At 68.8% G+C, this 111,835-nt stretch carries 114 protein-coding genes, 1 pseudogene and 1 riboswitch (2 of these 116 cut by a window edge); of the genes and pseudogenes, 67 read left to right on the forward strand and 48 right to left on the reverse strand.

Going from position 1 to position 111,835, the window contains the following annotated elements; genetic code table 11:
• The 5 genes from ACLJPX_RS04000 to ACLJPX_RS04020 form a co-directional block, all read right to left on the reverse strand.
• Window positions 1-42: the 5' portion of an ABC transporter substrate-binding protein gene (locus tag ACLJPX_RS04000; RefSeq protein WP_410598774.1), read on the reverse strand. 1,230 nt of this gene lie to the left of the window's left edge; 42 of the gene's 1,272 nt are visible here — the first part of the coding sequence; it begins with the start codon at window positions 40-42; its stop codon lies off the left edge, out of view.
• A gap of 138 nt (window positions 43-180) precedes the next feature.
• Entirely contained in the window at window positions 181-2,286 is a 2,106-nt protein-coding gene (locus ACLJPX_RS04005; RefSeq protein ID WP_410598775.1) for an alpha-galactosidase, read from the reverse strand.
• A 133-nt stretch (window positions 2,287-2,419) separates the two neighbouring features.
• On the reverse strand, window positions 2,420-2,857 hold the full coding sequence (locus ACLJPX_RS04010; protein WP_410598776.1) for a PPOX class F420-dependent oxidoreductase: 438 nt from the start codon (window positions 2,855-2,857) through the stop codon (window positions 2,420-2,422).
• Between the two features lie 4 nt (window positions 2,858-2,861).
• On the reverse strand, window positions 2,862-3,824 hold the full coding sequence (locus ACLJPX_RS04015; RefSeq protein ID WP_410598777.1) for an RNA polymerase subunit sigma-70: 963 nt from the start codon (window positions 3,822-3,824) through the stop codon (window positions 2,862-2,864).
• A 101-nt stretch (window positions 3,825-3,925) separates the two neighbouring features.
• Window positions 3,926-4,873: a methionyl-tRNA formyltransferase gene (locus ACLJPX_RS04020; RefSeq protein ID WP_410598778.1), complete on the reverse strand. Its 948-nt coding sequence runs from the start codon at window positions 4,871-4,873 to the stop codon at window positions 3,926-3,928.
• A gap of 137 nt (window positions 4,874-5,010) precedes the next feature.
• Here ACLJPX_RS04020 and ACLJPX_RS04025 point away from each other — a divergent pair, with 137 nt between their 5' ends.
• Window positions 5,011-6,354, forward strand: a complete 1,344-nt coding sequence (locus tag ACLJPX_RS04025) for a lysine N(6)-hydroxylase/L-ornithine N(5)-oxygenase family protein (RefSeq protein ID WP_410598779.1) — start codon at window positions 5,011-5,013, stop codon at window positions 6,352-6,354.
• 45 nt (window positions 6,355-6,399) lie between these two features.
• Window positions 6,400-6,609: an MbtH family protein gene (locus ACLJPX_RS04030; RefSeq protein WP_007029404.1), complete on the forward strand. Its 210-nt coding sequence runs from the start codon at window positions 6,400-6,402 to the stop codon at window positions 6,607-6,609.
• A gap of 304 nt (window positions 6,610-6,913) precedes the next feature.
• Here ACLJPX_RS04030 and ACLJPX_RS04035 read toward each other — a convergent pair whose 3' ends face one another.
• The 3 genes from ACLJPX_RS04035 to ACLJPX_RS04045 all read right to left on the reverse strand — a co-directional run bounded on the left by ACLJPX_RS04035 (window position 6,914) and on the right by ACLJPX_RS04045 (window position 11,552).
• On the reverse strand, window positions 6,914-7,999 hold the full coding sequence (locus tag ACLJPX_RS04035; protein ID WP_410598780.1) for an ABC transporter substrate-binding protein: 1,086 nt from the start codon (window positions 7,997-7,999) through the stop codon (window positions 6,914-6,916).
• Window positions 8,000-8,112: 113 nt separating this feature from the next.
• Window positions 8,113-9,870, reverse strand: a complete 1,758-nt coding sequence (locus ACLJPX_RS04040) for an ABC transporter ATP-binding protein (RefSeq protein WP_410598781.1) — start codon at window positions 9,868-9,870, stop codon at window positions 8,113-8,115.
• Window positions 9,867-11,552: an ABC transporter ATP-binding protein gene (locus ACLJPX_RS04045; protein WP_410598782.1), complete on the reverse strand. Its 1,686-nt coding sequence runs from the start codon at window positions 11,550-11,552 to the stop codon at window positions 9,867-9,869. Before ACLJPX_RS04045 ends, ACLJPX_RS04040 begins: the two co-directional genes overlap by 4 nt.
• A 145-nt stretch (window positions 11,553-11,697) precedes the next feature.
• On the opposite strand from ACLJPX_RS04045, the gene ACLJPX_RS04050 reads away from it, so the two are divergent.
• Together ACLJPX_RS04050 and ACLJPX_RS04055 are read left to right on the forward strand one after the other, a co-directional pair.
• Window positions 11,698-12,741, forward strand: coding sequence for a FecCD family ABC transporter permease (locus tag ACLJPX_RS04050; RefSeq protein ID WP_410598783.1), 1,044 nt, complete (start codon window positions 11,698-11,700; stop codon window positions 12,739-12,741).
• Window positions 12,742-12,764: 23 nt separating this feature from the next.
• Window positions 12,765-13,802: a FecCD family ABC transporter permease gene (locus tag ACLJPX_RS04055; protein ID WP_410598784.1), complete on the forward strand. Its 1,038-nt coding sequence runs from the start codon at window positions 12,765-12,767 to the stop codon at window positions 13,800-13,802.
• Here ACLJPX_RS04055 and ACLJPX_RS04060 read toward each other — a convergent pair.
• Complete coding sequence (locus tag ACLJPX_RS04060; RefSeq protein WP_410598785.1) at window positions 13,783-14,634, reverse strand: DMT family transporter; 852 nt, start codon at window positions 14,632-14,634, stop codon at window positions 13,783-13,785. The two genes, ACLJPX_RS04055 and ACLJPX_RS04060, sit on opposite strands and share 20 nt — an antisense overlap.
• A 41-nt stretch (window positions 14,635-14,675) precedes the next feature.
• Between ACLJPX_RS04060 and ACLJPX_RS04065 the strand changes: the two genes are divergently transcribed.
• The 3 genes from ACLJPX_RS04065 (at window position 14,676) to ACLJPX_RS04075 (ending at window position 17,174) form a co-directional block, all read left to right on the forward strand.
• The gene (locus ACLJPX_RS04065) at window positions 14,676-15,200 is read left to right on the forward strand and encodes a DinB family protein (RefSeq protein WP_410598786.1); all 525 of its coding nucleotides are present in this window, start codon (window positions 14,676-14,678) and stop codon (window positions 15,198-15,200) included.
• Window positions 15,201-15,217: 17 nt separating this feature from the next.
• Window positions 15,218-15,928, forward strand: a complete 711-nt coding sequence (locus tag ACLJPX_RS04070) for an MBL fold metallo-hydrolase (protein WP_410598787.1) — start codon at window positions 15,218-15,220, stop codon at window positions 15,926-15,928.
• 136 nt (window positions 15,929-16,064) lie between these two features.
• On the forward strand, window positions 16,065-17,174 hold the full coding sequence (locus ACLJPX_RS04075; protein ID WP_410598788.1) for an LLM class flavin-dependent oxidoreductase: 1,110 nt from the start codon (window positions 16,065-16,067) through the stop codon (window positions 17,172-17,174).
• Here the strand turns inward: ACLJPX_RS04075 and ACLJPX_RS04080 are convergent.
• From ACLJPX_RS04080 to ACLJPX_RS04095, 4 genes are all read right to left on the reverse strand, one after another.
• Window positions 17,157-17,744, reverse strand: a complete 588-nt coding sequence (locus tag ACLJPX_RS04080; protein ID WP_410598789.1) for a class F sortase — start codon at window positions 17,742-17,744, stop codon at window positions 17,157-17,159. The two genes, ACLJPX_RS04075 and ACLJPX_RS04080, sit on opposite strands and share 18 nt — an antisense overlap.
• Window positions 17,734-18,576: a DUF4397 domain-containing protein gene (locus ACLJPX_RS04085; RefSeq protein WP_410598790.1), complete on the reverse strand. Its 843-nt coding sequence runs from the start codon at window positions 18,574-18,576 to the stop codon at window positions 17,734-17,736. Before ACLJPX_RS04085 ends, ACLJPX_RS04080 begins: the two co-directional genes overlap by 11 nt.
• A 24-nt stretch (window positions 18,577-18,600) precedes the next feature.
• Window positions 18,601-20,436 (reverse strand): glycosyl transferase, encoded by a 1,836-nt coding sequence (locus ACLJPX_RS04090; protein ID WP_410598791.1) that lies wholly within the window; start codon window positions 20,434-20,436, stop codon window positions 18,601-18,603.
• Window positions 20,437-20,526: 90 nt separating this feature from the next.
• On the reverse strand, window positions 20,527-21,294 hold the full coding sequence (locus tag ACLJPX_RS04095; protein WP_101607561.1) for an IclR family transcriptional regulator: 768 nt from the start codon (window positions 21,292-21,294) through the stop codon (window positions 20,527-20,529).
• 41 nt (window positions 21,295-21,335) lie between these two features.
• Between ACLJPX_RS04095 and ACLJPX_RS04100 the strand changes: the two genes are divergently transcribed.
• Both ACLJPX_RS04100 and dmpG read left to right on the forward strand, forming a co-directional pair.
• Window positions 21,336-22,238: an acetaldehyde dehydrogenase (acetylating) gene (locus ACLJPX_RS04100; RefSeq protein WP_410598792.1), complete on the forward strand. Its 903-nt coding sequence runs from the start codon at window positions 21,336-21,338 to the stop codon at window positions 22,236-22,238.
• Window positions 22,235-23,269: a 4-hydroxy-2-oxovalerate aldolase gene (dmpG, locus tag ACLJPX_RS04105; protein WP_410598793.1), complete on the forward strand. Its 1,035-nt coding sequence runs from the start codon at window positions 22,235-22,237 to the stop codon at window positions 23,267-23,269. The genes ACLJPX_RS04100 and dmpG overlap by 4 nt, the downstream gene beginning before the upstream one ends.
• Here dmpG and ACLJPX_RS04110 read toward each other — a convergent pair.
• Complete coding sequence (locus ACLJPX_RS04110; RefSeq protein WP_410598794.1) at window positions 23,260-23,853, reverse strand: TetR/AcrR family transcriptional regulator; 594 nt, start codon at window positions 23,851-23,853, stop codon at window positions 23,260-23,262. The genes dmpG and ACLJPX_RS04110 overlap by 10 nt on opposite strands.
• 102 nt (window positions 23,854-23,955) lie before the next feature.
• On the opposite strand from ACLJPX_RS04110, the gene ACLJPX_RS04115 reads away from it, so the two are divergent.
• From ACLJPX_RS04115 to ACLJPX_RS04155, 9 genes are all read left to right on the forward strand, one after another.
• Window positions 23,956-24,876 carry an oxygenase MpaB family protein gene (locus ACLJPX_RS04115; protein WP_410598795.1) on the forward strand — a complete coding sequence of 307 codons (921 nt, stop codon included), beginning with the start codon at window positions 23,956-23,958 and terminating at the stop codon, window positions 24,874-24,876.
• Window positions 24,877-24,888: 12 nt separating this feature from the next.
• Window positions 24,889-25,914 carry an LLM class F420-dependent oxidoreductase gene (locus tag ACLJPX_RS04120; RefSeq protein WP_410598796.1) on the forward strand — a complete coding sequence of 342 codons (1,026 nt, stop codon included), beginning with the start codon at window positions 24,889-24,891 and terminating at the stop codon, window positions 25,912-25,914.
• Window positions 25,915-26,096: 182 nt separating this feature from the next.
• The gene (locus tag ACLJPX_RS04125) at window positions 26,097-28,118 is read left to right on the forward strand and encodes a neutral/alkaline ceramidase (RefSeq protein ID WP_410598797.1); all 2,022 of its coding nucleotides are present in this window, start codon (window positions 26,097-26,099) and stop codon (window positions 28,116-28,118) included.
• Between the two features lie 17 nt (window positions 28,119-28,135).
• Complete coding sequence (locus ACLJPX_RS04130; protein WP_410598798.1) at window positions 28,136-29,095, forward strand: sphingomyelin phosphodiesterase; 960 nt, start codon at window positions 28,136-28,138, stop codon at window positions 29,093-29,095.
• A gap of 35 nt (window positions 29,096-29,130) precedes the next feature.
• Complete coding sequence (locus ACLJPX_RS04135) at window positions 29,131-30,435, forward strand: MFS transporter (protein WP_410598799.1); 1,305 nt, start codon at window positions 29,131-29,133, stop codon at window positions 30,433-30,435.
• On the forward strand, window positions 30,432-31,832 hold the full coding sequence (locus tag ACLJPX_RS04140) for a pyridoxal phosphate-dependent decarboxylase family protein (protein WP_410598800.1): 1,401 nt from the start codon (window positions 30,432-30,434) through the stop codon (window positions 31,830-31,832). The genes ACLJPX_RS04135 and ACLJPX_RS04140 overlap by 4 nt, the downstream gene beginning before the upstream one ends.
• 75 nt (window positions 31,833-31,907) lie before the next feature.
• On the forward strand, window positions 31,908-32,339 hold the full coding sequence (locus tag ACLJPX_RS04145; RefSeq protein ID WP_410598801.1) for an SRPBCC domain-containing protein: 432 nt from the start codon (window positions 31,908-31,910) through the stop codon (window positions 32,337-32,339).
• A complete protein-coding gene (locus tag ACLJPX_RS04150) occupies window positions 32,329-32,661 on the forward strand; it encodes an ArsR/SmtB family transcription factor (RefSeq protein ID WP_410598802.1) in 333 nt (110 codons plus the stop codon). The genes ACLJPX_RS04145 and ACLJPX_RS04150 overlap by 11 nt, the downstream gene beginning before the upstream one ends.
• A complete protein-coding gene (locus ACLJPX_RS04155; RefSeq protein WP_410598803.1) occupies window positions 32,658-33,350 on the forward strand; it encodes a DUF899 domain-containing protein in 693 nt (230 codons plus the stop codon). Before ACLJPX_RS04150 ends, ACLJPX_RS04155 begins: the two co-directional genes overlap by 4 nt.
• Before the next feature lie 208 nt (window positions 33,351-33,558).
• On the opposite strand, the gene ACLJPX_RS04160 is transcribed toward ACLJPX_RS04155, so the two are convergent.
• Genes ACLJPX_RS04160 through mrf form a run of 4 tightly spaced genes read right to left on the reverse strand, consistent with a single transcriptional unit; the run spans window position 33,559 to window position 36,300 of the window.
• Entirely contained in the window at window positions 33,559-34,638 is a 1,080-nt protein-coding gene (locus ACLJPX_RS04160) for a GTP-binding protein (RefSeq protein ID WP_410598804.1), read from the reverse strand.
• Window positions 34,635-34,793 (reverse strand): 50S ribosomal protein L32, encoded by a 159-nt coding sequence (gene rpmF, locus ACLJPX_RS04165; protein WP_016334054.1) that lies wholly within the window; start codon window positions 34,791-34,793, stop codon window positions 34,635-34,637. The genes ACLJPX_RS04160 and rpmF overlap by 4 nt, the downstream gene beginning before the upstream one ends.
• Window positions 34,793-35,050, reverse strand: a complete 258-nt coding sequence (locus tag ACLJPX_RS04170; RefSeq protein ID WP_101607577.1) for a type B 50S ribosomal protein L31 — start codon at window positions 35,048-35,050, stop codon at window positions 34,793-34,795. Before ACLJPX_RS04170 ends, rpmF begins: the two co-directional genes overlap by 1 nt.
• Window positions 35,047-36,300, reverse strand: a complete 1,254-nt coding sequence (mrf, locus tag ACLJPX_RS04175; RefSeq protein ID WP_410598805.1) for a ribosome hibernation factor-recruiting GTPase MRF — start codon at window positions 36,298-36,300, stop codon at window positions 35,047-35,049. Before mrf ends, ACLJPX_RS04170 begins: the two co-directional genes overlap by 4 nt.
• 84 nt (window positions 36,301-36,384) lie before the next feature.
• On the opposite strand from mrf, the gene rpmB reads away from it, so the two are divergent.
• From rpmB to cobA, 6 genes are all read left to right on the forward strand, one after another.
• Window positions 36,385-36,621, forward strand: a complete 237-nt coding sequence (gene rpmB / locus ACLJPX_RS04180) for a 50S ribosomal protein L28 (RefSeq protein ID WP_020635051.1) — start codon at window positions 36,385-36,387, stop codon at window positions 36,619-36,621.
• Complete coding sequence (gene rpmG, locus ACLJPX_RS04185) at window positions 36,621-36,788, forward strand: 50S ribosomal protein L33 (RefSeq protein ID WP_005149953.1); 168 nt, start codon at window positions 36,621-36,623, stop codon at window positions 36,786-36,788. The genes rpmB and rpmG overlap by 1 nt, the downstream gene beginning before the upstream one ends.
• Window positions 36,788-37,093, forward strand: coding sequence for a 30S ribosomal protein S14 (gene rpsN, locus ACLJPX_RS04190; protein WP_410598806.1), 306 nt, complete (start codon window positions 36,788-36,790; stop codon window positions 37,091-37,093). Before rpmG ends, rpsN begins: the two co-directional genes overlap by 1 nt.
• On the forward strand, window positions 37,087-37,326 hold the full coding sequence (rpsR, locus tag ACLJPX_RS04195; protein WP_101607580.1) for a 30S ribosomal protein S18: 240 nt from the start codon (window positions 37,087-37,089) through the stop codon (window positions 37,324-37,326). The genes rpsN and rpsR overlap by 7 nt, the downstream gene beginning before the upstream one ends.
• Window positions 37,327-37,390: 64 nt before the next feature.
• The gene (locus tag ACLJPX_RS04200) at window positions 37,391-37,798 is read left to right on the forward strand and encodes an ankyrin repeat domain-containing protein (RefSeq protein WP_410598807.1); all 408 of its coding nucleotides are present in this window, start codon (window positions 37,391-37,393) and stop codon (window positions 37,796-37,798) included.
• Between the two features lie 54 nt (window positions 37,799-37,852).
• Window positions 37,853-39,076, forward strand: a complete 1,224-nt coding sequence (gene cobA / locus ACLJPX_RS04205) for a uroporphyrinogen-III C-methyltransferase (RefSeq protein ID WP_101607582.1) — start codon at window positions 37,853-37,855, stop codon at window positions 39,074-39,076.
• Here the strand turns inward: cobA and ACLJPX_RS04210 are convergent.
• Together ACLJPX_RS04210 and ACLJPX_RS04215 are read right to left on the reverse strand one after the other, a co-directional pair.
• Window positions 39,058-39,606 carry a GNAT family N-acetyltransferase gene (locus ACLJPX_RS04210; RefSeq protein WP_410598808.1) on the reverse strand — a complete coding sequence of 183 codons (549 nt, stop codon included), beginning with the start codon at window positions 39,604-39,606 and terminating at the stop codon, window positions 39,058-39,060. The two genes, cobA and ACLJPX_RS04210, sit on opposite strands and share 19 nt — an antisense overlap.
• The gene (locus ACLJPX_RS04215) at window positions 39,596-40,486 is read right to left on the reverse strand and encodes an alpha/beta fold hydrolase (protein ID WP_410598809.1); all 891 of its coding nucleotides are present in this window, start codon (window positions 40,484-40,486) and stop codon (window positions 39,596-39,598) included. Before ACLJPX_RS04215 ends, ACLJPX_RS04210 begins: the two co-directional genes overlap by 11 nt.
• Window positions 40,487-40,604: 118 nt before the next feature.
• On the opposite strand from ACLJPX_RS04215, the gene ACLJPX_RS04220 reads away from it, so the two are divergent.
• From ACLJPX_RS04220 to ACLJPX_RS04240, 5 genes are all read left to right on the forward strand, one after another.
• Window positions 40,605-41,447, forward strand: a complete 843-nt coding sequence (locus ACLJPX_RS04220; RefSeq protein WP_101607584.1) for a crotonase/enoyl-CoA hydratase family protein — start codon at window positions 40,605-40,607, stop codon at window positions 41,445-41,447.
• A 39-nt stretch (window positions 41,448-41,486) separates the two neighbouring features.
• On the forward strand, window positions 41,487-43,190 hold the full coding sequence (locus ACLJPX_RS04225; protein ID WP_410598810.1) for an AMP-binding protein: 1,704 nt from the start codon (window positions 41,487-41,489) through the stop codon (window positions 43,188-43,190).
• Window positions 43,191-43,258: 68 nt separating this feature from the next.
• A complete protein-coding gene (locus ACLJPX_RS04230) occupies window positions 43,259-44,221 on the forward strand; it encodes a recombinase family protein (protein ID WP_410598811.1) in 963 nt (320 codons plus the stop codon).
• Between the two features lie 104 nt (window positions 44,222-44,325).
• Complete coding sequence (locus ACLJPX_RS04235) at window positions 44,326-44,835, forward strand: hypothetical protein (protein ID WP_410598812.1); 510 nt, start codon at window positions 44,326-44,328, stop codon at window positions 44,833-44,835.
• Between the two features lie 82 nt (window positions 44,836-44,917).
• Window positions 44,918-46,564: a hypothetical protein gene (locus ACLJPX_RS04240; RefSeq protein ID WP_410598813.1), complete on the forward strand. Its 1,647-nt coding sequence runs from the start codon at window positions 44,918-44,920 to the stop codon at window positions 46,562-46,564.
• Window positions 46,565-46,633: 69 nt separating this feature from the next.
• Here ACLJPX_RS04240 and ACLJPX_RS04245 read toward each other — a convergent pair whose 3' ends face one another.
• Window positions 46,634-46,831, reverse strand: a complete 198-nt coding sequence (locus ACLJPX_RS04245; RefSeq protein ID WP_410598814.1) for a hypothetical protein — start codon at window positions 46,829-46,831, stop codon at window positions 46,634-46,636.
• 134 nt (window positions 46,832-46,965) lie between these two features.
• Between ACLJPX_RS04245 and ACLJPX_RS04250 the strand changes: the two genes are divergently transcribed.
• Window positions 46,966-47,589 carry a DUF5753 domain-containing protein gene (locus tag ACLJPX_RS04250; RefSeq protein WP_410598815.1) on the forward strand — a complete coding sequence of 208 codons (624 nt, stop codon included), beginning with the start codon at window positions 46,966-46,968 and terminating at the stop codon, window positions 47,587-47,589.
• A gap of 436 nt (window positions 47,590-48,025) precedes the next feature.
• Window positions 48,026-48,784, forward strand: coding sequence for a D-Ala-D-Ala carboxypeptidase family metallohydrolase (locus ACLJPX_RS04255; protein ID WP_101607586.1), 759 nt, complete (start codon window positions 48,026-48,028; stop codon window positions 48,782-48,784).
• Window positions 48,785-48,788: 4 nt separating this feature from the next.
• Here ACLJPX_RS04255 and ACLJPX_RS04260 read toward each other — a convergent pair whose 3' ends face one another.
• From ACLJPX_RS04260 to ACLJPX_RS04275, 4 genes are read right to left on the reverse strand one after another with little or no spacing between them, the layout of a single operon-like run.
• Complete coding sequence (locus ACLJPX_RS04260) at window positions 48,789-49,421, reverse strand: NUDIX domain-containing protein (protein WP_410598816.1); 633 nt, start codon at window positions 49,419-49,421, stop codon at window positions 48,789-48,791.
• Window positions 49,418-50,611: an adenylosuccinate synthetase gene (locus tag ACLJPX_RS04265; protein ID WP_410598817.1), complete on the reverse strand. Its 1,194-nt coding sequence runs from the start codon at window positions 50,609-50,611 to the stop codon at window positions 49,418-49,420. The genes ACLJPX_RS04260 and ACLJPX_RS04265 overlap by 4 nt, the downstream gene beginning before the upstream one ends.
• On the reverse strand, window positions 50,608-51,582 hold the full coding sequence (locus tag ACLJPX_RS04270) for a hypothetical protein (RefSeq protein ID WP_410598818.1): 975 nt from the start codon (window positions 51,580-51,582) through the stop codon (window positions 50,608-50,610). Before ACLJPX_RS04270 ends, ACLJPX_RS04265 begins: the two co-directional genes overlap by 4 nt.
• A gap of 2 nt (window positions 51,583-51,584) precedes the next feature.
• Entirely contained in the window at window positions 51,585-52,553 is a 969-nt protein-coding gene (locus ACLJPX_RS04275; RefSeq protein WP_410598819.1) for an adenylate cyclase, read from the reverse strand.
• A gap of 198 nt (window positions 52,554-52,751) precedes the next feature.
• Here ACLJPX_RS04275 and ACLJPX_RS04280 point away from each other — a divergent pair, with 198 nt between their 5' ends.
• Both ACLJPX_RS04280 and ACLJPX_RS04285 read left to right on the forward strand, forming a co-directional pair.
• Window positions 52,752-53,639 (forward strand): hypothetical protein, encoded by an 888-nt coding sequence (locus ACLJPX_RS04280; RefSeq protein ID WP_410598820.1) that lies wholly within the window; start codon window positions 52,752-52,754, stop codon window positions 53,637-53,639.
• A gap of 195 nt (window positions 53,640-53,834) precedes the next feature.
• Window positions 53,835-54,092, forward strand: coding sequence for a hypothetical protein (locus ACLJPX_RS04285; RefSeq protein ID WP_410598821.1), 258 nt, complete (start codon window positions 53,835-53,837; stop codon window positions 54,090-54,092).
• Window positions 54,093-54,106: 14 nt separating this feature from the next.
• Here the strand turns inward: ACLJPX_RS04285 and ACLJPX_RS04290 are convergent, their stop codons facing one another.
• Window positions 54,107-54,484: a hypothetical protein gene (locus ACLJPX_RS04290; protein ID WP_410598822.1), complete on the reverse strand. Its 378-nt coding sequence runs from the start codon at window positions 54,482-54,484 to the stop codon at window positions 54,107-54,109.
• Window positions 54,485-54,507: 23 nt separating this feature from the next.
• A complete protein-coding gene (locus ACLJPX_RS04295) occupies window positions 54,508-55,161 on the reverse strand; it encodes a hypothetical protein (RefSeq protein ID WP_410598823.1) in 654 nt (217 codons plus the stop codon).
• A 164-nt stretch (window positions 55,162-55,325) separates the two neighbouring features.
• Here ACLJPX_RS04295 and ACLJPX_RS04300 point away from each other — a divergent pair, with 164 nt between their 5' ends.
• The 6 genes from ACLJPX_RS04300 to ACLJPX_RS04325 all read left to right on the forward strand — a co-directional run bounded on the left by ACLJPX_RS04300 (window position 55,326) and on the right by ACLJPX_RS04325 (window position 58,724).
• Entirely contained in the window at window positions 55,326-55,559 is a 234-nt protein-coding gene (locus ACLJPX_RS04300; RefSeq protein ID WP_168214312.1) for a hypothetical protein, read from the forward strand.
• Window positions 55,560-55,596: 37 nt separating this feature from the next.
• Complete coding sequence (locus ACLJPX_RS04305; RefSeq protein ID WP_101607595.1) at window positions 55,597-56,208, forward strand: CDP-alcohol phosphatidyltransferase family protein; 612 nt, start codon at window positions 55,597-55,599, stop codon at window positions 56,206-56,208.
• 88 nt (window positions 56,209-56,296) lie between these two features.
• Window positions 56,297-56,680 carry a glycine cleavage system protein GcvH gene (gene gcvH, locus ACLJPX_RS04310; RefSeq protein ID WP_101607596.1) on the forward strand — a complete coding sequence of 128 codons (384 nt, stop codon included), beginning with the start codon at window positions 56,297-56,299 and terminating at the stop codon, window positions 56,678-56,680.
• Window positions 56,681-56,805: 125 nt separating this feature from the next.
• Window positions 56,806-57,273, forward strand: coding sequence for a glycogen accumulation regulator GarA (gene garA / locus ACLJPX_RS04315; RefSeq protein WP_016334077.1), 468 nt, complete (start codon window positions 56,806-56,808; stop codon window positions 57,271-57,273).
• A complete protein-coding gene (locus ACLJPX_RS04320; RefSeq protein ID WP_410598824.1) occupies window positions 57,270-58,031 on the forward strand; it encodes a MerR family transcriptional regulator in 762 nt (253 codons plus the stop codon). The genes garA and ACLJPX_RS04320 overlap by 4 nt, the downstream gene beginning before the upstream one ends.
• A 219-nt stretch (window positions 58,032-58,250) precedes the next feature.
• A complete protein-coding gene (locus ACLJPX_RS04325) occupies window positions 58,251-58,724 on the forward strand; it encodes a bifunctional nuclease family protein (RefSeq protein WP_005150031.1) in 474 nt (157 codons plus the stop codon).
• Window positions 58,725-58,890: 166 nt separating this feature from the next.
• Here ACLJPX_RS04325 and ACLJPX_RS04330 read toward each other — a convergent pair whose 3' ends face one another.
• On the reverse strand, window positions 58,891-59,511 hold the full coding sequence (locus ACLJPX_RS04330; RefSeq protein ID WP_410598825.1) for a TetR/AcrR family transcriptional regulator: 621 nt from the start codon (window positions 59,509-59,511) through the stop codon (window positions 58,891-58,893).
• A gap of 297 nt (window positions 59,512-59,808) precedes the next feature.
• Between ACLJPX_RS04330 and ACLJPX_RS04335 the strand changes: the two genes are divergently transcribed.
• Together ACLJPX_RS04335 and gcvP are read left to right on the forward strand one after the other, a co-directional pair.
• Window positions 59,809-60,390, forward strand: coding sequence for a MerR family transcriptional regulator (locus ACLJPX_RS04335; protein WP_005150040.1), 582 nt, complete (start codon window positions 59,809-59,811; stop codon window positions 60,388-60,390).
• A 46-nt stretch (window positions 60,391-60,436) separates the two neighbouring features.
• Window positions 60,437-60,533, forward strand: a riboswitch (glycine riboswitch).
• 172 nt (window positions 60,534-60,705) lie between these two features.
• Window positions 60,706-63,585, forward strand: a complete 2,880-nt coding sequence (gcvP, locus tag ACLJPX_RS04340; RefSeq protein WP_410598826.1) for an aminomethyl-transferring glycine dehydrogenase — start codon at window positions 60,706-60,708, stop codon at window positions 63,583-63,585.
• Between the two features lie 3 nt (window positions 63,586-63,588).
• On the opposite strand, the gene ACLJPX_RS04345 is transcribed toward gcvP, so the two are convergent.
• Entirely contained in the window at window positions 63,589-63,951 is a 363-nt protein-coding gene (locus tag ACLJPX_RS04345; protein WP_410598827.1) for a nuclear transport factor 2 family protein, read from the reverse strand.
• A 111-nt stretch (window positions 63,952-64,062) separates the two neighbouring features.
• Here ACLJPX_RS04345 and ACLJPX_RS04350 point away from each other — a divergent pair, with 111 nt between their 5' ends.
• Entirely contained in the window at window positions 64,063-64,890 is an 828-nt protein-coding gene (locus ACLJPX_RS04350) for a helix-turn-helix domain-containing protein (protein WP_410598828.1), read from the forward strand.
• 48 nt (window positions 64,891-64,938) lie between these two features.
• Window positions 64,939-65,766 carry an aldo/keto reductase gene (locus ACLJPX_RS04355; protein WP_410598829.1) on the forward strand — a complete coding sequence of 276 codons (828 nt, stop codon included), beginning with the start codon at window positions 64,939-64,941 and terminating at the stop codon, window positions 65,764-65,766.
• Window positions 65,767-65,889: 123 nt separating this feature from the next.
• Here the strand turns inward: ACLJPX_RS04355 and ACLJPX_RS04360 are convergent, their stop codons facing one another.
• From ACLJPX_RS04360 to ACLJPX_RS04380, 5 genes are all read right to left on the reverse strand, one after another.
• Complete coding sequence (locus ACLJPX_RS04360) at window positions 65,890-66,576, reverse strand: hypothetical protein (protein ID WP_410598830.1); 687 nt, start codon at window positions 66,574-66,576, stop codon at window positions 65,890-65,892.
• Between the two features lie 93 nt (window positions 66,577-66,669).
• Window positions 66,670-67,581: a 3-methyladenine DNA glycosylase gene (locus tag ACLJPX_RS04365; protein WP_410598831.1), complete on the reverse strand. Its 912-nt coding sequence runs from the start codon at window positions 67,579-67,581 to the stop codon at window positions 66,670-66,672.
• The gene (locus ACLJPX_RS04370; protein WP_410598832.1) at window positions 67,578-68,621 is read right to left on the reverse strand and encodes a hemolysin family protein; all 1,044 of its coding nucleotides are present in this window, start codon (window positions 68,619-68,621) and stop codon (window positions 67,578-67,580) included. Before ACLJPX_RS04370 ends, ACLJPX_RS04365 begins: the two co-directional genes overlap by 4 nt.
• Window positions 68,618-69,964: a hemolysin family protein gene (locus ACLJPX_RS04375; RefSeq protein ID WP_410598833.1), complete on the reverse strand. Its 1,347-nt coding sequence runs from the start codon at window positions 69,962-69,964 to the stop codon at window positions 68,618-68,620. The genes ACLJPX_RS04370 and ACLJPX_RS04375 overlap by 4 nt, the downstream gene beginning before the upstream one ends.
• Before the next feature lie 164 nt (window positions 69,965-70,128).
• Window positions 70,129-70,725, reverse strand: a complete 597-nt coding sequence (locus tag ACLJPX_RS04380) for a TetR/AcrR family transcriptional regulator (RefSeq protein WP_101607606.1) — start codon at window positions 70,723-70,725, stop codon at window positions 70,129-70,131.
• Window positions 70,726-70,927: 202 nt separating this feature from the next.
• Between ACLJPX_RS04380 and ACLJPX_RS04385 the strand changes: the two genes are divergently transcribed.
• The 5 genes from ACLJPX_RS04385 (at window position 70,928) to pip (ending at window position 75,168) form a co-directional block, all read left to right on the forward strand.
• Window positions 70,928-71,326 (forward strand): hypothetical protein, encoded by a 399-nt coding sequence (locus ACLJPX_RS04385; RefSeq protein ID WP_410598834.1) that lies wholly within the window; start codon window positions 70,928-70,930, stop codon window positions 71,324-71,326.
• A gap of 2 nt (window positions 71,327-71,328) precedes the next feature.
• Window positions 71,329-71,955: a DUF3558 domain-containing protein gene (locus ACLJPX_RS04390; RefSeq protein WP_410598835.1), complete on the forward strand. Its 627-nt coding sequence runs from the start codon at window positions 71,329-71,331 to the stop codon at window positions 71,953-71,955.
• Window positions 71,952-73,307, forward strand: a complete 1,356-nt coding sequence (locus tag ACLJPX_RS04395) for a hypothetical protein (RefSeq protein WP_410598836.1) — start codon at window positions 71,952-71,954, stop codon at window positions 73,305-73,307. The genes ACLJPX_RS04390 and ACLJPX_RS04395 overlap by 4 nt, the downstream gene beginning before the upstream one ends.
• 24 nt (window positions 73,308-73,331) lie before the next feature.
• Window positions 73,332-74,063: an ESX secretion-associated protein EspG gene (locus tag ACLJPX_RS04400; RefSeq protein WP_101607610.1), complete on the forward strand. Its 732-nt coding sequence runs from the start codon at window positions 73,332-73,334 to the stop codon at window positions 74,061-74,063.
• 157 nt (window positions 74,064-74,220) lie between these two features.
• Entirely contained in the window at window positions 74,221-75,168 is a 948-nt protein-coding gene (gene pip, locus ACLJPX_RS04405; RefSeq protein ID WP_410598837.1) for a prolyl aminopeptidase, read from the forward strand.
• A 59-nt stretch (window positions 75,169-75,227) separates the two neighbouring features.
• On the opposite strand, the gene ACLJPX_RS04410 is transcribed toward pip, so the two are convergent.
• Entirely contained in the window at window positions 75,228-76,418 is a 1,191-nt protein-coding gene (locus ACLJPX_RS04410) for a Glu/Leu/Phe/Val dehydrogenase dimerization domain-containing protein (protein ID WP_410598838.1), read from the reverse strand.
• 161 nt (window positions 76,419-76,579) lie between these two features.
• Between ACLJPX_RS04410 and ACLJPX_RS04415 the strand changes: the two genes are divergently transcribed.
• From ACLJPX_RS04415 to ACLJPX_RS04450, 8 genes are all read left to right on the forward strand, one after another.
• The gene (locus ACLJPX_RS04415) at window positions 76,580-77,503 is read left to right on the forward strand and encodes a LysR family transcriptional regulator (RefSeq protein WP_410598839.1); all 924 of its coding nucleotides are present in this window, start codon (window positions 76,580-76,582) and stop codon (window positions 77,501-77,503) included.
• Between the two features lie 130 nt (window positions 77,504-77,633).
• Window positions 77,634-78,893, forward strand: coding sequence for a glutamate-cysteine ligase family protein (locus ACLJPX_RS04420; protein ID WP_410598840.1), 1,260 nt, complete (start codon window positions 77,634-77,636; stop codon window positions 78,891-78,893).
• Complete coding sequence (gene egtB, locus ACLJPX_RS04425) at window positions 78,890-80,239, forward strand: ergothioneine biosynthesis protein EgtB (protein ID WP_410598841.1); 1,350 nt, start codon at window positions 78,890-78,892, stop codon at window positions 80,237-80,239. Before ACLJPX_RS04420 ends, egtB begins: the two co-directional genes overlap by 4 nt.
• Before the next feature lie 5 nt (window positions 80,240-80,244).
• Window positions 80,245-81,009: an ergothioneine biosynthesis protein EgtC gene (gene egtC / locus ACLJPX_RS04430; protein WP_410598842.1), complete on the forward strand. Its 765-nt coding sequence runs from the start codon at window positions 80,245-80,247 to the stop codon at window positions 81,007-81,009.
• Window positions 81,006-81,983: an L-histidine N(alpha)-methyltransferase gene (gene egtD, locus ACLJPX_RS04435; protein WP_410598843.1), complete on the forward strand. Its 978-nt coding sequence runs from the start codon at window positions 81,006-81,008 to the stop codon at window positions 81,981-81,983. Before egtC ends, egtD begins: the two co-directional genes overlap by 4 nt.
• A gap of 46 nt (window positions 81,984-82,029) precedes the next feature.
• Entirely contained in the window at window positions 82,030-82,452 is a 423-nt protein-coding gene (locus ACLJPX_RS04440; protein ID WP_101607618.1) for a nitroreductase family deazaflavin-dependent oxidoreductase, read from the forward strand.
• Window positions 82,453-82,608: 156 nt separating this feature from the next.
• Window positions 82,609-84,219 carry an alpha/beta hydrolase gene (locus tag ACLJPX_RS04445; RefSeq protein ID WP_410598844.1) on the forward strand — a complete coding sequence of 537 codons (1,611 nt, stop codon included), beginning with the start codon at window positions 82,609-82,611 and terminating at the stop codon, window positions 84,217-84,219.
• A gap of 90 nt (window positions 84,220-84,309) precedes the next feature.
• Window positions 84,310-85,017: a nucleotidyltransferase domain-containing protein gene (locus ACLJPX_RS04450; protein WP_410598845.1), complete on the forward strand. Its 708-nt coding sequence runs from the start codon at window positions 84,310-84,312 to the stop codon at window positions 85,015-85,017.
• 1 nt (window position 85,018) lies between these two features.
• On the opposite strand, the gene ACLJPX_RS04455 is transcribed toward ACLJPX_RS04450, so the two are convergent.
• The 3 genes from ACLJPX_RS04455 to ACLJPX_RS04465 are packed head-to-tail and all read right to left on the reverse strand — an operon-like array spanning window position 85,019 to window position 87,722.
• Window positions 85,019-85,375, reverse strand: coding sequence for a darcynin family protein (locus tag ACLJPX_RS04455; RefSeq protein ID WP_410598846.1), 357 nt, complete (start codon window positions 85,373-85,375; stop codon window positions 85,019-85,021).
• Between the two features lie 15 nt (window positions 85,376-85,390).
• Window positions 85,391-86,281: an SDR family oxidoreductase gene (locus tag ACLJPX_RS04460; RefSeq protein ID WP_410598847.1), complete on the reverse strand. Its 891-nt coding sequence runs from the start codon at window positions 86,279-86,281 to the stop codon at window positions 85,391-85,393.
• A gap of 13 nt (window positions 86,282-86,294) precedes the next feature.
• Window positions 86,295-87,722, reverse strand: a complete 1,428-nt coding sequence (locus ACLJPX_RS04465; protein ID WP_410599090.1) for an MFS transporter — start codon at window positions 87,720-87,722, stop codon at window positions 86,295-86,297.
• 156 nt (window positions 87,723-87,878) lie between these two features.
• Here ACLJPX_RS04465 and ACLJPX_RS04470 point away from each other — a divergent pair, with 156 nt between their 5' ends.
• A complete protein-coding gene (locus tag ACLJPX_RS04470; protein ID WP_410598848.1) occupies window positions 87,879-88,775 on the forward strand; it encodes a LysR family transcriptional regulator in 897 nt (298 codons plus the stop codon).
• A 634-nt stretch (window positions 88,776-89,409) separates the two neighbouring features.
• Window positions 89,410-89,871, forward strand: a pseudogene (locus ACLJPX_RS04475) (MgtC/SapB family protein); the annotation flags it as partial.
• A gap of 27 nt (window positions 89,872-89,898) precedes the next feature.
• Here ACLJPX_RS04475 and ACLJPX_RS04480 read toward each other — a convergent pair.
• Window positions 89,899-90,699 (reverse strand): alpha/beta fold hydrolase, encoded by an 801-nt coding sequence (locus tag ACLJPX_RS04480; protein ID WP_410598849.1) that lies wholly within the window; start codon window positions 90,697-90,699, stop codon window positions 89,899-89,901.
• 75 nt (window positions 90,700-90,774) lie between these two features.
• Window positions 90,775-93,582, reverse strand: a complete 2,808-nt coding sequence (locus tag ACLJPX_RS04485) for an aconitate hydratase (protein ID WP_410598850.1) — start codon at window positions 93,580-93,582, stop codon at window positions 90,775-90,777.
• A gap of 342 nt (window positions 93,583-93,924) precedes the next feature.
• On the opposite strand from ACLJPX_RS04485, the gene ACLJPX_RS04490 reads away from it, so the two are divergent.
• The 6 genes from ACLJPX_RS04490 to ACLJPX_RS04515 all read left to right on the forward strand — a co-directional run bounded on the left by ACLJPX_RS04490 (window position 93,925) and on the right by ACLJPX_RS04515 (window position 101,249).
• Window positions 93,925-95,283, forward strand: coding sequence for an NlpC/P60 family protein (locus ACLJPX_RS04490; protein ID WP_410598851.1), 1,359 nt, complete (start codon window positions 93,925-93,927; stop codon window positions 95,281-95,283).
• A gap of 2 nt (window positions 95,284-95,285) precedes the next feature.
• Window positions 95,286-95,828 carry a molybdenum cofactor guanylyltransferase gene (locus tag ACLJPX_RS04495; RefSeq protein WP_410598852.1) on the forward strand — a complete coding sequence of 181 codons (543 nt, stop codon included), beginning with the start codon at window positions 95,286-95,288 and terminating at the stop codon, window positions 95,826-95,828.
• Window positions 95,829-95,870: 42 nt separating this feature from the next.
• Window positions 95,871-98,123, forward strand: a complete 2,253-nt coding sequence (locus ACLJPX_RS04500) for a P-loop NTPase fold protein (protein ID WP_410598853.1) — start codon at window positions 95,871-95,873, stop codon at window positions 98,121-98,123.
• Between the two features lie 124 nt (window positions 98,124-98,247).
• Complete coding sequence (locus tag ACLJPX_RS04505) at window positions 98,248-99,318, forward strand: AAA family ATPase (protein WP_410598854.1); 1,071 nt, start codon at window positions 98,248-98,250, stop codon at window positions 99,316-99,318.
• A 69-nt stretch (window positions 99,319-99,387) separates the two neighbouring features.
• Complete coding sequence (locus ACLJPX_RS04510; protein WP_221473007.1) at window positions 99,388-100,272, forward strand: DUF58 domain-containing protein; 885 nt, start codon at window positions 99,388-99,390, stop codon at window positions 100,270-100,272.
• Window positions 100,269-101,249: a VWA domain-containing protein gene (locus ACLJPX_RS04515; protein WP_410598855.1), complete on the forward strand. Its 981-nt coding sequence runs from the start codon at window positions 100,269-100,271 to the stop codon at window positions 101,247-101,249. The genes ACLJPX_RS04510 and ACLJPX_RS04515 overlap by 4 nt, the downstream gene beginning before the upstream one ends.
• Window positions 101,250-101,333: 84 nt before the next feature.
• Here ACLJPX_RS04515 and ACLJPX_RS04520 read toward each other — a convergent pair whose 3' ends face one another.
• Window positions 101,334-101,795, reverse strand: coding sequence for a tRNA (cytidine(34)-2'-O)-methyltransferase (locus ACLJPX_RS04520; protein WP_101607632.1), 462 nt, complete (start codon window positions 101,793-101,795; stop codon window positions 101,334-101,336).
• Between the two features lie 110 nt (window positions 101,796-101,905).
• Here ACLJPX_RS04520 and ACLJPX_RS04525 point away from each other — a divergent pair, with 110 nt between their 5' ends.
• Window positions 101,906-103,501, forward strand: coding sequence for an alkaline phosphatase D family protein (locus ACLJPX_RS04525; protein ID WP_410598856.1), 1,596 nt, complete (start codon window positions 101,906-101,908; stop codon window positions 103,499-103,501).
• Here ACLJPX_RS04525 and ACLJPX_RS04530 read toward each other — a convergent pair.
• The 6 genes from ACLJPX_RS04530 to ACLJPX_RS04555 all read right to left on the reverse strand — a co-directional run bounded on the left by ACLJPX_RS04530 (window position 103,489) and on the right by ACLJPX_RS04555 (window position 109,780).
• Window positions 103,489-103,920: an acyl-CoA thioesterase gene (locus tag ACLJPX_RS04530; RefSeq protein ID WP_101607634.1), complete on the reverse strand. Its 432-nt coding sequence runs from the start codon at window positions 103,918-103,920 to the stop codon at window positions 103,489-103,491. The genes ACLJPX_RS04525 and ACLJPX_RS04530 overlap by 13 nt on opposite strands.
• A gap of 95 nt (window positions 103,921-104,015) precedes the next feature.
• Window positions 104,016-105,302: an alpha/beta hydrolase family protein gene (locus ACLJPX_RS04535; RefSeq protein ID WP_410598857.1), complete on the reverse strand. Its 1,287-nt coding sequence runs from the start codon at window positions 105,300-105,302 to the stop codon at window positions 104,016-104,018.
• A gap of 101 nt (window positions 105,303-105,403) precedes the next feature.
• The gene (locus ACLJPX_RS04540) at window positions 105,404-106,345 is read right to left on the reverse strand and encodes a TAXI family TRAP transporter solute-binding subunit (RefSeq protein WP_410598858.1); all 942 of its coding nucleotides are present in this window, start codon (window positions 106,343-106,345) and stop codon (window positions 105,404-105,406) included.
• A complete protein-coding gene (locus tag ACLJPX_RS04545) occupies window positions 106,342-107,745 on the reverse strand; it encodes a sensor histidine kinase (RefSeq protein ID WP_410598859.1) in 1,404 nt (467 codons plus the stop codon). The genes ACLJPX_RS04540 and ACLJPX_RS04545 overlap by 4 nt, the downstream gene beginning before the upstream one ends.
• A gap of 3 nt (window positions 107,746-107,748) precedes the next feature.
• Entirely contained in the window at window positions 107,749-108,417 is a 669-nt protein-coding gene (locus ACLJPX_RS04550) for a response regulator transcription factor (protein ID WP_410598860.1), read from the reverse strand.
• Between the two features lie 10 nt (window positions 108,418-108,427).
• A complete protein-coding gene (locus ACLJPX_RS04555) occupies window positions 108,428-109,780 on the reverse strand; it encodes an MFS transporter (protein WP_410598861.1) in 1,353 nt (450 codons plus the stop codon).
• Between the two features lie 191 nt (window positions 109,781-109,971).
• Between ACLJPX_RS04555 and fabG the strand changes: the two genes are divergently transcribed.
• Together fabG and fabI are read left to right on the forward strand one after the other, a co-directional pair.
• The gene (fabG, locus tag ACLJPX_RS04560) at window positions 109,972-110,676 is read left to right on the forward strand and encodes a beta-ketoacyl-ACP reductase (protein ID WP_101607639.1); all 705 of its coding nucleotides are present in this window, start codon (window positions 109,972-109,974) and stop codon (window positions 110,674-110,676) included.
• Window positions 110,677-110,725: 49 nt separating this feature from the next.
• Window positions 110,726-111,493 carry an enoyl-ACP reductase FabI gene (gene fabI / locus ACLJPX_RS04565; RefSeq protein ID WP_410598862.1) on the forward strand — a complete coding sequence of 256 codons (768 nt, stop codon included), beginning with the start codon at window positions 110,726-110,728 and terminating at the stop codon, window positions 111,491-111,493.
• Between the two features lie 66 nt (window positions 111,494-111,559).
• Here fabI and ACLJPX_RS04570 read toward each other — a convergent pair whose 3' ends face one another.
• A protein-coding gene (locus tag ACLJPX_RS04570; RefSeq protein WP_410598863.1) for a nuclear transport factor 2 family protein crosses the window boundary here: on the reverse strand, window positions 111,560-111,835 show its 3' portion. 129 nt of this gene lie beyond the right edge of the window; 276 of the gene's 405 nt are visible here — the last part of the coding sequence; the start codon falls outside the window, past its right edge — the gene reads right to left on this strand; the stop codon is at window positions 111,560-111,562.

Consider the following 111,835-nt stretch of genomic DNA (forward strand, 5'->3'; position numbering starts at 1 on the left):
GGCGACGAGTAGTACCGCTCCCAACGCGAAGGACCTTTTCATGCCCCAGTCACCCTTCTCGCGGCGATGCACGGCGTCTCAGCTGCGACGGCATTCGATCGGATGTCTAGGGCGATGTCAAGCGGCTGGACGCGACTTATGGCACCCGAAACGGGCGATACATCTGATCTATCGGCTGGCTCAGAGCTTGCTCAGCCGGATCACCACACTGGCGAAATCACCCTCCGGCAGGCCCGCCATCAGGCCGTGTGCCAGGAGTGCGGCGCCGTGCCACACCTTCCCGGTGTCCTCGTCACGGTAGCGGGCGGCGGGGTCGAGACCGTCGAGCCGGACCGGTCGTTCGGGAGTGGGGAAATGTGCCGCTTGCCGGAACACGAACACGACCGCGCGCCCGCCGTCGGCCGCGACGTACTGCAAGGCGGAAACCCCGTCGGTGGACGGCGGAACGAGCCGGTACAGCCTGCCGTGCTGGACGACCGGCCGGATCTCCTTGTACAGCGCGATCTGTTCGCGGGCGTAGGCGAGGTCGTCCGCGGGCCACTTGACGATGTCGCCGCCGATGCCGAGCACTCCCGCCATCGCGACGTGGAACCGGAACCGCAGCGGGGTGGAGCGGTGGGTGACGAAGTTGGGGTCGTCGGTGACCCAGGCCGCCATCGCGCGTGCCGGGTACACCTGGCCGTAGCCGTGCTGGATGACGAGCCTGTCGAGCGCGTCGGTGTTGTCGGAGGTCCAGACCTGGTCCGTCCTGGCCATGATCCCGAGATCGATCCGCCCGCCACCGCCGCTGCAGGCTTCGATGCGCAGGCCGGGATGCCCGGCGCGCAGCCGGTCCATGATCCGGTAGACCGCGCGGGTGTGCTCCACCCACAGCCGGTCCGGGTCGTCGTCGGCGGGCCAGCCCGCTTCGCTGAACGGGCGGTTCATGTCCCATTTCAGGAAGTCGATCCCGTGCTCGCCGACCAGGGCGTCGAGGCTGCCGAACGCCCATTCGGCGACGTCCGGCCGGGCGAAGTTGAGGACCAGCTGCTGCCGCAGTTCGGAACGTGTCCTTTGTGGATAGTGCAGGACCCAGTCCGGATGCGCGCGGTAGAGGTCGCTGTCCGGATTGACCATCTCGGGTTCGACCCAGAGCCCGAACTGCATGCCGAGCCGGTGCACCTCGCCGATGAGCGGTCCGAGGCCGCCGGGGAACTTGTCGCGGTTGACGTGCCAGTCGCCGAGTCCGGCGTGGTCGTTGTTCCGCGCGCCGAACCAGCCGTCGTCCATCACGAACAGTTCGACACCGAGGGCGGCCGCCTGTTCCGCCAGTGCGCGCTGGCCCGCTTCGGTGACGTCGAAACCCGTTGCCTCCCAGGAGTTGTAGAGCACGGGCCGGAGTTCGCCGGGGTGCGGGAGGACGTGGCCGATCGTGTACGCGTGCCAGGCGCGGCTCGCGGCGCCGAATCCGCCTTCGGTGTAGAGCCCGGCGAAGACAGGCGTGGTCAGCGTGTCGCCGGGGGAGAGGCGGGGGACGACGCCGTCCTGGCCGAAGCCGCCGGTCACGGTGAGGCGGCCGGTGGACGAGCGGGTGGTGGTGATCCGCCACGAACCGCTCCACGCGAGCGCGGCGCTGTAGACCTCGCCGTGGCGCTCGGTCGCTTCGCCGTCGTCGAGCATCACCCACGGATTGGCGTGATGACCGGTGATCCCGCGCCTGCTGCCGAACGTGGTCTCGCCGTGGGGCACCGGCTCCCGGAGCACTTGGCTCTCGGCGGCCCAACGGCCGGTGACATGACTGATCCGGTAGTCCGGCCGCGCCGGCACGACCCAGGTCGCGGAGTCGGCCCGGATGACCTCGATCGGGTCTTCCGTGCCGTCGTGGGTGAGTTCGGTCCAGCGCTCGATGACGTCGGTGCCCGCCGGGACGCGATAGCCGAGCGTGATGCGCAGGGGGTAGTGGCGATCGCGGAAGTGGACGCGCAGCACCCCGTCGTCGATGTCGTGGGAGAGGTACCGCCATTCGAGGGCTCGGGTCCCGTCGGCGAACCGGACCTGGAGCGCGGGGGTCCAGTAGCGGGTCCCGCCGTCGGCGGCGAGTTCGTCCAGTCCCTCGTCGGGATCGTTGAAGGCGTCCCAGCGCGCTTTGGTCCGGGGGAGGACGTCGGCGAGCTGGTCTGAGGTGAGCGCCGGGCCCCAATAGACGTGGGAGGGCGTGTCGTCCTCGGTCAGCCTGAGGGCGTAGCTCGTCGCCGCCGTGCGGATGAGCCAGGAACGGGTGCTCTCGTCGAAAACGATCTCGGCCACGGGGCCATCCTGGTGCCGAATGGTGACAGGGGCCAGGCGGCTTCCGCTTAGCGGTACATCGGGTGGTGGGTCTCGTGAGTGGTAAGGACGGTTCTAACCGTCCTTACCACTCACGAGACGGGACCGGGCGCGGTCAGCCACCGACCTTCGCGATCGCCACGAAATGCTCCGGCCGCACCCGCACGAGCACCTTCCCCGGTGAGGTCGCGTAGGCCAGCCAGCCCTCCATCGCCTCCTGCCCGGCCTCCCCGAGGTACCGCCGCGCGATCAGCTCCGAACCCGCGCGCACCCCGTCGGGATCGGAAACGATCTCCGCGACACCCTCGACGCTCACGAACGAGTACGGCGGAAGCGGGTCGTCGGCGACCACCGACACGCGCGGATTCTCCTTGAGCGCCTTGCCTTTGACGGTGTCCGCGCCCAGATTGACCAGGATGTCGTCCCCGTCCAGGGCGAACCAGACGGGGACCGCGTGCGGCCTGCCGTCCGGGCGGACCGTCGCGAAGACGGCGGTGCGGGTGCCTTCGGCGAGAAAGGCGCGGCGCTGCTCGTCGGTCATCTTCTCCGGCATTGCTTCATCCCTTCAGGATCGTGTCCAGGCCGAAGGCCGGGAACAGGTGGCTGTCGAACGTGGTGAACTCCGCCGCTTTGCCGTCCACGACACGGACGAGGTCGAGTTTGAAGGCGCGGAACTCGGTGTCGCCGGGGCGGCGCAGGTACGAGGCGAACGCGGGCATCCGGTTGGCGTCGACCGCGACGGCGCGCCACTCGCCCATCGATTCGGCGATCCTGCCGTGCCTGGCGAGGTGGTCGAGCCCGATGTAGCAGTTCGGCTCCGGCGGCATGGTGACGCGGACATCGTCGCGGACCAGGCTGCTCAGCGTGGAGAAATCGCCGCTGTCGTGGGCTTCGATGAGGCGCCGGACCAGCGCCCGTTCCTCTTCGGACGGTGCCGAGGCGGACCAGTCGCCGCGCTGTTGGGGAAGGCGTTCGCGCAGGGTCGCCCGGCCGCGCTGCAGCGCGCTGTTCGCGGCGGGCACCGAGAGGTCCAGCAGGGCGGCGGTTTCACTGGCCTGCCAGCCGAGCACGTCGCGCAGGATCAGCACCGCGCGCTGCTGTGGCGGCAGCATCTGCAGGACCGCGAGGAAGGCGAGTTCGATGGTCTCCCTGGCGACGGCGAGCGCGTCCGGTCCGGCTTCGGGCGGGGCGATCTCGTCGAGCAGCCTGTCCGGATACGGCTGGATCCAGGGGACTTCGGCGAACGAGCGCAGTGACGGCACCCGCCGCTCGCTCTTGCGGATCGCGTCGAGGCACGCGTTGGTCGCGATCCGGTACAGCCACGCGCGGAAGTTCCCGCCGTCGAACGAGTCCAGCCCGCGCCAGGCGTTGAGCAGCGCGTCCTGGACGACGTCTTCCGCCTCGTCGAACGAGCCGAGCATCCGGTAGCAGTGGACGTGCAGTTCCCGCCGGTGCCGTTCGGTGAGCGCGGCGAAGGCGGATTCGTCCCCTGCCTTCGCCGCGGCGATCGTTTCGGTCATGGCGCCTCCCATCGAGTGTTCTTACCCGATGTAACGGCGCCCTCCGGCCGGACTCATCGGTCCCGCGATGACTTTTTTCGCGGGACCGATGAGTCCGCAGGTCAGGGCCGGTTGGTGAGATATCCGCCCATGGTGCGGAAGTACTCGTCGGCGGCCAGCTCGGTGCCGTCCTCGGTCCGGACCCGTTCGATGACGAGCCCGTGCGACCGGCCGCGGCGCGATTCGGGGCCTGCGACGATCACGACGCCTTCACCCTCGCGGATGAAGATCCGGCCGGGGGTTCCGCCGTAGCAGCCCACGGAAACCGAGGAACGGACGACGCGCAGCTGCTTGCCGCGGTGGTGGGTGAAGGCGTTGGGATAGGGGTCGGACTGCGCGCGCACCAGCCGCTCGATCTCCTCGGCGGGCCAGGACCAGTCGATGAGACTGTCTTCGAGGGCGCGCTTGTGGAAGAAGCTGGCCTTCGACCTGTCCTGTTTGACCGGCGTGAAGTCCCCCTTCGCGATGATCTCGATGGCGTCGGTGGTGATCGGCGCGATGAGATCGACCGTCCGATGGAAGAGATCCGTCGTCGTGTCCTTCGGTCCGACCGGGACGGACCGCTGCAGCACGATGTCGCCCGCGTCGAGGTCCGCGTCCATCATGTGGGCGGTGAGACCCACTTCCGGCTCGCCGTTGATGAGCGCCCAGATCAGCGGCGAGAAGCCGGCGTAGGCGGGCAGCAGCGAGTCGTGGACGTTCAGCGTGCCGTGGCGCGGCATCTCGAAGATCTCGGGCGGCAGCCAGGTGCGCCAGTTGTTGGCCACGATCAGGTCGAGATCGGCTTCTTTCAGCTCCGCCAGCAGTTCCGCGTCGTCGGGGCGCTGACGCAGCAGCGCGCGGATCCCGTTGGCCTCGGCGAGATCCGCGACGGAGTCGGACCAGATCTTCTCGTAGGCGTGGTCACTCTTCGGGTGGGTGACGACGAGGGCGACCTCGTGGCCCGCGTCGATCAACGCCCGCAGGGTGCGGTGTCCCCAGGTCTGGTATCCGAACATGGCGACCCGCATGGGACCGGCCTCCTCCTGGTCGAGGGATGAACATCACCACTGAAAGTACTAGTTGAGCCTCACCTAACTTAGGTTAGGGTTCCCTGGTCTTCATAGCGAGCTAACGAGATGCGGCTGAGCCGCGCAAGGGGTTCACGATGGCACGAGCAGTGGTCGGCGAACGGGTTCCGGTCTACGACGTGGTCGGAGTCGGGTTCGGGCCGTCGAACCTGGCGCTCGCCATCGCCGTCACCGAACACAACGCCACGCCGGGAGCGGAGACCGTCACGGCTCACTTCCTCGAGCGTCAGGCGCGTTTCGGCTGGCACCGCGGGATGCTGATCGACAACGCCACCATGCAGGTCTCCTTCCTCAAGGACCTGGCGACGATGCGGAACCCGACGAGTTCCTTCAGTTTCCTGTCGTACCTGCACAGCAAGGACCGGCTGGTCGACTTCATCAACCACAAGAACCTGTTCCCGTTGCGGATCGAGTTCCACGACTACTTCGAATGGGCGGCGGAGAAGGTCGACGACCTGGTTTCCTATGGCACCGAAGTGCTTTCCGTCACGCCGGTCTTCGACGGCGACGAGATCGTGTTCTTCGACGTCCACGCCCGCACCGACGGTGAACTGGTGAACCTGCGCGCCCGCAACCTGGTGATGGGCACCGGGCTGCGGCCGAACCTTCCCGAAGGTGTGACGCCGGGCACCCGGATCTGGCACAACAGCGAGATGCTGCACCGCCTCGAGGGCATGGCCGCCGAAGAACCACGCCGGTTCGTCGTGGTCGGCGCCGGCCAGAGCGCGGCGGAGGTCAGCGCGCTGCTGCACGACCGCTTTCCCCGGGCCGAGGTGTGCGCGGTGTTCGCGCGCTACGGCTACAGCCCGGCCGACGACAGCGCGTTCGCCAACCGGATCTTCGACCCCGAGGCGGTCGGGCGGTTCTACGCGGCGCCGGAAGCGGTCAAGGAGCGCCTGATGCGCTACCACGGCGCGACCAACTATTCGGCCGTGGACATCGACCTGATCGACGACCTCTACCGCCGTGTCTACCGCGAGAAGGTGCAGGGGATCGAGCGGCTGAAGCTGATCAACGTCTCCCGTCCCACCGAAGTCACCGACACCGGTTCCGAGGTCCGGGTCACCATCGAGGCGCTGGAGACCGGGGAGCGGACCCGGCTGGACGCCGATTTCGTCGTGTACGCCACCGGGTACAGCCCGGCGGATCCGACCCCGTTGCTCGGCGAGCTCGCCTCCGCGTGCCTCCGTGACGACGAGGGCAGGCTCCGGATCGAACGCGACTACCGGATCGTCACCGAACCGCCGCTGGACGGCGGGATCTACCTGCAGGGCGGCACCGAGCACTCGCACGGCATCACGTCTTCGCTGCTGTCCAACACCGCCGTCCGGGTCGGCGAGATCCTGGAGTCCATTGTGGACCGGCGCACCGCCGGCGCGTCCCGGCCCGAGTACGCGGTGAGCGGCATCGGGCCCGCCTGACCCGGCCGGGGCTGATTCACCGGATACACACGAGGAGAACAAGGCATGACGAATCCGTTCGAGAACCCCGACGGCACGTATCTGGTGCTGGTCAACGACGAGGGGCAGCACAGCCTGTGGCCCGAGTTCGTCGAGGTCCCGGCGGGCTGGACCACGAAGTTCGGCCCGGCCTCGCGTCCGGAGTGCCTCGAGTACGTCGAGACCAACTGGACCGACCTGCGGCCCGCTTCGCTCGTCAAGGCCATGGAGTCCTGACCCTGCTGGATTTTGCGTGCGAGTGTTCGCAAGTTCGCGACACCCGGACTGGCTGGCGCGTCCCTCACGACGACTCGGCCCGCCACGCCACTGCCACTCTGGCTCCCTCTGCGGTACATGAAGGCCCCCTTCCTTGCGCCTAGGTACAGGAAGGGGGCCTTCATGTACTCGGGAAAGGAGGCCTTCACGGACCTGCGACCGACTCCAGCCACAAACAGGACTAAATGCGGGGGCGGCAAAGACCCACAGCACGAAACAGGGCCGCGAGCGGAAAGCTCGCGGCCCTGTTCCTGCCCGAAACGGCTCAGGAAGCGGGTTTCACCTCGGTCGTCGGGTCGCCGTCGACAGCGGCGGCGAGCTGCGGGACGATCCGGTCGACCACGTACGGCAGGCTCAGCACAGTCACGAAGGAGACGGCGCTGCCGTAGGTGCCTTCGTTCTCGATCAAGATCTCACGCTTTTCCTTCGCCACCTTCAGGCCGGTGTAGAGCGCGTCCTTGCCGAAGATCTCCTGCGCCTTGGCCGGGGTGTCGATGAGCCACACGAGCGCGTCGCGGTCGAGCAGGTCGGTCCGTTCGGCGCTGATGCTCTTGCCGAACTTGTCGCCGATCGCGGCGTCGAGGTCGGCGGGCATCTTGAAGCCGAGTGATTCGAGGATGCGCGAGCGCGGGTCCTGGCTGCCGTAGACGAAGTAGCCCTCGTAGGTCGAGGCCATCAGGGCAGACTTGCCCGCGAACTCCGGGTGCTCCTTGCGGACCTGGGCGAACTTGTCCTCGACGCCCTTGACCAGTTCGTTCGCCTTGGTCGCGCGCCCGACGGCCTGGCCGACCTTCTTGGTCGCCTCCTGCCACGGGATGCCGTAGTCGTTGTACTCCTTGGGCTGCGCGACGACCGGGACGCCGATCTGGCCCAGTTTGTCGTACTGCTCCTTGGTGAGCCCGGAGTACAGCGCGATGATCAGGTCCGGCTTGAGCGCGGCGATCTTCTCGTACTGCGGTCCGTCGACGTCCTTGAGGACCTCGGGCAGTGCGGCGCCACCGAGCTTGTCGGTCGCCCACGGGGCGATGGTGCCGGGGAACTTGCCGAGCCACTCCGTGACCCCGACCGGGACCACGCCGAGGGCGAGCAGCGCGTCCTGCTCGGTCAGGCCGACCGTGACGACGCGTTTGGGCTCCTGGGTGATGGTGGTGCTGCCGTACTTGTGCTCGATCGTGGTCGGGAACGCGTTCGCGTCGACGGCGCCGCCCGCGGAGTTCTGCGCGGCCGGGGTGGCCGACTCTCCGCCACCTCCGCATGCGGTGAGCGTGGCGGCCAGCACCAGGGTGGACGCCAGCACGCCGGCGGTCTTCAGGCGCCCCCGCGCAGCGGAGAGGGTGGAGATTCGGGCCATCGTCCGTCCTTCTTGATCGGTGACCCGGCGAAATGCCGGATTAATCGAAATTCAGGTTTGGCTAACCTAAGACGCCGAACGGCCGATTGCAACCGGCGACGCTGCGTCCCGTGTCACGTCCGTGAACGGTTGTCAGACCAGGCCGCCCAAAGCGTTGCGTACTGACCACCGGAGGCCACGAGCTCGTCGTGCGTCCCGCTTTCGACGACCACGCCCGCGTCGAGCACGACGACACGATCCGAGGCCGCCGCCTGCGTCAGCCGGTGCGCGACGACGAGACCGGTCCGGCCTTCGAGTGCGGCGGCCGCGGCGGCTTCGAGGGTTTTCGCGCCCGCGCTTCCGGCTTCGGCGGTGGCCTCGTCGAGGATCGCGATCGGCGGGTCCGCGAGGACCAGCCTGGCCAGCGCCAGCTGTTGGGACTGGGTGACGGTCAGCTGATGCCCGCCTTCGCCGACCACGGTCGCGAGACCTTCGCCCAACGCCTCGGCCCACCCGCGCGCGCCGACTTTTTCCAGTGCCGCCAGCAGTTCCGCGTCCGACGCGCCGGGCCTGGCCAGGCGGAGGTCGTCCGACAGCGAACCGGCGAAGACGTGCACCTCCTGGCTGATCAGCGCGACGGCCTGCCGGGTGGCGGACGGCCCGAGTTCGTCGAGCAAGACCCCGCCGACGGAGACCGTGCCCGACCCCGGGGTGTGGATCCCGGCGATCAGCTTGGCCAGCGTCGTCTTCCCGGCTCCGCTCGCGCCGACCAGCGCGACCCGCTCGCCGGGGGCGAGGCTCAGGTCGACGTCGCGCAGTACCGGGTGCCCGTCCACATAGGAATGGGAAACCCCGGCCGCCTTCACCGACGCGTCAAGGGGTTTCGCGGGCCGTTCGGGCTCGCGCGGGGCAGGCAGGTCGGCGACGCCGATCAGCCGGGCGAGGCTCGCGGCGGCCGCCTGCGCGTCGTCCACCAGCGCCAGCGCGGTGTTGATCGGGCCGAACAGGCTGTGGAAGTACAGTGCCGCCGCCGTCGCCGCGCCGATGGTCACCGCGTCGGCGCCCACCAGCAGGAAACCGGCCGCGAGCACCGCCGAGAGGCCGACGAACTCGGCGAGGTTCAGCCGGGCGAAGAACGTCGTCATCAGCCGGACGCCGCGCAGCATCAGCTCCATCGCGCCCTCGGACCGCTGCCGGACCCGCTCCACGTGGGCGTCGGCGAGCCGGAACGCGCGGACGGTCTTCGCGCCGCCGATCGTGTCGAGCAGTTGCTGCTGCTGCGATCCCGTCGCGATCCGCTGCTTCGCGTACAACGGGACGGCGTTGCGGACGTACCAGCGCACGGTGTGCAGCTGGATCGGCGTCGCCAGCAGCGCGGCCAGGAGGAATCGCCAGTCGAGGACGGCGAGGGCGCCGAGCGTCAGCACGATGGTGAGGGCCGAGCGGCCGAGCTCGGGCAAGGCGTCGCGGACCGCCCTCGCGACCACCGTGACGTCGTTGGTGACCCGCGCGGTCAGGTCGCCGGAGCCCGCGCGTTCGACCTGCTCGAGAGGCAGGCTCAAGGCCCTGTCGACGAACCGCTCGCGCAGTTCCGCCAGCAGTGTTTCGCCGAGCCTCGCGGTCAGCGAGACACCCACCGCCGTCGCGATCGCCTGCGCGACGGCGACCAGGACGAGCGCGACCACCGGGGTGGTCAGCTCGGTCGCGGGGCGCTTCTCGACGACGAGATCGACGATCTGACCGAGCAGGCGGGCGGTGAGCAGCCCGATCGCGGTCGCGCCGACGAGCATCGTGAGCGCGCCGGCGGCACGGCCCTTCGAGGTGCGGAGCAGTTCGCCGAGGACGGCGCGGATCCGCTTGCCGTCGGCGGTGGGGAGGAGTTCGCGGGTCATGACAGCACCGCCGCGCGGTAGTCGGCGCGATCGCGGGCGAGGTCGGCGTGGCCGCCTTCACCCGTGACCCGGCCGCCGTCGAGGACGACGACGCGGTCGGTGACGGCGAGGAGGGCGGGACTCGTGGTCACCAGGATCGTGGTCCGTCCTTGTCGTAGCCGGGCGAGCCCGGTGGCGATCTTCGCCTCGGTCACCGTGTCCACCGCCGTGGTCGGGTCGTGGACGACGAGCACCGGCGCGTCCGCGGCGAGCGCGCGGGCGAGGGCGACGCGCTGCCGCTGGCCGCCGGAAAGGGAGCGCCCGCGTTCGGTGACCGCGGTCGCGGTGCCGTCCGGCAACGCCGCCGCGACCTCGTCCGCCGCCGAAGCGGCCAAGACCTCGTCGGAAGAGACGCCACCGGCGTGGACGTTCTCCGCCAGCGTTCCTTCGAACAGGTCCGCGTCGTGCGCGGCGACCAGGACGACTTCCCGGACGCGCTCGGGGTCCACAGTGGACAGGTCGACGCCGTCGACGTGGACCTTGCCCTCGGCGGGATCGCCCGCGCGGCCGAGGCAGTCGAGCAGGTCGGTCGCGGTGGCCGGGTCGGTGGCGACGACGCCGATCAGCTGACCGGCGGGGATTTCGAGGTCGACACCGCGGAGGCTGCCGTACGAGACCTCGGTGAAGCGGACGTTCTCGGTGGCGGGCGAGGGGAGTTCGCCGTCACCGGCCTCGACCGCGGTCGGCGTGGTCAGCAGGCCGGCGACCCGGGACGCCGAGGCGCGGCCCAGGGCCAGTTCGCCGTTGACCCATCCGAAGATCAGGAACGGGGTGAGCAGGAACTGGGCGAGCCCGACAGCCGCGACGAGGTCGCCGACGCTGATCGACCCCGACGACGCGAGGTTCCCGCCGACCAGGGCGACGATCGCGATGAAGATCCCGGTCAGCGCGAGTACCGCGCCGTCGTGCCAGGCCTTGGCCCGCGCGGCGCGCAAGGTCGCCTGGAGCGAGTTCTGGCTCGTTTCGCGATAGCGGGCGACGGCGGCCGGTTCGGCCCCGATGCCTTTGAGGACCCGCAGGCCGGAGACTAGATCCGTGGCGACCCCCGAAGCGTGCGCCGACCGCTCCTGTTCGGCTTCGCTGCGACGTTCCAGCGGCTTGCCGATCAGATGCGCGAGGTACAGCAACGGAGGTGTGCCCAGAAGGACCAGGAGGCCCAGCGGCAGCGAGATGCGCAGCAGGGCGACGGCGCTGACCAGGACACCGGCGAGCGCGGCGATCCCGAACGGCAGCGCCGCGTTCACGACCCCGACCCGTTGCGCGTCGCTGGTGCCGATGTCGACCAGTTCGCCCGCCAGCTTGCCGCTTTCGGCGCCGCCACCGGGATGCAGGACGCGCCTGCTGATCGCGAGACGGATGTCGTGCGCCGCCCGGAGCGAGGCGCTTTCGGCCGCGCGCGCGGCGAACCGGTAGCTATAGGACAGTCCCGCGAAGACCACGCCGAGTACGGCGAGCCAGAACACGAGCGTGCCCGCCGAACCGCCGGCGACGGCCTGGTCGATGACCACGCCGATGATCACCGGGACGAGTGCTTCACCGCCTTGATGGCAGGCGGCGAGCACGGATGCGAGGGTGACTTGCCGTCGCTGCCCGGAAATCGCCTGGCGCAGAACGCTCCGGCTGGTGGTGGCCGTTGCGGGCACCGGCGCCTCCGTTCTCTTTCGTGAGTGGGTGAACCTGCCCCGGCTCCGCCAACTGGCCCAGGGGTAGGTAAGGCTAGTCTAAGTAGGTAGCTCGTTGAGGTGAACTCCGGCGTTCGGTCAGCTCGCCTCGTTCGAAGGAGGATCCGTGGTCGTCACCGAACGCGCGCCCTCGGCGACGTCCCCGCAGAGCACGGCGGCGCGGACGTTCCGCGCGGGCGGTCTGGTGCTCGGGCTCGCCCTGCTGGCGCTCGTGTTCCTGCTCAGCATCTGGGTGGGGTCGAAGAGCATCCCGTTCACCTCCACCTGGTCGGTGCTGTGGCACAACGACGGCTCGACCGACGCGGTGATCATCCACGACCTCCGCATCCCGCGGACCCTGCTGGGGGTCGTCGTCGGCGCGGCGTTCGGCCTGGCGGGCGCGGTGATGCAGGCGCTCACCCGGAACCCGCTCGCCGACCCCGGCCTGCTCGGGGTCAACACCGGCGCCGCGGCCGCGGTCGTCTCGGGGATCGCCTTCGTCGGTGTCACCAGCGTGCTCGGCTACATCTGGTTCGCCTTCGCGGGCGCGGCGCTCGCCTCGGTCCTGGTGTACGTCCTCGGCTCGGCCGGGCGCAGCGCCACCCCGGATCGCCTCGTGCTCGCCGGTTCGGCCGTGATGGCGGTGCTCCAGGCCTACATCGTCGGTGTCCTGCTGCTGATGCCCGAGACGTTCAACCAGTTCCGGTTCTGGAACGTCGGCTCGCTCAGCGGCCGGAAATGGGACGTGTTCTGGCAGATCTCGCCGTTCGTGGTGATCGGCGCGATCATCGCGCTGCTGCTCGCCCGGCCGCTCAACGTCCTCGCGCTCGGAGACCAGACCGGCAAGGCCCTCGGCGCCCACGTCGGCCGCACCCGGGTGCTCGGCGCGATCGTGGTGATGCTGCTCTGCGGCGCGGGCACCGCGGCCATCGGTCCGGTCCTGTTCCTCGGTCTCGCCGTGCCGCACGCCGCGCGCCTGCTGGTCGGCCCGGATCAGCGCTGGGTCCTGCCGTACTCGATGCTGCTCGCGCCGATCGCGCTGATCGGCGCCGACGTCGTCGGCCGCGTGCTGAACCCGCCGGAGGAACTGCAGGCGGGCATCGTGGTCGCGTTCCTCGGGGCGCCGGTGTTCATCGCGCTCTGCCGACGCAGGAAGCTGGCCCGGCTGTGACCGCGATCAAGGAGCACCCACCGATGAGCACCCGCGTCCTGCGCACCCCGGGCGGCGGACTTTCCCTGCGGGTCACCCCGAGGGCGGCGATCGTCGTCGTCGTGCTGGCCGTCGCCGTGTTCTTCGTCGGCGCGGTCAGCATGACCACCGGCGACTACCCGCTGTCCGTCGGCGAGGTCATCCAGACGCTGTTCGGTTTCGGCGACCGGAGCACCGAGTTCATCGTGACCACCCTGCGGCTGCCGCGGCTGCTGACCGCGTTGCTGGTCGGCGGCGCGCTCGCGGTCAGTGGCGCGATCCTGCAGAGTCTTTCCGGGAATCCCTTGGGCAGCCCCGATTTCATCGGCTTCACCGAAGGCGCCGCCGCCGGCGCGCTGCTGACGATCATCGTGGTGCACGGCGGGATGCTCCAGGTTTCGTTCGGCGCGCTGGTCGGCGGAGTGGTGACAGCCGCACTGATCGCGCTGCTCGCGTTCAAACGCGGCGTGCACGCGTTCCGGCTGATCCTCGTCGGGATCGGCGTGAACGTGATGCTCATCGCGTTCAACTCCTACCTGATCACCAGGGCCGCCCAGCAGGACGGCCTGGCGGCGCAGGCCTGGCTGGTCGGCGGGCTGAACGGACGCGGCTGGGAGCACGTCGTCCCGGTGGCGATCGCGATCGCCGTCCTGCTCCCGCCCGCCTTCGTCTACGGCAGAAGGCTTTCCCTGCTGGAGATGGGCGACGACTCGGCCAAGGGGCTCGGCGTGCCGGTCGAACGGAGCAGGCTGGTGCTTCTCGGTGTCAGCGTCGGGTTGTGTTCGATCGCGACGGCGGCCGCCGGTCCGATCGCGTTCCTGGCCCTCGCCGCGCCTCAGCTGGCGAAACGGCTCACGCGCTCGTCCGGACCAGGGCTCGCCGCGGCCGCGCTGATGGGCATGCTTCTGCTGGTGACGAGCGACCTGATCACCCAGCAGTTGTTCGCCGGGCTGCCCGTCGGTCTCGTGACCGGGGCGATCGGCGGGCTGTACCTGGCCTGGCTGCTGGTGTCCCGGCGCGGGGTCAGCCGGTCTGCGCGCTGACCGGCTCGATCGGCGCGGGTTCGCCGAAGCGGGCGAGCGCCAGCGCCGCCGAAACCGCGAGGGCGAACCCGACCACCGCCACGGCCGCGAAGCCGGGCCTCGTGGTGTCGCCCAGCACGATCACCCCGACCAGGGAAGGGAAGACGGTCTCGCCGATCACCATCATCGCGGTCGAGGTGGTGACACTGCCGCGCTGCAGCGCGGTGGCGTAGAACAACATCGCCAGCGCGCCCGCCACGGCGAGCGTGTAGGTGGCCGGGTCGGTCAGCAGGTCGAGCGGGCCGAGGCTGGTGAGCACGCGGCCGGAAAGGGCGACCACGCCGAAGCACAGCCCGGCGATCAGGCCCAGCGCCGGTGTCCGGATCCGCCGCGGCGCGCGGCCGGCGAGCATCCCGGCGGTGCCGAGCACGACCACCGCGCCGACCAGCACGAGCCGGAAACCCAGCCCGGTCGCCGCCGAGCCTTCGCTCTCCGCCGACATCCCGAGCAGCGCGAGCCCGGCGCAGACGACCGCGACCGCCGTCCACTCGCGACGTCCCAATCGGACACCGAGCGTCCGCGCCGCGACCGCCGTCACGGCGAGACTTCCCGCCAGGGCGGCCTGGACCACGAACAGCGGCAGCACGCGCAGGGCGGCGAGCTGCGCGACGAAACCGACGACGTCCAGCGCGAGGCCCGCGACGAACTTCCATTGCCGCAGCACGCGGACGAGGAGCTTGGGATCGACACGATCTTCGTCGCCCGACGTCGCTTTCGCGGCTATCGCCTGCATCACCGAAGCGACGCCGTACGCACAGGCCGCGAAGAACGCGCAGACAAGTCCCCACCACATGGAGAGTCAGCCTAGTCCTGTCCGATGTGTAAGGTGGTCGGATGTCGAACACGGGTTCGAGTGTCGCCGGGCCGGTGGACCGGTCCTGGCCGGACGCCATCGCCGAAGACGAGGCCGGGATCCAGTGGGACTTCCTGCGCTTCCTCCGCGCCACCGCCGTGAACAAGGTCGCGGGGCTGACCAGGGAACAGGCGGCCGCCACGCCGTTGCCCGCGTCCCCGCGGACGAGCGCGCTGGGCGTGCTCAAACACCTGACCGCGGTGGAGCGCTGGTGGCTTTCGATCGAGGCGGGCGGCGCAGACCTGCCGTCGCTGTGGGAAGGCTCACCGGATCCGAGCTGGGACCTGACCGACGCGGACGACCCGCGCTCGGTCGTCGAGGCCTACCGGGCCGAGTGGGCGGTTTCGGAGTCGTCGCTGGCCGGGGTCTCGCCGGACGAGCGGGCGCGCCGGTCGGGGAAGTTCACCGTCCGATGGGTGCTCGCGCACGTCCTGCAGGAGACCGCACGGCACGTCGGGCACCTGGACGTCTTGCGGGAGCTGGCCGACGGCACGGTCGGCGAATAGCGCCGTAAGGTGTGCGCATGGCTGACAGGCTGTACTTCCGGCAGTTGCTCGCGGGCCGTGACTTCGCGGTGGGGGATCCGGTCGCGACGCAGATGGTCAACTTCGCCTACCTGATCGGTGACAGGGAGACGAACGAGGCCGTCGTCGTCGACCCGGCGTACGCCGTGGGCGATCTGCTCGACCTGCTGGAATCCGACGGCATGCGGCTCACCGGCGTCCTCGCCACGCATCACCACCCCGACCACGTCGGCGGCGAGATGATGGGCTTCTCACTGCCCGGGATCGCCGAGCTGCTGGAGCGGGTCCAGGTGCCGATCCACGTCAACGGCGCGGAAGCCGAGTGGGTCCGCCGCACCACCGGCGTCTCCGGAGCCGATCTGCGCTCGCACGAGCACGACGAGATCCTCGAGGTCGGCGCGGTGCCGATCCGCCTGCTGCACACACCGGGACACACGCCCGGCAGCCAGTGCTTCCTGGTCGACGGTCGGCTCGTCTCCGGCGACACGCTGTTCCTCGAGGGCTGTGGCCGGACCGACTTCCCCGGCGGTGACGCGGACGCGATCTACCGGAGCCTGCAGTGGCTCGCCGGACTGGACGGGGATCCGGTCGTCTACCCGGGACACCAGTACTCGGCCGAACCGTCGGCGAACCTTTCACGGGTGAAGGACACGAACTTCGTGTTCCAGCCGAAGTCGCCTGCCGAATGGCGGCTGATGTTCGGCGGCTGAGCCCGGTGCCTCGTGAGTGGTAAGGACGGTTCTAACCATCCTTACCACTCACGAGGCGAGGCGGCAGGCGTCCAGATCGCGGGACGCGAGGCCCGCCGATTGACCCGGCCCGCCCCCGAAGCCGAAGCTCGGAACCGTGACGCTCAAGCTGCATTGGTTCCTGCCCACCACCGGGGACGGCCGGACGATCGTGGAGCACTTCCACGCCAACCGCGACGCGGGCGCGACCGCGGCCCGCGAGCCGAGTCTCGAGTACCTCGCCCAGGTCGCCCGCGCCGCCGAAGCCAACGGTTTCGAAGGGGTCCTGACCCCGACCGGGACCTGGTGCGAGGACGCCTGGCTGACGACCGCGGCGCTGATCCGCGAGACGAGAACCCTCAAGTTCCTGGTCGCGTTCCGGCCGGGGACGGTCTCGCCGACGCTCGCCGCGCAGATGGCCGGGACGTTCCAGCGGATCTCGCAGGGCCGCGTGCTGCTCAACGTCGTCACCGGCGGCGACGCGGTCGAGCAGCGCCGCTTCGGCGATTGGCACGACCACGACCAGCGCTACGCCCGCACCGGCGAGTTCCTCGAGATCGTGCGAGGGGTGTGGAGCGGCAAGCCGTTCGACTTCGACGGCGAGCACCTGAAAGTCGAGGGCGCGACCTCGCGCGCGGCCCCGGATCCGGTGCCGCCGATCTACTTCGGGGGATCGTCCGCGGCGGCGCTGCCGATCGCGGCCAAGCATGCCGACGTCTACCTGACCTGGGGCGAGCCGCCCGAGCAGGTCGCCGAGAAGATCGCGAAGGTCCGTGAACTCGCCGAGGAACAGGGCCGGAAGCTCCGCTTCGGCATCCGGCTGCACACGCTTTCCCGTGACACCTCGGCGGAAGCGTGGGCCGAAGCGGGCAAACTGCTGGACGCGATCGACCCCGAGCGGATCGCCCACACCCAGAAACAGCTGTCCGCCAGTGAGTCCGTCGGTCAGCAGCGGATGGCGGCGCTGAACAAGGGAAACATCGAAGGCGGCGTCCGAGGGCTGGAGATTTACCCGAACCTGTGGGCCGGGATCGGCCTGGTGCGCGGCGGCGCGGGCACTGCTCTGGTCGGCAGTCACCGTGAGGTCGCCGATCTCATCGAGGAGTACCACGCCCACGGCATCGAGGAGTTCGTCCTCTCCGGATACCCGCACCTGGAGGAGGCGTACTGGTTCGGCGAGGGCGTCCGGCCCGAGTTGGTGCGCAGGGGACTAGTCCCAGCGCTGTGAGGCGTACACGACGACGTTGTCCCGATAGGACCGTTTCGCCGCGTCGAAGCTTCCACCACAGGTGATCAACCGGAGTGCGCTCCCCGGCGCGGGCCCGTAGACGGCCTGCGTCGGGAACTCGTTCTTCGGGTAGCGCTGGACCGAGTCGACCCGGAACACGACGTCCCCGCCGTCGGACCGGGAGACCCGTACCTCGTCGCCGGAGCGCAGTTCGCGCAGCCGGAAGAAGGGCGCCGGTCCCGAGCGCGAGTCGACGTGCGCGGCGAGGACGGCGGGGCCGGGGTCGCCCGGCACCGGGCCGTCCTCGTACCAGCCGACGTCGGAGAACCGTTCGGGCGCTTGGAGTTCGCCCGCGGCGCCGAGCGCGAGCGGGATCAGCCCGGTCTGGTCGAACCCGATCGCCGGGATGGTCAGCCGGACCGGCGACACCTCGGCCCGCGCGGGCAGCGGAAGCGGGCCGGACACCGCGGGCGCGGCCGTCGCAGCCAGGGGCGGAGGGGCCGTGGCGGGCGCGCAGGCGGTGAGCGCGGCGAGTCCTAAGAGGACGAATACGACACGGTCAGCGATCATGCGCCGGGCGCCGCCGGATCGCCAGGAACGCCAGCGCGGCCAGCGCCGGAAGCGCCGCGAAAGTCCACCATGGCAAGGAATCCGAGGACGTCCCGCCGCCACCGGTCTCGACGCCGAGCTTCGGCGGGTCCGGCAGGGTGGCGCCGTCCGCGATCGGCTCGGTCTTCAGCCCGGTTCCGTTCTCCGTCACCAGCAAGCTGGTGGTCGACCCGGCCTTGACGTCCACTGTGGACTCCGACGTCGCGCTGTTGGAGGTCAGCTTCAGCGGCCAGCGTCCTTCAGGGAGGTCGATGTACGGCGTCGTGACGCCGTACGCGGCGTCGCTCGCCACGGACTTCCCGTCCGGCCCGGCGATGCTCACCGGGGTCAGCGCGGCCGAACCCTGGACGACGCGCACCCGCCCGCTGCCCGCCGCGGGCGCGGTCAGGTCGTCCTGGACCAGATCGCCTTGCAGGCCACCACCGGGTCCGTTCGCGAACACCAGCAGGGAGTACGCGCTCGCTTCCTTGATCTCGATCGTCGCGCTCAGCGCGGGCGGAGAGGACGCGGCCGCGTCGGCTGGCCGCATCGAAACGGTGTACGCGCCGGGAGCCACCGAGGAGTACGGCGTCACCGCGCCGTAGCCCGCCTTGCGGACGACGACCTTCTCCGGCTTCCCGAAAGCGGCGAAGTAGACGTCGACCGGCGGGACCTTGGGGGAGAGGTGCCCGACGCGGATCCAGCCGACACCCGGACCGGGGGCGGCGTTCGCCGTGAGCGGCACACCGCCGAGCAGCAGCAGGGCTGCGGCGAGCACGCCGGCGGGTCTCAGCAAAGCCGTGAGGGGACGCATGGCGGGGACCTTTCGTTGCCGGGATCAGGGCGCGGAGAACGGCGTGAGCAGCCCGGGCGGCGGGAACAGCGGGTACGTCACGAGCACCCCGCCCGGCACCCGGGTGACGGACGCGGGTTCGAAGGTGGCGCGCTGGCCTGTGTAGAAGTCGGCGATGGCGGCTTCGTCGTTACCGGAGACGACCAGACGGCGCAGCGGCTGACCTGCGGCGACTTCGCCGGTGGCGGAAGGGAAGTCGACCAGGCGGACGGGCTGGAACGTGGCGAGGGCGGCCACGGTGGCGATGAGCCGGGGGTCGACCTGGCCCGCGCTCAGCGCGTCGCGAGTGCGCCCCTCGCACTGAACCTGTTTCGACGACGCCAAGGCCGCACCGGCGCGGGTGCGTGCTCCGGACTCCTCGTTCTCGCCGAGCGGATCCGCGGATTCGCCGACGCGGGAGACTGTCACCGCGTCCGGTCCCGAGCCGAAGACGGCGACCTTGGCGGTACCGGCGAGAAACGCCGACGCGGCCGGGAAACGCGGTCCGTCGCGTTGTCCGGAGGCGGTCAGCACGGCCCACTCCGGGGTCGCGCAGGTCGCCGCGCAGGAGCCGATCGTGATCAGGGAACCGGTCGGCCAGCCGTGCGCGGCGAGTTCGGTCCAGCTCGCGTCGTCGACCAGGACGACGGCGCCGGAAGCGTTGTCCCGCAACCATTCCCGCGCCTGCGTGAGCGCGACCCCGCCGGACGGCGCCGAGCTCAGCCTGCTGAAACCGTGCACCCAGCCGGCGATCGAAACGAGGGTCAGCACCGCGGCCAGCACGAGAGCGGACACGGGATGTCGCATCGGGACCAGGCGGTGCCCGGCTGGCCGCCTGCCCACCGCGACCGTGGCCGCGACCTCGGCGATGAGCAGCGGCGTCAGCGGGATGAGGAGTGCGAGAGGGAGTTCGACGGGGATCGCGGGCAAGGCGAGGACAGCGGCGATCAGCAGCGCCGACACGGCGAGCGGACGGGTGCGGGGCAGGACCATCCCGGCGACGATCGCGACCATCGACAGCACGACGAACACCGGATCCAGCGCGACCCAGGCGGCGATCCCCGGTGGCCCCGGTTCGGGCAGTCCCGGGCGCAGCGCCGGGCCCGCCGGGCCGAACGCGATGCCGAGACCGAGCGTGAACACCACGGCGGTGAACGCGACCCGCGAGTCCTCCCGCCGCCGGACGAGCAGCCAGCCCGCCGCGGGCAGCGCCAGCAAGGCCAGCGGTGCCGTGAGCACGGCCGCGAGCAGGCACAACGCGGCCAGGACGTCATGCCATGGCCGTGCTCGCTCGCGGGGTGTCGCGGCGAGGACGAGGGCGGCCAGTACCCAGGTGACGGCGAGATGCTCGACGATCGCCACCCGCTGCAGCCCGATCGCGAGCGGCGACACCGCCATCAGCACGACGGCCGTGGTCGCCGCCCAGAACGGCAGGCCCAGCCGCCGCGCGAGGATCCACAGCAGGACCGCGCACAGCACGGCCGCGACGACCATCGTCTCGCGGACCGCCGTGACCGGGACGAGGTTCCGCTCGAACGCTCGCGACACCAGCGCGTACCCGGCGAGCTGCGCCCAGCCGAACGGTGACGTCCCGGTGCCACCACTGCCGGTGAAGGGAGTGAGGTGGCTCAGGGCGAACACGTGGGCGACGGTCGCCGGTTCGGTGGCGGGAGCGGGCGCCGTCGACGCCAGATCGAGGACGCGCACGCCGCCGGTGACCACGAGAAGGGTGAGGACGACGTCGATGGACAGCAGGCGCCTGGCGGCCGTCTCCACCCGGCGACGGCCGTCGATACTGGCGGGGGCTCGGCCCGGTGGCGCGTCCCCCCGGTGCTGGGCCACCCGCGAAAGCGTAGTCCCGGAATCCCGCTCCGGTAAGGGTTCGCGACTGCTCCATCCGGGCGCGAAAACCTTGCGGTCGTGGAGAATTTCTTACAAAGTACGGGACAGTGCCAACGCGGCCGTGCGCACGGCGGGCGCGACGCGGTTGGTGTGCATGCGATTCGCCCAGCCGGAGATCGACAACGCCGCCACCGCAACGCCTTTCGTGTCGAGCAACGGGCTCGCGGCGCAGACGACGCCGACGCCGGACTCCTCCCGTTCGAACGCGATCCCGTCGCCGCGCACCTTGGCGAGCTGACGGCGCAGAAGGCCGGCGGCGGTGATCGTCCGGACGCTGACGCGGGGCAATCCGGCATCGATCACTTGTGCCACAACGGATTCCGGAGAGAACGCGAGGATCGCTTTCCCGACGCCGGTGGCGTGCGCGGGAAAACGGCCACCGATCCTGGACGGCAGCGACGGTGCGTCCGGTCCGCGCAGGATGTCGAGATAGACGACCTCGGTGCCTTCCAGGACCGCGAGATGCACGGTGTTCCGGGTCGCCTCGCGAAGATCGGCGAGGTACGGGCGTGCCGCCTCGACCAGTCCACGGCGCCGTACCGCCAGTTGGCCTATCTCGAACAGCTTCAGCCCGAGCCGCAGTGCCGAGTCCTCGCGTTCGAGCAGCCCGGTCGCGACCAGGTGACCGGTGAGCCGGTGGACGGTGGACTTCGCCAGTCCGGTCCGCCGCGCCAGCTCGGAAACGCCGAGGGCGTCGTCGCCGGGACGGAAGGCCGAGAGCAGCGCGGTGACACGGGCGGCGACGAGGCCGTCCGCTCCGGTTCGTTCCGGGTCGTCGTTCCGCCCAGCGGCACGCATGGGTTGAGTGTGCCCTATCCGCTCGGGAAGCGTCACCTGACATGGCGCAACGGAAAGCGGTGGCCGCGATCGTCGGTCCCGGGAACATCGGAACCGACCTGCTCGCGAAGCTGAGGCGCAGCGACCACGTCGAGGTGCGGTACATGGTCGGCGTGGATCCGGACTCGGACGGGCTGGCCAAGGCCGCCGAGCTGGGACTGGAGACCTCCGCCGGGGGCGTCGACTGGCTGCTGTCCCGCGACGAACTGCCGGACCTGGTGTTCGAAGCGACCTCGGCGAAGGCGCATCTGGCGAACGCGCCGCGCTACGCCACCGCCGGGATCCGCGCGATCGACCTGACCCCGGCCGCGGTCGGCCCGTTCACCTGCCCCGCCGTGGGCCTGCCCGAACGGCTGGACGTGCCGAACGTCAACCTCATCACCTGCGGCGGCCAGGCCACCATCCCGATCGTGCAAGCGGTGTCCCGGGTGACGCCGGTGCCCTACGCCGAGATCGTCGCGTCCGTCTCGTCCCGCTCGGCCGGGCCCGGCACGCGGGCGAACATCGACGAGTTCACCGCGACGACCGCGCGCGGGATCGAGCTCGTCGGGGGAGCGAGCCGGGGCAAGGCGATCATCATCATCAATCCCGTCGAACCGCCGATGATCATGCGCGACACGGTGTTCTGCGCGATCGACCCCGACGCGGACTTCGACGCGGTGACCGAATCCATCCACCGGATGGTCGAGACCGTCCAGGGATACGTGCCGGGCTACACGCTCAAGGCGGATCCGCAGTACGACCCGCCCCGGCAGGGCTGGAGCGGGCAGGCCCGGGTCGCGGTGTTCCTGGAGGTCGCCGGAAACGGGGACTTCCTGCCGAAGTACGCGGGGAACCTCGACATCATGACCGCCGCGGCCGCCCGCGTCGGCGACCTGCTGGCCACTCAGGGGGTGGCGGCGTGAAGTGGGACGAGATCGATCGCGCGGTCCGGCTGGTCGACACGAGCCTGCGCGACGGCAGCCACGCGATGGCGCACCAGTTCACCGAGAAGAACGTGCGCGACACCGTCCGGGCACTGGACGACGCCGGGATCTCGCTGATCGAGGTCAGCCACGGCGACGGGCTCGGCGGCTCGACGTTCAACTACGGCTTTTCCCTGGTCGACGAACGGAAACTGATCGCCGCCGCGGTCGACGAGGCACGTCACGCGAAGATCGCGGTGCTGCTCCTGCCGGGACTCGGCACGGTCGGGGACCTGCGGGCGGCGGCCGACCTCGGCGCGGGCGCGGTCCGGATCGCGACCCACTGCACCGAGGCCGACGTCTCCGTCCAGCACTTCGGCGCGGCGCGGGACCTCGGGCTGGAGACGGTCGGTTTCCTGATGTTGTCCCATATGTCCACGCCCGAGGACCTGGCGAAACAGGGCCGGATCATGGTCGACGCCGGTTGTCAGTGCGTGTATGTCGTCGACTCCGCGGGCGCGCTGATCCTGGAGGACGCGGGCGACCGGGTCGCCGCGCTGGTGGCGGAATTCGGGGACCAGGCGCAGGTCGGCTACCACGGGCACCAGAACCTGAGCTTCGGCGTCGCGAACTCGGTGCTCGCCTATCGCGCGGGCGCCCGGCAGATCGACGGTTCGCTCGTGGCGCTCGGCGCGGGCGCGGGGAACTCGCCGACCGAGGTCCTCGCGGCGACGTTCGAACGGCTCGGGATCCGCACCGGCGTCGACAAGGACGTGCTGATGGACGCGGCCGAGAACGTCGTGAAGCCCTACATCACGCGGCTGCCGGTGATGGACCGGTCGTCGATCGTGCAGGGTTTCGCGGGGGTGTACTCGAGTTTCCTGCTGCACGCGGAGCGCGCCGCAGAGCGGTACGACGTCCCGGCGCACGAAATCCTTTACCGCGTCGGTGCCGCGAAGTACGTGGGCGGGCAGGAGGACATGATCATCGACATCGCCCTGCAACTGGCCGCCGAGCGGGATCAGGGCTGAGCGTCGGCGCCGAGCACGAGGCGGACGCAATGGTCGATCAGGCGCTCGCGGCTCACCTTGAGCGAGCCGTCGAGATAGGCGATGAACACGTTGCTCAGCGCGCCGACCAGCCCGATCGAGATCATCTGCCGTTCGGCCGCGTCGCCGTGGGACAACTGCCCGCTGACCAGTTCCGCGAACGAGGGGAGGAGCGCGACCCCGCGCGTGGTCAGCGCGGGATCGGTGATCGGCGCGAGGAGGAGCACGCGGCCCTTGCGCGGGTCGTCGAGCATCAATCCGACGAACGCGCGGACGGCGGCCTTCGCCCGTTCCGCGGGTTCGGCCGTGTCGCTGACGGCGTCGACGAGGGCCTGTCGCGCCTGCCCGGCGATGTGCTCGTAGACCGCGACGACCAGTTCCTCGCGGTCGGTGAAGCTCTCGTAGAAGTACCGCTCCGTCAGCTTGGCGTGACGGCACACCGCGCGGACGCTCACCCCGGCGCTGCCCTGGGTGCCGAGCAGGTCGAGGCCCGCGTCGACGAGCTGTTCCCGTCGCGCGGCCTTGCGGTCGTCCAGGGTCGTGCCTGCCCAGCTGCGGCCGGCCATGATCGGCTCCTCGTCCTGCTTGCGATGTTGACTACGGCCGTTGTCAACTTTAACCTGACAACAGTTGTGGTCAATTTAACCAGCTCATTGAGGAGACCGGGGATGACACAGCCGCGGCCGCTGGGACCGGATTCGCTGACCTGGAAGTACTTCGGCGACTGGCGTGGGCTGCTCATCGCGCTCTGGGCCGGATCCATGCAGAACATGCACCCCGAGCTGGGCGCGGGCGTGGAGGAGCATTCGCGGTTCTTCGAGGAGCGCTGGCAACGGCTGTTCCGCTCGCTGTACCCGATCGGGGGAGTGATCTACGACGGCCCGCGCGCCCGGCAGACCGCGCTGGAAGTGCGCGGTTACCACGATCGGATCAAAGGCGTCGACAAACACGGGCGCCGCTACCACGCGCTCAACCCGGACACCTTCTACTGGGCGCATTCGACGTTCTTCATGAGCGCGATCCTCATCGCCGACAACTTCGTCGGCGGTATCGGCGAGGCCGAGAAGCGGAAGCTGTTCGACGAGCACGTGCAGTGGTACGAGATGTACGGCATGAGCATGCGGCCGGTGCCGGAGTCGTGGGAGGACTTCCAGCTGTACTGGAAGCGCATGTGCGAGGACGTCCTGGAGGACAACAAGGCCACGCGCGACGTCCTCGACATCAAAGACCTCCCGAAACCGCATTTCCTGCCGTGGCTGCCGGATTTCGCGTGGAAGCTCGTGCGCGGGCAGGTCGCGCGCAACTTCGTCTGGCTGACCGTCGGGTTGTACGACCCGCCGATCCGCGAACGGCTCGGGTACACCTGGACCGAACGCGACGAACGACGGCACCGGCGGACCGGGAAACTGATCAACGCGGCGTTCAGGCTGGTCCCGCGGGATCGTCGCTACCACCCTCGCGCCAGGGCGGGCTGGCGCCGGGAGCGTGGCGAACTGGCCACGGACGCGCCGTTGGTCGAGACTCCCGCGAGGAACCTTCCGCCGCTTTCGGAGCGGGGCAAACCCGAGCACTACTCGCCGAACGTCTGATTAGGAGCCTCGATGAAGCTGGGTTACCACCTCGGTTACTGGTCCTCCGGTCCGCCCGAGGGCGCGCTGGACGCGGTGCTGAAGGCCGAAGAACTCGGCTTCGATTCCGTGTGGACCGCCGAGGGCTACGGTTCGGACGCCTTCACCCCGCTCGCCTGGTGGGGCGCGTCGACCAGCCGGATCAAGCTCGGCACCAACATCGTCCAGATGTCGGCGCGCACCCCGACCGCGACGGCCATGCACGCGCTGACCCTGGACCATCTGTCCGGCGGCCGGTTCGTGCTCGGGCTCGGCGCGTCCGGGCCGCAGGTGGTCGAAGGCTGGTACGGGCAGCCCTATCCGAAGCCGCTGGCCCGCACCCGCGAGTACGTCGACATCGTGCGGAAGGTCGTCGCGCGTGAGGCGCCGGTGACCCACGACGGGCAGCATTTCCAGTTGCCGCTACAGGGCGGAACCGGGCTCGGCAAGGCGCTGAAGTCCACAGTGCACCCGTTCCGCAAGGAGGTCCCGATCTTCCTCGCCGCGGAGGGGCCGAAGAACGTGGCGCTGTCGGCGGAAATCTGCGACGGCTGGCTCCCGCTGTTCTTCTCGCCCAAGAGCGACGCCTTCTACCGGACGGCGCTGCGGGAGGGCTTCTCGCGCCCGGAAGCCAGGCACGGTTTCGACGACTTCGAGGTCGCGGCGTCCGTCCCAGTGCTCGTCCATGACGACGTCGAGGAGGCCGCGAGCTGGATCAAGCCGTCGCTGGCGCTCTACATCGGTGGCATGGGGGCGAAATCGGTCAACTTCCACCACGACGTCTTCGCCCGGATGGGGTACGAGGACGTCGCGGACAAGGTCCAGGAGCTGTACCTGGCCGGGCGCAAGGACGAAGCGATCGCCGCGATCCCGACGTCGCTGGTCGAGGACACCTCGCTGATCGGGCCCGCGGAGAAGATCCGTGACGAACTGGCCGCTTGGGAGGAGACCGTGGTGACCACTTTGCTGCTGAGGGGCGACGCGGCGACGCTCGCGAAGGTCGCGGAGACCCTCTCGTAGCTGGAGCTGAAGGACGCTTTCCCCGCATCGCATGCAGGGAAAGCGCCCTTCGCCGCGTCGCATGCGGGGAAAGTCCCCTTCAGCCCCCGGCCGTTCGTGGGTTGCGACCGTGAGGCCCATCACGTAGCGTCCCCGCCACGAACATGAAGTCGGTTCATGTTCGTGGCCGGGAGGTGCATCTCATGGCGGTGAGCCGGAGGCGGGTTCTTGCGGGTGCGGCGGCCTTGCCTGTCGCGGCGGGCGTGCTCGGCGCCCAGAGCGCGCGGGCGGAAACGCCGCGGCAGCAGGGTTTCCGCGTCGGCGTCGGCATCTCCGACGTCACCGGCCCGGCGGCCGAGAACGGCATGATGGGCTACTCGATGCCGCAACAGCAGACCGCCGGCATCCACCTCCGCACCCGGGCCCGGGCCTTCGTGGTCGACGACGGCGCCAAGCGGATCGCGTTCGTCACGGCCGACCTCGGCGCCCTGTTCCAGTCCGTCCACCAGGGCGTGATGCGTAACCTCAAAGCCGCCTACGGCGAGCTCTACACCGAGCAGAACGTGCTCCTCAACGCGACGCACACCCACTCCGCGTGCGGCGGCGATTCCCACTACGCCGCCTACGATCTGGCGATCCTCGGGTTCCAGCAAGAGGTCTACGACGCCGTCGTCGACGGGATCTTCGAGGCGATCAGCCGGGCGCACGCGAACCTCGCGCCCGGGTCGATCCGGCTCGGCCGCGCGGAACTGACCAAGGCGAGCGTCAACCGCTCCCGCAAGGCCTTCGACCTGAACCCGCAGGCGGACAAGGACCATTTCCCGCAGGCGATCGACCCGGCCGTCACGGTGCTGCGGTTCAGCCAGAACGGCGCCGACGTCGGCGCGATCAGCTGGTTCGCCACGCACGGCACGTCGATGAGCAACGGCAACCACCTGATCAGCGGCGACAACAAGGGGTACGCCGCCTACGAGTGGGAGCACGACCACGCCGGCGTGCGCTACCTCGACGGGACTCCGCGGTTCGTCGCCGCGTTCCCGCAGACCAACACCGGCGACATGAGCCCGAACCTGAATCTCTCGCCGGGGACGCCGGAGACGGAGTTCGAGAACACCCGCACCATCGGCGACCTCCAGTTCCGCGCGGCGAAGAACGCCTTCGACGCGGCCGCCGAAGCCGTGACGGGCGGTGTCGATCACCGGATGTGCTACGTCGACATGTCCGACGTCGCGGTCGATGCGAAGTACACGCCGAACGGGCGGCCGCAGCACACCTGCACGGCCGCGATCGGGGTGTCGATGCTGGCGGGAAGCCGCGAGGACGGACCCGGCCTGCCGCTGCCGGAAGGCGTGAAGAACCCGTTCATCGACTGGCTCGGCGGCATCGACGCGCCGATCCCGCAGGCACTCGCCGACGCGCAGGCGCCGAAGGTGGTCGCCGTCCCGTTCGGCGCGATGAAGCCGTACCCGTGGACGCCGGAGGTCCTGCCGCTGCAGATCGTCCGGATCGGACAGCTGCACCTCGTGGCCGTGCCCGCCGAACTGACGATCGTGTCCGGGCTGCGCCTGCGCCGGACCGTCGCCGCGGAACTCGGCGTTCCCCTGGAGAACGTGCTCGTCCAGGGCTACTCCAACGCCTACAGCCAGTACGTCACCACGCCCGAGGAATACGACTCGCAGCAGTACGAAGGCGCGTCGACCCTCTACGGCCGGTACACGCTTCCCGCGTACCAGCAGGAATTCGCCAAACTCGCGGCCGCGATGAAGGCGGGCCGGACCGTGCCGCACGGGCCGACGCCGCGCGACCTGCGCGGCAAGCTGATCAACTTCCAGCCAGGCGTCGTCTTCGACAGCGCGCCCGTGTTCAAGTCCTTCGGCGACGTCCTTACCGACGCGAAGAGCACCTACGCGCGCGGCGAGCAGGTCGCCGTCGAGTTCGTCACCGGCCACCCGAAGAACGACCTCCGGCGCGGCGGCACGTTCCTGGAGATCCAGCGGCTGGTGGACGGCAAGTGGACCCGGCACGCCGACGACGGCGACTGGGACACCAAGTACCACTGGGCGAGGACTTTCGTCGCCGAATCGAAAGCCGTCGTCCACTGGAAGATCCCCGCGAACGCCCCGATCGGCAAATACCGCGTGGTCCACTTCGGCAACTGGAAGAACGGCTGGAACGGGGCGATCTCCGCGTTCAGCGGGACTTCCCGGACATTCGTCGTCTCCTGACATCGGAAGGGTCATTCGTGCGGAAGCTCGCCGTGCTCGCCATCGCCGCCGCCATGTTCGCCGGAACCGCCGTCCCCGCCCAAGCCGCGGTCTCGGTGAAGGTCATGGCGTTCAACATCTGGCAGCTGCCGTGGATCGCCAGCCCGAACACCTCGGACAAGCAGGCGAGGGCCCGCGCGGCCGAGGCCGTCATCCGTGCGAACGACGCCGACGTCGTCGTCCTGGACGAGGCGTTCAGCGCGCAGGCGGAGGAGATGCGGAACCGGCTGAAGGACGTCTGGCCGCACCAGACCCCGCTCGTCGGCCAGTACTGCAAGACTTCGCCGGGCTGGACCACGGTCAACGGCAACTGCTCGAATTCACCCATCGTGGTCAACGGCGGGGTCACCGTGCTGAGCAAGGCGCCGGTGACCGAACAGCACCAGCTCGTCTTCCGCAATTCCTACTCGGGCACGGCGGACTACCTGTCCAACAAGGGTGCCGCGCTCGCACGGCTGGTCGTGAACGGGAAGCCGCTCTGGATCGCGGGCACCCACATGCAGGCCGACGAGGGACCGGAGACGCTGCCGAAGGCGCACGACATCCGGATGGCCCAACTGGGCGAGATCAGGGACCTGGTCACGAAATACGCGCCTGTCGGCGAGCCGGTCGTGATCGCCGGTGACCTGAACATCGAGTACTGGGCGGGACAGGGGCGCAAGGACGCGCAAGGCCGGACCCAGGTCCAGCAGGGCGAAGCCTTCCTCGGCGGCGTCCTCCGCACGGCAGGCGCAGGCGCGTACACCTTCGACGCCGCGACGAACCCGAACGCCGCGAAGTCCGTTCCCGCGACTCACCGGGACTCGCTCGACTACGTCGGAGCCGTGCAGGCGGGCGGCCGCCCACTCGCCGCTGTCGGCCCGGTACAGCTCGTGCATTACGACGGTGGCACGATTCCCTCCGACCACTACCCGGTGGTGGCCAAGATCCAATACTGAGGCCTTCATCGGGAGAATCGCCTCGAGGAGGATCATTGGCAGCCCTGCCAGCACGGACGAGGTATCGCTACTCGCTCGGCTCGTTCGTCACCGGCCCGTTCGGGACGGTTCCCGGCTTGCTCCTCCTGAAGTACCTCACCGACACGATGGGCGTCGCGGCGGGTGTGGCCGGCCTGATCGTGTTCGTTCCCAAGGCATGGGACGTGCTCTTCAACCCGATCGCGGGCAGGCTGTCGGACGCGGACATGGTCCGCACCGGCAGTCGCCGCCGGTTCCTGCTCTTCGGCGGCATCGGCGTCTCGATCCTCTTCGCGGCCCTCTTCGCGCATCCGGGCTTCGGCGGACCGGTGCCCGACGCGATCTACGTCGTCGTCGTGTTCCTGTTGTGCGCCACCGCGTACGCGTTCTTCCAGGTGCCGTTCAACGCGCTGCCCGCCGAGCTGACGGACTCGGCGGACGAGCGGACGAAACTGACCAGCATCCGGATCGGGTTCCTCGCGGTCGCCATCCTGATCTGCGGCGGCGGGGCCCCGGCGATCACCGAACTCGTCGGCGGGATCGCGGGCTACCGGGTGATGGGTTTGTTCATCGCCGTGATCATCCTGCTCGCGACGCTCGGCGTGTACTTCGGGCTGAAGGACGCGCCGGTCGGCGCGCTGCGGCCGAACACCGTCAGCCCGCGTGAACTGTTCCGGACGCTCGCGCAGTGGCGGCCGTTCCGCTGGCTGCTGAGCGTCTACTTCATCCAGGCGCTCGGCATCGGCACCGTGCTGGCCGCGATCCCGTTCTTCGCCGAGCGGATCCTCGGCAGCTCCGGCTACTCGACCGTCCTGTTCGTCGGTTTCGTCGGCCCGGCACTGCTGACCATGCCGCTGTGGCCCAAACTCGGCGCGTCCGTGGGGAAACTGGCCGGGTTCCGGCTCGCCACCACCGCGTTCGCCATCGGTCTCCTCGGCCTGCTCGGCGCGAAGGTCTTCCCGTTCCCCGTCACGATGGTTTTCGTCGCCTTCTGCGGTGTCGGGTACGCGGGGATCTCGGTGTTCCCGCTGGCGATCCTGCCGGACCTGATCAGCGACGAGGAGGAGCGGACCGGCGAGACCAGGGCCGGGGTCGCGGCCGGGGTCTGGACGGCGTCGGAGACGCTGGGGCTCGCGCTCGGCCCGGGGATCTGGGGCCTGGTACTGCAGTTCGGCGGATATCAGTCCAGCCTCGGCGCGGACGCCGCGCAGCCGGACAGCGCGCTCACGGCGATCCTGCTCGGCGCGTCGATCCTGCCCGCGGTGCTGATCGCGCTCGGCATCCCGCTGCTGCGCAAATCGGTGCTGGAGCGCCGGTCGTGACCGCCGAGGACATCCTCCGGGAGCTACGGGAACTGCGCGCGGGGGACCTGCCGACACACGGTGGCCGGACACTCGCCTATGTCTACGACAGCGGCCTGTCCGAAGTGGACGAACTCGGCGCGGCGGCGCACGCGCTGGCGTCGTCGGCCAACGGCCTCGATCCGACAGCCTTCCCCAGCCTGCTGAGGATGGAGAACGACCTCGTCGGTACCGCCGCGCGCCTGCTCGGCGGAACGGCGGAGACGGTCGGTTCGGTGACCTCGGGCGGCACGGAGTCGTGCATGCTCGCCGTCCTGGCCGCCCGCGACGCGCGTCCGGACGTGACGTCGCCGAGCATCGTGCTGCCCACGACCGCGCACGCCGCGTTCCACAAGGCGGCGCACTTCTTCGGGGTCCGCGCGGTCGCGGTGCCGGTCGATCCGGTGACCTTCCGCGCCGTGCCCGAAGCGATGGCCGCGGCGGTCGACGACACCACGGTGCTCGTCGTGGCGAGCGCGCCGTCGTACGCCCACGGTGTTCTCGACCCGATCCCGGAGATCGCCGCGTTGCTGGACGGTGTCCGGTTCCACGTCGACGCCTGCATCGGCGGCTGGGTGCTGCCGTACCTGGAGGCCGGTCCGTTCGGCTTCGACGTTCCCGGTGTCACCAGTGTGTCGGTGGACCTGCACAAGTACGCCTACTGCCCGAAAGGCGTGTCGGTTCTCCTGCACGCCGACGCGGGGCTGCGCCGGCCGCAGTACTTCGCCAGCGCGGACTGGCCTGGCTACACGATGCTGAACACCACGCTGCAAAGCACCCGTTCGGGTGGTCCGCTCGCCGCGGCGTGGGCGGTCGTGCGCCACGTCGGCGACGAGGGCTACATGAAGCTGGCTTCGGCCGCGCGTGCGGCGGCCGTCGAGATCCGCGCCGGAATCGAGGCGCTGGACGGATTGCGTGTCCTCGGCGATCCGGTGTCGACCCTGCTCGCGTTCACCGTGGAGCCCGGTGCGGGGTTCGACCTGTTCACCGTCGCGGACGAGATGCGCGAGCGCGGCTGGTACGTCCAGCCCCAGTTCGCCCACGAGTCGTCGCCCGCGAACCTGCACCTGACCGTGACCGCGGCGAACCGGGGCATCGAAAACGAGTTCCTGGACAGCCTGGCCGCTTCGGTCGTGGCCGCCAAGGAGTCCGGACCGGTCGTCGTCGACCCGCAGGTGGCGGAGTTCGTCGCCGCGCTGGACCCCGCGACCTTGACGCCGGAGCAGTTCGCCGGGCTGCTGGCGGCCGCGGGGCTCGGCGGCGACGCGGGACTGCCCACCCGGATGGCGGAGATCAACGCCTTGCTGGCCACGGCACCCGGTCCGCTGCGGGAACGGCTCCTGCTGGAGTTCCTCGGGGCGCTGTACACGGCTTCCTGATCCGGCCTTGACGCAATCAGTTGGTTGCTATACAAAGTTATAGCAACCAACTGATTGCTATTTGAGGAGGCCGTCATGGGATTCCCCGACCGCATCGAACGCACCGTCGAGATCGCCCATCCGCCCGCGAAGGTCTGGGCCGCGCTGACCACGGCCGAAGGGCTGGGCACCTGGTTCGGGAACCAGGCGAGCATCGACCTGAGGCCCGGTGGTGACGCCGAGATGAAATGGGACGAGGGGCACCAGGCGCACATGCGCGTGGAGCGTGTCGAAGAGCCGGAGATCTTCGGCTTCACCTGGAACATCTACGGCCTGCCCGACGACGATCCTCGTCGCACCTATGTCGAGTTCACCCTCGAACCGGTCGCTGCGGGCACGCGGCTCACCGTCGTCGAGTCCGGGTTCTCCCAGCTTCCGGACGACGTCCACAGCGTCGCGTTCGACGGGAACACGAAGGGGTGGGCGGCCGAGTTGGGCGAACTGATCGAATACCTCGATGCCGCCTGACACCGAAGCGATCGCCGAGCAGGTCTTCGTCGCACTGGCCGACCCGAGCAGGCGGAGCATCCTCGCCACCCTCGCCTCGGATGGTGCCGCGACGGCGACGGATCTGGCCGATCGGCTGCCCATCACGCGGCAGGCCATCGCCAAGCATCTCGCGCTGCTCACCGAAGCCGGGCTGGTGACCCCGGAGCAAGGGGAGCGGCGCCGCGTCCGATACCGGCTACGCTCGGCCCCGATGCGGGTCGCCCAGCAGTTCCTCGCCGCGCTCGCCCGCGATTGGGACGGGCCGCTCGCGGCTCTGAAAGAGCACCTGGAGGGTTCATGAAGGGCAAGACGGTCACCCCGGCCGAGTGGGAAGAAGCGCGACTTCGGCTGCTGGTCAAGGAAAAGGAGCTGACCCGCGCCCGCGACGCCCTGGCCGCCGAGCGGCGGCGGATGCCGTGGGTCGCGGTCGAAAAGCCGTACGAGTTCGATGGCCCGTCCGGCAAGGTGACGCTGCTCGACCTGTTCGAGGGACGGCGGCAGCTGATCGTCTACCGGGCCTTCTTCGATCCCGGGGTGGAGGGTTTCCCCGACCACGCCTGCAAAGGCTGCTCACTGGTGGCCGATCAGGTCGCGCACGTCGCACACCTGAACGCTCGCGACACCACGCTGGCCTTCGCCTCGCGGGGCACGCAACCGGACATCTCGCGGCTGAAGGCGCGGATGGGCTGGACGATGCCGTGGTACACGATCACCGCCGACTTCGACGTCGATCACGGTGTCGACGAATGGCACGGCACCAACGCTTTCATCCGCGAAGGTGACCAGGTGTTCCGCACGTACTTCGTCAACGATCGCGGTGACGAGGTGATGGGAGGTACGTGGAGCTACCTCGACATCACCGCGCTGGGGCGGCAGGAGGAGTGGGAGGACTCGCCGGAGGGGTATCCGCAGAGTCCGCCTTACGAGTGGTGGAACTGGCACGACTCCTACGAGGGGGCCGCGCCCGCGGGCGGCTGCTGCTCGGGGTGACGTCGCGAAGCCGCCAGAAATCGGACACCTGGTCGGCAGGCACGTGCTCGACCAGCAGCATGGCGCCGACCGTGTGGAAATAGGGACGTTCAACGTCCCTATTTCCACACACCCCTCACCCTGGGCGACATCTCGTGCTCACCAGCTACGTCGAGTGGCAAGCCGGGGTGGACGGCCCTTCACCCCATCGCCACCCCGACCCGGCACCTCAGTGAACGTGCACCGCTTCCCACTCCGGAAACGGATCCGCGCCCGCCGAAGCGTCCACATCGGACAAACAGCCCCGAAGCGAGTCCAGCAGGGCGTCCTTCTCCAGTCCCACCCCGATGAACACGAGTTCCTGCCGCGGCACCTCTTCGACACCCTGCGGTTCGAACCGGGCGACCGATCCGGCCTGCGACCACAGCCCGGTCACCCCGGGCCGCGACGCCAGCGAGAAGAACCCCTTCGACCGCAGGACGGTCCCGAACTCCCCGGAGTCGAGCCTGCCGAGGAAGTCCCACAGCCGTTCCGGATCGAACGCCCGCCCGGCGCGGAAGACCACGCTGGAGATCCCGTACTCCTCGGTCTCCGGAACGTGATCGCCGTTGAGTTCGGCCACCCAGCCGGGTGCTTCCTGGGCCCGCTCGACGTCGTAACGCCCGGTGCCGAGCACCCTGTCGAGAGGGACCCGGCCGTGTGTCGAGCCGATGACTTCGGCCGCCGGGTTGAGCCGCCGCAGCACCGCCGTCAGCCGTTCGAGGGAGACGGCCGGTACGAGATCCGCCTTGTTCAGCAAGAGGACGTCCGCGAACTCGATCTGGTCCATCAGCAGGTCGCTGACCGTCCGCTCGTCGTCCTCGTACTGGTCCAGCCCGCGTTCGGTCAGCGCGTCCCCGGCCGCCAGTTCCCGCTCGAAGTTCACCGCGTCGACCACGGTCACCATCGTGTCCAGCCGTGCGGAGTCCAGGAAGGAGAACGTCGCCGCCACGGGCATCGGCTCGGAGATCCCGCTCGATTCGATGAGGAGGTAGTCGAACCGGCCGTCCTCGCAGAGCCGCGACACCTCTTCCAGCAGGTCGTCGCGCAGGGTGCAGCAGATGCACCCGTTGGTCATCTCGACGAGCCGCTCCTCGGTGCGGGACAGGCTGTTCCCGTCCCGCACCAGCGCGGCGTCGATGTTGACCTCGCTCATGTCGTTGACGATCACCGCCACCTGCAGTCCTTCACGGTTGGCGAGGACGTGGTTGAGCACGGTCGTCTTGCCCGCGCCGAGGAACCCGGAAAGCACCGTGACCGGCGTCGTCACTTCCCACCCTCGTGAAAGTGTTTCATCAGCTTGCGCGGCACGAGTTTCGTCTCGCCGTTCACCTTGATCGGCACCAGATCCGGCACGGCCGCCTTCCACTGCGAGCGCCGGGACCGGGTGTTGCTGCGCGACATCTTCCGCTTCGGGACGGCCATTACTTCGCACCTCCGCGGCGGCCGTAGCGACGGTGGAACTTCTCGACCTGGCCCGCGCTGTCCATGATCCGCTGGTTGCCGGTCCAGAACGGATGCGACCACGAGCTGATCTCGACGTTCACCACCGGATAGGTGTTGCCGTCGCTCCACTCGATGGTCTGCTCCGACGTCGCGGTGGACCGCGTCAGGAAGGCGTCCCCGGTGGAGAGGTCCTTGAACACCACGGGGTGGTAGTCGGGGTGGATTCCCGGTTTCACTGCGTTTCGTCCTTTCGGTTCGACACGTTCACGTCGTGCTTCTCAGGGTCGGTTTCCGTGTCCTCACACGGTTCTTCGTGCCACTCGCCGAACGGATCCGGGTAGCGGAGCCACTCCTGTTCCCCGGCGGCGAGTTCTTCGTCGGTCAGGAGCGCGCCGTTCAGAGCGGCTTCGACCTCGTCGGGTGTGGCCTGGTCGGTGACGACGACCAGTTCCTGCGCGCGGTCGCCGAACAGCGGGTCCCAGCGCAGGGAGGCGAGCGTGCGGCGTTCCGGGGAGACATCGGCCCAGTCCGGCCCGTCGGGAGCGGCGAGCCACGCCCCGGCGTGCCCGATCCCGAGGCCACCGCCCGCCGACTCGATCCAGAGCGCCATGTCCGGCTGGCTCGCCACCCAGAGCCGGCCCCGGCTCCGGACGACGCCGTCGAGCAGGACGTCGATCGCGTCGTGGAGGCGCTCCGGGTGGAACGGGCGCTGCGAGGTGAAGGTGAGCAGCCCGATCCCGCAGTCGGTGTGCACCGGCGGCTCGCCGCGCAGCAGCGGGCCGTGCATGTCGGTGACCTCGCCGCGCCGGGCGCCCGCCGGGACGGCGTCGAGCACGGTCTTGCCGTCCACGGCGGACAGTTCGACGCGGGGGATCGACGGGGCGACCCGGTCGAGCACGGCCGACGCCTTCGCCGCGGACCAGGCGTCGGTCGCCGCGCCCGCCAGCACGAGCAGGTCGGCGAATTCGACCTGGGCCAGCGCGACCTGGGCGACGGTGCGCTCGTCCTCGGGGCTGGCCAGCAGGTTCCGCTCGGCCAGCGTGTCGTCTCCGGTGCTGTCGGCCAGCCAGCCGACGCAGTCGACGACGGCCAGTACGGCTTGGAGGTCGACGTCCTCGATCACCGGCCGCTCGCCGACGAGGACGTTGCGCAGCGCCCAGCTGACCGGTTCGGGCTCCATGGCCTCGTCGAGCCGGACCACGATGCGCCGCACCTGCGGCATCTGCGAAAGCTTGCGCAGCAACGGCAGGAGGTCTTCGCGCAGCGTGCAGGAGACGCAGCCGTGCGCGAGTTCGAGGACCGTCAGCTGGTCGCGGTTGCCGAGCCGGATCCGCCGTCGGACCACGCCGGAGTGGATCTGCCTCAGGTCGTGGTGCACGACGGCGGTGCCGGGCTCGGCGAGGTGCAGCCGCTCGGCGAGGTCGGCGTTCGGTCCCGGTGCGAGGCCACTGATCAGGACGAGGGGCACGCGGGGGTTGTCGGTCACTGAAGCTCCGGGGCGTCGAGGGCGTTGTGGTTCGGTTGTGTAGAGTAAATGAAAACGACAACCGATATCAACTTGGGAGGGTGTATGTCCGCCGTGTGCCAGGTCACCGGCCGCAAACCGGGCTACGGGAAGCAGGTGTCGCATTCGCATCGGCGCACGTCCCGGCGCTGGGAGCCGAACCTGCAGGCCAAGCGGTACTTCGTGCCGAGCGAAGGGCGCTGGGTCCGGCTGCGGGTCTCGGTGAAGGGCATGAAGACCATCGACAAGCGGGGGATCGAGGCCGTCGTGGCCGGGCTCCGCGCGAAAGGGGTGAAGCTCTGATGGCCAAGAGCACCGACATCCGGCCGATCATCAAGCTCCGTTCGACCGCGGGCACCGGCTACACGTACGTCACGAAGAAGAACCGCCGGAACGACCCGGACCGCATGGTGCTGCGCAAGTACGACCCGGTCGCGCGCAAGCACGTCGAGTTCAAGGAGGAGCGCTGATGGCCAAGAAGTCGAAGATCGCCAAGAACGAGCAGCGCAAGGTGATCGCGGCGCGCCACGTCGAACGCCGCCGTGAGCTGAAGGCCACCATCGCTTCGCCGTCCGCGTCGCCCGAGGAGAAGGCGGCCGCGGTGTCGGCCCTGCAGTCGATGCCGCGCGACGCCAGCGCGACCCGGATCCGCAACCGCGACACCGCCGACGGCCGCCCGCGCGGCTACCTGCGGAAGTTCGGGCTCTCCCGGGTCCGGATGCGGCAGATGGCGCACAACGGCGAGCTGCCCGGCGTCACGAAGTCGAGCTGGTGAAGCCGAACCGGGACCGCCCCGTCAAGCGGAAGACGAACCTGTTGCACGCCAACAAGATCACCGAGGTCGACTGGAAGGACGCCGACCTGCTGCGGAAGTTCATCTCCGACCGCGGCAAGATCCGCGCCCGCCGGGTCACCGGGCTGACACCCCAGCAGCAGAAGCAGGTCGCCACGGCGATCAAGAACGCCCGTGAGATGGCGTTGCTGCCCTACCCCAACGCGGGCCGCTGACGCCACCGGTCCGGGCGGTGCGACAAGCCGCCCGGACCGCGGCTCCTGTGGAAGAATCGGCCGCATGACGGAGAACCCCGGACAGGCCGAGGAATTCGATCCCGAACTGCTGGAGCTGTGGGCGAAGGTGTTCGGCTTCGCCCGTTCCGGCGCGACGGCCGAGCTCACCGCGTATGTCGACGCGGGCATCTCGGCGAACCTGATCAACGACCGGGGCGACACGCTGGTCATGCTCGCCGCGTACCACGGGCACGCGGAGACCGTCGCCGCGCTGATCGAGCGCGGCGCCGATCCGAACCGTGAGAACGACAAGGGGCAGAGCCCGCTCGCCGGCGCGGTGTTCAAGAACGTGCCCGAGGTCGTGAAGGCTCTCCTCGAGGGCGGTGCGGACCCGCGGGCGGGGGAGCCGTCGGCGATCGACGCGGCCAGGATGTTCGGCAACACCGAACTACTGGCGCTGCTCGAGAGCTGAGGCGGTTCTCACTCGGATCGCGGTTCGGGCGGCTGTCTCTTTACACTGCCCCGCATGGATGACCCGCATTACCTCTCCGGCCTCGACCTGGCAGGCCGTCGTGTCGTGATGATCGGCGGCGGGACGGTCGCCCAGCGCCGTCTGCCGCGGTTGATCGGCGCCGGCGCGCGGGTCGAACTGGTCTCGCCGCACACCACGCCTTCGGTGAGCGCGATGGCCGACGCCGGGGAGATCGTCTGGCACGAGCGCCGCTACACCGACGGCGACCTCACCGACGCCTGGTACGCGCTGGCGTGCACGAACGACCCCGAGGTCAACGCCGCCATCTGTGCCGAGGCCGAACGGGCGCGGGTGTTCTGCGTCCGCGCCGACGACGGAGAACGCGGCAGCGCGGTCACCCCGGCCTCGGGCAGGCACGGCGGGCTGCTGGTCGGCGTCCTCTCCGGCGGCGAGCCGTTGCGGTCTGCCACGGTCCGGGACAGCATCCTCGACGGCCTTCGCGCCGGCACGGTGGCCGACGGCCGCGTGCCCGACGCTCGTGACGAGCTCCCCGGCGTCGCGCTGGTGGGCGGCGGCCCCGGCGACCCGGAGCTGATCACCGTCCGCGGCCGTCGCCTCCTCGCCAGGGCCGACGTCGTCGTCGCCGACCGGCTGGCCCCGCGAGAACTGCTCGACGAACTCTCACCTCACGTCGAGATCGTCGACGCCGCGAAGATCCCGTACGGTCGCGCGGCCAGCCAGGACGTGATCAACTCGACCCTGATCGACCGGGCCAAGGCCGGCAAGTTCGTCGTGCGGCTCAAAGGCGGCGACCCGTACCTGTTCGGCCGCGGGTTCGAGGAAGTCCTCGCCTGCGCCGAAGCGGGCATCCCGGTGACGATGGTCCCCGGCATCACGAGCGCGTTTTCCGTGCCCGCCGCCGCGGACGTCCCGGTGACCCACCGCGGTGTCGCCCACGAGGTCGTGGTGGTATCCGGCCATGTCGCGCCGGGCGACGAGAAGTCGCTGGTGGACTGGGATCTGCTGGCGAAGATGCGCGGCACGATCGTGCTGATGATGGGTGTCGAACGCCTGCCGCTGTTCACGAAGGCGCTGCTGGAGGGGCGGCCCGGGGACACGCCGGTGGCGATCGTCGAGGACGGCACGATGCGCACGCAGCGGGTTCTTCGCTCCACTTTGGACACTGTGGTCGAGGACGCCGCGGCGGCCGGGGTGCGGCCGCCCGCGGTGATCGTCTTCGGTCCGGTGGCGGGGCTCGCTCAGCCGTCCGAGGTGTAGAACCAGTCGGCCCCGTCGTCACCGGGGGTGTCGAATTCCTCCGCCCGGACGAGGCCTGCCCGCTGGGCCACCCGCTGCGACGCGATGTTCTCCGGCCGGACGCGGGCGATCACGAGGTCGTCCGGCCGGTGGGTGCGCGCCCAGTCCACCGCCGCGGCGGCGGCCTCGCTGGCGTACCCGGCACCCCAGGCGGACGGGAAGAGCCGGTAGAAGAGGTTCAGGACGGCCCGTCGCCGGTAACCGACGATCTTCACCCCGCAGAACCCCAGCGGTTCCGGTGAGTCCTGCCGCAGGATCGTCCAGTACCCGAACCCGTACCGGTCCCACTGGTGCGACCAGCGGAGGAGCAGCAGTTCCGCCTCCTTGCGCGTCTCCAGCAGGTCCGAGGGGTTGTGCGCGCAGGCTTCCGGATCGGTGTGGAGGGCGAAGATCGCGTCGAGGTCTTCCGGGCCGGGACGGCGCAGGACCAGCCGTCCGGTCCGCATTTCCTCCGCGCCCGTGTCCCGGGTCGGCGCCGGTTCAACGGTCATGACAGCGCGCCGAGAAGTCGGTGATGGCCTCGGTCAGGCGGCTCGGGTCGAAACGCAGTTCGACCGGGCTGCGGGCCTGGACGAACTCGGCCTCCGGCATGTCCGCGGCCAGCGTGTCGGCGTCGCCGAAGGGGTGGATCGGGTCGCGTTCGTGCCCGATGACCAGGGCCGGCGTCTCGATCTTCCGCCGGATCGACTTGGGCGGCGCGATCCGGCCGAAGAGCACGCCGTGCAGGAGCGCGGCCATCGGCGCGGGCTGCTGGGACAGCGTGTCGGTGACCACGTCGATCCATTGGTTGCCGTGCGGGACGAGCCGCGCCGCCAGCGCCACCCCCTGCACGGTCACCGGCAGGAACCGGGCGGCCAGGAGCAGCGGCGCGAACGTGATCAGCCCGGAGACGATCGCGTTGTCCAGCACGGGCATCTCGACGATCAGCCCGAGCGCGCGTTCGGGAGCGGCGACACCGACTTCGAGCGCGACGTTGGCGCCCAGCGACGTCCCGCCGATGACGGCGGCGTCGATGTCCAGGTGGTCGAGCAGCGCGATGGTCTGCTCGGCGAACGCGGGCATGGAGTACAGCCACGAGTCGGTGGGCCGGTCCGAGTCACCGTGGCCGAGCAGGTCGAGCGTCACGACCCGGAAACCGGCGCGCGCCAGCTTGCGCGCGAGCGGGGCGTGCATCCGCCTGGTCAGCATGATCCCGTGGCTGAGGACGACCACCCGGTCGCCGGAGCCGAACTCGGTGTAGGCGAGCCGATGCCCTTCGTGGGTGAAGGATCCCGAGAGTTCGATCGGTCGCGAGGACCGTTCCCGCTCCCGCCGTCCGGGGATCAGTGCGGGCAGGTCGGCGACCGCGGCGGCGCTGCTGGCCGGGCTCATATCCCACCGTCCTTCGTCGATCGTCGGTACTCACCGGTAGTACCAGGAAAGCATCTCGTGGCCACCGTGGCACAGTGGCCGTTGGCAGTCTGTCAACCACATGAGTCAAGATGACCTCATGACCGCTACAGCTGACAGTCTTCCCGATCTCGTTTCGCTCAAGGTGGAGATCGACGGGCACGTCGCCGAAGTGACGCTGCTCGGTCCGTCCAAGGGCAACGCGATGGGCCCCGATTTCTGGCGTGAGCTGCCGATCGTCTTCCGCGCCCTCGACGCGGACCCGCAGGTCAGGGCGGTCGTGCTGACCGGCAGCGGCAAGCATTTCTCCTACGGGCTCGACCTGCCCGCGATGATGCCGAGCTGGGGCGAAATGCTCGGTGGCGACGCGCTCGCGGGCCCGCGGACGAAGTTCCTCGACGAGGTCAAGACCCTTCAGGCGAGCGTGTCGTCGATCGCCGAATGCCGCAAACCGGTCATCGCGGCCATTTCCGGCTGGTGCATCGGCGGTGGCGTGGACGTGATCGCGGCGGCCGACATCCGCCTGGCGAGCGCGGACGCCAAGTTCAGCGTGCGCGAGGTCAAGGTCGCGATCGTGGCCGACCTCGGCAGCCTGCAGCGGCTCGCGCCGATCATCGGCGAAGGACACCTGCGCGAACTGGCGTTGACCGGCAAGGACATCGACGCGGCCCGCGCGGAGAAGATCGGCCTGGTCAACGACGTCCACGCGGATCAGGACGCGCTGCTGGCCGAGGCCCGCAAGCTGGCGGGGGAGATCGCCACGAACCCGCCGCTGGTCGTGCAGGGCACCAAGAACGTCCTCTCGGCCAACACCGAACGCCAGGTCGCCGATGGCCTGCGCTACGTCTCGGCCTGGAACGCGGCGTTCCTGCCCAGCAAGGACCTCGGCGAGGCCGTACAGGCCTTCCTCGAGCGCCGCGCGCCCGAGTTCAAGGGAGAGTAGAAAGAACCGGCGGCCAACCAGCGGACCAGGAGGACGATCGTGAGCGCTTCGGAGGCACACCGTACGTTCCGCGAGGCACGGGACTACCTGCAGACCCATCGCGAGGACTACGAAACCGCGTATCGTGACTTCACCTGGCCCCGGCCCGCCGAGTTCAACTGGGCGCTGGACTGGTTCGACGTCGTCGCGGCCGATCCGGCCAATCAGGACCGGTACGCGCTGTGGATCGTCGAAGAGACCGGCATCGAGAACCGCTGGACCTACCCGGAGATGGCGCGCCGGTCCAACCAGGTCGCGAACTGGCTGCGTTCGCTCGGCGTCACCAGGGGCGACCGGCTGATCCTCATGCTGGGCAACCAGGGCGAGCTGTGGCAGACCATCCTCGCCGCGATCAAACTGGGCGCGGTCATCATCCCGGCCTCGACCCTGCTCGGTCCGGCGGACCTCACCGACCGGGTCGAGCGGGGCGCGGCGAAACACGTGGTGATCCGCTCCGCCGACGCGCACAAGTTCGAGAACGTCGACGGCGACTACACCCGGATCGCCGTGGGTGAGCCGGTCGAGGACTGGCAGTCCTTCGTGGACGCCTACGAGGAAGCGGATGCCTTCACGCCCGACGGCCCGACTGCGGCGGACGACCCGCTCTTGCTGTACTTCACCTCGGGCACGACCGCGAAGCCGAAACTGGTGCAGCACACCCAGGTCTCGTACCCGGTCGGGCATCTGTCCACAATGTACTGGATCGGCCTCGAACCCGGCGACGTCCACCTGAACATCTCCTCGCCGGGCTGGGCGAAACACGCGTGGAGCAACGTTTTCGCGCCGTGGAACGCCGAGGCGACGGTGTTCCTCTACAACTACGCGCGCTTCGACGCGGTCTCCCTGATGGCGCAGATGGAGCGGTGTGGCATCACCAGCTTCTGCGCCCCGCCGACGGTGTGGCGGATGCTCATCCAGGCGGATCTGACCGTGCTGAAGACGCCGCCGTCCAAGGTCGTCGGCGCGGGCGAACCGCTCAATCCCGAAGTGATCGACCAGGTCGAAAAGGCTTGGGGCGTCACGATCCGCGACGGTTTCGGGCAGACCGAGAGCAGCGTGCAGATCGCCAACACCCCCGGACAGGACGTCGTGCCGGGGTCGATGGGCCGCCCGCTGCCCGGCTTCACCGTCGCGCTCGTGGATCCAGTCACCGGTGAACGCGCGCAGGAGGGCGAGATCTGCCTCGACCTCGACAAACGCCCTGTCGGGCTGATGACCGGCTACGCGGACGACGACGAGCGCTCCGCCGCGGCCTTCGCGAACGGCTTTTATCACACCGGTGACGTCGGCTCGGTCGACGAACGCGGCTACATCACCTACGTGGGCCGCACGGACGACGTCTTCAAGGCGTCGGACTACCGGATCTCGCCGTTCGAACTGGAAAGTGTCCTGCTGGAACACGACGCGGTCGCCGAAGCGGCCGTGGTCCCGGCTCCCGACCCGATCCGGCTGGCGGTGCCCAAGGCGTACGTCGTCCTCACGAACGGTCACGAGCCCACCGCCGAGACCGCGGTGTCCATCCTGGCCTTCTGCCGGGAGCATCTCGCGCCGTACAAGCGGATCCGGCGGCTGGAGTTCGCGGAGTTGCCGAAGACGATCTCCGGGAAGATCCGGCGGGTCGAGCTGCGGGGACGCGAGAACGACGCGGCCGAGCGGCCGGCGGGGGAGTTCCGCGAGGAAGACTTCCCGCAGCTGAAAGGCTGACGGCCCGGCTCTCGTGAGTGGTAAGGACGGTTCTAGCCAACCCCCAACTGGGTACCTACAGTCGACCTATGGCGATCAATCACCAGGTTAGTGCAGGTCAGGGCGGGCGTCAGCCGATCCTGGACTCATACGCCCGGCTGTCCCACAATCAGGCGAGGCGGCTAGAGAAGTGCGAAACCCAGCATGCCGACAACCGTGAGGTGATCGGACGGTTGGGCGGCGCGCTGGGTGAGGAGATCTCGGACCCGAAACTCTCGGCCTGGAATCCGAAGGTGCGCCGTCCTGGGTGGGAACGGGTCATGAAACGGGTGGCCGCACGCGCGTGTGACGGCGTGGTGCTTTGGAACACAGACCGAGGTTGGCGGCAGTCGCCGGACTTGGAAGACATGTTCAAGCTGATCGAGGGGTTCGACTCGTTCACGGTCGCGTCCTCACACGGGCGGTATGACCTGTCGGACTACAACGACCGCTATCAGCTGCGGCAAGAGGTCGCGCCCAATCAGCGCAACTCTGATGAAGCATCACAGCGAATCTCCCGCCGGTTCGAGGTGCTACGCAAGCGAGGCGTTCCGCATCACCAGGGCAGGACGTTCGGATTCCCCGGCCTGGATCGGACCGCGCCGAAAGACCAGGCGCTGGACGCGGACGGCAACGACACTCGCAAGTCCGTTTCGGCCGTGCTGGTGGAACGTGAACGGGCCGCGCTGCGGTCGGAGACTACGGCGCTGCTGGCAGGGGTGTCTCAGACAACACTGACCGATGAGTGGAACGCGTTCGGGCTGCGCACGACTACGGGCGGGTCATGGACACCGTCGAAGGTGCGCGAGGTGCTACTCCGGCCGCGCAACGCCGGGCTGATCGAGCATAACGGCGAGATCGTGGGCACCATGGCAGGCGAACCGATCGTGAACCCGGACGAGTTCAAGCGACTACGGGCGCTGTACGCCGGGCGCACGCGTGGACAACGTCCGAGAACGAGCCCTTATTTGGCGTCCGGGGTCGCGACTTGCCCACACTGCCGTAAACGTTGAGCGGCCGCCCCCACAAGGGCGTATACCCTGACGGTCAGCGCCGTCGGCAGTACGCATGCACGAAGGGCAAAGGCGGATGCGGCAAGATCGCTGCTGATGTGCGCATGGTCGATCGCGAGTTGCGTGGGTTGGTAATCGCTCGGCTGTCTGACGCGAAGCAAGCGGCTGCGATCAGAGCTGCCCGCGCCCGCGTCTCTGACCGGCTGGCGCAGGTGGAAGCGGCGATCGCCGAGTGTAAGCGTCTTGCTCTCTCGATCGCGGCCAAACTCGGCAACCTGAAGATGACCGAAGAAGCGTACGACCAGGCCAACGAGCCCCTCATGGCACAGCTTGCGCGTTTGGAAGCCGAACGAGAAGAACTAACCGGCGGGAACCCGGAAGGCCCCACGCAAGCGATGAGCAAGAAAGAAGCGGCGGCGCAGTGGGATGCCGCCGACGTCGACGAAAGGCGCGCGATGTTGCAGGACGCACTCGGCCGCGACACCCTGTATGTGGACTCTGCCAACAAGACTGGATTCCGCACTTTTAACCCCAAGCGTGTGCGCGTCGAACGTTATAAGCTCACCAAGAAGCCATCTCAAAGTTTTCCAAATCGACCCCTAGCTGCAAACTAATCCACTACTTTTACGTGCGGTAAATATGTCACTGAGCGGATTCTGGTTCGCAGCAATATGTCAGCAGTAGTATGCTCATTGCATGAACAATCAGCCGCCTGCATTTGAATTCCCGCCAGTAGTCAAGCCGCTTCTGCTTGAAGCTCTAGGTAAACCATTTATGGCATATGTACTTGGAGCCACCGAAGAAGAGGTTGAGCAATGGTTTGCCAACGAGGGCGATGACTTTGGATCGCCTCAACAAACACATGCTCTTCGGCAGTTGCATGTTGTCCTTCATGCGCACGGCGATAGCGATCCCGGGCTGCGCCAGTTCAATCTTTCTCGAATACTCGGATTGTATCAGTCCGAGCAGGACACGACACTAGTTAATGTCCTAAGGATGATCGCAACTGGTGAAGCATTTGCGCCAGTAGTGCTAAATGAAGCTACTGAAGCCCTTGCCTTACTTGTACGAGACGCCTATCCGCTATATCTCTTACCCGAAGATGGCAGCCGTTTCCCGCACTCCTTTAGGTCTCTCTATCAGCATCCCACGCGCGAGGCATTCGAAACGTTGGCATTACGCGAGGATGCCTTTGTGAAGCTATTTCCTAAAGGCGACGAACATCTAGGGGATTCCGCAAGTACTCTTCGAAGTACTGGCCAAGGTGGCGGTGTTCAACTATCCATGCTTGCAGAAACTCTAATCGGTAGTGGATGGAATGCGGCGCGAATGCATTCAAGCGGACTGCCTTCTCTGCACGCGCACACTCGATCAACAATTGAGCAGCTGGATACTTTGCGGAGTGCGCTGCAAAACAAGACCGCTAAAGTGCCTGTTCGGATCGCCTTCACGGGCGTGCTCCTCAATTCAGATGAGCCGATTGATTTAGGCTGGGGTATTCTGCGAAAACTAGACAGCAGAGATCACCATCTAGTCCCAAGATCAACGGCAGGAAAGTTGTCAGGGGCAGGCACAGATGGCGTCACGGTGACTATCGACTACGGCGGAGAAGTGATTCTGGATACTACGCTTGAGTACCGAATTCAACTCAAGGATTTGCTGCCGGGTGATACCTGGCCCGTCGAACTCCGAGGATACGAACGGACCCAGGAACTTACCGAGTGTATCCAACTCGGTGCACTTCTTTCGCAAGAGCCTAGTGCTCAAGAGACGGTAATGGTAATTCCTGCATGGTTCTATACTCACGATCCACTTGCGCAAGGCTTGAACATGTCTTGGAATGATGTGCGCAGCGGAAAAGGATTCATTCCAAAGCAGATTGACGCCAACACTGCAAGTGCATGGAAGGAATTCACGGTAGCCGTTGAGGCAAATAGAACTAAGTACGTTGACGTAGCAATCCGGAGAACCCTACGTGCATCCGTTGAGCGTAGAGATCCTTCCGACGTCTTAGTCGATGCAATCATCGCTTGGGAGAACTTGTTTGGCTCTCGAAAAGGTGAGTCAACGTTGAGGATATGCGGTTCTTTAGCCTGGCTACTTGAAGCCGATAAAGCTAGACGCTTCCAGCTGCGCAGTGAACTCGGAAAACTCTACGATGCAAGAAGCAATGTGGTTCACGGCAACAAGGAACTCGCCTCCTCTGAGCTTGTACCACAAGCGCAACGTGCCCTGGCGGTGGCAATTGACGCTTTAAGGGTCATGTTTACTTCTCGGCTAGACCTATTGAATGAACTCAAAACTGGCGATGATCGAAGTAATAGACTTCTAATGGGCGGTTAACCTTTAGTGGTGGCTCAATGAAATGGATCACTATCCTCAGGTGAGGATAGTGATCCATGGCTACGCATGCTAGCCATCCAATGGCACTCCATTAAGATTCTGCGCTTGGCGCGCTTCGATGCGATTAAGAATAATTGCCACAGCCCGTATCTGTTCGTCGGTCATCGGCGGCCAGTCCTCGACGATGACGGCCCAGCGATCGACGGCTTCGGCGTCGAGCCGCGCCTGTTCTTCGGCGGAGCTCTCCATGTGCTCGTCAGCCGTCATCCGGCGCCGCCTCACCTGCCGTGACGCCTTCGATGGCGGCCCGGATATCGGCGGTGAGGTAGCCGCGTACGCGTTTGGTCTCCCCATCACTGCCGGGTACGCGCTCTCTGCTAGGGCGGCATCCGTAGTCGCCCATGGCCCGGCCGAACGCGGTGGGTTTCCCGGACGTCATTCCCGCCCTGCTCCAGACCGATGCCTACATCCGGGCCGTTCTGCGACGGTACGGTCACACCGGCCCTGACCTTGAGACCGGCGTCGAAGCCCGGCTTGCCCGCAACGCCCTCTTCACCCGGCGCTCAGGCCCAGCGCTCACCTTCTACATCCACGAAAACGCCCTCAACGCGATGGTCGGCGACTCGACCGTCATGAACGAACAACTTATTCAACTTCAGTTGGCGTCGTCGCCCCCGCACTGTCAGATCCACGTCGTGCCCGCCACGGCTGAAGAATCCGGCGACGGGCGCGAGTTCAGCGTCTTCTTCCAGCACGAGGGGAACCAACCTGTGTTCCACGTCGACGCCTTCACCGCCAGCCTCTTTCTAGAAGAGGACAGAGTGATCGCATACCACCGGGAGTTTCTCCGCCACCTCCCGACCGCAGCGCTTGACCGCGACCAGTCTCGGAACTGGATCGTCAACCGAACCAGCGAACTCGAACAGAACACCCCCTGGCAACGCGCAGCAGCTTGCCGAGGCGTTCACGCTACTGACCGGCACGGCGCATTCCGGAACGGGAAGACCCTGCCGCCTGGCAACTAGCCGGACCGGGCTACGTCCACGCCGCATCCCGGAAACGGCCGTGCACTACTGAAAAGGGCCAGATGGGCCAGGTTGGTTGAAACCTGGCCCACCTGGCCCGAACCTACGTCCGCGCAGGTGAACGTCACATTCGACCTGTCCCAGCAGCGGGACGGGGGTACAGAGGACCCGTTCTCCCACCGGGACGGGTCCGCATAACTGGAACGGACCCCTCGCAGGGGCAGGAACCCACAAAACCGCACGTCACAAGTAGGTAACCAAAAGCTGGTTGGCTCTAACCGTCCCTACCACTCACGACCACCTGGGCGGGCCGTGTGGGTCGAACGACCCACAGCGCGGTATCCGGAACCGCGTTAGCATCCGAGGCAGTGAATCGTTGACAACCCGTGGGGGTCACGGGTCTCTCACCTTCCCTGCCTTGAAAGGTGTTCCTGTCATGCGCATTCGTCTTTTACTGCCGATGCTCGCCCTCGTGGCCGGCCTCGGTACCGCGGTGGCCGCTCCGGCCGCCGCCGATCCCGGCCCGGTGACGGCGGGAGACGTGTCCGTCGCCGACGCCTGTTACTCCTGGGGACGCACGCTGTCCGAGGGCGCGTCCGGTGAGGACGTCCGTCAGCTGCAGATCCGCGTGGCCGGTTATCCCGGTTTCGGCGGCGTGCTGGCCATCGACGGCCAGTTCGGCGCGGGCACCAAGGCCGCGGTCACCCGGTTCCAGCAGGCGTACGGGCTGGGCGCGGACGGCGTCGCCGGGTCGGCCACCTTCACGAAGATCTACGCGTTGCAGGACGACGACTGCACGCCGGTCAACTTCACCTACGCCGAGCTGAACCGGTGCAACTCCGACTGGTCGGGCGGCAACGTCTCGGCCGCGACGGCGAAGGCCAACGCGCTGGTCTCGATGTGGAAGCTGCAGGCGATGCGGCACGCCATGGGCGACCGGCCGATCGCCGTCAACGGCGGCTTCCGCAGCGTCCCCTGCAACAACGCGGTCGGCGGGGCGGCCGCCAGCCGTCATCTCTACGGCGACGCGGTCGACCTCGGCGCGGGCGCGCAGGGCTTCTGCGCCCTGGCGCAGCAGGCCCGCAACCACGGGTTCAGTGAGATCCTCGGCCCGGGCTACCCGGGCCACAGCGATCACACCCACGTGGCGCACCGGTCCAACCGGTTCTGGTCGGCGTCCTCCTGCGGGATCTGATCCGTCACTCCCAGCGCCACAACGACGGCGGCCGTCCTCCCTTGGGGAGGGCGGCCGCGTGTTCGGTGGTCCGCCGCAGCCCGGGGACCCGCTCCATGGTCCGGCCGAGATTGGCCGGATAGGGGCGGTCCCCGGTCAGCGCTTCGGTCGCGTCCAGCGCCTGTGCCGTGGTGAAGAGCGGTCCCAGCAGTCCGGCGGTGAAGGCGACGTCCCGCCACAGCCGCTCGGCCAGCAGCGGACGGCAGTCCGCCACGATCCGGTCGTGGTCGAACGCCAGCGGCGGGACCGCGTCCAGCGGGGTCCACAGCACGTTCCCCGGTTCGTCGAGCGCGGGATCCGTGGTGGCCCACAAGGCGATGGAGAGCGTGGGCCCCCGGGGGTCACGGTTCGGCTCGTCGAAGGTGGTGAGCTGCCCCGTCGCCGAGAGCGCGTCCGGCGGCAGTCCGAGTTTGGTGACCACCGCCCGGCTCGCCGCGTCCCGCAGCCGTTCCCCGCGCCCGAGCAAGACCCCGGGCAGCGCGAGTTCCCCTTCGAACGGCTCGGCACCCCGCGGCGCGATTCCCAGCAGCACGGTCCTGGTGCCGGGAGCGAACCTCACCACGAGCACGTCCACGGACACCGGCGTCGACTCGATCACGCGTTGATTGTCGACCTTGCCTCCGCGACCCGGTAACCGGCCCTGTCGGGGCCGTATCCGGTCACGGCCACCGGCAGCCGGGCACCGAACCACGCCAAGGGATCCGGCAGCCCGACGGCGGGGGAGCCGTCACCGGGTGCGACCCGCAGGCCGGTCGCGTCGAGGTGGGTCACCGCGAGCGCGTCCACGCCGTCGCAGGCCGCGATGGCGTAGTCCAGCAGCGCCTCGTCGAGATGCCCCGCCCGCCACGCGCCCTGGTACTCGCCGGTGTCGTTGTGCGCCTCGGGAAAGCGGGCGAGCACGGAGGCGCACTCGGTGGGAAGCGGTCCCGCGCCGTGCCTGGTGAGGTAGGTCCGCGTGACACCCAGAACGGCGTGACGGCGGCCGCCCAGCAGTTCACGGGCGTTGTGCGGGGTGGTGGTGGACCAGGTCGTATGCGGGTGGAACCCGTGGTGCTGGTCGAGGAGAACCCCCTGCGCTCCCTCGAAAACCAGCCGTCCGGAGTCCGCGAGCCGTCCGGTCTCGTCCCCGTCGGTGATCCGCACCGCGTCCGCGAAGTCGCGGTACAGCGTCACCAAGGCGTCCACGTCGTGTGACGGGGCGGCGAGCGGGGCGTAGAACCGGGCGAGCGCGTCGAGCTTGCGCCGCAGCACCGACGGCCGGGCGCAGTCGGCGACCGTCGGCGCGTCACCCGGTGTCCCGATCACCTCCTGGTTCTCCACCACCTCGCCCGGGCTCGCCCCGGACAACAGCGAGTACCAGACGGTCTCGCCGATGCCTTTCCCGCACGAGCCGTGCCGGTCCGCGCCGCGAGCCTGCTCCCTCGCCCGGTTGGCGTAAATGTGGAACGGGGTCGTGAGCAGGGCCCGGCCGTCCACGCTCAGCAGCGAGAGCGGATTCCGGACGCCGTCGGTTTCGAGCTGCCGGGCCTCCGCCGCCAGCGCGAACGGCTCGACCAGGACGAACCGCGACAAGTGGGTGGGCACGCCGGCGAACGTGCCCGCCCCGAACTGGCTGAACGTGTGGTGCCGCCCGTCCGCGACGACGTTGTGCGCGGCCTGCGCGCCCCCGTTGAAGCGGACGACGGCGGTGGTCGGCCGGTCGGCGCAGAGCGCGTCGACCACGGCACCCTTGCCTTCGTCGCCGAAGCCCAGCCCGACCACCACCACGTGCCCGTCCAGGAGGCTCATCGCAGCACCACGTCGCTCGGACCGCCCGGGTCGGGGACCGCCGAGGTGACGACCGTTTTGGTGCCCAGCCTCGCCAGCGCCTTGCCCACCGCCGCGCTTTCGGCGGCCGAACCGACGTCCGCGAGGTCGGCCAGCGCTCGGTCCACGTCGACGACCTGCTCCTCCAGCCCGATCGTGGCCGCGATCAGTTCGCACACCGCGCCGGGATCGTCGAGCTTGAGGAAGTTCTGCCCCAGCAAGCCGCTCCAGTGTTCGCCGATCTCCGGGTCGTTGTAGTACGACGACTGGTTCGGCAGGACGAAGTAGACGTTCCACTTGCGGGCCAGTTCCCGGTACACCGACGCGGGGTCGATGTCCTCCCGCACGTCGTCGCCGATCACCCGGCGGATGTGGCGGGCCTCCAGCGCGGGCTTGTTCAGCTCGTCGCCGATGAGGAACAGGTATCCCTTACGGCCGCGGTTCTGCCACGCGTCGGTGACCACGTGCCTGGCCATGAAGTAGGCGGCCAGTTCGTAGGACTCGCTCTTCTGCCCGCCGCCACCGCCTTCGAGGAAGATCGTGCGCAGCTGCTCGTCCATCCGGTTGTCCGATTCGAACTGCCCGACCTGCAGGGGCACCCGGTCGCTGTCGGCGTCGCCGATCGCGCCGAACAGGACCTGCGGGTCGGTCAGATAGCCCCGGCGCTTCAGGAGGCCGTGCAGTTTGCCGAGCTTGCCCTGCATGATCCGCGGCACCCGGCGCATCGAGCCGGTGACGTCGAACAGCACCGCGATCGGCGTCGAATCGGCGTGGTCGGCCGAATCCCGGCACTCCCGGACGGCGTTCTTCGGGTCGAGCGCGGCCGCGGCCTTCCACGCGGAAGCGGGCTTCTTGCGGAGTCCGGCGCTGTAGCCGAAATCGTCCTCGCCCTTGGCCGCGCGGAAGGTCTTCGCGGCGGCGTAGGCGTTGTCGTCCCAGTGTCCGTGTCCCATGGTCAAACTCCTGTCTCGGGGATGATGAACGGTCGGAAGGTGCGGGGGCCGTACAGCTCGCCGAGCAGGTCGTCGTACTCGTCGAGCAGGTCGGCGGCTTCGGGTCGCTGTCCCGGGATTTCCTGGGTGCACCACGTGGCGAACTCGCGCTGGCGGGTTTCCGTTGGTGACAGCAGCGAAAGCATCAACTTGTGCAGCATGTGGACGTCGGTGGCCGCGGTCATCGGCAGTCCCTTGTGGACTTCGGGCGGGTAGTCGACGGACTTGTCCGCCGCCAGCGGGAGCACACCGTCCTCGACGGCGAAGGACCAGCCGGCCAGGACGATGCCGTGCTGCCCGGGGTGGACCAGCACGTTGTCCGCGGTGAGATGGCCATGGACGACACCCGCGCGATGCGCGCCAGCCACGGCGCGCAGCAGGCGCCGGTGCATCCAGGCGTAGTCGCGGCCGTCGAGACCGTCCGGGAAGGCTTTCCCGATGTCGGCGAGGGTGGTGAACCCGCCGACGAGCGGATCGAGGACGCTGAACGCCCGGTCGCCCCGCGCCACCGGGCCCGAGGTGTCGAGCAACCGCGGGTAGTACGGGCGAAGCCAGCGGTGCCGTTCGGTGAAGCCGTCGAGCGTGCGCAGCGCCGCCCACTCGGCGTGGATCAGCGGGTTGAGCGCCGGGTCGCGCACGATTTTGACCAGATGGGGGCCGGTGGTGCGATAGGTGGTCGCGACACTGCCCACGGCGTGCGGAGTGGTGAGTGTGTAAGCCGCCGTGGCGGTGGTGACCGTTTGCCGCCGGGATTGCTTCCAGTCGGCATAGAGGCGATTGAGGGTGGCGGCCGCCTTATGGGCCCGAGGGTCGCCGGGATTCCGGTCGGGATGGAGTGCGGCCGCCAATTCGCGGTAGCGGTGGTGGGCGAACAGAGTGGCCGCGTCGACCGCGTTCTCGATCGTCGTCACGGCGTCGTCCCTGGTGAGCATGGTTTAAGTCTAGACGACTCTTACCTCGGCTGGCAAGGGGGCGATGCGCGCTCGCCGTCACCGGGAGAGGAACGAATTGAATGCGGAAATGGTGGTGTAGGTACAAATCCCGTGCGGTTCGACCGCTTCGAAGAATAGGCTGGAGTGGCCGAACAGGGGGTGGTGACCTTTCCGGAAGAGTCGCAAAAAAGCCAGTGGGTGGCCGTTCTGCTCGTGACCGGAATCGTCCTGGGGTTCATCGCGGCTTTCGCCGGGCGGTGGACCGCCGAGGGAATGGCCGGTACGTACGACTTGCGCGCGGTGATCTCGGTAGCGGATTCCACGACCACCGAAGGGCAGAACGGCCCGCACACCACTCACGAGATCGTCGCCGTCGCCGAAAACGCCCGCGCCGTCGAACTGCCGACGGGGGAAGCGTTCGGTCTCGCGGAGCCGGTGGTCGTCGGGCTTTCTTCACTGACGGACCGGGTGTTGTCCGTGCGCGGGGCCGACGAAGTCGTGGAGGCCCACCACCCGTGGGAGAAGATCACGGCGATGTCGATCGGCGGAGTGGTCTTGGTGCTCGGCGTCGCCGTGGCGTTCTCGGTGACGAGGCCGGTGACCGTGCGGAAGTCGCTTTCTTTCCTGGCAGGGTTCGTCTTCGGCGCGTATGTCGTGCTGGCGCCGCTCGGTTTCGGCTGGACGGCGTACCGCGAGGCGGCCGATCCCGTTCCGAACCTGTGGGAATACCGCCGCGAGGCCTGGGGTCCGCCGCCGGTGATCGGCAAGGGACAGGCCGCGGTGTCGGGGGACTCGACCGTGCGTGTGCTCGACAGCCGAGCCGAGCCGCCCGAAGGCGCCGAGGCATGGCTGGGCGGATTCCACGTCCTCGCCTTGCGAGTCGAGACGTCCCGCCTGGGAGACACGGCGCTGGAGCTGTCGGCCGACGAACATGGCGCCCCGCGGCGGGTCGAGGACTGCGCGGGCGCTCCCGGTGCTTTCGACGGCACCGCGGGTCTCGTCTGTTTCGTGGTCCCGTCGGGATATCAGCCGAAGTACCTTGTCGTCGGCGAACTCGACCGGGAAGTCCTGCTGACACTCCAGTGACTCGAGGAAAGGAATTTAGTGCCGGGCAAACCGCAGAATTCCAAAGTTCTCTTTCGGGCGCTGTTGGCCGGGGTCCCGTACGTCTTCCTGCTGTGTGTCGCCTGGGGATACTTCGGTAACCACGTACGTGAAGTGAACACCGGTGAGGAAGTCGCGGTCACCGGGATCTCAGGGTGTACCGAGGAGGGAGCGCCGATGAGCGGTCAGATTCCCTACTGTTCGGGGGAGTGGCGGTTCGACGACGGGAGCACCGGTCGCGGGCGCATCGAGGGCGACAAGGCCGCGGAGGGCGACAGGATCTTCGCCGGGGACGGATTCGTCTACCGGTCGAAGTCCGCGCTGATCTGGAGGATGTCGATGGTCGGCCTGTTCGGCGTGGTGCTGCTGGGCCTGGCGATCGGCCTCGGCGTCCTGTACCGGCTGGACGCGGTCCGGCGGCGTCAGGAGAACTGACGCCGCCGGAGCGCTCAGACCCGCGTCGCTTCGATCTGCCGCTCGTCCTCGGTCGAACAGCTCGTCACCGGATCGTTCGGCCCGCTCCCGCACGTCCAAGCGCCGATCACCACCGGCCCGGGGCCCTGCGGCGAAGCGGCTTCGGCGGGGGTCAGCTTGGTGAAGTAGTCCGTGAGCACCTGTGTCGCTTCGGCGCAGTCGGTATTCCCGTGGGCGACGACCTTGTTCTTCGCGCCCTGGAGCCCGGCGACCTCGCCGCACGGTGTTCCGGGCGGTGCCGGTGTGACGGCGGGGGAGGACGGGGCCTGCGCGGCCGACGGGGCGGGATCGGCGCCGCAGCCGCTCAGCAGGACGACGGCGAGCGCGGCGGGAAGTACGGCGAGGCTCTTCATGGGCCCTTCTTCTCGGGGATGGTTCATTCGACGGGGACGACGGCGGCGAACACGTTGTGGTCGCCCTTGCTGCAACTGGTGCCGCCCTGGGCGGCGGGTGCGCCGGAGACGCACAGCCACCCGTCGACGGTCTCGCTCACGGGCTCGTCCGAGCCCGCGGACTGGCGGCCGGCGATCGTCTTGTGGAACGAGCCGACGATCCCGGTCGCGTCCGCACACGAGACACCCGGTCCGTTGAGCACCTGAAGGGTCAGCCCGCTCGCCGCGGTGACCGTGCCGCACGAACCCTGTACCGGTTCAGCGGGTTTCGGCTTGGGAGCGGGATTCGGGGCAGCGGACGAACTCGGCGCGGTCTGAGACGGGATCGGCGGTACCGGTGCGCTGGAGACGTTCGAAAGGGGCGCGGGCGGTGAGACCGACATGGAGGTGACAGGCGGTGGCGGATCTTCGCCCGAACAGGCGGCGAGCGTTCCCGTGGCGGCACAGACCGCGATCAGGCGCCGCCACGTTCCCGTGGTCGTCGAGACGGGCAAGGCGATCCTTTCGTCGGCCGTTCCTGGCCTGCCCATTCTGACCTGGGCGAGCCCGATGCCGTGGCATTGAGCCACGTTCGATTCGCGGGAGGTTATCGCGCCGACGGTGCGACGGTACGCGAGGACCGCCCAATCACTGTCCATTGTGGACAATTAACATGCCGTTCACACCGTGACAACACCCTGCTGTCGTCGCGAACCGATCGGACGAATCCGGCGCCCGGGCGTTAACGCCGGGCCCTGTTCTGCCGAAAACAAAGGTAGCGCTCCGGCGTGTCCCAGTCCCCGTCACCGAAACCGTGAGAGCGATGAAGACCGACGAACAGAACGACCCCGCGTCATTCGAGGCCACCGCGCCGGCGAGCACGGAGCTGCCACCCACGGCACCGTGCACCGTCGTCTGGTGCGGCGGCCGCCCGTACGTCCTGGAAAGTTCCTCCGGGCACACCCGCTGGATGGGTACCGACTACCGGGGCAGGCCCGTGGCGCTGACCAGCGCGGACCTGCAACGCCGCGGCTGGAGCCACACCCGGGCCAGCTGACGCGGGAGGACCTGCCGCCGCTGGATAGGCTGAGCGGGTGAGTACGCCCCCCGAACCGAGCGTGACCAGCGAAGAGCCGTCTTTGCTGCGGCAGGCCCTGAACGTTCCCAACATGCTTTCGATCCTCCGGCTCGCCGGGGTGCCGGTCTTCCTGTGGCTGCTCCTCGGCCCGAAGGAGGACGGCTGGGCGTTCGCGCTGCTCGTGTTCAGCGCGCTCACCGACTGGCTCGACGGCAAACTCGCCCGCTGGCTCAACCAGATGTCGCGGCTCGGTCAGCTGCTCGACCCCGCCGCGGACAGGCTCTACATCCTCGCGACCCTCATCGCCTTCCTGATCCGCGACATCGTCCCGTGGTGGGTGGTGGTCCCGCTGGTCGCCCGCGAGGCGGTGCTGGGGGTCTGCGTGCTGCTGCTGCGGCATCGCGGGTTCGCCCCGCCGGAGGTCACCTACATCGGCAAGGGCGCCACCTTCGTGCTGATGTACGCCTTCCCGTTCCTGCTGCTCACCCAGGGCGGATCCGACATCGCCGCGTTCGCGCGTCCGATCGGGTACGCCTTCACGGCGTGGGGTGCGGTCCTGTACGTCTATTCGGGCGTGTTGTACGTCGTCCAGACGGTGCGGGCCCTGCGATCCGCCGATCGCGGCTAGCTAGCGGGAGGCGCCGGGCGCGTGCCCCGGCGGGATGCGAAACTGCGCGCGTCGGTTTCGAGCGAGGGCATGAGAAAGGGGAGCGGCGTTGTCCACTCCAGAAGAACTGCGCTACACCGAGGAGCACGAGTGGGTCTCCGTACGCGACGGAGGGCTCGTGCGCGTGGGCATCACGGAGTACGCCCAGGACCAGCTCGGTGACGTGGTGTTCGTCGACCTCCCCGAGGTCGGCAAGCAGGTCGGCTCCGGCGACGCCTTCGGCGAGGTCGAGTCGACCAAGAGCGTTTCGGAGCTGTTCGCCCCGCTCGACGGCGAGGTGGTCGCGGTCAACGACGCGGTGGCCGAGTCGCCCGAACTGATCAACAGCGACCCCTACGGTGAGGGCTGGCTGGTCGAGCTCCGTCTCGACGACGCGAGTTCGGTCGATTCCCTGCTCGAGGCCGAGGCGTACCAGGCGCTGATCAAGGAATAGCCGCAGGCCGCGGCCCTCCCGCGAGAGTAGGGGGAGCCGCGGACCGGAGATTCGATCAGGCACGGTACGTTTGACCTCTGCACGTTCTTGAGTAGTGGCAACACACATGCGTTAGGAGAGCTCAGGTGAGCACGAACGACGGGCCCGGCGTTCCCCCGGAGCAGTCTCCGGAGCGGACTTCTGTCTTCCGGGCCGACTTCCTGGCCGACGTCGAAGGCACTGAGGCTCCTCCGGCTGCCGAGGCCCCCGTCCAGGGTGTGGACGCGCTGCCCGCGGGTTCCGCGCTGCTGGTCGTCAAGCGCGGCCCGAACGCGGGTTCGCGCTTCCTGCTGGACCGCGACACCACCAGTGCGGGACGGCACCCGGACAGCGACATCTTCCTCGACGACGTCACGGTTTCCCGGCGGCACGCCGAGTTCCGCCGCGAGGGTGGCGAGTTCGTCGTCATCGACGTCGGCAGCCTCAACGGCACCTACGTCAACCGCGAGCCGGTCGACCAGGCCGTCCTCGCCGGTGGCGACGAGGTACAGATCGGCAAGTTCCGCCTGGTCTTCCTGACCGGCCCGGGTTCCGGGGGCCAGGGGGCACGGTGACGGCGGCCGGGCGGCCTGATCGGGATGCGTCGCAGCGCGATGGGTTGAGCATCGGGGCCGTGCTGGCACAACTGCGCGGCGACTTCCCCGACGTCACCATCTCCAAGATCCGGTTCCTCGAAGCGGAAGGTCTGGTCCAGCCGGGCCGGACCCCGTCGGGGTACCGTCAGTTCGCTCCGGCGGACGTGGAGCGCTTGCGATTCGTCCTGTCCGCCCAGCGGGATCACTACCTTCCGCTGAAGGTCATCAAGGAACAGCTCGACGCGGCGGATCAGGGTGCCGCGCCTTCGGCGGCGGCTCCCAAACCGCCGCGGAAACTCGTTTCGCTCGAGGCCCCGGGGGAGAACGGCGGACTGCCGTCCCCCGGGGACTTCGAGACCGATCGCGAGATCAGGCTGACCGAGGAAGATCTGCTCCGCCAGGCCGGCATCGACGCCGCCACCCTGGCTGAGCTGCGGCAATACGGTCTCGTCCGCCCAGGCGCGGCGGGGTTCTACGACCCCGACTCGGTCCTCGTGGCGAAGACCGTGAAAGCGATGACCGAATTCGGTATCGAGCCGAGACATCTGCGTGCCTTCCGGGCCGCGGCCGACCGCGAAGTCGGCCTGCTGGAGCAGATCGTGACCCCGGTGTATCGGCACCGTGACGAGGACGCCCAAGCGAGGGGCGACGAGGTCGTCCGCGAGCTCGCCGCACTGACCGTGGCGTTACATACGCTCTTGGTGAAGGCCGGAATACGCGCCGTCACGGGCGGCTGAGCGGCTCCGGGGACACAGGAACCCTTGTGAGGCCACTTGTCAATGACTGAATGTTCGGCACCCTATGCCGTACCGTGAGAGTCGGGTTTGCCACGGGCGAACCGAGAATGTCAGGACAGCGAGCACAGCGCTCGGAAGACGGGTAGCGTCGGGATCACCGTCGCTTGATCGTCGAGACAAGCGTTGCAGCCCGTGCGCACGAGAGGGAGGCGAAGCCCGATGAGCGAGATGCGCGTCGTCGGCGTGCGGGTGGAGCTACCCGCGAATCAGCCGATCTTGTTGCTACGGGAAACCGAAGGCGAGCGGTACCTGCCGATCTGGATCGGCTCGGTCGAGGCCACCGCCATCGCCTTGGAGCAGCAGGGAGTCCGCCCGGCCCGTCCGCTCACCCATGACCTGCTCAAGGAGGTCATCGGGGCGCTGGGCCGTGAGCTGGAGCAGGTCGTCATCACCGACTTGAAGGAAGGCACGTTCTTCGCGGAACTGGTCTTCGACGGGGACATCCGGGTTTCGGCGCGGCCGAGCGATTCGGTCGCCCTGGCGCTGCGGGTGGGGGTTCCGATCCACGCCGTGGACGCGGTGCTGGAGGAAGCGGGCCTCATCATTCCCGACGAGCAGGAGGACGAGGTCGAGAAGTTCCGCGAGTTCCTCGACTCCGTCTCGCCGGAGGACTTCCGCGGCGCTGACACTTAATCGCGCTAACCGGGATCGCGCTGCCAGGGCGCGCCTTGGCAGGTGAACTCGCGTTCTCCCGAAGGGCGCCCTGCCATCGCGATCCCGGGGCCTGTCGGCCGAAAGGCGCGCGACTTCAAAAGATCAGAAGACCTCGGTCACCTTCGTGGTGCTGCGTCAGGCGGGGTCACTTTGGTGCGGCGGTGGCCCGCGTGAACAGGTCCGCCAGTTCCCGTCCGTACCGCTCCAGGTCCAGCTTCGGGTCGGCCGCGAACTTCGCGGCGACGCCGTCGACGGCCTGGGCGATCGACAGCGCCATCACGTCCGGCGCGAAGTCGCCGAAAGCGCCTTCTTGCTGTCCCTGTCGCAGTTGACGCTCGAGCCGGCCGGTGCGGAACTCTTCGACGATCGGCGCCGACATGAACCAGCCTTCGGCGTCCGATCCGCTCGAAGCCATCTCGACCATGACCCGCACCAGCTCCGGGTACGAGCCGAGGAACTCGATCTCCGCTTCGATGTACCCGCGCAGCAGCCCGGCCCGGTCGGTCGTGCCCTGGATCCGCTCCTCGAGGAACTTGTCCTTCATCCCGGTCGCGGTGGTGACCACGGCCTGCATCAGACCGGCCTTGTTGGTGAAGTGGTACGAGATGATCCGGGTGCTGGACAGCCCGGCCCGCTCCTTGATCTTCGCGAACGACGTCTTGTGGTAGCCGAGATCGGAGATCGTCGCGATCGTGGCGCCGACGATCTGGGCCCGCCGGGCGGCTTCGGTGACCGACAGCCCGAGCTCCGCCTGCACCTCTTGCATGGCGCTTTGGGTGGAAGGAGTTACTTGCATGAGTAAAAAATAACACGGCTGAGTAAAAGTGGCAAGCGCGCAGCCGAACGGGGGACTGTTTCCGACAAGCCTCAAGAAGAGCTTGAGGTTGACCGCGCGTCGCGTTGACCGCTCTGCCGGACGCGCTTACCGTCAATGGAGGTAAATCGCCAAGGTGTGATTCGGATGTCTGGGGCATCCGTCTTGACGATGAACTCCGGTGCGGACTCACGTGGGTCCGCGCGGCTTTGTTCGCCGGCCGCCAGGTCGGGCGAGGGGAGGCATGGCGTGGTCGAGGCTGGTAGCCCTCAAGAGCCGCTCGTTCCGGTCGCTGACGGCGAGCAGGGCGAGCTGTTCCCCGACTCTTCCCTCCCGGACGAACTCGTCGGCTACCGCGGTCCCGCCGCCTGTCAGATCGCCGGGATCACGTACCGGCAGCTCGACTACTGGGCCCGCACGAAACTGGTCGCGCCGAGCATCCGCACGGCGCACGGCTCCGGTTCGCAGCGGCTCTACTCGTTCAAGGACATCCTCGTCCTGAAGGTCGTCAAGCGGCTGCTGGACACAGGTGTCTCGTTGCAGAACATCAGGGTCGCCGTCGACCACCTGCGTTTGCGCGGTGTCCGCGATCTGGCCAAGGTCACCCTGTTCTCCGACGGCACCACCGTCTACGAGTGCACGTCGCCCGAAGAGATCGTCGATTTACTCCAGGGCGGGCAGGGCGTTTTCGGCATCGCGGTCAGCGGGGCGATGCAGGAGATCAGCGGGACCATCCACGAGTTCCCGGCCGAGCGGGCCGACGGCGGCGTGATCGAAACCGTCACGCCCGACGAACTCACGCAGCGCCGTAACGCACGTCGCACCGGCTGATCATGAAGCCGCGCGAGCGGCAGGGTAGGCTCACTTCCGCGGTCGACGAATCCGCGCGGGAGAGACCGGGCCGATAACGGCCCGGCGCCGAAGGAGCAAGTCCTCCCCGGAACCTCTCAGGCACCCTGGACCGCGCGGACTAGACGCCTCTGGAAAGTGAATCGTCAGGTCACCACCTGGCGGCTCCGCCGACGGTGCAAGCCCGACTCAACCCACGGGCGAAACTCTCAGGCGCCCCCACGGGGGTACGGACAGAGTGGGGAGGGCCAGGGACAATCCGTCCCGGCCCCGCCCCCGCGTCTTGGGAGGTCCCCGATGGAGCCTGATTCACTGGCCGCGCTCGAATCCGGAACCCCCTTCGCGGACCGGCACATCGGTCCCGGCGCGGAGGAACTCGCACGCATCCTCGACGTCGTCGGCGTCGGTTCCCTCGACGAACTGGCCGAGCGCGCCGTCCCCGCGTCGCTCCGGGAATCCGCGACTCCGCTGGAGCTGCCTCCGCCCGCCACCGAGACGGCCGCCCTCGCCGAGCTCCGCGCGCTCGCCGCGCGCAACCGGCCGATGGTCCAGATGATCGGCCTCGGCTACCACGACACCGTCACCCCGCCGGTCATCCGCCGGAACGTGCTGGAGAGCCCGGCCTGGTACACCGCGTACACGCCGTATCAGCCGGAGATCTCGCAAGGCCGCCTCGAAGCGCTGCTCAACTTCCAGACCATGGTGGCCGACCTGACCGGCCTGCCGATCGCGAACGCTTCCATGCTGGACGAGGCGACCGCCGCGGCGGAGGCGATGACGCTGGTCCGCAGAGCGGGCAAGGCGAAATCGAACCGGTTCGTGGTCGACGAGGACACGCTGCCGCAGACGATCGAGGTCCTGCGCACCCGTGCTGAACCGCTCGGCATCGAGCTGGTGACCGCCGACCTGTCGCAGGGCATCACCGGACTCGGCCTCGGTGGCGACTTCTACGGAGTGCTGCTGTCCTATCCCGGCGCGTCCGGCGTCGTCCGCGAATGGGACCACACCATCGCCGAGGCCAAGGCGCTGGGCGCGGCCGTGGTGATGGCCGCGGATCCGCTGGCCTTGACCCTGCTGCGGTCGCCGGGCGAGCTCGGCGCCGACGTCGCGGTCGGATCGACGCAGCGATTCGGTGTCCCGATGGGCTTCGGCGGCCCGCACGCGGCTTACCTCGCCGTCCGGCAGGGGCTCGAACGTCAGTTGCCCGGCCGGCTCGTCGGAGTGTCGAAGGACGCCGACGGCGCTCCCGCGTACCGGCTCGCCCTGCAGACCCGTGAGCAGCACATCCGCCGGGAGAAGGCGACCAGCAACATCTGCACCGCGCAGGTGCTCCTGGCCGTCATCGCTTCGATGTACGCGGTGTACCACGGTCCCGAAGGCCTGCGCGCCATCGCCAACCGCGCGCACCGGATGGCCACCGTGCTCGCGGCGGGGCTCGCCGAAAGCGGCGTGGACGTCGTGCACTGCGAGTTCTTCGACACCGTCATGGTCTCCGTCCCCGGCCGCGCGACAGGCGTCGTCGGCACCGCGAGAGAACTCGGCGTCAACCTCCGGCAGGTGGACGCGGACCACGTCGCCGTCGCCTGTGACGAGACGACGACCCGCGAGCACCTCTCCTTGGTGTGGAAGGCGTTCGGTGTCGCGGTGTCCGATGTGGACTCGCTCGACGCGGACACCGCCGACGGGTTCCCGCCGGATCTGCGCCGCACGAGCGACTACCTGACGCATCCCGTCTTCCACGCGCACCGCTCGGAAACGGCACTGCTGCGGTACCTGAGGGCGTTGTCCGACAAGGACGTCGCACTCGACCGGAGCATGATCCCGCTCGGCTCGTGCACGATGAAACTCAACGCCACGGCCGAAATGGAGCCGATCACCTGGCCCGAGTTCGCCGGCCTGCACCCGTTCGCGCCCGCGGAGGACGCGGCCGGTCTGCTGTCCATCGTCAAGGATCTGGAACAGTGGCTGGCCGGGATCACCGGCTACGACGCGGTTTCCCTGCAGCCGAACGCCGGAAGCCAGGGCGAGTTCGCCGGACTGCTGGCGATCCGGGCCTACCATCGCGAACGCGGGAACGCGGCGAGGGACGTCTGCCTGATCCCGTCGAGCGCCCACGGGACCAACGCGGCCAGCGCGATCATGGCGGGGATGCGGGTGGTCGTCGTGAAATGCGACGACGAGGGGAACATCGACCTCGCCCACCTCAAGTCCACGGTGGACGAGCACGCGGACGACCTGGCCGCGATCATGATCACCTATCCCTCCACGCACGGCGTGTACGAGGACACCGTCCGCGAGGTCTGCGCGCTGGTGCACGACGCGGGCGGCCAGGTGTACGTCGACGGCGCGAACCTGAACGCGCTGATCGGGGTGGCGCAGTACGGCCGGTTCGGCGCCGATGTCTCCCATCTCAACCTGCACAAGACCTTCTGCATCCCGCACGGCGGCGGCGGACCGGGTATCGGCCCGATCGGCGTCCGCGCGCACCTGGCGCCGTACCTGCCGAACCACCCGCTGCAGCCGGACGCGGGCCCGGCCACCGGCGTGGGTCCGATCAGCGCGGCCCCGTGGGGAAGCGCGTCGATCCTGCCGATTTCCTGGGCCTATGTCCGGATGATGGGTGTCGAAGGCCTGAGGCGCGCGACGCTGACCGCGGTCGCGAACGCCAACTACGTCGCCAAACGCCTCGCGGAGCACTACCCGGTGCTGTACTCCGGCCACGACGGTCTGGTCGCGCACGAATGCATCCTCGACCTCCGCGCGCTCACCAAGCGGACCGGCGTCACCGTCGACGACGTCGCCAAGCGGCTGGCCGACTACGGCCTCCACGCGCCGACGATGTCCTTCCCGGTCGCGGGCACGCTCATGGTCGAGCCGACCGAGAGCGAGGACCTCGGCGAACTCGACCGGTTCTGCGACGCGATGATCGCGATCCGCGGCGAGATCGAGAAGGTCGCTGCGGGGGAGTGGCCGGTGGCCGAGAGCCCGCTGCGGAACGCCCCGCACACCGCGCGCTGCCTCGCGGGTGAGTGGGATCGCCCGTACAGCAGGGAGATCGCGGTCTTCCCGGCCGGGTTCACGGCGGCGAAGATCTGGCCTCCGGTGCGGCGGATCGACGGGGCCGCGGGTGACCGCAACCTCGTCTGCTCCTGCCCGCCGCCGGAGGCCTTCGCCTGACCGTCAGCCGGGCATCTTGTCCAGAAAGCCCAGCACCTGCTTGATCCGCCCGTCCTCGACGGTGATGACGTCGAAGCCGATCGCCAGCGGTTCCGCCGCGCCGTCGGGGCCGAGGTACCACTGGAACCGCGCGATGTCGTGGTGCGCGTCGGGGGCCGCGGGCAGGCTGAACCTCAGACCGGCGAACTGGGCCTGAGCGCCGGCGACGAAGCCGTCGACACCGTCGTGACCGGTGACCGCGCCGAGCGGGTCGGTGTAGGCGGCGTCCTCGGTGAACACTTCGGCGATGAGCGCACGGCGCTGGTCCGCGTCGGTCTCGTTCCACACGGCGATGTACTGCTCGGCGACGCGCTGGATGTCCGACATGGTGTCCTCTTTCGTTGTGGGGTAACCGATGCCGCAACTCTGTCCGCCGGAGGTGGGTCCCGTCGATTACGCGGGAGGTAATGGCGGCCCGGCGCGCGTGGCCGTAAGTTCGTGATCGTGACGACCACAGTGATCGCGAGCCGCGCCGGCCGCCCCGTCGGCGAACTGCTGCGGGAATGGCGTGATCGCCGCCGGATCAGCCAGCTCGACCTCGCCATCTCGGCGGAGATCTCGACCAGGCACCTGAGCTTCGTGGAGACCGGGCGGTCCAAGCCCAGCCGCGACATGGTGCTGCGGCTCGGCGAGCATCTGGAGGTGCCCTTGCGGGAACGCAATCAGCTGCTGCTGGCGGCGGGCTACGCGCCCGCGTACCCCGAGAGCGGGCTCGGCGACCCGGAGATGGCGGCGGTCCGCAAGGCGGTCCGGCAGTTGATGACGAGTCACGAGCCCTATCCGGCCGCCGTCGTCGATCGCGGCTGGAACCTGGTCGACGCCAACGCGAGCGTGTCGATCATGACCGACCTGGTCTCGCCCACCTTGATGACCCCGCCCGCCAACGTCCTCCGGCTGACCCTGCATCCGGAAGGCATGGCGCCCTACGTGCTCAACCTGGGGGAGTGGCGTGCCCACCTGCTCGGCAGGTTGCGGCGCCAGGTCACCCAGACGGCGGATCCGGTGCTGACGGCGCTGCTGGAGGAACTGCTCACCTATCCGTGCGACGATCCCGTCCCCGAGGTGGAGGTTCCCGGCCCTGGCGACATCTTCGTCCCGCTGCGACTGCGGCACGAGGGCGTGGATCTCACGTTCTTCAGCACGGTCTCCACCTTCGGGACGCCGTTGGACATCACGGTCGCCGAGCTGGTGATCGAGTCGTTCTTCCCGGCCGACACGGCCACGGCGGAGTACTTGCGCGCGTACGCCGGGCGCGGGGTGGGATGATGCCGGGCAAGAAGCCCAGCCACCGACTCCAGTGAGGATTTCCCTTCCATGGCCGTGCCTTCCGTCGTCCTGAACAACGAGGTAGCCATCCCCCAACTCGGTTTCGGCGTCTGGCAGGTGCCCGCGGGCGACACGGCCAAAGTCGTCCGTACCGCCATCGAAGCCGGGTACCGCAGCATCGACACCGCCGCGTCGTACCGGAACGAAGCCGGTGTCGGCGAGGCGATCCGCTCGGCGGGCGTGCCTCGCGACGAACTGTTCATCACCACGAAACTGCCGAATCCGGGCCACGGGTACGACGAAGCGCTCCGGGCGTTCGACGCGAGCCTCGCGGAACTCGGCCTCGAGCACGTCGACCTCTATCTGATCCACTGGCCGATGCCGACGCGCGGCAAGTACGTCGAAACCTGGCGAGCGCTGGAAAAGCTCTACGCGGACGGCCGCGTGCGCGCCATCGGGGTGTCGAACTTCCACGTCCCGCATCTGCGGCGGCTGTTCGGCGAGACGGGGATCGTGCCCGCGGTCAACCAGGTCGAACTGCACCCCCGGCTCCAGCAGAAGGCGCTGCGGGAGTTCCACGCCGAGCACGGGATCGTCACCGAGGCGTGGAGCCCGCTCGCGCAGGGATCGCTGCTCTCGGACGCGACCCTGTCCGCCCTCGCGGCCAAGTACGGCAAGAGCCCGGCGCAGCTGGTGCTGCGCTGGCATCTGCAGCTCGGCACCGTGGCCATCCCGAAATCCGTGACCCCGTCCCGGATCCGCGAGAACTTCGACGTCTTCGACTTCGAACTCGCCGAAGACGATCTCGCGGCGCTCGCCGAGTTCGACGACGGGACCCGCACCGGCCCCGACCCGGACACCTTCGACCTGGTCTGAGGACTCGTGTGTGGTAAGGACGGTTCTAACCGCCCTTGCCACTCACGAGCCTTTCCTGACATCCCAGGTACGGGAAAGGCCCCTTCCCGAGCGGTGAAGGGGCCTTTCCCGTATTCCCTGAGCTCAGGTGGCCTTGATGCCCGCGGCGGCGAAGTCGGCCTGCTGGGCGGGCTGCTGCAGGAACTGCCGGAACGTCTGCGAGGCGCGCATCTGGACCTCGTCGATGTTCTTGCCCGCGAGCCCGACGAGCGGGTAGTCGGCGGACCGAGCGGTCGCGACCGACTGGGCGGGCGAACCGACCAGCTCGGGCTTGGCGGTGTTCAGCTCGGTCACCCAGTACGAGGACTCGGGGATCCAGGCGGCGGGGAGACCGCCGATGGAGTCCAGGTTCGTCCGTCCGACGAGGCCGTCGAGGACGGAAGCGGAGGACAGCGCGTCGATCTGGATGATCACGCAGTGGTCGCGGACCACGGTCGCGGCGTTGTTCCACCGCTCGGCCGCCGCCCGGAGGGGCTTCTCGATGCTGGGGGTGACCACGACCCGCATCGGGGTGTCACCGGCGCTGCAGGCCTTGGCCTGGGCTTCGGCGCGGGTGTTGAGCTCCCCGTCCGCCCAGTTCCAGCCGAACACGCCGACCGCGACCAGGACCAGGAGGACCAGGCAGGCGATGGGCCACTTGGCGATGCGGCGCCGCGGGGCCTTTTTCCCGACGATCCGGTGCGAACCGGTCGCCTCGCCGCGTCCCTCGAGCCGCTTCGGCGGGTCGAGGGGGTGCGGCACCGGCTCCTCGGCCACGCTGTGTCGCCCCATCGTTGTCCTTTCGAAACGTGCGCGCTCGCGCTGCGTATGCAATCAAACCGTTATCACTCTAACAGGGGAGGATGTTACGGGGAATGCGACGACTCACAGTTGTTTTCCGCGTGTCGCGGGCGCCTTCTTTAGCTCGGTGAGCAGTCGTTGGCAATGCGCTATCAGGTGCTCACGCAGCGGCGCGGCCCGGCGGGCGAAACCGGCCTGGGCGCGAGCGTACTCGGCCCGGCCTTCCGGGCTCTCGATCGGCACCGGCGAGTACCCGAACGCCGCGAGGTCGTAGGGGCTCGCCCGCATGTCCAGCTCCCGGATGTCCGCCGCCAGCTCGAAGCAGTCCCCGACCAGCTCGGCGGGGACGAACGGGTCGAGTTTGTAGGCCCACTTGAAGAGGTCCATGTTGGCGTGGAGGCAGCCCGGCTGCTCGAACTCGATCTGGTTCTCCCGCTCCGGCCGCAGCGTGTTGCGCGGCCGGGCGGGCTCGGTGAAGAACCGGAAAGCGTCGAAATGCCCGCACCGGATCTCCAGCGACTCGACGACGCCGTCCGTTCCGGCCGAACCGAGCCGGAGCGGAAGTTGTGAGTGACGAACCTCATTCGCCGATTCCCGGTAAACCATTGCCCATTCGTGAAGGCCGAAACAACTGAGCCTCGGCGCGCGGGACGCGGTCGCGGAAAGCAGGCCGAGGACGAATTCGGCGGTCTTGGCCCGGCCCTCGGTGAAACCCGCCGGATCGAGCACGACACCGTCCGGCGTCTCGACGTAGCCCTTCCGCTCCAGGAACCGGTGCGCGGACCGGCCTTCGAGCGCGACGCCCGGCCCCGGCTGCCAGCGTTCGACGTGCCCGGGACGGTGCGAGTAGTAGCTGAAGAGGAAGTCGAGCACCGGATGCTTCTCGCCCCGCGAGCGGCGGCGCTGGTGCGGTGTCGTCCAGCGCCGCATCCGGGTGACGTGGTCGTCCTCCCGAGCCCGCCAGACGGACTCGGGAAGGACGATCAGGCCGGTCATGACATGACGTGGGTACCGTCGCGGACAGTTCCCACGTATTCCTCGACGAGGTCCTCCAGCGCGACGACGCCGACGGCCGCTCCCGCCGGGCTCAGCGCCCGCGCCAGGTGACTGCCTTCCTTGCGCATCGCCGACAACGCTTCGTCCAGCCGGGCGTCGGCGTGCAGTTCGGTCAGCGCACGCGTCTTGTCCGACGGGACCACGGTCGTCGGATCCTCGCCCACGAGGTCGAGGATGTCCTTGACGTGGATGTAGCCGGTCAGCGTCCCGTCGTCGGTGCACACCGGGAAACGCGAGAACCCGGTCGAGGACACCGCGCGCTCGACGTCACCCAGCGTGGGCGAACAGGGCAGCGTGGTGAGCTGCGCCGTCGGGACCAGGACCTCGGCCACCGTCTTCTCCACCGACGACAGCGTCTTGCTGAGCCGCTGGTGCTCGGAGTGCTCCAGCAGCCCCTCGCGCCGCGACTCGCTGAGCAGTTCGGCGAGCTCGTCGGAGGTGTAGGCGGTCTCGAGCTCGTCCTTCGGCTCCACCTTGAACAACCGCAGCAGGGAGTTCGCCACGAAGTTCAGCAGCCAGATGAACGGGTTGGCGACCTTCACCCAGGCCACGTGCACCGGGACCAGCCACAGGGCCAGCCGCTCCGGCTCGGCGATCGCGAGGTTCTTCGGCACCATCTCGCCGATGAGGACGTGCAGGATGGTGATGAACGCCAGCGCGATCGCGAACGAGATCGGGTGCAGCAGGACCTCGGGGATCCCGAGCACCTCGAAGAAGCCGGCCAGCTGATGCGCGATGGCGGGCTCGCCCAGCCGTCCCAGCAGCAGCGAACAGATCGTGATGCCGAGCTGCGCGCCCGCGAGCATCAGCGAGACGTTCTTGCTCGCGTTGATCACGATCTTGGCGCGGGTCTTTCCCTGCTCCAGCAAGGCTTCCAGCCTGTCGCGCCGCGACGAGATCAGCGCGAACTCGGCGCCGACGAAGAACGCGTTGGCCAGCAACAGGACCACGACGAGGAAGATGTTGAACCAGTCGTTCATCGGGCGGGCTCCTGCTCGGCGGAAGTGGCGGTCTCGCTGACCCGGCGGACTTCGACCTCGGCGATGCGGAGACGGTCCATTTTGGTCACCGTGAGCCGCCAGGCGTCGAGATCGGTGGCGTCGCCGGGGGAGGGGATCCGCCCGAGCCGCTCGAGGATCAGCCCGGCGATGGTCTCGTAGTCGCCGTCCGGCATCCGGAAGCCGGTCTCGTCGGTGACTTCGTCGGCGCGAAGCTGCCCGGAAACGAGCCAGTTGTCGGCGCCGACCTGCTGGGAGGAAGGCGCTTCCCGGTCGTCGTGCTCGTCGCGGACGTCACCGATGATCTCCTCGACGACGTCCTCCAGCGTCACCAGTCCCGCGGTGCCGCCGTACTCGTCGACGACGATCGCGAGCTGGAAACGGGAATCGCGCAGCCGGTTGAGCAGTGAGTCGCCCGGCAGTGATTCGGGCACGGTCGGGATCGGCCGCATGACCGAGCCGATCCGCACCGTGGCGCGTTGCGCGGCCGGGACGGTGAACGCCTGCTTGATGTGCACCGCGCCCTGCACGTCGTCGAGATCCTCGGTGTAGACCGGGAAACGCGAAAAGCCGGTGCGGCGCGAGATCTCGATGAGGTCGTAGATCGTGTCGTCCACGGTCAGCGATTCGAACTGGACGCGCGGCGTCATCAGCTCGTCGGCCGTCCGCTCGCCGAAGCGGAGCGACTTGTCCAGCAGTTCGGCCGTCGACGTGTCGAGCGTGCCGCTTTCGGCACTGGAACGCACGATCGAGCCGAGTTCCTGCGGCGACCGGGCCGAACGCAGTTCTTCCTGCGGTTCGACACCGAACTTGCGGACCAGGAAGTTGGCGCTGTTGTTCATCAGGGTGATGAGCCAGCGGAAGAGCGACGAGAACCGCGAGTGGTACCCCGCGACGGCGCGCGCGGTCTGCAGCGGCCGGGCGATCGCGAGGTTCTTCGGCATCATCTCGCCGAGGATCATCGACAGCGACGTCGCCAGGATCAGCGCGACCGCCAGCGACACGCCGTTCGCGACGCCCTCGGAGAACCCGACGGCGGTGAACAGCGGGTGCAGCAGGTCACCGATCACCGGTTCCGCGAGGTAACCGGTGATCAGGGTGGTGATGGTGATCGCCACCTGCGCGCCGGAAAGCTGGAACGAGAGCGTGCGGTGCGCCTTCTGCACGGTGTGTGCGCGCTTGTCGCCGACCTGGCGGACGTTCGCGTCGACCGTGCTGCGTTCGAGCGCGGTGAGGGAGAACTCGGCGGCGACGGCGAGGCCGGTGCCGACGGTCAGCAGGAGGAACAGGAGAATGCCGAGAACGGCGAACAGGATTTCCATCATTTCCTGCCGGCGGGGACGGGGTCGGCAGGAAGGTCCTTGGAACAGCCGGGTGTGCCACCCGGCTCGATACTGTCACCAGGTGACTGCGCGTCGCGCACGAAAAGAGTCACTCCTCAATCGGGGATCAACAGACACCGCCGCTGTACTGCGGCGATAGGACAATCTTAACGCGTTCCCCCGGCCGCGCGGGCGCGGTGCCGCCGCACGCTCTCCTCGACCAGGTCGAGGACGGGGCCGAGATCGTCGCCCGGCTGGCCCATCGCGAGGTGCGAGACGAGCCCTTCGAGGACGAGTTCGAGGTATGCGGTCAGGACGTCGACGTCGACATCGTCGCGCAAGATCCCGGCGTCGCGCTGGCGCAGCAGGCGGCGGCGGGTCGCGGCGGTCAGCTGCTGGGACCGCTCGGCCCAGCGGGCCCGGAACTCGGGATCGGTGCGCAGCCGCCGGGAGACCTCCAGCCGCGTGCCGAGCCAGTCGGCGGGGTGCTCGCTGCGGTTCGACAGCAGGTCGCGCATGACCTGGACGAGGCCCTGCTCGGCGACGACATCGGCCATGCGGACCGCGTCGTCCTCGGCCAAGGCCAGGAAGAGGGACTCTTTGTCGCGGAAGTGATGGAAGATCGCGCCCCGGGAAAGGCCGGTGGCCTCCTCGAGCCGCCGGACGGTGGCACCCTCGTAGCCGTAACGTGCGAAGCACACGCGGGAGCCGTCGAGGATCTGGCGCCGGCGTGCGTCGAGGTGATCCTGGCTGACCCGTGGCATCCTGGAATCCTGTCACCGGGAACCCGGTTAATGCAATCCGTACGTACGTACTGTGACCAGTTCGCGGGATGATTGATCCGTCCGGGAACCTTGCGGCCGCGAAACACGTCCGAACACTCGGCCGGATCGGCTGACACGCCGTCGGCCACTTGGCTACTCTTTGTCCATCACGGTGAGTGAGTGCTGAGGGGAAGGTGCGGGCGTGAACATCATCGGCGACGCCGCGAGCGCGATCAAGGCCGTCTGGGGTGACCTGACCACGCCGAAGGAACCGACCGTTTACGGCGGTGGGGGCGGCGGAGGCGGCGGGTTCGAGATGAGCCCCGAGGAGCTGAAGACCGTCATCGGGCTGTGGGAAGACGAGCTGAAGAAGGTCGTCGACGACGGCGACAAGATCGACCTCATCGTCGGTGACCTGATGCCGCCGGGTCAGGACGAGGCCAGCTCCAGCTACGTCGACTCCGGTGTCGAATCCTTACTCGGCTTGCAGAAGCAGAACGAATCGATGAGGGCCTACATCGAGGGTTACATCGCGAAGCTCGAGATCGCCCGGACGAAGATCATGGCCACCGACCAGGCCAATACCCTGCGCACGACCTGAGGATGCCGAACGTGTTGAGGAATCGCGCCGCGGTGGCGGCGCTCGTGCTCGTTTCCGTCGTGGTCGCCGGCTGTACCGGCGAGACTCCCGGGACGGCTACGCCTACTCAGGGAACCTCTCCGTCGTCGGGGTCGTCCGCCGCGCCGGAGGACCCGGACGTGCCGAAGGTGGCGAGTCCGCTGGACGCTTCGGCGTACGTCGGTGACGTCTGCAAGCTGCTCCCGCCTGCCGCGGCCGCGGAACTGGGGTTCACCGCGCCCGGTGAGTCGAAGGGCGAAGGCAGCAATCCCGGTTGCAGCTGGCAGATTCGCGGCAAGGCCGACAGCCTGCTGATCATCCTCGGCAGCGGCAACCGTGAAAAGGGCATGGGTGGCCTGGCCGGACTGCACAAGGCCAAGAAAGCCGGGCAGCTGAGGTTCCTGGAGCCAGGTCCGGACGTCGACGGCTATCCGACCGTCTACTACGGAATCCAGGATCGGCGAGCGGGCGGCAACTGCGACCTCGCGGTGGGCGTCGCCGACGATCTGTCGATCAGCACCCTCGCCAAGGGCTACGACAACGAGCAGGATTCGTGTGGGAAGGCGCAGAAACTCGCGTCGGCCGTGATCAAGACACTCAAGGGGGCATGAGGGTGGACGGCAAACAGATCTACGAGAACTTCACCCAGGGCGACACCCGCAACCTGCGCACCGCGGCCGACCGCGTCGCAGAACTCTCGGACGCCTACGTCGAGCGTGGCATGGCCATCAAGTCGCTGCAGTCGCGGATGTCGGCGTCCTGGACGGGTTCGGCCGCCGACGCGGCCAACGCCGGTGCCGGTCCTCTCGAGCAGGCCTTCAAAGAGACGGCGGACCCGCTGTTCACCACCAAGGCCTCGGTCATGACGCAGGCCGACAGCTTCGACGACTCCGGGCAGACGGTCGTCCCCGTTCCGCCGAAGCCGGACAAGCCCAACCCCTGGACCACCGGCCTCAAGGGCGCGATCCCGATCGCCGGGCCGTTCATGGTCAACAACGACATCAAGAACTACCAAGAGGGCGTCGCGAAGCACGAGGCGGCGAACCAGAACAACGTCCGGGTGATGGACCAGTACGACTCGGTCACCAGCAGCACGAGCGCGAGCCTTCCGACCGACTACGGCGTGCTTAAGAACGACGGCGCGAACGTCAGTGTCAAGGTCGGCGACGGGCCCGGCCCGATCGATCCGCCGCCCTACATCCCGCCGAAGCGCCCCACGAAGCGCGGCGGTGGTGACGAGAACGACGGCACCGACACCAGCGGCACGGACAGCAACGGGACCGACCGGAACCACACCGGCGGCAACGACCAGAACCAGAACCAGAACCAGAACAAGCCGGGCACCGGCGAAGACCGTCCCGGAGGCTCGAAGGACCGGCCAGGTCCGGACATCACGACGCCGACCCGGAAGCCCGGTCCTGGCGACACGACGCTCCCGTCCGGTGGTGGCAAGGGCAAGCCCGGCGGCGGGACCACGGAGATCCCGGGCCGGAATCCCGGGCGCGGCACCGGCGACCCGGAAGACGTCCTCGGCCTGACCAACGGCCTCAACCAGAACTACGGCCCCGGTGGCGGCGGGCCCAACCAGCCCGGAACCGGCGGTGGACGCAACCTTCCCGGGCCCAGCACGGCCGCGGGCAGGCTTCTCGGCGGCGAAGGTGGCACCGGCGGCCGCGCGGGCGGTCCCGGCGGGCCTGGTGGATCCGGTTCCGGTGGTCTCGGCGCCGGCCGGGGCTCGGGTATGGGCGGCCTCGGTGGCGGCATGGGCGGCGCCGACCTGGCGGGTGGCCGTGGAGGAGCGGGCCGCGGCGGCGGTCAGATGGGACCGATGGGCGCGGGCGGCAGGCGGGCCGAAGGCGACGAGGACGACGAGCACCAGCGTCCCGACTACCTGATCGAGGCCGACCCCGACGCGATCTTCGGCACCGACCAGCGGACCAGCCCGCCGGTCATCGGCGAGTAGCGGATGACCGTCAGAACAGGCCGGGTGGACGTCCCGGTCGAAGCCTTGGCGGTGCTCGCCGAACGTGAACGCGTCGGCGACCTGCACATCACGCTGCGTCCCGAACCGCGCTGGCTGTCGAGGACGGCCCGCGCGGAGGCGGACAAGCGAGTGGAAGCCGCTTTGGCGCAAGCCGGGCTGCTGGACTCGAGCGGCCGCGCGTCGGTCGACTTCCTGGACTGGCTTCCGGTGCTCACGAAACCGGCCATCGAGTACTACGGCTGGGTGAACGCCGGCGGCCAGACCTACGGCGTCCTCGCCGCCTCGCTGGGCATGCAGGCGGTGCTGGCGGTGGCGTCCGGTGACTGGGTCGGGCTGCAGGAGATCGACCGGCGACGGCTGCCCGAAACGCTGATCGAACAGTTGCCGCCCGTTCCCGCGGGCGGTGGCAGGCTTCGCACGGTCCGGGCGTACGAGCTCGAAGAGGCGGCGCGGCGTGGCCCGGATACGCATTCCCTGCCGCCGGTGATCGCGGACATCGTCAGCCTCGTGCAGCGGCCGGTCGAGGGGAGCGGCGAGCTCTACGTCGGCAAGCGGGACGAAGTCGGCAGGCATGTGGCTGTGGAAGATCCGCTCCACTTCGCCGATACCGACTGGGGCCGGTACCTCAGCTACACGACCGGGCAAGGCAACGACGCGGTGGTCCACATCGGCCCCGCCGGGCCTCCGGAGCTGGCAGACGCGCTTCGGCATGTTTCCAGCACTCTGGGCGGCTAGCCGACCGGCAAGTACGTGAAGGCCCCCTTCATTGCGTCTAGCGCAATGAAGGGGGCCTTCACGTACTCGGGCCGAGAAAACCGCGCGCATCGAGTCTTCGTCCCGGGCTATTGTGACAGCGCTGTTGTATTTCTGGCGGGTCTGGGAGGACGAGGACATGACACGGCTGTATCCGGAGATCGAACCGTACGACCACGGGATGCTCGACGTCGGCGACGGGCACCTCGTGTACTGGGAGGTCTGTGGGAACCCCGACGGCAAACCCGCCGTCACGCTGCACGGCGGTCCGGGAACCGGCTGCAGCACCGGCCTGCGCCGCTACTTCGACCCGGCCAAGTACCGCGTCGTGCTGTTCGACCAGCGGGGTTGCGGCCGGAGCACCCCGCACGCGGGCGAGCCCGAGGCCGACCTTTCCGCCAACACCACCGGCCATCTGCTCGCCGACATGGAGAAACTGCGCGAGCACCTCGGCATCGAGAAGTGGCTGATCTTCGGCGGATCCTGGGGTTCCGTGCTCGCGCTGGTCTACGCCGAGCGGTATCCGGACCAGGTCTCGGAGATGGTCCTGATGGGCCTGGCAACCGGGCGCCGGAGCGAGACCGACCTGCTCACCCGCGGCCTCGGTGGCGTCTTCCCCGAGGCGTGGGCCACGTTCCGTGACGGTGTCCCCGAGGCGGATCGCGACGGCGACCTGGCGGCGGCGTACCTCAAGTTGCTGATGGACCCGGACCCTGCGGTGCACGAGAAGGCGGCGGCCGCGTGGTGTGCCTGGGAGGACGCGATCATCCCGACTTCGCCGCCGTACAAGAGTTTCGAGACGCCGAAGTTCCGGCTCGCCTTCGCCAGGCTGGTCACGCACTACTGGAGCCAAGGGTCCTTTTTGGACGAAGGCGTGGTCCTGCGGGAGGCCAAGAAGCTGGCCCACATCCCGGCCGTGCTCGCCGAAGGAAGCCTCGACCTGGGCAACCTCATCGGCACGCCTTGGGAGCTCGCGCACGCCTGGCCGGGCAGCGAACTGGTGGTCATCGACGAAGTCGGCCACAGCACTCAAGACGAGCCGATGCGCGAAGTCCTCATTGGCGCCACTGACCGCTTCGCTTCTTGAGCCCGTGAGAAGGCCCCTTCCCTCAGGTCAGCCGAGGGAAGGGGCCTTCACGCGCACGGTCAGGGAATGACGAGAACGGGGGCGGTTTCGGGCGCGGTTGCGGCGTCCGAACGGGTGGTTTCGGCGAGTCGCAGGCCGGTGGTGCGCGGAGCGATCCGGTCCAGGTTCCACGAACTCAGCAGCAGCGCCACCTTCGCCCGCATCTCGGTCCGGAGCCGCAGGAAAGAGTCGGCGGGGTCGGCGCCGACCTGGCCGAGCAGGAGCCACCAGGCCCACGCGGCGGCACCGGCGTTGGCGACGAAGTCCGGGATCACCGGGATGCCACGGGCCTCCAGACCCGCTTCGGCGTCGGGCGTGGTCGCCGCGTTGGCCGCCTCGATGACGACCTTGGCCTTGACCGAGCCCTGGTTCGCGGCGCGCAGCGCGTAGGAGATGGCCGCGGGGACGAAGATGTCGGCCTCCGTCGCCACGATCTCGTCGCGGGGGAGCAGCTGGACGTCCGCCGGGAGCCTGCTCCGGTCGATCTCGCCGTACGCGTCACGCAGGTCCAGCAGCGCCGGGATGTCGAGGCCTTCGGGCCGGTACAGCGTCCCGGCCGCGTCGGCGACCGCGACGACCCGCATGCCCGCTTCGTGCAGGTACCAGGCCGCGCCACCGCCCATGGTGCCGATGCCCTGCACGGCGACCGTGGTCTCGTCCGCCTGCCACTCCCACGCGTCGGCGACGCCGAGACAGGCCTGTGCGACGCCGTAGCCGCCGATGACGTCGCCGAGCAGGAGCCCGCCGGGGACCGGGGTGGTCAAGCCGGCCTGCACGCGGCGAAGGGTCTGCGCCGGATCGGCCGAACGGCGGATCGCGGCGTGGTACGACTGCTCGAGTCCCAGCTTCGCGAACACCTCGTCGATCAGGTGCTGCGGCACGCCGAGGTCCTCGGCGGTCACCCAGTGGTTGTCGATCCACGGCCGCAGGAACGAGCAGAACCGTTCCAGCACACCGAAAGCCCGCTCGTCCTTCGGATCGAAGTCGATACCGCCCTTGGCCCCGCCGACCGGCAGGCCGAAGGTCGCGGTCTTGTTCGCCATCCCCCTCGCCAGGTCCTCGACCTCGGACATCGTGCAGCCCGCGCGCATCCTGGTCCCGCCGGTCGCGATACCGGAGACCAGGCTGTGCACTACGAGGTAGCCGGTGGCACCGGTGACGGGGTCGGTCCAGATGAGCCTCATCAGCGGTTCGGCGTTCCTCGCGGCCATGCGGCCACCTCCTTCGGGATTCGGGGTCGTGCTGCGCCACTTCCGAGGGTGCGCCCCACCGGGCACGGGCGTCTATTTACCGAATCTGAACGATGATGTGCAGAGAAACTGGTGTAACGCGCCATCCGGCATCCGCGACCGCGCCCGATTACGTTGGAGACATGGAGCTTTCGTTGCACCGCCTGCGGATGCTCCGCGAGCTGAGCAGGCGCGGCACCGTCACGGCGGCCGCCGCTTCGCTGCACTACACCGCGTCGGCGGTGTCGCAGCAGCTGGCTCAGCTGGAGCGGGACGTGGGCGCGAAGCTGTTCGAACGATTCGGCAGACGGGTGCAGCTGACCGAACTGGGGTTGCTGCTGACCGAGCACGCCGAGGAGATCCTGGGGTCGGTCGAACGGGCGACACTGGCGCTGGAGGAGGCACAGGAGACGGTCTCGGTCCGGCTCATGGCCGGTGTCTGGGCCTCCGTCGCTTCGGGGCTGTTGCCGAACGCGCTGGCCGTGCTCGCGGGCGAGCATCCGGGGATCCAGGTCCGGACGCGGGAACTCGCGCCCGAGGACACCGCCGACGCGGTCCGTGACGGCGAACTGGACCTGTCGTTCGTGATCGACTACTCCGACGCGCCGATGCCGTGGGACGCGGGCCTGGAGCGCGCGGTGATCGCGGTCGAACGACTGCACGCCGCGGTGCCCGCCGGTGCCGTGCCCGCCGGAAGCGCGTCGTTGCTCGAACTGGCTGAGCATCCGTGGATCCTCGCCAGCCCGAAGAGCCACTTCGGCCGCGCGGTGCGCACGGCGTGTCACCGGCACGGGTTCGACCCCAAGATCAACCACGAGGTCGAAGAGCAGTCGACGGCGATGGCGATGGTCCGCGCGGGGCTCGGGGTGACCCTCGTTTCCGACCTCGGGCTCGGCCTCAGACCGCCGGGGATCGACGTTGTCGCGTTGACCACACCGTTGCTCCGAACGGTTTCGATCGCTTACCGGACGACGTCGTCACGGAGGCCCGCCCTGCAGCTGGTGATCGAGGCCGTACGCAACGCGGCAGCTGCGCTGGGCCTGGGTACCGAGCCCGCTTTGCCCTGATTCGTCCTGTCCTAAAAGGTGGTCCGCAGATCCAGCCCGGTAGGAACGCACCTGAATTTGTCGGACCTCGCGTGTAGCGTCCGATGTCAAGGTTTCTCATTGATCGGACTACCGACTGGACGGCGGGAAGATGACAACTGTTCATGATTTCCCCGAGAAGTCCGGGAGCGCGTCGAACGCGACGGCGAAGGTCCTGTCGGACCGCGCCGAAGGTGAGGCGTATGTGGCTTCCGTGTGCTTCAAGCACGGGCCACCGAGACTTCTCGGCGTAGAGCTGGAATTCACCGTGCACTACGCCGACGAGCCCGCCCGGCCTCTCGACCCCGACGATCTCGCCACCGCGCTCGGCCCGCACACCCCGCGGACACTGCGCCCCGACAGCCCCGCCCTCCCGCTTCCGGCAGGTTCACCGCTGAGCCTCGAGCCCGGATGTCAGGTGGAGATCTCCGCTCAACCACAGACCACGCTGCGCCACCTGGACGCCGTCGTCTCGGCCGATCTGGCCCACCTCGAAACCCTTCTTTCCGCCCAAGGCCTGTACCTGGGTGACACCGGCATAGACGGGCATCGTGCCCCTGTCCGCAAACTGGGCACGCCCCGCTATGCCGCGATGGAACGCCGCTTCGCCCCGATGGGCGACGGCGGCGCGACGATGATGTGCAGCACCGCCGGCCTGCAGATCTGTGTGGACGCGGGCGAGGTGGACGACCTGCCGCTCCGCTGGGCCGCCGTCCACGCGCTCGGCCCGCCCTTGCTGGCCACCTTCGCCAACTCCCGGATCCACGCCGGACGCGACACGGGCCACGCGTCCGCGCGCTGGCTGGCCGTCATGAACACCGAAAGGGCCCGCACGCGTTCGGCCGAGTCCGATCGGGATCCCGCGGGCGACTGGGCCCGGCGGATCCTGGACACCCCCTTGATGGTCCTGCCCCGGCAGGACGACGGTTCCTGGGACGCGCCGCCGGCGCTGACCTTCGCGGACTGGATCGAGGGGCGCGAAACGGGCCTGGGTAGGCCGACGGAAGACGACCTGGCCTACCACCTGACGACCATGTTCACCCCCGTCCGGCCACAGGGCTACCTGGAGATCCGCTATCTGGACGCGCAGCCCGCCGCCAGGTGGCTGCATCCGGTGGCCCTGCTGACCGCGCTGCTCGCACACCCGTCCACAGTGGACAAGGTGCTCGGACTGTGCGAACCGGTCGTGGGCAGGTGGGAGTGCGCGGCCAGGTTCGGCCTGGCCGACAAGGTGATCGCCACCGTCGCGAGCGAGGTGGTGGACCTGGGCTGTGCCGAACTCGGCGTGACCGGTCTGCCGCCGGAGACCATCAGCGAGATCAGCGAGGGTGTGCAGTCCCTCGTGCACGGTTCGAGGAGCCACCAGTCATGAGCGTGGAAAGCACCGAGACCAATCCGCTTCGCGCGCTGAGCCCGCAAGACCTGCGGGCTCACGCGGCCGAGGCGCTCACCAGGGCCCGCGAGCGCAGTGTCGTGCTGACCGACATCGACGACGAAGAACTGGTCCGTCAGCATTCGAAATTGATGTCGCCGCTGGTCTGGGACCTGGCGCACATCGGCAGCCAGGAGGAACTCTGGCTGGTTCGCGACGTCGGCGGCCGCGAGGCCCTGCGCCCGGACATCGACGACATCTACGACGCGTTCCAGCACGCCCGCGCGTCCCGTCCGGAGCTGCCGTTGCTGGGCCCGGAGGAGACGCGCAAGTACGTCCGCGAAGTCCGGGAGAAGTCCTTCGACATCCTGGAAAACGTTCCACTGCAAGGCAGGCGGCTCACCGAGGACGCCTTCGCCTTCGGCATGATCACCCAGCACGAGCAGCAGCACGACGAGACGATGCTGGCCACCCACCAGCTCCGCAAGGGCGATCCGGTGCTGCACGCGCCGTCGCCGCCGCCGTCACGGTCCGGACGGCTGCCCGCGGAGGTGTTCGTTCCCGGCGGCGCCTTCACCATGGGCACATCCGCCGAGCCGTGGGCTCTGGACAACGAGCGCCCGGCCCACGAGGTCGAGGTCGGGGCGTTCTTCATCGACACCACCCCGGTCACCTGCGGAGCCTATGGAGAGTTTCTCGACTCCGGCGGCTACCGGGATCCGAAGTGGTGGAGCGAGCGAGGCTGGGCGTACCGCAGTGAACACGGGATCGACGCGCCGCGCTTCTGGAAGCGGGAGCAGGACGGCTGGTGGCGGACGCGGTTCGGCGTCTACGAGAAGGTGCCTGCCACGGAACCCGTCGTCCACGTTTCCTTCTACGAGGCCGAGGCGTACGCGGCATGGGCCGGGCGGCGCCTGCCGACCGAGCGGGAATGGGAGAAGGCCGCCCGGTTCGACCCCGCGACCGGGCGTTCGCGCCGGTTCCCTTGGGGTGACGAGGAACCCGCCCCCGAACACGCCAATCTCGGGCAGCGGCACCTGCGGCCCGCGGAGGTGGGCGCCTATCCGGCTGGTGCGTCGCCCTTGGGCGTGCACCAGCTGATCGGCGACGTCTGGGAGTGGACCAGCAGCGGGTTCGAGGCGTACCCGGGCTTCGCCGCGTTCCCGTACAAGGAGTACTCGGAGGTGTTCTTCGGCGGGGACTACCGGATCCTGCGCGGTGGCTCGTTCGGCACGGACGCGGCGGCCATCCGTGGCACGTTCCGCAACTGGGATCACCCGATCCGGCGGCAGATCTTCTCCGGGTTCCGCTGTGCCCGGGACGCGCGGCCGGGCGAGGTGGCCTGACCGGCATGTGCCGTCACCTCGCGTATCTCGGCGAGCCGCGTTCGCCCGCCGAGATGCTCTTCCATGCCCCGCATTCCCTGCTCGTGCAGTCCTACGCCCCGGCCGACATGCGGGGCGGCGGCTCGGTCAACGCGGACGGGTACGGCCTCGGCTGGTACGCCGAAGGTCCCGATCCGCTGCGGCTGCGCCGGTCCGCTCCCTTGTGGACGGACGGGGACTTGCCCGCGCTGGCCGGGTCGGTGCGGTCACACGCCTTCATGGCGGCGGTCCGTAACGGCACGACCGGGATGCCGGTGGTCGAGGCGGCCAACGCGCCGTTCACCGGCGGCGGCTATCTCTTCAGCCACAACGGAATGGTGAAGGGCTGGCCGGGTTCGATGGCCGAGCTCGCCGCCAAACTGCCGATCACCCGCCTGCTGACGCTGGAGGCGACCACGGATTCGGTACTGCTGTGGGCGTTGCTGCGTGAGCGGCTCGAGGCGGGCGAAGACCCGCTGGCCGCCGTCATGTGGCTGACCGGCGCGGTCGAGGAGTCGGGGCCGGGTTCAAGGCTCAACCTCCTGCTGACCGACGGCCGGACGCTCATCGGCACCGCGTGGACGCATTCCCTGTCCTATCGGGACACCGGCGGAGGTGTGCTCGTCGCGTCGGAACCGTGCGACGGCGACCCCGGCTGGATCCCCGTTCCCGACCACCACGCCGTCCGGGTCACCGGCGAAGGCGTGCGAATCCATCCCCTCGAAGCCGATCGGAGCCCTGAGGCACGATGACCGAAGTGGATCTCGACGTACACCACAGCGAGTCGGACATCACCGAGCAGCTGCGCGCGGACGTCCGCGCCGGCCTGGAGGCGGACCAGAAATGGTTGTCGCCCAAATGGTTCTACGACGCGCGCGGCAGTGAACTGTTCGAGAAGATCACCACCCTTCCCGAGTACTACCCGACCCGCAGCGAACGGGAGGTGCTCGCCGGGCGCGGCGGCGAGATCGCGGAAAGCTCGGGCGCGCACACCCTCGTCGAGCTCGGTTCCGGATCGAGCGAGAAGACCCGGCTCCTGCTCGACGCGCTCACCAGCCACGGCACGTTGAGGGAATTCGTGCCACTCGACGTCTCCGAAACCGCGCTCGCCGAAGCCGCGGAAGCCATCACTGCCGACTATCCGTCGCTCGAAGTCCGTGGCGTTGTCGGTGACTTCACCCAGCATTTGGACCTGTTGCCAGGTGACCGTCCCCGCCTGGTGGTCTTCCTCGGCGGCACGATCGGCAACTTCCTCCCCGAGGACAGGGCCACGTTCCTGCGGTCGGTCCGCGACGTGCTCGACGAGGGGGAGTGGCTCCTGCTCGGGACGGATCTGGTGAAGGACCGGGAAACGCTGGAGCGTGCCTATGACGACGCGGCCGGGGTCACGGCCGAGTTCAACCGCAACATGCTCCACGTGATCAACAACGGTCTCGGCGCGAACTTCGATCCGGCCGCCTTCGACCACGTTTCGTATTGGGACGAAGAGAACGAGTGGATCGAAATGCGGTTGCGTGCCCGTGAGCCGCTGACGGTCGACATCCCGGGCGCCGATCTGCAGGTGAAGTTCGCCGAGGGCGAATACGTGCGCACCGAGATCTCCGCGAAGTTCCGGCGGGAGGGCATCGCGGCGGAACTGGCCGAAGCCGGTTTCTCGGTGGAGAAATGGTGGACGGACTCGGAATCGCGGTTCGGGGTGAGCCTGGCAAGATCTGTCCGTGGCTAACCCTCTTACGCTCCTCGCTCGCGCGCTCGGCACGAAACCGTGGCTGATGGGGCTCGCGGGCGGGATCATCTGGGTGGACAAAAGGCTCCACCGGCTGTTCAAGGGGAAGGTGAGCCTGGTCGCGCTGGCCGGGCTCCCTTCCCTGCGGCTGACCACGACCGGCCGCAAGAGCGGGCTGCCCCGCAGCACCAACCTGCTGTACTTCCCGCACGAGGGGGACTTCGTGCTCGTCGGCTCGAATTGGGGGAGGCCGAACGATCCCGCGTGGACGCACAACCTGCGCTCGCATCCCGACGCGGTCGTCGCGCTGGCGGGCAAGGAGATCCCGGTGCGCGCCAGGGAGGTCCTCGGAGACGAGTACGACGCGATGTGGAAGCTCCTCCTGGACTTCTGGCCGGGCTACTCCATGGAGGAGAAAGCCGCTCGCCGTGTGTTACCGATTTTCGAATTAAAGACCACCACTCGATAGGTTCATGCCATCCTTTCGGCCGGTGACTGGGTAACCGGCTTGTGCGAGGCTCGCTTGGTGTTACGCGCCGTGATGGCTACGGCGCGCCGAGCGACGTGTCCTGTCACGTCGCCAGCCGAGGGAGGAGTCGTTTTGCCGAGTTCCACAAGGAGGCCGGTGCGCGGGCTCGCACTGGTGGGGGCACTCGTGGCCGGTGCCGCGCTGACCGGGCTTTCGTCCGGTACCGCGGTCGCGGCCCAGGACGGCGGGACAGCCGCCGCTCAGGTCGGGGTCACGGCGGCGGTGAACTGGGGCGCCTGCACGGCGGACCAGATCCGCGGCGTTCCCGCCGACCAGGCCAAGTTCTACAGCTGCGCGCGGTATCGCGTGCCGATCGACCACGACAACGCGGCGCTCGGCACCATCGACATCGCGATGCTGAAGCGGGCGGCGAAGACGCCCGACAAGAAGGTCGGCTCGCTGTTCCTCAACCCGGGCGGCCCCGGCGGCTCCGGGTTCCGGATGCCGATCGGCGCGGCGAACTACTTCCAGCCGCAGGTGCTGGACCGGTTCGACCTGATCGGTTTCGACCCGCGCGGGGTCGGGGCGAGCAACCCGCTCAAATGCTTCACCACGCAGGAGGACGCGAACGACGTCTTCGCCGCGCAGATCCCCGTCCCGCTGTCACGGCAGGAGATCTCCGGCACGCTGGCGTCGTACCGCGACTACGGGCAGTTCTGCAAGAACAACGCGGGTGCGCTGCTGAACCACATGTCCACCAAGGACGTCGTGCGTGACCTCGACAAGATGCGGGCGGGTGTCGGCGACAAGAAGCTGACCTTCGTCGGTTTCTCGTACGGGACCCTGATCGGGTCGACGTACACGTCGATGTTCCCGAAGCAGAGCCGCGCGATCGTCATCGACGGCAACGTCGACCCGGCGCTGCGCACCAGCGACGGCGTGCAGTACGACCGTGAGCGCGCTCGCGGGTTCGAGATCGCGCTGGACGCCTTCCTGCGCAAGTGCGGGCAGGTCGGGCCGAAGTGCTCGTTCAGCTCGGGCACGCCGCGGGAGAAGTTCGACGAGATCCGCACCTACCTGCGCCAGCAGCCGATCAAGCTGCCGGACGGGAGCAGCTACGACATCAACGCGTTCACCAGCACGGTGGCCGGGGTGCTGTACTCGCCGACGTCGTTCCCGCCGCTGGCCGACGACCTGCAGGCGCTGTACAACGTCGTCCACCCGCCGTCGGCACAGACGCAGGCGGCTCAGGCCGTCGAACTGAAGGTGCTGCGGTCGGGCGCGAACGGCCGTGCGGACGCGGATCCGGACAGCCCGTACGTCGGCGACGACTCGTACTTCGCCGTGAACTGCTCGGACAAGAAGATCACGATCAAGCAGGACAAGGTCCCCGAGATCGCCGCGAAGTGGGAGAAGGAATCGCCCACTTTCGGTCGCTACCAGGCCTTCTCCGACGTCGCCGGCTGCCCGGTGTGGCCCGCGAAGAAGCCGGACGTCTACCGCGGCCCGTGGCAGGCCAAGACCGACACCCCGGTGCTGGTCGTCGGCAACTACTACGACCCGGCCACCCAGTACCTGTTCTCGAAGCGGATGGCCAACCAGCTGGGCAACGCCCGGCTGCTGTCGGTCGACGCCTTCGGGCACTGCATCCTGGGTGACTCGCTCGGCGTGGACAAAGTGACGGCCGACTACCTGATCGATCTGAAGGTTCCGGCCAACGGTCAGGTGTTCCAGCCGAACGTGCAGCCGTTCGAAACCACCGCCTGAACCTCGGGCACGTAACCGTGAAGGCCATCTTCGGGACCATCACCGTCCCGAAGGTGGCCTTCACGGCGTTCGGCTCGGCATCCTTGACCGATGGATCCCGTCGGTACCGCTCGAACTCTGGCCGCCGCCCGTTTCCCCGGCGCACGGGCCGCGATCCTGGGTGGCAGCGCGAACACCGCGCTCCGGACCGCGTTCTCGGATCTCGACATCGTCGTGTTCCTCGACGGCCCTCCGGCGCCGTACCGGGAGACGACCGAGCACGAGGGCTTGCCGGTGGAGTGGTTCTGCCACACCGTGGAGTCTTACGACGAACTCGTCGAGCGGGAGACAGCGAGCAGGCGTTCGCCGTTGCTGCACATGTGCGGTGAAGGTGCCGTACTGCTCGACAGGGACGGTCTCGGACTCCGGACGCGGGAAGAGGCCCGTGCGCGATTGCGCGCCGGGCCTCCTCCGCTTTCCCCCGTCGAGTTGGAAGATCGCCGCTACGGCCTCACCGGCCACCTGGACGATCTCGCGGGAGCGGGCGATCCCGACGAACTGGTCTTCATCGCCGACAGGCTGATGATCGCGGTGGCCGAGCTGGTCCTCGCCGTGCGGCGGCGGTGGCGTTCGCACGGCAAATGGCTGCTGCGGCGTCTCCGCGAAGCCGACCCGCAGACCACCCGGGACCTTCTGCTCGGCTACCGGAAGGTGGTGTGCCAGGGGAATCCCGCCTTGCTGCGGCAAGTGGCCATCGGTGTCCTCGACGACCTGGGTGGCCGTCTCAGCGAGGGCTACCGCCGAGCCGCTCCTCGCTAGCTCACACGTCGATACTCGCGTAGGCGTTCAGCCCGTAGTTCGTGGCGTACGCGTTCTCGACCCCGACCAGAAGGTCGACGATCTCGAAGTACCGGTCCCAGAACGGCGTCTCGCGCAGCGCCTCGATGAGAAGCTGGTACGAGTGGTGATCGCGCGCCTCCCACACCCAGACGTCCGTCACTCGCGCGGAGTAGAATTCGGTGTCGAAGAACCGGGAGCGGACTCCCTTCACCTTGTTCTCGATCGCCGGGAGGATTTCGGTCGTGAAGGCCTCCACACGTTGCTCGACGGTGAGGCCGAGCCATTCGGGCGTGGTCTTCACCAACATGAAGGCGGTCACTTCGGTGGTTTCTGACATGGTGTTTCCTTTCGGTCAGGAGTAAGCGCCGGCTTCGATGTCCTCGACGAGGCTCGGTCCGAACGGGGTCCAGTCGAGGAGTTCGCGGGTGCGCGCGCTCGACGCGGACATGTCCAGTGCGAAGAACCTGCCGACGAAGCCGAAGTGCCCACCGGCCTCTTCCGGCGCGACGGACGTCACCGGGACGCCGAGCGTCCGTCCGACGGCTTCGGCGATTTCGCGGGTCGTGATGGCTTCTTCGTCGACGACGTGGAGCAGCGAGCCGGTGGGCGCGCCTTCGAGCCCCAGCCGGACGAGCCGGGCCGCGTCGGTGCGGTGCACGGCCGCCCAGGACGCGGTGCCTTCGCCGATGTAGGCGGAGACGCCGTGCTTGCGGGCGGCCGCGACGATGGAGGAGAGGAAACCGTGGTCGCCCACGCCGTGCACCGAGGGCGCGAAACGGGCGCTGATGACCCGCATGCCCTTCTCGGCGTATTCGAGGGCGAGGTTCTCACTGCCGCCGCGCATGGAATCGGGGCCGAAGGCGGGGGAGGGGTCGGCCTCGGTGGCGGGGCGGCCCTTGGCCAGACCCGAGAGGGCCGAGGCGAGCACGAAAGGCCGTCCGGTTCCGGTCAGCGCGCCGGCGATGGTCTCGACCGCGGCCCGTTCGGTCCGGTTGGACATGGCCAGGTTGCCCCAGTCGTGCTTGTTCGCCAGGTGGATGACGCCGTCGGCCTCTTCGGTGCCGGCACGGATGCCGTCGAGATCGTCGAGGTCACCGCGGCGCACACGGGCGCCCTTCCGCTCCAGGGTGGCGGCGGAAGCGTCCGAGCGAGCGAGGCCGGTGACCTCGTGACCGGCGTCGAGCAACTCGTCCACGATGGCCGAGCCGATCCAGCCGGTGGCTCCGGTGACGAAAACATGCATGGAACTGCTCCTTCTACTGGTTCCCGCGGGTGCGGGAAAGTCGTGATTGCAGGACGACGAGCGCCCCGAGGACGAGCACGCTGACGCCGATCACCCGCAAGGCGGTGCTCGTGCCGTCGACGAACGCGGAGATCACTTCGGGGGCGCGGCCGGGCGTCGTGACGGCGAGGGCCTGCGCCACGGTGTGCGGATCGTGGTTCGCGCGGATGTCCGGCGGCAGTGCGTCGACGAACCGTCCGGTGAGGACGGTGCCGATGACCGCGACGCCGAGCGCGCTGCCGAACTCGCGGGTGGTGGCCTGCAGTCCGGCGCCGACACCGGCTTGCGCCGGGGGCAGCGAACCGGAGATTGCGGCGGACAGCGTCGGAAGGGCCAGCGTGACCCCGATGCCGGTCACCACGAGCCAAGCCGCGTAGACGAGATACGGCGTCGAAGCGTCGCTTGTGGACAGTCCTATGAGGCCACAGCCGCTGAAGGCGAACGCGACGGCGATGGTGGCGTCGACGCCGATGCGCTGGACCAGCCGCCCCACGTGCCGTGCGCCGACAATCACCGGAAGGGTCATCGGGATGATCCCGAGCCCGGTCATCAGCACGCTGAAACCCTTGCCGTACTGCAGGAAGGACGCGTTGACGTAGAACAGCGCGAACATCCCGAAGAAGATCGCCGTCATGCCGAGGCAGGCGCTGCGCAGCGCGGGGACACGGAACAACCGGGGATCGAGCAATGGATGCTCGGCCTTCAGCTCCACGAACGTCCACAGGGCGAACAGCACGACCGCGCCGGCGAATCCGCTCAGGACGATCGGGCTGCTCCAGCCCGTTTCGGGTCCTTCGACGATGCCCAGCAGCAGCGCGACCGTCGCACCGACGAGCAGGACGGCGCCGAGGAGGCTGAGCGGGCGGTCGTGCCGCTGTGACACCGGCGCGGTCCGGGCGACGGCCGCGGCGAGCACCAGGGCGAGCGGGACCGCGGCCGCGAACAGCCAGCGCCACGACCCGCCGGACAGCACCGCGCCGCCGCCGACGTTGCCGACGACACCGCCGATCCCCGTCATCGAAGCCCAGGTCGCGATGGTCACGCCCTTGCGCTCGGCGGGTACGGCGTGCAGCAGGACGGCGAGCGTGTTGGGCAGCACCGCGGCGGCCCCGATCCCCGTGATCGCCCGGCCCGCCAGCAGCACGGGCACGTTCGGCGCGACCGCCGACAGCAGCGCGCCGACGGCGAACAGCACCAGACCGGCGAGCAGGACCCCCTTGCGGCCGAAGCGATCGCCCGCGGCGCCGCCGGGGATCACGAGACAGGCGAAGAAAACGACGTAGGTGTCGACGATCCAGATCAGCGCCGACGCGGACGGCCGCAGGTCGCTCGCGGCCAGCATCGGCACCGCGAGGTTGATCGAGGCGACCATTCCGACGACGAGCACGACGGCGGCGCACATGACGGTCAGCAGGCCGCGCCCCGATACCGGGCGGCTCGCGGCGGCCTGGGATTCGTCGCGGATGTTGAGTCGGAGTGGCATGTCCATGACGCTATGGACCAGCGGGTACTTCGCGCCACGCAACATTGGCAACGACTAGTTGCGTACGATGCAACTATGGCCGACCAGCTGGACCTGAACCTTCTCCGGGTGTTCGACGCGCTGATGCAGGACGGCAGCGTGACGGCGGCGGCCGAGCGCCTGCACCTGTCGATCCCGGCGGCGAGCCGGGCGCTGGGCCGGTTGCGGCGGGCGATGGGGGATCCGATCCTGGTCCGCGCCGGTCGCGGGATGGTGCCGACCCCGTTCGCGCTCCGGACCGCGCCGCGCGTGCGGTCACTGCTCGACGAGGCGTCGGCCCTGATCAGTGCCGACCGCGAGCTCGCGATCGGCACTCTCGAGCGCACTTTCACCATCCGCATCAACGACGGCGTGGCCGCGACACTGGCGACGGCGGCCGTGGAGGCGACCGCCGCCGTCGCGCCGGGTGTGGTCCTGCGCTTCGTCGGGGAAGGCGCCGAGAGCGCCGAGGCGCTGCGAGACGGTTCGGTCGATCTGGACATCGGTGCCGGTGACATCGCGTCCCCGGATATCCGCTCGATGCGGCTCTACCACGAGCGAGTGGTCGGGATCGTCCGCGCCGACGGTCCGCTCGGCCGGGTCCGTCACCCGACACTGGCGCAGCTTTGCCGCCACCCCCACGTTTCCGCTTCCCGGCGCGGCCGGGTCAGGGGACCGCTCGACGACGTGCTCGAGGCGGCCGGTCTCCATCGCCGGGTCGCGGCGACCGTTCCGACGTCCGCCGTCGCCGCGTTCCTGGTCGCGTCTAGTGACTACATCGGACTCGCGCCTCAGCGGCTCGCCGAGCAGTACGGCCGGTCGCTCGGGATCCGCTGGTTCCCGATTCCCGCGGACCTCCCGGAGATCGAGGTGAGCCTGCTGTGGCACGCCCGGCTCGACGCCGATCCGGCCCAGCGCTGGCTGCGCGAAACGATCCGCGACGCGCTGTCCTGACGGGAACCCTGTCCACTAACCCGAATCGCCACTCACGACCACCCCGGCCGACTCGGCTCCGGCGCCCTGGTCACCCGGAAGTACGTGATGGACCCCTTCATTGCGCTAGACGCAGTGAAGGCCTCCATCACTACTGTCAAGGTAGGCAAGGGGCCCTTCACGGCCCGGACCCGTGAACGACCGCAGCCGCTGATCCGGGCCACCATGAGGCAACACCGGCCGTTCCGGGTGTCGCGAAAGCCACTTTCGCGACGTCTGATGTCCCGAAAGTGGCTTTCGCGGCACAGTCGCCGGGCTTCACGGACCTGCGATCACTCGCACCGGAATCCAGTAGGTACATAAGACATTCCTGATCCGAATCGCCACTCACGACCACCTGCATCGGCGCCTTCTGCTCCCGCGGGGTGTGTGAGCCCTTCCACGTGGGGGTGGCCGGACGGCGGTCCGGTGGTACAGTCCCGAAGGTTGATCAACACCGTTCGAGTACGAAAGCGAGGTGAGCGGCACATGCCGGAAGACAGTTCTGGAACGACCGGAAGCGGTCGCCGTTCACCCGTGTGCGCGGTGCGCTGACCTTTCCGGTCGCCTTTTCCTGTCTGGCCTTGTGTACGCACGCCAGAAAAGAGCCGGAATCATGAACACCTTCGAAATGCTGCTCAGGGTCGGCACCGGCGTCGGGCTGGGCGCCGTCATCGGCATCGAGCGCCAGTACCGCGCCCGGATGGCCGGACTCCGCACCAACGCGCTCGTCGCCGTCGGCGCCACCCTTTTCGTCCTGTTGTCCGCCCACGGTTTCGGCGGCCTGAACACCAGTGGCGACGCCGACCCCACGAGGGTGGCCGCCCAGATCGTCTCCGGAATCGGGTTCCTCGGCGCCGGCGTGATCCTCAGGGACGGGCTGAACGTGCGCGGGCTCAACACCGCCGCCACACTGTGGTGCTCGGCGGCCGTCGGATCCCTTGCGGGAGCGGGACTTTACGTCGTCGCGCTCGCCGGGACCGCGGTGATCGTCGGGGTCAACGTGCTGCTGCGCCCGCTCGGCCACGTGCTGGACCGCCGCCCCGAGAACCGGGAAGAGTGCTCGGAGCAAGAAGAGCGCGAAACTGCTTGAAGCGCTCGGCGGTCAACAGCCCAGGAAATCCAGCAGGATCCGGGAAAACTCCGCGGGTTTCTCCAGATTGACCATGTGCGCGACCCCGGGAACCCTGATTTCCCGGGCATCGTGTGCCTCGCGTTCGATCTGGTCGGCGATGTCGAGGATGTCCGAGGAATCGAGGTCGCCCACCAGCGTCAGGGTGCGCGGGCTCAACTCGCCGGTGCGCTCGATGGCCCGTAGTTCGTCCATCAGTATGAAGCCGCTGCCGCGGTGCCGGGTGATCGTGTGCGTGTACATCTCCTGGCACCGGCGGCGGATTTCCGGATCGACGTCCGCCGGTGCGCGCCGGGGGCCGTCCACCCACATCCGCAGAACACATTCGATGGCGGCGGGAAGATCGCCTCTGGCACCCGCTTCTTCGAGTTTCTTGTTCTGCTCCAGGACAAAGGGGTCCTTCGTCGTCATCGCGCTGAGGCCGGTGGCCACGAGGACGAGGTTGTCGACGAGGTCCGGATACGTCAGTGCGAAGTCGACCGCGATCCGCCCGCCGCCGGACAGGCCGACCAGCGAAGCGCGGGGGAGTTCCAGCGCGGTCATCAGCGCGCGGAGATCCTCGTAGTGCTTGAACCGTTCTGTCGGCGTGGACGACTCGCCGTGTCCCCGCGCGTCGTAGCGGATGGCCGTGTAGCGCCCTTCGAGCACCGCCATCTCGGCGTCCCACATCCGCGAGTCGAGCATCCCGCCGTGCAGCAGGATGACGGGATCACCCTCGCCCCGGAGCTCGTACGCCAGTTCACCGTTCTCGACCGGAATTCTCCCGCTGGGCATACCCGTCACGGTACCGAAAATCGCGAAAGGCCCCCTTCCCCAAAGTGCGGGGAAAGGGGCCTTCGCGTGTGGTGCTTACGCCTGGGTCATCTTCCGCAGGACGTACTGCAGGATGCCGCCGTTGCGGTAGTAGTCCGCCTCACCCGGGGTGTCGATGCGGACGTCCGCGTCGAACTCCACCTTGGTGCCGTCGGTCTTCGTCGCGGTGACGTGGACCGTGCGGGGGGTTTCGCCGTCGTTCAGCTTCGTGATGCCCGAGATGTCGAACGTCTCGGTGCCGTCGAGGCCGAGCGACGAGGCCGACTCGCCCGCCGGGAACTGCAGCGGGATGACGCCCATGCCGATCAGGTTCGACCGGTGGATCCGCTCGAACGACTCGGTGATCACCGCGCGCACGCCCAGCAGCGAGGTGCCCTTGGCCGCCCAGTCACGCGACGAGCCGGAGCCGTACTCCTTGCCGCCCAGGACCACCAGCGGGATGTTCTGCGCCGCGTAGTTCTGCGCCGCGTCGTAGATGAACGACTGCGGGGCGTCGTCCTGGGTGAAGTCGCGGGTGTAGCCGCCCTGCACGTCGTCCAAGAGCTGGTTGCGCAGCCGGATGTTCGCGAAGGTGCCGCGGATCATGACCTCGTGGTTACCGCGACGCGAGCCGTAGGAGTTGAAGTCCTTCTTCTCCACGCCGTGCTCGGTCAGGTACTGCGCGGCCGGGGTGCCCGGCTTGATGGCGCCGGCGGGGGAGATGTGGTCGGTGGTGACCGAGTCGCCCAGCTTCGCCAGCACGCGCGCGCCCGAGATGTCGGTGACCGCCGACGGCTCCGCCTTCATGCCGTCGAAGTACGGGGGCTTCCGGACGTAGGTGGACTCCGCGTCCCAGTCGAAGGTCTTGCCCTCGGGGGTCGGCAGCGACTTCCACCGCTCGCCACCGTCGAAGACGTCGGCGTAGTCCTTGGTGAACATCTCCTGCGTGATCGCGTAGTCGATGGTCTCCTGGATCTCCTTGGCCGCGGGCCAGATGTCCTTCAGGAAGACGTCGTTGCCTTCGGTGTCCTGGCCGAGCGGCTGGTTCTCGAAGTCGAAGTCCATCGTGCCGGCGAGCGCGTACGCGATGACCAGCGGCGGCGACGCGAGGTAGTTCATCTTCACGTCGGGGTTGATCCGGCCTTCGAAGTTCCGGTTGCCCGAGAGCACCGAAACCGCGGTGAGGTCGTTCTCCTGGATCGCCGCGGAGATCTCGTCCGACAGCGGGCCCGAGTTGCCGATGCAGGTGGTGCAGCCGTAGCCGACCAGGTGGTAACCCAGCTTCTCCAGGTACGGCCAGAGACCGGCCTTGTTGTAGTAGTCGGTGACGACCTGCGAACCCGGCGCCATCGAGGTCTTGACCCACGGCTTGACCGCGAGGCCCTTGTCGACCGCGTTCCGCGCGAGCAGCGCCGCGCCGAGCATGACCGACGGGTTGGAGGTGTTGGTGCACGAGGTGATCGAGGCGATCACCACGGCGCCGTGGTCGAGGATGAACTCGCCGCGGTCCGACGTGCTGACCTTGACCGGGTTGGTCGGGCGGCCGCTGTGGCCGTTCGCCGCCGACTGGATGTCGACCGCGCCCTCGTCCTTGAAGGAGAGGGCGGCCGGGTCGCTGGCCGGGAAGGACTCCTCGACGGCTTCGTCGACGTTGGTGTGCGGGGGCTGCTCGCCGCCGACGTAGTCGTGGATCGACTTGCGGAACGAGTTCTTCGCGTCGGTCAGCTCGATGCGGTCCTGCGGGCGCTTCGGGCCGGCGATCGACGGGACGACCGTCGAGAGGTCGAGCTCGATGTACTCGGAGTACTCCGGCTCGTGCGACGCGTCGTGCCAGAGGCCCTGCTCCTTGGCGTAGGCCTCCACGAGCGCGACCTGCTCCTCGGACCGGCCGGTGAGCTTGAGGTAGCGGACGGTCTCCTCGTCGATCGGGAAGATCGCCGCGGTGGAGCCGAATTCCGGGCTCATGTTGCCGATGGTGGCGCGGTTGGCCAGCGGCACCGCGCCGACGCTCTCGCCGTAGAACTCGACGAACTTGCTGACCACACCGTGCTTGCGCAGCATCTCGGTGATGGTGAGCACGACGTCGGTGGCGGTGACGCCGGTCGGGATCTCGCCGGTGAGCTTGAAGCCCACGACGCGCGGGATGAGCATGGAGACCGGCTGGCCGAGCATGGCCGCCTCGGCCTCGATGCCGCCGACGCCCCAGCCCAGCACGCCGAGGCCGTTGACCATCGTGGTGTGCGAGTCGGTGCCGACGCAGGAGTCGGGGTACGCCTGGCCGTTGCGGGACATCACCGTGCGCGCGAGGTGCTCGATGTTGACCTGGTGCACGATGCCGGTGCCCGGCGGGACGACCTTGAACTCGTCGAAGGCGCCCTGGCCCCAGCGCAGGAACTGGTAGCGCTCGCGGTTGCGCTCGTACTCGATCTCGACGTTGCGCTCGAAGGCGTCGGCGCGGCCGAAGACGTCGATGATGACCGAGTGGTCGATGACCAGTTCGGCGGGCGCGAGCGGGTTGACCTTGTCCGGGTCGCCGCCGAGGTCGGTGACGGCCTCGCGCATGGTGGCGAGGTCGACGACGCAGGGGACGCCGGTGAAGTCCTGCATGATCACGCGGGCGGGCGTGAACTGGATCTCGATCGACGGGTCGGCTTTGGCGTCCCAGTTGCCGAGCGCGCGGATGTGGTCGGCGGTGATGTTCGCGCCGTCCTCGGTCCGCAGCAGGTTCTCGAGCAGGATCTTCAGGCTGTAGGGAAGGCGCTCAGAGCCCTCGACCTTGTTCAGGCGGAACACCTCGTAGGAGGCGTCGCCCACCTTCAGCGTGTCCTTGGCGCCGAAGCTGTCCTTGCTGGCAGGTGCAGTCACTTCTAACTCCAGTGGCGGGTCAGTTCGGTGTGTTCTCCAGGTCGTTCGGGTCGACCAGGAGCGAGTGTTGCGCACCCCCACCGTAGGTCCGGACCCGGGATGGCACACCTCGTTCGTCCCCACAAACAGTACGCCTGTCCTTTTTAGCTTGCAAGCCGACACGCGCGTAGGGAACGTCTCAGCGACCTGCGGCCATTCGAGTGACGAAGCGACCGTCTGTTCGTCCCCCGTTGAGGGGAAATGGTGCCTACGGTGTGTAAGTTCCTGGTGGTGCTTCTGGTAATGCTGTTGCAGCAGTGGCACAGTGAGCTCGTTGTTACAAGATCAGGAGGTGGGCGGATCGTGCGTGGTGAGACCGGGTCCGGGACCAGTGCCCGCCGAGGCATGACCATCGGGGCGCTCGGCGTCGCCTTGTTGCTCGGGGTGACCGGCACGGGCCTCGCGGTCCCGCCGCCCCCGCCGAACCCCAGCGACTCCGAAATCAACTCGAGCAAGGCCGACGCCAACGCCAAGGCGGGCGATGTCGGCAGGCTCACCAATCAGCTGGCCCAGGCCGAGTCGAAGCTCTCTCAGCTCAACGACGAGGTCGAGCTGAAGATGGAAGAGGCCAACAAGGCCCGGGTCGACGCGGAGACCGCGCAGGACGAAGCCGCGCAGGCCGACCGCGACGCGCAGTCGGCGCGCACGGAGTCCGACGCCGCGCAGGCCACCATCGACAAGGCGCGTGCGGACCTCGACAAGTTCGCCGCCGCCAGCTTCCAGCAGGGCAGCACGGTCGGCTCGGTGTCGGCGTACCTGACCGCCGACAGCCCCAAGGAACTCCTCGGCCGCGCCCAGATGCTCGACGCGGTCGGCGGCAGCAGGCTCAACGCGCTCGACACGATGAAGCGCGCGCAGACGGAGAAGTCCAACAAGGACGCGACCGCGCGCAAGAAGCTGGAAATCGCGCAGGAGCGCAAGCGAGCGGCCGAGGCGGCCAAGCACGAGGCCGACAACGCCCAAAGCGCCGCGCAGCACGCGCAGGACACCCAGGCCACGCAGAACGGCCTGCTGGAAGCCGACAAGACGAACGTCGAGAAGCAGCTCTTCGAAGCGCAGCAGAAGGTCAGCGGTCTTCAGGGGCAGCGGCAGCGCTACGAGGACTGGAAGGCGCAGAAGGCCCGCGAGGACGAGGAACGCGCTCGCCAGGCCGCTCTCGCCGCGTCTCGACCGAGCCCCAGCCAGGGTGGCGGTGGCCGTCCGTCGAGCGGCAGGCCCGCCCAGTCGGCGCCCGCCGGGTCGAGTGTCGAGGCCGTCGTCCAGCGGGCTTTGTCGCAGCTGGGACTTCCGTACGCGTGGGGTGGCGGCAACGGCTCCGGGCCGACACGCGGTATCCGCGACGGCGGCACGGCGGATCGCTACGGCGACTACATGAAGATCGGCTTCGACTGCTCCGGGCTGATGATCTACGCGTTCGCCGGGGTGCGGTCGCTCCCGCACTACAGCGGCTATCAGTACAACGCAGGGCGGAAGGTGCCGCTTTCGCAGATGCGCCGCGGCGACATGCTCTTCTGGGGCGGCAGCGCGCGGGGTATCCACCACGTCGCGATGTACCTCGGGAACGGGCAGATGGTCGAAGCGCCGCAATCGGGTCTGCGGGTCCGGATCGCGCCGGTGCGCTACGGCGGCATCATGCCGTACGCGGCCCGCCTGATCGGCTAGGCGTGGCCTACGCGGGGATCGTGCTGGCGGGCGGCGCCGCGCGCCGTCTGTCCGGTGTGGACAAACCCGCGCTGACCGTCGGCGGGAAACCGTTGCTCGCCAGGGCTCTCACGGCGCTCGCCGACGCGGACCCGGTGATCGTCGTCGGCCCGGAACGACCGGGGTTCGGCGACGTCCTCTGGACGCGGGAGTCATCGCCGGGAACGGGTCCGGTGGCCGCGGTGGCGGCGGGACTCGCCCTGGTGCGCACGGAGGTCGTCGTGGTGCTGGCCGGGGATCTCGCCGGGGTCCGGAAGTCCACTGTGGAACGGCTGGTGGCCGCGCTCGGGTCTGCTCCCGGTGCGGTTCTGGTCGACGCCGCGGGGGAGCGGCAGTGGTTGCTGGGCGCTTGGCGCACGGAAGCACTGCGCGGCGCCTTGCCCGAGAAGGTGGAAAACGCGTCGCTGCGGCGGGCGCTGGGCGGGCTGGACCTCGTCGAGGTGGCCGAGGAACCGGGGGAGAGCGACGACATCGACACCCCGGAGGACCTGGACCGGCTTTCGTAGCGTTCCCGGGAACCCGTTGACGCGGTTCGGCATCATAAGCCGGTGAGCGACCACCATCTTGACGAAACCGAGTCGGACGTCCTGCGTGACGGCGAAGGGTTCATCGAGGATTTCGACACTTGGTTGTCTTTGCTCGCGCTGGAGGACGTACTCGACGAGGCGCTCGGCGAGCCGGAGATCGCCGCCGGTCTCCATCGGGAAGGTCTGCGTGCCGACGACGCGAGGAACGCCGTCCTCGGCAGCGCCACCGCTCTCGCGCGGATCCGGATGGAACGGGAACGGGCGGGTGTGGTCTTCGACCGTCCCCGGCGGCTCCCGCTCCGGCAAATGACCCTCCGGGAGGCAGGATGGCTGGCCGTGACCTGCGCCCTGCTGGTGGGCTACCTCCGGATCCTGCAGCTGTCGTGGCAGGCGATGCCTCTGGGCTTTCAGCTGGTCGGGGTACTGGGACTCGGGGCGGTGATCGGGATGGCCGTCCTGGTCATCAGCCGCCGGATCCCCGGTCTGTTCGTCACCGAAGGCAGGGAACGCGGGACGGACCGGGCCCATCCCGAGATGATCGGGCTGGGTGACCGGTGGGAGTTCGTGTTGCACGAAATCGTCCTGCCGGAGCTGCGTGACCACATCCGCGATCACCGGCGGATCCGTGACCGGGTGAACCTCGTCTTCGAAGATCCCGACGCCTCGGCGGAGCTGGAAGCGGGTCTCGTCCGGACCGCCGCGGTGAAGCGGCTTCGCCGGATCGTCGACCGGGCGGAGTCGGTGGCCGTCGCACTGGCCGGGCACCGGGGGACCGGCAAGACCACGTCGATCCGGTCGCTGGAACAGGGTTTGCTGAGCCGATCCGATCAGGCGGCACCGCTGGTCGTGGTCGCCTCCGCGCCCGCCGCGTACGAGGCACGGGACTTCGTGCTGCACCTGCACGCGCTGCTCTGCAAGGCGGTGCTGGCGAAGATCTCGAAGGGATCGCGAGCCGTGCCCGGCCGTCTTCGGCGGCGGGCGGCGTTCGGGCGGTTGCTCCGGACGTCGTTGGCGTTCCTGGTGTTCTGGGGAGTGGTGGCGGTCGCCGTCCGGCTCCTGTGGGGCGGGACGGCGGCGCAGGACCTCGGGACGTTGGCGGTCGAGGTCGTGAACGGACGCGTGACGCTTCAGCAGCTGTGGACAGGCCAGCCGACAGCACGGCTCATCGCGCTCGGGTTGGTGTCGATGTTCCTGCTGCGGCTCGTGATCGGTGTACTGGCCGCCGGTGCCACGGTCACGCGCCTGCTGATCGCGCGCCGCCGCGATGTCCACCTGGCGGGCTTCCGGCGCGTCACCGAACAGCAGCTCGATCGGATCCGGTTCTTGCAGACCTACACGACCGGATGGTCCGGGAAGCTCAGCATGCCGCTGAAGGGGGAAGCCGGCCGGACGTGGTCGACTCAGCGCGCCGAGCAGCAACTCACCCATCCGGAGGTCGTGGACAAGTTCCGGGAGTTCGCCGAACTCGCCGCGGTGAACCTCGCTGGGCGAGTCGTGATCGCGATCGACGAACTGGACAAGATCGGGGAGCCCGACAAGGCGCACCAGTTCATCAACGACGTGAAAGGTGTCTTCGACGTCCCAGGATGCCTGTTCTTCGTGTCCGTTTCGGACGACGCCGTTCTCGGTTTCGAACAGCGCGGGCTCGGCGTCCGTGACGCCTTCGACAGCGCGTTCTCGGAGATGGTGCGGCTCGAACCGTTCACTTTGGACGAAAGCAGGCTCTGGATCGCCTTGCGGTTGCGGGGGGTCTCCGAGCAGTTCTGCTATCTGGCGCACTGTCTTTCGGGCGGCTTGCCGCGCGACCTCAAACGCTGCGCCGTCGAAATGGCGGATCTCGCGAGCGAGATCTACCAGCCGTCCTTGGCGGTCGTCGCGCGGAGCCTCGTCGCCGGGGAGTTGACCGGCAAGACCCGGGCCTTCACCGCTACCGCGGCCACCCTGGAACGGTCGCCGGAACTGGTCGCGTTGACCACGGATCTGCTCGGTATCCCGGGAACCGACGCACCGGAGGAACTGGCCGAGATCGCCGGCCGCCTGGTGCGGACCGAAGAGGACACCGCCGCGCCGATCAGCGATCTGCGATGGCACAGCGGCTGTTTCGTGCTGTTCTGCGCGACGGTGCTGGAAGTCTTCGACGACACGCTGACCGGTGACCGGCTGAGCCCCGGGTTGCACCGGCTCGCCGCCGTCCGGCAGCGGATGGCCATGCACCCACGGCAGGCGTGGGACGACCTGGTGGAATTCCGGAAGGGGCGGGGTTCGGGAGAGTAGACCGAGGCCCTTCACAGCCGTCATACCGGTGGTCGGGTTGGCTACCTTCACGAACGGCTGTGCCACCGACCACTACGGTCACATCCGGACGCAAGAACGCAAGCGGGGAACACAGGAGGCACGAGTGACCGAGCCCGGCTACGCCGACGGCGCGCAGCAGCAGCCCGGAACGCCGGCGCGGGACGCCCAGTTGCTGGAGCGGACCGTGTTCGAGGTCAAGCGGATCATCGTCGGCCAGGACAGGCTGGTCGAGCGGATGCTGGTCGGCTTGCTGGCCAGGGGCCATCTCCTGCTCGAAGGTGTGCCCGGTGTCGCGAAGACCCTCGCCGTCGAGACCTTCGCGCGAGTGGTCGGCGGCTCGTTCTCGCGGGTGCAGTTCACCCCGGACCTGGTCCCGGCCGACATCCTCGGCACCCGGATCTACCGCCAGGGCGCCGAGCGGTTCGACGTCGAGCTCGGCCCGGTGGTGGCGAACTTCGTGCTCGCCGACGAGATCAACCGCGCGCCCGCGAAGGTGCAGTCGGCGATGCTCGAGGTGATGGCCGAGCGGCACGTGTCGATCGGCGGCCAGACGTTCCAGATGCCCGACCCGTTCCTCGTGCTCGCCACGCAGAACCCGATCGAGAACGAGGGCGTGTACCCGCTGCCCGAGGCGCAGCGCGACCGGTTCCTGTTCAAGATCGTCGTCGAGTACCCGACCGCCGAGGAAGAGCGGGAGATCATCTACCGGATGGGTGTCACCGCGCCCACGCCGCAGGAGGTGCTGAGCCCCAGCGAGCTGGTCCGGCTCCAGAACGTCGCCTCGCAGGTGTTCGTGCACCACGCGCTGGTCGACTACGTCGTCCGCCTCGTGCTCACCACCCGTACCCCGAACGACCACGGCCTCGCCGACGTCGCGGGCTGGGTGTCCTACGGTGCCTCGCCGCGTGCCAGCCTCGGCATCATCGCCGCCTCGCGGGCGCTGGCGCTGGTCCGCGGCCGTGACTACGTGCTGCCGCAGGACGTCGTCGACGTCGTTCCCGACGTGCTGCGTCACCGGCTCGTGCTGTCTTACGACGCACTGGCCGACGGCGTCCCCATCGACCACATCATCACGCGGGTGCTGCAGACCGTGCCGCTGCCGCAGGTCTCGGCCCGTCCGCAGGGCGGCACCGGGCAGGGCGGCCCGGTCCCGGCCGGCGCACCGGTCAGGTAAGGACGAAGCGTGAAGAACGAGAAGGGCGAACGTCCTTCCTGGGCACCGCCGGTACTCCGCGGGGAGCGGATGGAGGCGGGCCTGCGCACGCTCGAACTCGACGTGCGCCGCCGTCTCGACGGTCTGCTGCAGGGAAACCATCTCGGCCTGGTGCCGGGGCCGGGTTCGGAACCGGGGGAGGCCCGGCCGTACCAGCCCGGTGACGACGTCCGCCGGATGGACTGGGCGGTCACCGCGCGGACGACGAGCCCGCACATCCGGGAGACCGTCGCCGACCGTGAGCTGGAGACGTGGCTCGTGGCGGACGTGTCCGCGAGCCTCGACTTCGGGACCGCGCTGTGCGAGAAGCGCGACCTGGTCGTCTGCGCGACGGCCGCGGTCGCCCATCTGACCGGCGGAGGCGGCAACCGGATCGGCGCGCTCGTCTCCAACGGGGCGGGCAGCATCACGCGGATCCCGGCGCGCGGCGGGCTCCCGCACGCGCGGGGGCTGGTCCGCAAGCTCGCCGAGACCCCGCGTGCCGAGGAAGGTGTCCGCGGGGATCTCGCCGCGGCACTGGAGAAACTGCGCCGTCCGCCCCGCCGTCGCGGGCTCGCCGTCGTGATCTCCGACTTCCTCGGCGACACCGAGTGGCAGCGCCCGTTGCGCGCGCTCGGCGGGCACCACGACCTCATCGCCATCGAAGTCCTCGACCCGCGCGACATCGACCTGCCCGACGTGGGCACCGTCGTGCTGGCCGACCCGGAGACAGGGAAACAGCGCGAAGTGCACGCTTCGGCCTTGCTGCGCAAGGAATTCGGCGCCGCGGCGCATGCTCACCGGCAGGAGGTCGCGGCCGCGCTGCGCCGCGCCGGTGCGGCGCATCTGGTGCTGCGCACCGATTCGGACTGGATCGCGGACATGGTCCGGTTCGTGGTGGCCCGCAAGCGCCGCTGGTCCGGTGGTGTCGCGTGAGCCTGACCGGATTCGCGTCGCCGTGGTGGTTCCTGTTGCTGCTGGCGGTCGCCGCGGTGGCCGTGGGCTACGTGCTTTCCCAGCGCGCGCGGCGCAAGCGCACGATGCGGTTCGCCAACCTGGAGCTGCTGGACAAGGTCGCGCCGAAGAGCCAGGGCTGGGTGCGGCACGTTCCCGCCATCCTGATCGTGCTCTCGCTGCTGGTGCTCACCGTCGCGCTCGCCGGGCCGACGGCCGAGCAGAAGGTGCCCCGCAACCGGGCCACCGTGATGCTGGTGATCGACACCTCGCTGTCGATGGAAGCCACCGACGTCGCCCCGACCCGGCTGAAGGCGGCCCAGGAGTCGGCGCGCTCGTTCGCACAGAACATGACGCCCGGGGTGAACCTCGGGCTGATCTCCTTCGCGGGGACGGCGACCGTGCTGGTCGCGCCGACCACCGATCGCGGCGGTGTCGTGAAGGCGATCGACAACCTCAAGCTGGCGCAGTCGACCGCCACCGGCGAAGGGATCTTCGCCGCGCTGCAGTCGATCGAGAGCTTCTCGGCGATCGTCGGCGGCGCGGAAGGCCCGCCGCCCGCCCGCATCGTCCTGATGAGCGACGGCAAGCAGACCGTCCCGGACGACCTGTACGCACCGCGAGGCGGCTACACGGCCGCGCAGGCGGCGAAGCAGGCTCAGGTGCCGATCTCGTCGATCTCGTTCGGGACCACGCACGGCTCGGTCGACATCGACGGCAAACCGCAGGACGTGAAGGTCGACGACGAATCGCTGGAGGAGATCGCGCGGCTCTCGGGCGGCGACTTCTACAAGGCGGCGAGCGCGGACGAGCTGAAACGCGTGTACGACGACCTCGGTGAGCAGATCGGGTATGAGCTGAAGGACGCCGACGCGAGTCGTCCTTGGGTGATCCTCGGGACGCTGGTGCTGATGATCGGCGCCGCCGCTTCGCTCTTCTTGGGTCAACGACTGCCGTAGATCCTGCCCCCGGGCGTGCTATGAAAGGCCCGTTACTTGCAAAATTTGCAAGTAACGGGCCTTTCATAGCATTGGGGGAAGCGGTCAGGGAGTCGCGAAGCCGTTCTGCCGCCAAGCCTCGTAAACGCTGATCGCCGCGGTGTTCGCAAGGTTCAGCGACCGGCTCGACGGCAGCATCGGCAGCCGCACCCGGTCGGTCACCTGGGAGGACTCCTGGACGTCGAGGGGCAGTCCCGCCGACTCCGGACCGAACATCAGCACGTCTCCGGGCTCGTACGCGACGTCGGTGTGCAGCCGTGTCGCGGAGGCGCTGAACGCGAAGACCCGGGCGGGCAGCAGAGCCGCCCAGGCCGCGTCGAGGTCCGCGTGGACGTGGACGCGCGCGAGGTCGTGGTAGTCGAGGCCGGCGCGGCGCAGCTGCTTGTCCTCCAGCGTGAAACCGAGCGGCTCCACCAGGTGGAGCTCGCAGCCGGTGTTCGCGGTCAAGCGGATCGCGTTGCCCGTGTTGGGCGGGATTTCCGGGCGGTAGAACAGGATGCGGAACACGAGGGTTGATCGTCTTTCGTTCACGGGCGCTTCGCCTGAGGGCGGCCGGGAGGCCATATACGCGGACGAGCATGAGGCCGCCCGTGACCATCCCACCACAGGAGGGCTTCATGCCTTCGCTCCCTCACCCCCTGTCGCGGCGTCGCTTCCTCGGTTATGGCTCCGCAGGCGCGGCCGCCGTCCTGCTGGGGACCGGTGCCTGGAACGCCGCCGGCGCGATGCCGCTCGCGAGCGGCTCCGGAAATCCCTTCACCCTGGGCGTCGCGTCGGGTGACCCGTTGCCCGGCGGTGTGGTGCTCTGGACCAGGCTCGCGCCGAAGCCCTACGAGGCCGATGGCTTCGGCGGGATGCCCCGCAAGCCCGTTCGCGTCGAGTACGAGGTCTCGCTGGACGAGCGCTTCCGTGCCGTGATCCGCCGCGGTTCCGTGGTCGCCGCTCCCGAACTCGGCCACTCCGTGCACCCCGAGATCCACGGCCTCGCGCCGGATCACCAGTACTTTTACCGTTTTCGCACGGGCGGCGAGATCTCGCCCGTCGGCCGCACCCGGACGGCGCCGGTCGCGTGGTCGTCGCCGCGCGAGCTGAACTTCGCGTTCGCGTCCTGCCAGAGCTGGGAGGCGGGGCACTTCACCGCCTACGACCACATGGCGGCCGAGGATCTCGACCTGGTCGTGCACCTGGGCGACTACCTCTACGAAAGCGGCGTCACGGGGGTCGGCCGCGGAACTCCGGTCGGGTCGCAGTTCAAGGGCGAGACCTTCGACCTCGCGCGCTACCGGCTCCAGTACGCGCTCTACAAGTCCGAAGCGCCGCTGATGGCCGCCCACGCCGCCTTCCCGTGGATCCACGTCAACGACGACCACGAGGTGGAGAACAACTGGGCGGGCGACCTCTCCCAGGCCGACAACGAGCCCGACCAGGACCCGGCGGTGTTCCGCCAGCGGCGCGCGCAGGCCTTCCAGGCGATGTACGAGCACCTGCCGTACCGCATCGCCCAGCTGCCGAAGGGGCCGGACGCGCGTCTTCACCGGCGCCTGAGCTACGGCACGCTCGCCGACTTCACCATGCTCGACACCCGCCAGTACCGCGACGACCAGCCGTGCGGCGACGGCCAGTCGGCGAACTGCACCGAGCGGTTCGACGAGGACCGCACCCTGCTCGGTTCGGAGCAGCGGCGTTGGCTGCTCGACGGTTTCTCCCGGTCCCGCGCTCGCTGGCAGATCCTGGGCAACCAGGCGCCGATGGGCCAGACCGACACCGACGCGGGCGCCGCCACCAACGTCTACCTCGACCCGTGGGACGGCTACGTCGCCGACCGCGACCGCGTGCTCGCCGCGGCGCAGGACCGGGGCGTGCGGAACCTGGTGGTCATCACCGGCGACAGGCACCAGAACTACGCCTGGGACCTCAAACGCGACTTCGGCGACCCGGGTTCGCCCACCGTGGCGAGCGAGTTCGTCGGGACGTCGATCACCAGCGGCGGCAACGGCGCAGACATGACGCCCGCCGGCGAGAACCTGCTGAAGGCCAACCCGCACATGAAGTTCTTCAACAACCAGCGCGGGTACGTCCGGGTCAACGTCAACCGGCAGCGCTGGCGCAGCGACTTCCGGGTGGTGCCGTTCGTCAACACCCCCGGCGCGCCGATCAGCACGCGGGCCAGCTACGTCGTCGAGGACCGGCGCCCCGGCGTTCAGTCCGCCTGAGCGGGCAGGAGGGCGGCGTACACCTCGCGCACGACCGCGGGTGGCGCCGCCTTCTTGAGCGTCGCCGGATCGACGAAGACGTAACGGTTGGTCGCTTCGGTGCACACCGTGCCGTCGCGGCCGATCTCGAAGTCGATGATCAGCGACGTGGTTCCGAGATGGTTCAGGAACGCCGAGACGACCAGTTCGTCGTCGTAGCGGCAAGGCGCGCGGTAGCGGAGGTTCGATTCGGCGACGACGACGTCGACACCGAGGGCCAGCGCCGCTTCGTGGGAGCCGTAGAGGGTTCTTTCCACCTCGAACATGGCCATGTCCACGTAGGCGAGGTAGTTCGCGTTGAAGACGATGCCCTGTCCGTCGCACTCGTGGTAGCGCACGCGGAGCGGCATTTCGACGATCGGTTTCCGTGGCTCGGTCACCCTGCCAATGTAGGAGCTGAAGGACGCTTTCACCGCATCGCATGCGGTGAAAGCGCCCTTCGCCCGATGGTATGCGGGGAAAGTCCCCTTCAGTCCTACTCGATGAAGTCGATATTCGGGTGCCGCGGGGATTCCCCGTCGAACAGGTGCCGGTCACGGCCCTTCAGGTGCAGATCGAAGAACGCGCCGATGTAGTCCCGCTGCGCGGCGAGCGAACGACGGGGATCGATGGTGCCGATGGACGCCTTCCGCTTCTCCGGCGTCACCAGCGCGCCGAGCTGCGGCACGACGACCTGCAGATCGCTGTAGGACATGTGCGTGCTGCCGCCGCGCAGGAGCAGGTCCCGCTTCCAGCCTCGCTGGTTGGCCCAGAAATCCGCCCAGCTGCGGTCGAATTCCAGGGTGCGGTGCGTGTGCTCGAGCGGCTTCCCGTCCGGACCGACACCTTCGGCGCCCATCAGCAGGAACGGCCGGTCCAGACCGCGCTTCGTCACCTCTCCGGGGATGTAGGCGCTTCCCGGCGGGTAGCCGAACGCCGTCGCCATCGCGCCGTCCAGGTTGATCCCGGCGTCGACCCGGCGGTCGTGGACCATCGTCTCGCCCGCCGTGAACCCGCCGTAGGAATGCCCGTAGGCACCGACCTTCGACAGGTCGAGCGACCAACCGAGCCCGCGAGGGAGCGGCCGGTTCTCCGCGTCCGGGTTCTGCCCCCGAGTGATCTTCGCGAGCTGGTCGAGGACGAACCGGCTGTCGCCGACTCGCGCGTCGAGCGCCTTCTTCATGAATTCGGGACCCTCGCCCGGCGGGAGCGCCGTTTCGAGTCGCCCGCCGGGGAACTCGACCGCGGCGCTCTCGTAGGTGTGCGAGAGCGAGACGACCACGTAGCCGCGGCTCGCGAGGTCGTCGACGATCGCCGAGTACGTCTCTCGAGGTCCCCCGAAGCCGGGGGAGAAGAGCACGACCGGCTTTGGTGCGCCGGGCGCCGCCGGGACGCCGATCTCGGCCCGCCGCTTCGACGACGTCCAGTCGACGGAGCCGACCGGGACATCGAGGTCGTTCGGGTTCGCCAGCGCCTGGTCGATGACGGCGCTCATACCCGGCGTCAGCCACGGTGCTTGCGGGCCGTGGGCGAACCGGTCCGCCGGGTAGGTGACGGTGGCCATGACCTCCCGGCGCCGGTCCGGTTTCCACGGATCGGGCCGGGACCGGTCGACGAGGTGGAGGTCGGTGGTGCCGACCTCGTACTGGCCGGTGAGGGCGGGTGCGGTGAGTCTGACCTGCTCCGCCGCGACGGCGGGGGCGGCGGTGGCGAGCCCGCCGGCGAGCGCGAGGCCCGCGACGAGCGCCGAACCCCGCACCACCCTGGTGTGTCTCGATGACACTGCTGGAGTCCTTCCGGATCGGGGCGGTCCGACGACCGCCTCCCTTCCGACCATGGCAGCGCCACCGGGTGACGCGCATCCCTCTGGAGGTGGAGCCCCGATCACCCGTGCAGGGCACGGTAGGCCGACGCGGCACCAGGGTGCAGCGGCACCTTGCCGGTCCCGATCAGCGTCCGGACGTCGAGGAACTGGGTCCCGACGGCGGGTGCCGGGACGAGGTCGGCGGCGTGCGCGGCCAGCACCCGCGCGACGGCGGCCGCGACGTCGTCGGGCAGGGAAGGAGCCGCCAAAAGGAGGTTCGCGACGCCGATCGTCCGCAGTTCGCCGACTCCCTGATAGGCCTGCGCCGGGACGTGGACCAGGTCGTACACCGGGCCGTGGCCCGCGCGCAAAGCGGGAAGGTGGGCGTCGAGCGGGAGAAGGGTGATCGGGGTGGTCCGGTTCAACTCGGTCAGCGCGGGCGTGGGGATCCCGCCGGACCAGAACAGCGCGTCGACCTCGTGCGCCACCAGCGCGTTGATCGCCTCCCCGAGCAGGAGGTTCTTCGCGTTCACCGGGATTTGGGCGCGGGCGAACAGCCGGGTGCTGAACACCGCGACCCCGGATCCGCTCGCGCCCATCGCGACCGGCCGCCCGGCCAGGTCGGCGAGTGAGCGCACGCCACCGTCCGCGCGGACCACGAGCTGGTGGTAGTTCTCGTAGACGCGGCCGATGGCCGAGAAAGCGATCGGGACGGAGAACGGCTCCGCACCGGCGAAGGCGGATTCGGCGACGTCACCGAGGACGAGACCGAGATCGGCCCGGCCGTCCCGCAGCCGTCGCAGGTTCTCGACGCTGGCCTCGGTCGCGACAGCCGTGGCGCGCAGCCGCGATTCCGCCCTGTTCAGCTGCTGGGCCAGCAGCTCCGCGAAGGCGAGATAGAAACCGCCGCTCTCGCCCGCCGCGATGACGACCTCTCGTTCCGGGCCCTGGTAGCCCGCCGTCGAGCAGCCCGCGAGCGTGGCCAGCCCGGCGAGGAGCGCGGTACGCCTGGTGACGGTCATGGCGTCTCCCCGGTGGAGAGGGGAAGTTCGACGCGGACTTCGAGCCCGTGCGGTTCCGCTGCCCGTAGCTCGAGTTTCCCGCCGCGGGCGAGCACGTGCTGGTTCGCGATCGCGAGTCCGAGCCCCGTTCCCCGCGGCGCTCCGTCGCCACCGGCACGCCAGAACCGCTCGGTCGCGCGTTCACGGTCCTCTGTGGACAGTCCAGGGCCGTTGTCGGACACGAAGACCGTGGCGGTCGCGTCGCCGGTCTCGTAGCCGGTGGTGATGGTCGCGCCCCGGCCCGCGTAGTGCACCGCGTTGTCCAGCAGGACATCCAGCACCTGGGCGAGATCGCCTTCGGTGCACCGCACCGGAACCGGCGGGTGGTGGCCCTCGGCGGCGGGGAGGCCGACTCCGGCGTCGTCGGCCGACGGACGCCACGCGTCGACCCGTTCGGCGAGCACGGAAGGAAGATCGCAGGGTTCGTCGTCGGCTTCGCCCGCGGCGAGCCGGGTCGCGGCGCTTTCGGCGAGCGCCAGCGCGAGCAGCCCGTCGAGCAGGGACTCCAGGCGTTCGACCTCCGCGACGGTCGCCCGGTAGGTCCGCTGGCCGTCGCCGTCGATCTGCGCGGCCAGTGAATCCACGCGCAACCGCAAGGCCGCCATGGGGTTCCGCAGCTGGTGCGACGCGTCCGCGACGAGCCGTCGCTGCTGTTCGGACGCTTCGACGACGGCGTCGGACATTCGGTTGAACGACGTCGCGAGCGAGCGCAGCTCCCTCGGCCCGGCTTTGTCGGGAACCTGCGCGCGGTGCCCGCCGGTCACCGCCCGCACGCCGGTCTCCAGTTCGTGCAGCGGCCGCACCATCCACCGCGCCAGCAGGACCGCGAGCAGCACGAACACCGCCGCGACCAGCACCGCGCCCGCGACGATCGCGGCCCAGCGGGTGGCGACGTCGGCCGCCGCCGTGGTCACCGACGCCCGCAGCACGACCACCCCGGCCACCCGGGTCCCGGTGCCGACCGGACGGGCGAAATAGACCGGATCCACCGACCACGGGCTCAGCTGTTCGGGGCCTTTCGCGGGCTGGTTGCGCAGCGCGGACTCGACGAGCGAGCGGACCACCGGCTCCGCGGCGGTCATCCCACCGGTTTCCACCAGCGGCATCCCGCGCGCGTCGACCACCACGACGGCTTCGCCGTATAACGACGAATACCGCGCCGCGTCGACCCCCAGCGCGGTCGGGTCACCGGCGTCGACGGCCTGCTGGGCGAGGACGACGAACCGGTCGACGTCGGCGTTGCGGGCGATGACCAGCTGCTGGGTCCGCTGGGCGGCGGTCGAGCCGAACAGCGGGATCGCGAACGCGGCGACCACGGTCAGCGCGAGCGCGACGAGGACGACCAGCAGCCGGGCACGCACCGGTCAGTCCCGGCCGAAGCGGTAGCCGAAACCCCGGATCGTGGTCAGCAGCCCCGGCCGGTCGAGTTTCGCGCGCAGCTGGGTCAGGTGCACGTCGAGCGAGCGGGAGACGGCGAGGTACGCGTCGCCCCAGACCTCGTCCATCAGCTGTTGCCTGCTCACCGCGGTGCCGGGCCGCGCGGCGAGCACAGCCAGGACGGCGAACTCCTTGGTCGTGAGCCCGATGTCGTTCCCGCCGACCAGCACCCGCCGTGCCGCGAGGTCGATTTCGACGTCCTCGACGCGGACGACGTCGTCCTGCGGCGTGGACGAGACGGCGGCGCGGCGCACGACCGCGTCCATCCTCGCCAGCAGTTCGGCGAGGCGGACGGGTTTGGTCAGGTAGTCGTCGGCGCCGAGCCGCAGCCCGCGCACCACGGACCGCTCGTCCCCGCGCGCGGTGAGGACCAGCACCGGCACCAGCGACACCTGACGTACCTTCCTGAGGACGTCGAGCCCGTCCATGTCGGGCAGGCCGAGGTCCAGCAGGATCACGTCGGCTTCGCGGTGCCGGTGCAGCGCGTCGCAGCCCCGGATCGCGTGGGAGACGGTGTGGCCGCGCGTCTGCAGTGTCTCGGCGAGCGCGTCGGCGACGCTGGTGTCGTCTTCGACGAGCAGCACCCGCACGGCCATTCCCTTCCGCCTAGCCTTCTCGGCCGGAAACCAGCTCGGGCTCCGGCTTCTTCTCGAGCTCCGAGGTCTTCGAGGTTTCCCGCATTGTGCCGTAGACGATGAGCGACACCAGGACACAGCCCGCGACGTAGAAGAAGAACACCGATTCGTGGCCCGCCCCCTTCAACGCCTGCGCGATGAGCTCGGCGGTGCCGCCGAAGATCGCCACCGTGAGCGCGTAGGGGAGGCCGACGCCGATGGCGCGGATCTTCGTCGGGAACAGCTCGGCCTTCACGATCGCGTTGATCGAGGTGTACCCGGTGACGATCACCAGGCCGGCGAGCATCAGCAGGAAGGCGAGCACCGGCTCCTGGGTCCCGCCCATCAGCGTCATGATCGGGACGGTCAGCAGCGTGCCCGCGATCCCGAAGAACATCAGCAGCGGGCGGCGGCCGATGCGGTCGGAGAGCTTGCCCGCGAACGGCTGCAGGATCGCGGCGACGAGGATCGCGCAGAACAGGATCAGCGTGACCGTCCGGCGCGGGATGCCCGCGGTGTTCTCCATGAACTTCTGGCTGTAGGTGGCGAAGGTGTAGAAGGAGACCGTGCCGCCGAGCGTGAGGCCGACGACGAGGGCGATTTCCTTGGGGTACTTGATCAGCGCGCGCAGCGTGCCCTTGTCACCCGCGTCCTTGCCGGTGCCGGACGCCTTGGCCTCCTCGAAGCTGGCCGATTCGTCCATCCCGCGGCGCAGGAACATCACCACGACCGCGGCCAGCGCGCCGACGACGAACGCGATCCGCCAGCCCCACGAGGTCAGCTGCTGCTCGGTGAGGACGGCCTGCAGCAGCAGCTGGAGGCCGAGCGCCAGCAACTGGCCGCCGTACAGCGTCACGTACTGGAAGCTGGAGTAGAACCCGCGTTTGCCGGGAGTGGCCACTTCGGACAGATAGGTCGCGGAGGTCGAATACTCGCCGCCGACCGAGAGCCCTTGGATGAGCCGGGCGACCAGCAGCAGAATCGGCGCGGCGATGCCGATCGTGGCGTAGGTCGGGGTCAGCGCGATCATCAGCGACCCGGCGGCCATCAACGTGACGGAAAGCACGAGTGCGCTTCGTCGCCCGAACCGGTCGGCGAACCGGCCCAGCATCCACCCGCCGAGCGGCCGCATGAGGAATCCGACGGCGAACACCGCCGCGGTGCCGAGGAAGGCCGCCGTCGTGTCCTTGGTGGGGAAGAAGGACTTCGCGAAGTACGTGGTGAAGGCGGCGTAGGCGTACCAGTCGTACCACTCGACCAGGTTGCCGATCGAGCCGCGCAGCACGTTGCCGACGACTCGCCTCTCGCTTACGGGCGGCGACGTTTCACCGATCCGGGTTGTCATCTTTGACCTCCTGTGTTCCGGCTCACGGTGAACAATCCGTGACGACGGGGCAAGGTCCCGGCCCGGTTCCTAACATCCGCTTAGGACGGTCGCGGTTACCCGGAGGTAGGGGTGGCGCGGCTCCGGCCGGTCCCGGGTGAGCCGATAACCTCAGGGCGTCAGCGGGACGAAGACGAGGCGAGGAGAGCTCTGTGGGACGGTCGGTACTGGTCACCGGCGGCAACCGCGGCATCGGTTTGGCGATCGCGAAGGACCTCGCGGCGCAGGGACACCAGGTCGCGATCACGCACCGCGGTTCCGGCGCGCCCGAAGGCCTCTTCGGGGTGCAGGCCGACGTCACCGACGCCGAGCAGATCGACGCCGCCTTCAAACTCGTCGAGGAGCACCAGGGTCCGGTCGAGGTCCTCGTCGCCAACGCGGGCATGACCGACGACACCCTGCTCATGCGCATGAGCGAGGAGCAGTTCACCCGCGTGGTGGACGCCAACCTCACCGGCGCGTACCGGGTCGCCAAGCGCGCCTCCCGCGGCATGCTGCGCGGGAAGTGGGGCCGCTACATCTTCATCTCGTCCGTCGTCGGCCTCACCGGGTCGGCGGGCCAGGTCAACTACGCGGCGAGCAAGGCCGGTCTCGTCGGTCTCGCCCGTTCGCTCGCGCGTGAGCTGGGCTCGCGCAACATCACCTCGAACGTCATCGCCCCCGGGTTCGTCGCCACGGACATGACCGACGAGCTCGGCGAGGACCGCAAGAAGGAGATCCTCGCCCAGATTCCCTCCGGCCGGTACGCCGAGCCGTCGGAGATCGCCGCCGCCGTCCGCTACCTCGCCTCCGAAGAGGCCGGTTACGTCAACGGCGCGGTGCTGCCGGTCGACGGCGGCCTCGGCATGGGCCACTGACGTCCCCCGTTTTCCCTTACCGACCGCATCATTCCGGACTGGAGGTCCCGTGCCAGGACTGCTCGAAGGCAAGCGCCTGCTGATCACCGGCGTCATCACCGACGCCTCGCTCGCGTTCCACGCGGCCAAGATCGCGCAGCAGGAGGGCGCGAAGGTCGTGCTCACCGGCTTCGGCAGGCTGTCGCTCGTCGAGCGCATCGCCAAGCGTCTCCCCGAGGAGGCGCCGGTGCTGGAGCTGGACGTCACCAACCAGGAGCACCTCGACTCGCTCGCCGACCGGGTCCGTGAGCACGTCGACGGGCTCGACGGCGTGCTGCACTCGATCGGGTTCGCCCCGCAGTCCTGCCTGGGCGCGCCGTTCCTCGACGCCCCCAGCGAGGACGTGAAGGTGGCCGTCGACGTCTCGGCGTACTCCTTCAAGTCCCTCGCGGTCGCGACCCTGCCGCTGCTTTCGCGTGGCTCGTCGATCGTCGGTATGGACTTCGATGCGCGCGTCGCGTGGCCCGCCTACAACTGGATGGGCGTGGCGAAGGCGGCGCTGGAGTCGGTCAACCGGTATCTGGCCCGCGACCTGGGCCCGCAGGGCATCCGGGTCAACCTGGTCAGCGCCGGCCCGATGAAGACCATGGCCGCGAAGTCGATCCCCGGGTTCTCCGACCTGGAGAACGGCTGGGGCGACCGCGCCCCGCTCGGCTGGGACAGCTCCGACCCGGACCCGACGGCGAAGTCCGTCTGCGCCGTGCTGTCGGACTGGCTGCCCGCGACCACCGGCTCGATGATCATGGTCGACGGCGGTCTGCACGCGACCGGTTTCTGAGGTCCTTTTCGCGCGTGAAGGCCCCCTTTCCTCGGCTGAACCGAGGGCAGGGGGCCTTCACGCGTTTCAGGGGAGGACGGCGTTCGCGACGTGCCAGGAGTCCTCGAGCAGCAGGTACTTGGTGATCGCGCCCTCGTCGTTCACCTCGAATTGGATGGTGAAGGCGGAGTCGATGACCTTGCCGGTGCTGCGGATGATCGAGCGCAGGCGGCCGATCGCGACCGCGTGCGGCCCGTCGACGAGGACGCGTTCGATCTCGAACCGGTCCTTGATGAGGCCCTTGTCGAGCAGGTCGTAGAACTCGCGGATCTCCGCCGGGTTCCGGCGCGGGCCGATCCACGG

It is taken from the genome of Amycolatopsis sp. lyj-90, from assembly GCF_046549035.1.
Lineage (GTDB): Bacteria > Actinomycetota > Actinomycetes > Mycobacteriales > Pseudonocardiaceae > Amycolatopsis.

Coding starts and splice junctions, on each gene's coding strand:
- ACLJPX_RS04010 (WP_410598776.1), bottom strand. CDS start 2,857: ATGCCGGAGAAGATGACCGACGAGCAGCGCCGCGCCTTTCTCGCCGAA.
- ACLJPX_RS04015 (WP_410598777.1), bottom strand. CDS start 3,824: ATGACCGAAACGATCGCCGCGGCGAAGGCAGGGGACGAATCCGCCTTC.
- ACLJPX_RS04020 (WP_410598778.1), bottom strand. CDS start 4,873: ATGCGGGTCGCCATGTTCGGATACCAGACCTGGGGACACCGCACCCTG.
- ACLJPX_RS04025 (WP_410598779.1), top strand. CDS start 5,011: ATGGCACGAGCAGTGGTCGGCGAACGGGTTCCGGTCTACGACGTGGTC.
- ACLJPX_RS04030 (WP_007029404.1), top strand. CDS start 6,400: ATGACGAATCCGTTCGAGAACCCCGACGGCACGTATCTGGTGCTGGTC.
- ACLJPX_RS04035 (WP_410598780.1), bottom strand. CDS start 7,999: ATGGCCCGAATCTCCACCCTCTCCGCTGCGCGGGGGCGCCTGAAGACC.
- ACLJPX_RS04040 (WP_410598781.1), bottom strand. CDS start 9,870: ATGACCCGCGAACTCCTCCCCACCGCCGACGGCAAGCGGATCCGCGCC.
- ACLJPX_RS04055 (WP_410598784.1), top strand. CDS start 12,765: ATGAGCACCCGCGTCCTGCGCACCCCGGGCGGCGGACTTTCCCTGCGG.
- ACLJPX_RS04060 (WP_410598785.1), bottom strand. CDS start 14,634: ATGTGGTGGGGACTTGTCTGCGCGTTCTTCGCGGCCTGTGCGTACGGC.
- ACLJPX_RS04065 (WP_410598786.1), top strand. CDS start 14,676: ATGTCGAACACGGGTTCGAGTGTCGCCGGGCCGGTGGACCGGTCCTGG.
- ACLJPX_RS04070 (WP_410598787.1), top strand. CDS start 15,218: ATGGCTGACAGGCTGTACTTCCGGCAGTTGCTCGCGGGCCGTGACTTC.
- ACLJPX_RS04080 (WP_410598789.1), bottom strand. CDS start 17,744: ATGATCGCTGACCGTGTCGTATTCGTCCTCTTAGGACTCGCCGCGCTC.
- ACLJPX_RS04085 (WP_410598790.1), bottom strand. CDS start 18,576: ATGCGTCCCCTCACGGCTTTGCTGAGACCCGCCGGCGTGCTCGCCGCA.
- ACLJPX_RS04095 (WP_101607561.1), bottom strand. CDS start 21,294: ATGCGTGCCGCTGGGCGGAACGACGACCCGGAACGAACCGGAGCGGAC.
- ACLJPX_RS04100 (WP_410598792.1), top strand. CDS start 21,336: ATGGCGCAACGGAAAGCGGTGGCCGCGATCGTCGGTCCCGGGAACATC.
- ACLJPX_RS04110 (WP_410598794.1), bottom strand. CDS start 23,853: ATGGCCGGCCGCAGCTGGGCAGGCACGACCCTGGACGACCGCAAGGCC.
- ACLJPX_RS04115 (WP_410598795.1), top strand. CDS start 23,956: ATGACACAGCCGCGGCCGCTGGGACCGGATTCGCTGACCTGGAAGTAC.
- ACLJPX_RS04120 (WP_410598796.1), top strand. CDS start 24,889: ATGAAGCTGGGTTACCACCTCGGTTACTGGTCCTCCGGTCCGCCCGAG.
- ACLJPX_RS04125 (WP_410598797.1), top strand. CDS start 26,097: ATGGCGGTGAGCCGGAGGCGGGTTCTTGCGGGTGCGGCGGCCTTGCCT.
- ACLJPX_RS04145 (WP_410598801.1), top strand. CDS start 31,908: ATGGGATTCCCCGACCGCATCGAACGCACCGTCGAGATCGCCCATCCG.
- ACLJPX_RS04150 (WP_410598802.1), top strand. CDS start 32,329: ATGCCGCCTGACACCGAAGCGATCGCCGAGCAGGTCTTCGTCGCACTG.
- ACLJPX_RS04155 (WP_410598803.1), top strand. CDS start 32,658: ATGAAGGGCAAGACGGTCACCCCGGCCGAGTGGGAAGAAGCGCGACTT.
- rpmF (WP_016334054.1), bottom strand. CDS start 34,793: ATGGCCGTCCCGAAGCGGAAGATGTCGCGCAGCAACACCCGGTCCCGG.
- rpmB (WP_020635051.1), top strand. CDS start 36,385: ATGTCCGCCGTGTGCCAGGTCACCGGCCGCAAACCGGGCTACGGGAAG.
- rpmG (WP_005149953.1), top strand. CDS start 36,621: ATGGCCAAGAGCACCGACATCCGGCCGATCATCAAGCTCCGTTCGACC.
- rpsN (WP_410598806.1), top strand. CDS start 36,788: ATGGCCAAGAAGTCGAAGATCGCCAAGAACGAGCAGCGCAAGGTGATC.
- ACLJPX_RS04200 (WP_410598807.1), top strand. CDS start 37,391: ATGACGGAGAACCCCGGACAGGCCGAGGAATTCGATCCCGAACTGCTG.
- cobA (WP_101607582.1), top strand. CDS start 37,853: ATGGATGACCCGCATTACCTCTCCGGCCTCGACCTGGCAGGCCGTCGT.
- ACLJPX_RS04210 (WP_410598808.1), bottom strand. CDS start 39,606: ATGACCGTTGAACCGGCGCCGACCCGGGACACGGGCGCGGAGGAAATG.
- ACLJPX_RS04215 (WP_410598809.1), bottom strand. CDS start 40,486: ATGAGCCCGGCCAGCAGCGCCGCCGCGGTCGCCGACCTGCCCGCACTG.
- ACLJPX_RS04220 (WP_101607584.1), top strand. CDS start 40,605: ATGACCGCTACAGCTGACAGTCTTCCCGATCTCGTTTCGCTCAAGGTG.
- ACLJPX_RS04230 (WP_410598811.1), top strand. CDS start 43,259: ATGGCGATCAATCACCAGGTTAGTGCAGGTCAGGGCGGGCGTCAGCCG.
- ACLJPX_RS04235 (WP_410598812.1), top strand. CDS start 44,326: ATGGTCGATCGCGAGTTGCGTGGGTTGGTAATCGCTCGGCTGTCTGAC.
- ACLJPX_RS04240 (WP_410598813.1), top strand. CDS start 44,918: ATGAACAATCAGCCGCCTGCATTTGAATTCCCGCCAGTAGTCAAGCCG.
- ACLJPX_RS04245 (WP_410598814.1), bottom strand. CDS start 46,831: ATGACGGCTGACGAGCACATGGAGAGCTCCGCCGAAGAACAGGCGCGG.
- ACLJPX_RS04250 (WP_410598815.1), top strand. CDS start 46,966: ATGGCCCGGCCGAACGCGGTGGGTTTCCCGGACGTCATTCCCGCCCTG.
- ACLJPX_RS04255 (WP_101607586.1), top strand. CDS start 48,026: ATGCGCATTCGTCTTTTACTGCCGATGCTCGCCCTCGTGGCCGGCCTC.
- ACLJPX_RS04265 (WP_410598817.1), bottom strand. CDS start 50,611: ATGAGCCTCCTGGACGGGCACGTGGTGGTGGTCGGGCTGGGCTTCGGC.
- ACLJPX_RS04270 (WP_410598818.1), bottom strand. CDS start 51,582: ATGGGACACGGACACTGGGACGACAACGCCTACGCCGCCGCGAAGACC.
- ACLJPX_RS04275 (WP_410598819.1), bottom strand. CDS start 52,553: ATGCTCACCAGGGACGACGCCGTGACGACGATCGAGAACGCGGTCGAC.
- ACLJPX_RS04285 (WP_410598821.1), top strand. CDS start 53,835: ATGAGCGGTCAGATTCCCTACTGTTCGGGGGAGTGGCGGTTCGACGAC.
- ACLJPX_RS04290 (WP_410598822.1), bottom strand. CDS start 54,484: ATGAAGAGCCTCGCCGTACTTCCCGCCGCGCTCGCCGTCGTCCTGCTG.
- ACLJPX_RS04295 (WP_410598823.1), bottom strand. CDS start 55,161: ATGGACAGTGATTGGGCGGTCCTCGCGTACCGTCGCACCGTCGGCGCG.
- ACLJPX_RS04300 (WP_168214312.1), top strand. CDS start 55,326: ATGAAGACCGACGAACAGAACGACCCCGCGTCATTCGAGGCCACCGCG.
- ACLJPX_RS04325 (WP_005150031.1), top strand. CDS start 58,251: ATGAGCGAGATGCGCGTCGTCGGCGTGCGGGTGGAGCTACCCGCGAAT.
- ACLJPX_RS04330 (WP_410598825.1), bottom strand. CDS start 59,511: ATGCAAGAGGTGCAGGCGGAGCTCGGGCTGTCGGTCACCGAAGCCGCC.
- gcvP (WP_410598826.1), top strand. CDS start 60,706: ATGGAGCCTGATTCACTGGCCGCGCTCGAATCCGGAACCCCCTTCGCG.
- ACLJPX_RS04345 (WP_410598827.1), bottom strand. CDS start 63,951: ATGTCGGACATCCAGCGCGTCGCCGAGCAGTACATCGCCGTGTGGAAC.
- ACLJPX_RS04355 (WP_410598829.1), top strand. CDS start 64,939: ATGGCCGTGCCTTCCGTCGTCCTGAACAACGAGGTAGCCATCCCCCAA.
- ACLJPX_RS04360 (WP_410598830.1), bottom strand. CDS start 66,576: ATGGGGCGACACAGCGTGGCCGAGGAGCCGGTGCCGCACCCCCTCGAC.
- ACLJPX_RS04365 (WP_410598831.1), bottom strand. CDS start 67,581: ATGACCGGCCTGATCGTCCTTCCCGAGTCCGTCTGGCGGGCTCGGGAG.
- ACLJPX_RS04370 (WP_410598832.1), bottom strand. CDS start 68,621: ATGAACGACTGGTTCAACATCTTCCTCGTCGTGGTCCTGTTGCTGGCC.
- ACLJPX_RS04375 (WP_410598833.1), bottom strand. CDS start 69,964: ATGATGGAAATCCTGTTCGCCGTTCTCGGCATTCTCCTGTTCCTCCTG.
- ACLJPX_RS04380 (WP_101607606.1), bottom strand. CDS start 70,725: ATGCCACGGGTCAGCCAGGATCACCTCGACGCACGCCGGCGCCAGATC.
- ACLJPX_RS04390 (WP_410598835.1), top strand. CDS start 71,329: ATGCCGAACGTGTTGAGGAATCGCGCCGCGGTGGCGGCGCTCGTGCTC.
- ACLJPX_RS04395 (WP_410598836.1), top strand. CDS start 71,952: ATGAGGGTGGACGGCAAACAGATCTACGAGAACTTCACCCAGGGCGAC.
- pip (WP_410598837.1), top strand. CDS start 74,221: ATGACACGGCTGTATCCGGAGATCGAACCGTACGACCACGGGATGCTC.
- ACLJPX_RS04410 (WP_410598838.1), bottom strand. CDS start 76,418: ATGGCCGCGAGGAACGCCGAACCGCTGATGAGGCTCATCTGGACCGAC.
- ACLJPX_RS04415 (WP_410598839.1), top strand. CDS start 76,580: ATGGAGCTTTCGTTGCACCGCCTGCGGATGCTCCGCGAGCTGAGCAGG.
- ACLJPX_RS04420 (WP_410598840.1), top strand. CDS start 77,634: ATGACAACTGTTCATGATTTCCCCGAGAAGTCCGGGAGCGCGTCGAAC.
- egtB (WP_410598841.1), top strand. CDS start 78,890: ATGAGCGTGGAAAGCACCGAGACCAATCCGCTTCGCGCGCTGAGCCCG.
- egtC (WP_410598842.1), top strand. CDS start 80,245: ATGTGCCGTCACCTCGCGTATCTCGGCGAGCCGCGTTCGCCCGCCGAG.
- egtD (WP_410598843.1), top strand. CDS start 81,006: ATGACCGAAGTGGATCTCGACGTACACCACAGCGAGTCGGACATCACC.
- ACLJPX_RS04440 (WP_101607618.1), top strand. CDS start 82,030: ATGGGGCTCGCGGGCGGGATCATCTGGGTGGACAAAAGGCTCCACCGG.
- ACLJPX_RS04450 (WP_410598845.1), top strand. CDS start 84,310: ATGGATCCCGTCGGTACCGCTCGAACTCTGGCCGCCGCCCGTTTCCCC.
- ACLJPX_RS04455 (WP_410598846.1), bottom strand. CDS start 85,375: ATGTCAGAAACCACCGAAGTGACCGCCTTCATGTTGGTGAAGACCACG.
- ACLJPX_RS04460 (WP_410598847.1), bottom strand. CDS start 86,281: ATGCATGTTTTCGTCACCGGAGCCACCGGCTGGATCGGCTCGGCCATC.
- ACLJPX_RS04465 (WP_410599090.1), bottom strand. CDS start 87,722: ATGTGCGCCGCCGTCGTGCTCGTCGTCGGAATGGTCGCCTCGATCAAC.
- ACLJPX_RS04470 (WP_410598848.1), top strand. CDS start 87,879: ATGGCCGACCAGCTGGACCTGAACCTTCTCCGGGTGTTCGACGCGCTG.
- ACLJPX_RS04480 (WP_410598849.1), bottom strand. CDS start 90,699: ATGCCCAGCGGGAGAATTCCGGTCGAGAACGGTGAACTGGCGTACGAG.
- ACLJPX_RS04510 (WP_221473007.1), top strand. CDS start 99,388: ATGGAGGCGGGCCTGCGCACGCTCGAACTCGACGTGCGCCGCCGTCTC.
- ACLJPX_RS04525 (WP_410598856.1), top strand. CDS start 101,906: ATGCCTTCGCTCCCTCACCCCCTGTCGCGGCGTCGCTTCCTCGGTTAT.
- ACLJPX_RS04540 (WP_410598858.1), bottom strand. CDS start 106,345: ATGACCGTCACCAGGCGTACCGCGCTCCTCGCCGGGCTGGCCACGCTC.
- ACLJPX_RS04550 (WP_410598860.1), bottom strand. CDS start 108,417: ATGGCCGTGCGGGTGCTGCTCGTCGAAGACGACACCAGCGTCGCCGAC.
- ACLJPX_RS04555 (WP_410598861.1), bottom strand. CDS start 109,780: ATGACAACCCGGATCGGTGAAACGTCGCCGCCCGTAAGCGAGAGGCGA.